Origin of the sequence: Neptunomonas japonica DSM 18939 (assembly GCF_000422765.1) — a bacterium.
In the GTDB taxonomy this organism is placed as follows: domain Bacteria; phylum Pseudomonadota; class Gammaproteobacteria; order Pseudomonadales; family Balneatricaceae; genus Neptunomonas; species Neptunomonas japonica.
The window spans coordinates 114,543-229,885 of sequence record NZ_AUGR01000001.1; the positions used below are offsets into that span (position 1 = coordinate 114,543).

The following is a 115,343-nucleotide window of genomic DNA, read 5'->3' on the forward strand; positions in this document are numbered from 1 at the left end:
TTCGAAGCCTATATTTGGCTGCGCGCCAATCTGTCCAGCAAGGCGATCGACAATTTTACGGTGAAAGTAACCTTCTTTAAACATGACCAGTTCTTCTGAAAAAAAGTCCTCATAAGTGACGGATTGTTGCGTAGCAAAAGCATGATCTTTACCAACAGTGACAAGCATCTGCTCTTGTAAAAATAGCTCGGTATGTAGTGTGTCAGGTACAAACTCTGAGACGATGACCCCCAAATCTAATTCCCCCTGCTCAACCATTTGTTGTAGCTGCCAGGTGCCTCCTTCAATCACTTCGAGATTGAGGTTCGGGTGGAGGTGCTTAAATGCCATCAGAATTGGAGGAAAGTAATAGGAACCAAGCATGCTGGGAATACCTACGCGTACCCAGCCTTGTGTCAGCCCTTTTAACTCGCGCATCTCTAACTCTGCATCAGAAAAATTTTTCAATATGGTTTTAGCATGAGTAAGTAAGCACTTACCTTCATCGGTAAGCCTTATTTTGCGATCGCTGCGGTGAAAAAGTTTAATGTCGAGTTCTTGTTCTAATTTTTGAATAGACATGCTGATAGCTGGCTGAGCTACATGTAAGCGTTCAGCCGCTCTGGAAAAACTTTGTTGGTTGGCGACTTCGTAAAAATACCGCAGCTGTTTATTATTCATATCAATATTATTTATTATTCATATAAAAATTATATATTTTACTGATTTTTAGGCGTTCCGTATTGTTATTAAGTAACTAGTTTATGTATCACGTTAGATGATGTCCGTAGAGGGTTGGAGTAAACAGTGATTGATGCAGGAACCGCTTCTTTTTGGCGTGCAACGATAGCGCTTTGTCTTGGCTCATTTATGATTTTTTCCAATGTTTATGTGACTCAACCGCTTTTGCCGTTACTGATGGATAGTTTTCAATTGTCTGAGCTTGAGGCAAGTTGGAGCTTAACCATCACTACGTTGACTCTAGGATTCTCTTTATTAGTTTATGGACCCTTATCAGACGCGTTGGGACGAAAAAATATCATGTTGGCCAGTATGGCGGGTGTGGTGTTGATGACTTTTCTTCTATCACAAACACAAAGCTATTTGATGCTATTGTTGTTTCGTGGCTTGCAAGGGCTATTTTTAGGAGGCTTGCCTGCTATCGCTATTGCTTATATGAGTGATGAATTTAAGCACAAAGCAATGACTTTAGCGGTGGGTTTCTATATTAGCGGTAATACGATTGGAGGTATCGGTGGGCGTTTGATTGGAGGATTTGTAGGTGAGTGGTTAGGGTGGTCTGCGGTGTTTTTGGTTATGACAATTATCAGTTTTATCCTGTTGGCTTTGTTTGCGGCGCTATTGCCGGCTTCAAACTACTTTATTGCTAAGAGTCTAAAACCGCGCAGTATGCTGGGGCAGTCGCTGGTTCACATGAAGAACCCGTTATTGTTATTAGCCTATTTGATTGGTGGATTTAATTTTTTTATTTTTATTAATCAATACAGCTTTATTACCTTCTTGTTGTCAGATGCACCGTACAACTTGCCATCCTCGTGGTTAGGACTGTTATTTCTTACCTATTTAAGCGGTACTGTTGGCTCAGCATTATCAGGGCGCATCGCACAGCGAGTGCCGCAGCCTGTTTGTATGATTATTGGAATAGTGGTTTTAATGTGCGGTTCTCTTGTGACCTTAGCACCTAGCATTTGGGCAATTGTTATGGGTTTTTTGATTAGTGCTTTTGGATTTTTCTTTGCACACTCGACTGCCAGTAGCTGGGTTAGTCATAATGCTCTTCAGGCTAAAGCCAGCGCCTCTTCTCTGTATTTGCTGTTTTACTATCTAGGCGCAAGTACTGGAGGTTTTTACCTACAGCCGTTTTGGCAGTGGACGGGCTGGTCGGGTGTTATATTAGGCTCTATGCTTGTTCTGACAGTAACGTTATTAGCGGCAGTAGTTTTGTATAAAATAAGTTGTCAGAAAACTTTAGAAATTGCTGTTTGAAGCTTCTAGGTCTAGGAGTTTACGCTTCATATCAAGGCCTCCAGCAAACCCGGTTAGATTTCCGTTTTTTCCAACAACACGATGGCATGGAATGATAATTATTAGAGGGTTTTTTCCTATCGCAGCAGCGACAGCCCTTGTCGATTTTGGCCGGTCTAAGCTGTTGGCCAATTGTTGGTAGTAGCGTGTTTGGCCGGCAGGGATTTGCAGTAAGGCTTGCCATACGCTTTGTTGAAATGCGGTTCCCTTGGGCTGTAAAGCTAAGTCGAATGGAGTATCGGGATTTACTGCAAAGCGTTCCAATTGCTGTTTAAGTTGCACAAAGATAGGCTCGTTAGAGGCTTCGCTCCATTGTGCGCTAATCTCAGGTTGGTATTTTTGTCCTATTTTATAACATCCCGTGAGTTGCTGTTTTTCTGCTGTTGCTAACATCTCACCGAAGGGGCTTGTCCATGTACAGTAGGTAATCATGCTTTTAACTCCTTAGTAACCGTTGTTTCTACCAGTACGCTACTGGGTTCTGGGTTGGTTTATTTTTCTTGTTTTAAAGAATCCCACAAATGCATGACGGCGTAAGCACGCCAAGGGCGCCATTTTTCAGCGAGTAGCAATGTCTGCTTGGAGCGTTTTTCTTTTAATGCTTTCATCACGCCTAAATCAGTATGAGGGAAGGCATCTGGCCAGTGCAGTGCACGCATGGCGATGTAATGCGCTGTCCAAGGGCCAATACCAGTAAGTTTTTCTAATGCTTCTATCGTTTGCTCTGGATGTGCTGTGGGTTGTAGTGAAATTTCATCTTTGGAGATGCTTTGCGCCAGAGAAATAATAGTCTTAGCGCGCTTGCTGATAATGCCAAGGGAGGCAATTTGATCAATACTTAATCCTGCAACCACCTGCGCACTTGGGAACAGGGTTGTGAGGTTCGCTAAGGGGGTATTAATCGGTTTTCCAAAAGCTCGAGCAAAACGCCCGGCTAATGTGTGAGCGGCTTTTACTGTGATTTGTTGACCGAGTATTGCTCTAACGGACATTTCAAAGCCATCAAAGCTACCGGGGAGTCGAATCCCAGGGTTGTTTATTGCGAGTGAGTTCAGTTGATTGGATATTAATGATGGCTCTGCATGCAGGTCGAACTGATGCTCTAACTTTCTTAATATAATAGGAATGATAGCCACAAGTGATTCAGATAATTTAACAGTGAGTGTGTTGTCTTTATTCTTGTGGGGTTGTATTTGTAACCAGCCATTGTATGGATCTCCTTTGACCAATAGGCCAACGGTGCGTATATAAGACTGACCTTCAACATGTTCTACGCCTTGAATGCTTCGGTGTTGCAAAAATGCAATTAATTGAGACCAATCGTAGGGTGGGCGGTACTGTAGCAGTAGTTGAATTGTTGTTTCAGCGCCGTTATCGGCAGCGTTCTTTTGCGTGCTTGGCGATTTTCGCAGGGCAGATGGCGTTAAGTGATAACGACTTTTAAAGTGGGCGTTAAATGAGCGTAAGCTGCCAAAACCACTGATAAGTGCAATATTAGCAATAGAAAGTGGAGTCTCAGTTAGGAGCTTCTTTGCTCGAAGCAGTCTTCTGGTAAGAATGAAATTACTCGGCGTTGTTCCCAGTTGCTCTAGAGTGACTCTGCGTAAATGGCGTTCAGTAATATTGAGGTGTCTTGCCAAAGCCGAAATACTAAAATCGATCTCTCCTTGGTCTTCTAATTGAATAATAGAGGAGATAATCGGGTTCTGTTGGAATGTATTGTCTAGTGTTTGTGGTGATAGTTCTGGACGACATTTTAGACAAGGTCGAAAGCCAGCCGTTTCTGCTTGAGCAGCCGTCGTATAAAAAGTGCAGTTTTCACGTTTGGGTGTGCGCACACGACAAATTGGCCGACAGTAGACACCGGTACTAGAAACACCGATATAAAAATGTCCATCGAAGCGATCATCATGAGATACCATCGCTTGGTAAAAGTGTTCATGCTGCATATTCATGAAGTTACTATAAGCCTAATTAAACAGTGTTGCTCGCAACATTCGGACATGTCCTTATTAAAAGCTTTATATCGATATATGTACGTTTAAATCATCACGTTAGGGGGATTTTCCTGCCTATTATTCATTGCTTGACTACACTAGTGGAGACGTAAAGGTTAAGAGAAAGGATTATTGTGTGGCGTTTCGAATATTAGTTTTGTTGTTACCAGCGACTCTGTTGTTGATTGGGGCGTTTATATCGTTAGCTCCCGTTTCAACGTTATCCGTTGCTGATCAAAGCACTTTTACGCTCGTTCCTTACCTGTTGGCGCTTGTCGCCGTATTTCTTGGCTATAGCTTTAAGCGTAGTCGGGTATTACTGGTGGCGATAAATTTGGGGGCTGCTTATTTTTTGATTCAAAACGGTCTCCAAACAAGTTTAGCTCGGCCAGATAACTATGTGCTTTATAGTGCGGTTTCGTTATTGCTCCCTATTAACATTGCATTTATTTCTGTTTACAAAGAGCGAGGCATATTCACACCTATAGGGCTTCTTAGAATTATGCTGGTGAGTATCGGCTACATAGTGTTATTTGCTCTAAAAGAGCTAGGTGAGTTGGCTTACTGGATTTCAGAACTGCCTGTTAGTTTGATAGAGATGGCTATCAATGACACTTACTTGAGCAATGCTGCCGCTGCTGTTTTCGTGGTTTGTTTAATTCCAGTAGTGATCTCTTTGGCTGTTCGAAAAACCCATACTGATGCAGGCTTGTTAGCCTCCCTTATTTCTGCATTAATTACCCTACTATGGTTTGACCGTCCTTTGATCTCATCATTATTCATATCTGCTGCCCTCATTGCGCTGGCCATTTCAGTGCTACAGAACAGTTATAACATGGCGTTTGTTGATGAGTTGACGGGCATTCTTGGGCGTCGTGCATTACGCGATAAGTTTTCGACACTGGGGCGTACCTATACCGTTGCTATGATGGATATAGATCATTTTAAAAAGTTTAACGATACCTACGGTCATGATATTGGAGATCAAGTATTACGAATGGTGGCGGCAAAAATTAATAATGTAAAAGGGGGCGGTAAAGCTTTTCGTTATGGTGGAGAAGAGTTCGCTGTTGTTTTTGCAGGAAAGTCCGAATCTGAAACGCTTCCATATCTTGAAGAAGTACGTGAAATCATAGCCAATTACCCTATGACTATTCGTAGTGATGAGCGTCCTTGTGACAGTGATACGGGAAAGAAATTACGTTCCAGTCAAAAAGAGTCTGAAAATGTGCAGGTTACAATCAGCGTAGGCGTCTCTGAAAAAGACTCCTCTCATGCAAACCCCGAGACTGTACTTAAAGCAGCTGATAAAGCTCTATATGCTGCGAAAAAAGCAGGTAGGAATTGCACAATAGCTTCACATCAACCACCTCCTGCGCCAAAGAAGAGCAAGCCTAGACGATCTAAGTTTGATTATGCGCAGCAGTAAGGAGCTGTTTTAACGTGAGGAGAGCTGTTGTTGCAACACCTCTCCTCATGATAATGCTTACGAGCGGCTAGTGATTTCTAGCAGGTGGTAACCAAATTGTGTTTTTACAGGGCCGTGTACCTTATTCAATTCACCGCTGAAAACCACTTCATCAAATTCACGTACCATCTGGCCTGGGCCAAATGAACCTAGGTCTCCGCCTTGACGGCCAGAAGGGCAAGAAGAGTGCTGTTTAGCCACTTCTGCAAAGTCTGTACCTGCTTCAATTTGCTGTTTTAGTGTTTCGCATTGAGCTTCAGTATCAACGAGAATATGACGTGCGCTTGCTTTGGCCATGGGTAAAACCTCATATAATTTCTAGGTAGCGTTATAGTTAGATTAATCTTGTCGGTATAGGATACCTGTTATTATCGACGAACCAAATCATACGGGATGAAATATGGCGTACCAACATCGTTTTTTAAATGGGCAAGCGTGTGAATTAACACTGGGTAAGATTGTTTGTGTTGGTAGAAACTATGCGGAGCATGCAAAAGAGTTGAATAACCCTATCCCGAGTGAGCCAATGCTGTTTATAAAACCTGCCACTGCGGCCTCTGAGTTAGAGAGTGCCTTTGAGATTCCTACCGGATTGGGCAGTGTGCATTTTGAAACTGAAATGTCGGTGCTTATTGGCGCAACACTGTGTAAAGCTGATGAAGCCCTGGTAAGTGAAGCGGTTATCGGTATTGGTGTAGGCTTGGATCTGACGCTACGTGACTTACAAGACGGGCTGAAAGCCAAAGGCCACCCTTGGGAAAAAGCCAAGTCTTTTGATGGTGCATGTCCTCTGTCTGTATTTGTAACACCGGACAAAATAGATGATTTACAAGATGTTCAAATGCGTTTGGTCGTCAATGGCGAAGTAAAGCAGGATGGCAATAGTGCTTATATGTTAAATAAAGTGCTGCCGTTAATTAGCTATATTAGTCAGTTTTTCACGTTAGAACCCGGTGATGTTGTCATGACCGGAACGCCTGCTGGAGTAGGGCCTATAGCGCAAGGAGATAGCCTCTTTGTGGAGTTGTCTGGTTTGTTATCCGTCCACACATCTGTGATGGCTAAATAATGAGCCGTTCTCTGGTTGTGTTTATATGCTTAGTATTGGCGGGTAATGTGGCTTTCGCACAGGAGCGCTGGCAAAAACCCGAATACATCCTGCATAGTTTTACTGAGGTCGCTCTGGGAAGTGAGTTTGGCCAAGGTAAACAAGTGGTGCGTAAATGGATCAAACCCGTCAAAGTGTATGTTACGCATCAGGTGGGAGATAAAGCATTGCATGAAAAACTGCTAGATGATCATATTGAACACCTCGCAGCAATTACGGGTCTAGATATCACGCGTGTTAAGAGTGCCAAGCAAGCTAATGTGCAGCTGTTTTTTACACGTGAAAGCAAGTTGCTTCCGTTGATACGCAAATATTCAGGTGCTAAATCGGTTAAGCATGAGCGCGGGGCGGTCTGTTTGGCGAGTATTCGAACGAATAAAGCGGATGAAATCGTTGCGGGTGTTATCTACATACCTGTAGACCGGGCTCGACGCCATGCTAAGTTGCTGGCCTGTATTGTTGAAGAGTTGACTCAAGTGCTGGGCTTGCCGCGTGATTCTGATGCGGTTTATCCTTCTATCTTTAACGATAAAACCGCTAGCTTTTTGCTGACAGGGCTAGATGATATCCTGTTGAGAATGCTATATGATCCGCGGATGAGTCCAGGCTCTAATCGCAAGAAAATAAAACGAATCGGCCCTTCTATTTTATCTGATTTAGATAAAAAGGGATTGATTCAAAACGCTGCATCACGAGTGCGTAAAGAAGGTGCTTTGTATCAGTTGTTTTAATCGAAATATAGAATACTTTAAGGGAAGAGCATGCTCTGGATAAAAATGTTTCACATCCTTGCTATGACGAGCTGGATGGCGGGTATCTTTTATTTACCACGAATCTTTGTGCATTTTGTAGAAGGGCGAGAGGCTGGGCAGGATGTGGAGCGCTTAAAAATAATGGGGCGTAAGCTCTATGGCTTTATGAGTATTATGGCCGTGTTTACCTTAGGTTTAGGCCTCTGGTTGTGGCTGGGCTACGGTTTTTCTGGTGGTTGGTTACACGCTAAATTGATGTTTGTAGGCCTATTGATAGGCTATCACGTTTGGTGCCGACAATATTTGAAGAAGATGCAGGCAGATTTGCTGGATCGAAGCGGTCGCTATTTTCGCTTATTTAACGAATTGCCTTTGCTGATCTTTATTCCGATTTTGATTTTTGTGGTAGTGAAACCATTTTAAGTAGCACTACTTATAGTTTCTTCTGTAAGGCGTTGATTCGGGCTGCGAGGCGTTCTGTGCGCTCTTGTAGTTGATCTACGTCTTCCATAAATGCAGAGGCTTCAGGGCGTGTTGGGAGTAGCTGTGCTTCTTCTTGAATGTATTCGTGAACGTTTTCACTAAAACTATGGCTGATACGCTGAAAATGACTTAGCTGGCTCTTGGTCAGCTCGCTGAGTTGATGAGCGGCTAGGTCGCCAATGCCGTTTGCTAGTAATGCTTCCCAATCGATACGTGTGTTAGCGAGTAATCCTTGAAACTGGTTAGCTAAAGACGTTTCTCCCGTCACGCTAATGCCGTTACCGAAAAAGTGTTCTGCTTTATTTTCACTGGTGAGTAGCTGTATAAGGCGACTAGATAAGCCACTTAATGTCACATCTGCAGTGCCCTCAATATGTGCTTGTAGCTGAACGCCTGCGCTAAAGGGGATGATGTAGATAGACTGGTTAAGATCAGTGGCTTCGATTTGGATAACTCTGCCTGTTAGGCGCTGTAGTGCTTGGCAAGTCACAGAATCGCTTTGCAGTATTGTATTGATGGCCGACTCAAGTGGGGCGAGTATTGCGGCGTATAGCATGTTAGCGGCCATCAGCGGTCTCTCCGTTACGGTTTAATGCCCGTATGTAGGGCGACGATACCGCCCGTCATATTTTGAAACTTACAATTTGCCAAACCTGCGTCTTGCATCATGCTTTTTAGTGTTTCTTGGTCAGGGTGCATGCGAATAGACTCGGCTAAGTATTTATAGCTTTCAGAGTCTCCCGCGATCAGCTGGCCTATTTTTGGCAAAATATTAAAAGAATAGAAATCGTACATTTTTGTCAGTGCTGGATTATCTGTTTTTGAGAATTCCAGAATCATCACTTTGCCGCCTGGTTTTAAAACGCGGGTCATTGAGCGAATGGCAGCATCTTTATCCGTGACGTTGCGCAGACCAAAAGCGATAGTAATGACGTCAAACGTATTATCCGGGAATGGTAGACACTCAGCATTGGCTTGGACAAATTCAACGTTGCCGGCAACACCTCGGTCCATTAATCGATCACGACCGACTTTCAGCATAGAGTCATTAATATCAGCAAGGACTACCTTGCCTTCGGTACCAACGATTCGGGAAAAACGCATGGTAAGGTCACCCGTACCTCCCGCAATATCCAAAATTTTATTACCGCGGCGAGCACCGCTTTGCTCGATCGTCAGCTTTTTCCAAAGACGATGAACCCCGCCAGACATGAGGTCGTTCATTAAGTCATATTTGCCGGCGACTGAGTGGAAAACGTCAGCTACTTTTTTGACTTTATCTTCAACAGGTACTTCACGAAAACCAAAATCAGTGGTGGATTTGTTGTTCTGTTCGCTCATATTCTTTTTGCTCGGCGGGTGCGTTTGACGCATTGTACCTAGGCAGAAAAGGTTTGTCCTGTTTAGAACTTGCCAATCAATCCCTGATCACGTGATTCACCTGCCTCAGTGAGGCTTTGTAAATACTTGTCCCAATACTTGTCGTGCTGTACTGCTAGGTCGTGTAAGTATTCCCAAGTGAATAATCCACTATCGTGTCCATCATCAAAGATTATTTTTAGTGCATAGTTTCCAGTGGCTTCAACCCCATTTATAGCAACGAATTTTTTACCTGTTTGAAGAGTGCCGTTACCTATACCATGACCGCGTACCTCTGCTGAGGGGGAGTGTACACGTAAAAATTCTGCACTGAGCTCATAACTGTCTTGGTCATAAATGAGTTCCAGTGTCTTAGATTTTTTATGTAACTTTATGTTTGAGGGAATTGGCGTAGAAGTCATGGAAGTCTCTTGGTCGGTATGCAGTGAGCCTACTGTCGCAGGCTCACTTAAGAAAAAGTAAGAATTAGAGTATGTAGTGACTCAAATCCTCATCCTGGCTAAGTTCGCTCAATTGCTTATTCACATACTCTTCATCAATAGTGATGACTTTGCCTGAATCATCTGAAGCATGGAATGATAGCTCTTCAAGTAAGCGTTCCATCATCGTGTGAAGTCGGCGTGCACCAATATTCTCGGTTTTTTCGTTAACTTGAAAAGCGAGCTCTGCTACGCGTGCAATGCCTTCCTTAGTAAAGGTGACATCAACCCCTTCGGTTTTCAGTAGCGCAATGTATTGTGCTGTTAGAGACGCAGTAGGCTCTGTCAAAATACGACGAAAATCATCAGGCGTTAGCGCGCTTAGCTCAACACGAATGGGCAATCGCCCTTGTAGTTCTGGAATAAGATCTGAAGGTTTTGCTAAGTGGAAGGCTCCTGAGGCAATAAATAAGATATGGTCAGTTTTTACCATGCCGTATTTTGTGTTGACGGTACAGCCTTCAATGAGTGGTAATAAATCACGTTGAACGCCTTCACGTGATACATCGCCGCCGCCCGACCCTGAGCTGGCGCGCTTACAAACTTTGTCAATTTCATCAAGAAAAACAATACCGTTTTGCTCAACCATATCGACAGCGCTTTGTTTAATGTCTTCCTCTTTCACCAAGTTAGCGGCTTCTTCTTCAATAAGCAGCTTCATGGCTTCTTTGACAGGCATTCGCTTGCTCTGCTTATTGGCTGCGCCCATATTAGAGAACATGCTCTGCAGCTGGTTTGTCATATCTTCCATACCAGGAGGAGCCATGATCTCTACATTGGCTTTTGACTGAGCAACATCAATGTCGATCTCTTTGTCATCCAGCTCGCCTTCACGTAGTTTTTTACGAAAAATCTGTCGTGTCGCGTTGTCGGTCTTGCTATCTGTTGAGGCATTGTCGCTATCTGTCGGTCTTGCTTGTGGAAGCAGGGCGTCTAGAATGCGATCTTCAGCTGCATCTTCAGCACGAAAGCGAACTTTTTCTGTTTCTTGTTCGCGAATCATTTTGACAGCCATGTCGATCAGATCACGTACAATCGTTTCAACATCGCGGCCCACGTAGCCTACTTCTGTAAATTTAGTGGCTTCAATCTTAATAAAAGGGGCGTTGGCGAGCTTGGCTAAACGTCGAGCGATTTCTGTTTTACCGACGCCTGTAGGGCCGATCATCAGAATGTTTTTTGGTGTAACTTCAACGCGTAATTCTTCAGGTAGCTGCATGCGACGCCAGCGATTACGTAGCGCAATAGCAACTGAGCGTTTAGCATCCTGTTGACCGATAATATGGCGGTCTAATTCGTGAACGATTTCACGGGGTGTCATGTTGGACATGTTAGGGCTCCTAAATGCTCTTAGTCTTTTGCTGGCAAAGTTTCGATAGTTAGATTGTGGTTGGTGAACACACAAATGTCGGCCGCTATGTTAAGGCTTTTTTCAACAACTTCTTTCGCACAAAAATCAGTATTAGCTACCAGTGCCTTAGCCGCCGCTAGGGCATAATTGCCACCGGAGCCTATGGCGATAACGCCATCTTCTGGTTCGATAACATCGCCAGTACCAGATAATAGGTAGGTTTTTTCATCGTTGGCGACGAGCATTAGCGCTTCAAGGCGACGTAAAACACGGTCACTACGCCACTCTCTAGCAAGATGGATAACGGCATTGACGATATTGCCGTGATGTTTATCAAGTTGCTGCTCAAATAGATCACGTAATGTAATGGCGTCAGCTGTACTGCCTGCAAACCCGGTAATAACGTTGTGTTTAGGTAAAAGGTTTACTTTCTTAGCGGTACCTTTCATGACAGTGTTGCCAAGAGATACTTGTCCATCGCCACCGACGACGACTTGATCACCGCGGCGTACTGAAACAATTGTTGTCATGGGAGCTTGACCTTATTGGGTTCGGGTTACTCCAGATATGGGATTTCCCAGGAAGGATTTCAAGGGGAAGGGTGTAAAATGATGCTTAATCAACTCGGATAGTCAGCGCATTAATATTTAGGCGGGCTAGTTTGTCATGGGCTTTATTCATGACTGAGCGATTATCAAAAGGACCTATTCTGACTCGATACCATAGGCCATTGGCGCCATTGGATGGGTTGGTGTGTACGTTTTTTAGACCTGAGAGTAGCAGTTGTGCTCTCATTTTTTCAGCATCAGCTGCATTTCGAAACGAGCCTGCTTGCAGTACATATGTTTTATCAAGTTTCGCGCTGCGCGGTGTTGATTTGTATTCCTTTACTGCTGCTGGTGTTATTTCATCTTTTGGCAGCAGCTCGTAAAATTCATATTTATTCTGCTTTGGTACTGTTTTAGCTTCTACAGATTTTTCAACAACCTTGGGTCCTGAAGCAGGTTTTTTAATTACTGTAGGTTTGGTTGCAACGACTTTTTTCTCCGTACGTTTTACCACAGGAACTGGTTTTTTAACGGGAGTAGAGGTTTGTTTTTTTACAGTTGTCGTTTGAGGTGTCTGTATTGAATCCACGTTTAGTAGTTGATTCAATAAAAATACGAGCCCTGCAAGAGCGACTAAACTAAAGAGGGCGAGTTTCCATGGCTTGCGCTTAGGCGCAGGTGTTGCCTTCGCACGTGGTTTTGCTGCTGCCGGCCGGTTAGGGCTGGCAGGAGACTGCTTTCGTGAGCGCTGAACAAAATCCTTACGCGAAGCCATGGGTGTCCTTTACTTACATCTGTTCAGGTGAACTAACACCTAAAAGGGTCAGACCATTGTTTAGGATTTGGCGGGTTGCTTCGCTAAGCGTGATACGAGCATTTCGTAGTTCTGCATCATCAATCAGCATTTTGTTAGCGTTATAGTACGAGTGGAAGTTATTCGCCAATTCTCGAAGGTAGTTGGCAAGTAAGTGTGGCTCGTAATTAACCGCTGCATGAGTAAGCACTTCTGGGTATTTAGACAACCGAGTAATCAAGTCTTTTTCATGTTCTGTGTCGAGCTTGCCTAAGTTTGCTAAGCCTGATTCTTGATCCCAAACCCACTCATTCTCAGCCAGTTTGCGATGTACTGAGCAAACGCGTGCGTGAGCATACTGAATATAGTAAATAGGGTTATCTTTTGACTGAGTCTTGGCTAGCTCTAGGTCAAAATCCATATGTTGATCCGCTTTACGGGTTACATAGAAGAAACGGCAAGCATCTTTACCTACTTCATCACGCAGTTCACGCAATGTTACGAATGAGCCGGAGCGCGTCGACATTTGTACACGTTCTTCACCGCGGTAAAGTATAGCAAACTGTACCAAGCGAACTAATAATCGCTCTGGGTCATAACCTAACGCTTGGCAAGCCGCTTTCATACGAGCAATGTAACCATGGTGGTCGGCCCCCCAGATATAAAGCACCTTATCAAAACCGCGCTCGAACTTATTTTTAAGATAAGCAATATCTGACGCAAAATAAGTCGTTAAACCATTAGCGCGACGAACAACACGGTCTTTGTCATCACCGAATGCAGTCGAACGGAACCATAAGTTTCCTTCTTCCTCAAACAGGTAACCATTTTCCTGAAGTGTATTCAGTGCACTCTCTACATCGCCGTTTGCTGTTAAGCTAAGCTCTGAAAACCATTTCTGATACTCGACACCAAAGTCTGACAGGTCATCGCGGATATCAGACAGAATTGAGTCCAATGCCGCATTAAAGAAAACAGCATAGCCCTCGGCTGTTAAGAGTTCTTGGGCTCTTTCTATGAGTGCATCAATGTGAGTTTCTTTATTACCGCCTTGAGGTTCGTCTGCAGGGATGTTGTGCATCACTTCATCAAGAGGGCGTTTGTAGATATCAGCATGCTCATCGATAACTGATGAGGCTATGTCATGAATATAGTCGCCCTTATAGCCATTACTTGGAAAAGTAACAGTCGCGCCAAGTTTTTCTAAGTAACGTAACCACAAGCTAGTGGCCAGGATGTTCATTTGTCGGCCAGCGTCATTGACGTAGTATTCACGTTCTACAGGAACGCCAGCAGCTTCAAGCAAGTCGGCAACTGATGCTCCATATGCTGCGCCACGGCCGTGGCCTACATGTAATGGGCCTGTTGGGTTGGCTGAAACAAACTCAACTTGTGTGCGTTCAGTGCTACTGGCAAGACCGCGACCAAATTCGGTTTTTTGGGCAATAATCTGACCAACAACAGCCGTTGTAGTTTCTTGAGTTACAAAGAAATTAATAAAGCCAGGTCCGGCAATTTCAGTTTTATCCAGATTTTCAGACGCTGGTAGTGCATCAATAATCAGTTGGGCTAACTCACGAGGGTTGCGTCGAGCTGGTTTGGCTAAGGCTAGGGCGATATTTGAAGCAAAATCCCCGTGTGATTTATCGCGCGTGTTTTCAACCATGATAGAAGGTTGGACATCAGCGGCGAAAATGCCGTTGTCGCTCAGTGTTTTTAGTGCTGCACTGATCAGATCTGCAATATGCTGTTTCATTTGCCTGTAGATACCAGTTCGATTTAAATATTTTAGGAAGTAAAAGCTCGAGAGTTAAACGGCCCAGAACGAACCGGCTATTATCCCCTGTTGGCGCTGGGATGTTAACCCCTCGCCAGCAGAAGATTGGATGTTTTATATTCAGATTGTGAAGCGGCGAATTAACTCACGTTGTATTTGAGCAATTTTTAGCAATGTGGTGCTGCTCTCTGATGCCGTATGGGCGCCTTGTGCTGTTTCGGTTGCCGCTGTATTAATGCTAACCAAAGTTCGGCTGACTTCTTGTACGGCACTGTTTTGTTGTGATGCAGCTTCTGCTATGTGGGTGTTCATATTGCGAATAGTTTCGATAGCCGTTTGCATGGCATGTAAGGCGTCGCTGGATGATTGTGCATGCTGCACACACTCTCCCGCTTTATCGTGGCTGTTTCGCATCCCGCTAGCAACACTGCGTATACGCATTTGCATGCTGTTGACCATGGCTTGAATTTCTTCAGTAGAGTTTTGTGTGCGGCTAGCCAGTTGTCGGACTTCATCCGCCACTACCGCAAAGCCTCTGCCGTTATCACCTGCACGGGCTGCTTCAATGGCGGCATTGAGCGCTAAAAGATTGGTTTGTTCTGCAATAGTGTTGATAGTGACTAATATTGAGTCAATTTTCTTGCTGTCCATTTCAAGTTCTGTTGACGCATGGACTGCTTCTTCAATAACGGATGCTTGGGAAGATATGCTAGTGCGAGTTAATTCCATTTTTTTATCTACATCTAGGCTTAACTCTTCGCAGTGCTGCACTGCGGATAGTGTTGAGTCGGCATGATGCGAGACTTCGGATACCGTATTTTCCATCTCAGTGGACGCCGTTGATGTTAATTCTAGTTGCTGGCTTTGAGCGGTCATGGCCGACGTTGCTTCTTTGCTGATTTGCGCGTTGTCCTCAGCTACTTGAGATAGTTGTTTTGAGTTACTTATCACTTGCTGCAAGATCTCTTGAAGGCCTGTAACAACGGTGTTTAAACTAGCCGCCAGTTCACCAAATTCATCGTCGCGTTTATCGTTAAAGCGTATGGTTAAATCACCTTTTCCTACGGCTATTAGCTGTTGGCGCATATTGTTGAGTGGGCGGCGTATGGTGTTCATAATGATCCAGCCGACGATACAGGCAATAATTAGACCTGAAGCACTGAGTCCGTAGATTAGCAGTTGGCTGGTTTTTATAGTGTATGTTGCTTGAGTTCTGGCGCCATCTGTTTGTTCTAATGCGATGTTCAGTACTTTTTGTAAGCTTGTTTCCGTCAGCGATAATTGCATTTCTGCATTTTTTAACTTGCTCTCCAGAAGCTGGGTGGTGTTATCTTGTTGGATATAGGCTCCTAAAAGTCCAACGTTTTCTTCCAAAGAGAATTTTAGTCCGTCGATAATGCCTGCTATTCGTGCACCATCTTCGTCGAGTTCGACGAAATTTTTAAAGCCCTCGGTTACTTTTATTCTCAGTTTAAGTAGCGATGCTTTTAGTTTGCTGATGTCGTAAGTTTTTTGGTAAATACGTACAGCCGTTTTGACTTGATTCACTGTTCTTAACAAGACTTGGATGCTGGAGCGTGCGTCTTCAGAAGGGTCTTTTGTTAAGTACCTTTGCCCCCAGTTAGACATGGAGTCGATCTGGGCTTGAAACATCTGTGTTTCCGTAATTACTTTGCGTGCTAGCAAGGTTCGCTCAACATGTATTTTTTGTACCTCTTTAGCGGCTTTTACATAGTGGTTAGCTGCTGTTTCGGATTCAATTAATGCGCTATAGAGTGTGCTGCCTTCTTTTTGTTGGCTTTTTAGTTGCGCTAGTCCTTGATTGAAACCTGCGAAGTGGCGGTCAAAAGCTTTTAGGTGTGTTTGGAATTTTTCTTCGCGACTATTCAAAAACTTGAGAAGTGACTGGTTGGCTTGATTTAACGCGAGGGTTTGCTGGTAGCTGCTGGTCAGTTGTGGAACGGATTCATCCGAGATCAAGTGTAGTTGTTTATTGATGTCGTTTATTCCAAAAAGGCCTCCTGTACCAATAACCAGAATGGTAATAGCCAGTACACCAAAACCCATGAGTATTTTTTTGGATATGTTCATCTGCTTGTATATCTTCTTTATTGTTAGACTTTTTATGTAAGTGTAGACACTTATAGTGGCATATCCAGCCTAAACATTAATAAAAGCTTAATACATATCGTAAGGGTCGATGTCTATGGACCAGCGTATTTTGCTGGCCATAGGGTGTGTCTCAATATTGGCGCAGAGATAACTGAGGGAGTGTTGGAGCAGGGGGCGCGATAGGCTTGAAATGAGCAGCTGTGAGCGAAAAACACCGGCGCGCTTTTCCATCGGAGAGGGAAATGGGCCTGACCATTGGACTTGAGGGAATGCTTGGCTTTGCTGATCTCTTATCGATTGTAAAAAGCCTTCTGCTCTACCGGTATCCGCGGCTTCTGCTCGAATAATCGCAATATGTTGGTAGGGTGGGAGTTGGAATTGATGTCGCTGTTTGAGTTCCTCTTTAGCAAATGTTTCATAGCCTTTAGTTGCTAATAACTCTAACAGTGGGTGCTCAGCATGATGTGTCTGCAGAACCACCTTTCCGGGGTGCTCTGCTCGTCCGGCTCGTCCGGCTACTTGTACTATCATCTGTGCCGTGCGCTCCATGCCTCGAAAATCGGTGCTGAATAGTCCTGCATCAGCATCTAATATCGCCACGAGTGTCACTTTAGGGAAGTGATGTCCTTTAGCCAGCATTTGGGTGCCCACTAAAATACAAGGCGCTCCTTCTTGGACCTGCTCCATGATCTTTGCCATGGAACCTTTGCGAGATGTGCTGTCACGGTCAACTCGAAAGATAGGTGTTTTAGGGAATAATTCATTGAGTGTTTGTTCGGTGCGCTCTGTGCCCGCTCCTACAGGTTTTAACGCACGACTGCCGCAATGGTCGCATTGTGATGGTATAGGGCGCTGGCTGTCGCAATGGTGGCAATGTAGGTGGGCTGGCTTTTGGTGGAGTGTCATTCTTGCGTCGCAGCGTCGACATTCGGCTAACCAGCCACAATCATGGCATATGAGACTGGGGGCAAAGCCTCTACGGTTAATGAAAACCAGTACTTGAGTGCCTTTTTCCAAGTGTTGCTGGATTTGTGTGATAAGCGTAGAAGAAAGTCCGTTATTAAGTGGGAGTCTCTTTATATCTAATAATTGAAATTCAGGTGTTTTCGCGTTCCCCGCTCTAACACGCAGTGTTAAATGTTGGTATCTATTGAGTGCGCAATTATGTAAAGACTCTAGAGAGGGCGTCGCACTGCCGAGGATGATAGGGACCTGTTCTGCGTGGGCTCTCACTACTGCAAGGTCGCGTGCAGAGTAGCGAAATCCTTCTTGTTGCTTGAATGAACTGTCGTGTTCTTCGTCAATTATGACGATGCCGGGAGATTTTAACGGTGTGAAAATAGCTGATCGTGTACCGATAACAATAGGCGCCTCTCCTTGAGATGCATGCATCCATGCATCGAAGCGTTGCTTGTCGGTTAAATTGGAGTGTAAAACGGCAACAGGAACACGAAAGCGGCTTTTGAAGCGTTGAACGGTTTGTGGCGTTAGGCCAATTTCAGGCACTAATATGAGTGCTTGTTGTCCTTTTTTCAGTATTTCGTGTATGGCTTGTAGGTATACCTCTGTTTTTCCTGATCCAGTGATGCCATCGAGTAGAAAAGCATTGAAACCCTTGTCTTTTGTTATTGATTGGAGGGCGTTCTGTTGCTCTGAATTTAGCGATAAAGGTACTTCTTTGAGTAGATGTGAAGCCTCCGGCAGCGAATGCTTTTGTGTGACCTTTTTAATGAGTTGTTTGCTTTCGAGTGTGGCAAGTAGTGTTGTTTGGCCGCCCTCTGCTTTTATTGCTTCCTTGCTAATGCCTTGTGGGTGTTCTGCAATGAGTTGGTATAACGCCTGCTGCTGATAAGCTCTAGCGGAAATTCCTCCGGCAGTGGAGTCTTGCGTGACTTGCCAAAGGTAAGTATGTGTTGCTACCCCTTCGCCACCTTTGCGTAGGTAAACCGGAAGTGATTGAAATAAGGCATCACCTATTGGGTGTTGATAATAATCAGCGGCCCATAGTGCTAAATCTCGAATATACTGTGGCTGCAAAGGTATGCTATCTAAGACCTCAATAACAGGCTTTAGTTTGTTCGTGGGGACATCCGTCTTTGTTACGACTTCTAGCAAGATCCCGATGAGTTCTCGTCTGCCAAAAGGTACTTTTACGCGTACACCTGCTTGGAAAGAATCTGCGTTCGTGTGTTCTGGGGGCAAGTAATCAAAATGTCGTCTGAGAGGTGAAGGTATGGCGACGCGAAGAAAAATCATTAATTTATACTTTGCTGAATGTTGGTTGCCTAAGTGTAAGGGCTTTTGTTAGAGGTTTAAATGGCCTATATGCTTGCAGCTAGTAGTATCTGTCCGTATAATTTGCCGCCTACCATTATAGGCTGGCTATATGTCAGTTTATTTTTATTTGTACGGTGCCTGACATAATGATCAGGTGGCGGTGCAGAAACAACTCTGAGGTTTACTATGAAAGCGGACATCCATCCTAAATATGAAGACGTGACTATCACGTGTTCTTGCGGTAACGAAATGAAAACAAGCTCTACAATGTGCCATGATATGCACGTGGATGTTTGCAGCCAGTGTCACCCTTTCTATACAGGTAAGCAGAAAGAAGCGACTTCTGGTGGCCGTATCGATCGCTTTAACAAGCGTTTTGGTTCTATCGGCACTAAAAAGACTGCTGAATAATCAAACAGTTATTCAAAAAGGCACTCTTAATGAGTGCCTTTTTTGTGTCTGCTATTTCAGTTGTACAGGCATCAGATAGCTGTGTATTGAGCATTAAGAAAGTTAAAGTCTCTGTACGCTATGTTTATGATGGTGATACGTTAGAGTTATCGGATCGTCGCCGAGTTAGGCTGGTTGGCATTAATACACCAGAACTAAAAAGTGGGTCTAGCTGGTCTAGAGTGGTCGCGCAACAAGCCACTTCTGTATTGAAATATTGGGTTTCACTTCATAAAGAAGACGTATATCTACAAATTGAGAAAGAAGCACATGACAGCTATGGTCGTGTTCTTGGTTATATAGTCGATTCTAAAGGTGTAGGTCCTGATATTGAGCTGCTCGAAAAAGGCCTCGCCTATGCTATTTCGGTAGCGCCGAATGTGCAAAAGAAAAAGTGCCATAGGTTAGCAGAGAAAAAAGCGCGTTCGGCTGAGTTAGGGGTGTGGGCGCATGAGCTTATGCATGCAAGCAATTTTAGTAGAAAGCATCTTGGCTTTTCTGTACTGCAAGGCAAGGTGACTAGGCAGTTCCGCTTTAAAACAGCGGACGCCTTGGTGCTTGATGAAAAAGTAGTCGTTATGCTGCGAGGTACGTCACGTTTGCCTTCATTATCTGGCCGCAATGTTCAGGTAAGAGGGTGGGTGCAGGCAAAAACCTTTAAGCGTGATGGGTTTGACGCTGCATTTACTGTGTATTTGAACCATGTATCTAATATCGAAGTGCCTTAATTGAGTTTGTTATTTCTTGCATGCTTAGTATTAGAAGGTTAGTTCCTTAGTTGGAGGGGAGTTGTCCCTTTAATCTCTTTTCTATATGATTCTTGACTCGTCTTTTGTTATAAAAAATTGGAACAGCAATCATGTCTGAAGATCTGAAACAAGCGGCACTGGATTACCATGAATTCCCTCGTCCAGGCAAAATCAGTGTTGAGCTGACTACATCAGCAGCAACGGCCCGTGATCTTGCTTTGGCTTACAGCCCGGGTGTAGCGGAGCCTGTCCGTGAAATCGCGCGCGACCCTGAAAATGTCTTCCGTTATACAGCTAAAGGTAATTTAGTCGCAGTTATTACAAACGGTAGTGCAATTCTTGGTTTGGGTGATCTAGGTCCATTGGCTTCTAAACCAGTCATGGAAGGTAAATCCCTACTATTTAAGAAATTTGCTGGTATAGATTCAATCGATATAGAAGTAGATGCAGAAAGCCCGCAGGCGTTTATTGACACTGTTGCGCGCATTGCTGAAACTTTTGGTGGTATCAACCTTGAAGATATCAAAGCGCCTGAGTGTTTTGAGATTGAACGAGTTCTTATTGACCGCTGTAATATCCCTGTTTTCCATGATGACCAACACGGTACAGCTATCGTAACGGCTGCAGGTATGATCAACGCTTTGGAAATTGCAGGTAAGAAGCTAGACGAAGCTAAAATTGTAACCTTGGGTGCTGGTGCTGCCGCTTCTGCTTGTATGAAGCTACTGATTAATATGGGCGCAAAAGTAGAAAACATCTACATGCTTGACCGTAAAGGTGTGATTCACTCTGGTCGTGAAGATCTAACACCTGAGAAAGCAATTTTTGCAACTGAGACTGATAAGCGCACCCTTGATGATGCTATCGATGGTGCCGATGTATTTGTAGGCTTGTCTGGTCCTAACTTGCTGTCTGCTGATCAGTTGAAGAAGATGGCTGCTACACCTGTTGTGTTTGCATGTGCTAACCCTGATCCTGAAATTCTACCTTCAGTTGCTCATGCGGCACGTAATGATGTCATTATGGCAACAGGTCGTTCGGATTTTCCGAATCAGGTTAATAACGTTCTTGGTTTTCCGTTCATTTTCCGTGGCGCGCTAGATGTTCGTGCTTCTGCGATCAATGAAGAGATGAAAGAAGCAGCAGTACGTGCTTTAGTTGACTTGGCTAAAGAGCCCGTTCCTCAGGATGTATTAGATGCCTATGGTTTAGAGTCTCTGGAGTTTGGTCCTGAGTACATTATTCCAAAACCAACAGATACGCGTTTGTTCGGTGCTTTATCAATGGCTGTAGCGCAAGCTGCGATCGATACTGGTGTGGCGCGCTTGCCTTTGCCAGCTCATTATCCGCTAACGACATTGGCTGATATTGTATAAAGTATAGTTAATGTACTTTTAGCAGAATGAAAAAAACCGGCGTTGCCGGTTTTTTTTCGTCTTGAATTTGGAATGACTTTTGTGCCCAACTGTATTTTATGAACCTTAGAAAAGGTCTTCAGTGGACTGTCCGTTGGAAGGTGAGTTTTCGGCCACGCCTTGGTGTGGCGTTTGTTCGGATTTAAAGTATTCATATAGGGTGTTGCTTTGTTTTGAGCTGGCACGTAAACCGGTGCTGGAGTGAATGCGTACTTGCACTATGCCATTAGGTCTAGGTACAGGTGCTTCAGGCGTGTCAGCTAAGGCCTCTCGCATAAAGTCGACCCAAATAGGCAGTGCGGCAGTGCCGCCAAACTCCGAGCGTCCTAGGGGTGCTGGTTGGTCATAGCCGACCCATGATGTGGTTACCAGTTTGCTATTAAACCCAGTAAACCATGCGTCTTTTTGCTCGTTAGTTGTGCCTGTTTTTCCGGCTAGGTCTGACCTGTTAAGGACTCTAGCGCGCGTGCCTGTTCCACGTCGAATAACATCTTGCATGATGCTATAAAGTAAAAAATTTGTACGTTTGTCCATAATGCGTGGCGCGACATTAGTTGCTGCTACAGTTGTTGTGTCAATGGCTTTGTTTTTATTGTTAGTTGTGGAGCAATCATGGCATACGATAGGTGTATTAGTGGTGAAAATGGTTTGGCCGTATTGATCATTAATGCGTTCAATGAAGTAAGGCTCAACTTTATAACCACCATTTGCTAAAGCTGCGTAGCCAGTCACTAATTCTAGAGGAGTGACATCGGCGCTCCCCAAAGCAAGTGATAGATTGGCGGGTAGTTTTTTAGGGTCAAAGCCAAAGCGAGATAAGTATTCTATTCCCTTGTTAAAACCAAGAGAGCGTAACAGTCGAATAGAAACTAGATTGCGTGACTTATATAAGCCGACCCTTAGGCGTGTTGGTCCTGAAAACTTTTTACTTGAGTTTTGAGGGCGCCAATTGCCATCGAGGCCTTTGTCTTGTAACACGACAGGCGCATCGTTAATTATAGAAGCGGGTGTGAAGCCATTCTCCATAGCTGCGGCATAAATAAAAGGTTTGAAGTTGGAGCCGGGCTGGCGGTGAGCTTGAGTCGCACGATTAAATTTGTTGTGAGTGAAGCTAAATCCACCAACGAGTGAGCGAATAGCACCTGATTGCGGTGTCATAGAGATTAATGCGCCTTGTGCCTTAGGTACTTGACTCAGCTCCCAGTACTCGCCTGTATTTAGTATGCGTACAAGGTCGCCTGTTTGGACGACCTTAGCAGCGGTTTTCGGCATTGGGCCGGAGTAATTCACCGTTTTAAACTTCTTTGCCCACTTTAATCCTTCCCATGGAAGGGTGATTATTTCGCCATTTTTTCGTTGTGCAGTAGCGCTTTTTTTATCTACATTAAGAATAATGGCAGGTTCAAGCTGAGCAAATGAGGTTTCTTTTTTTAGTAAAGTCGTGATCTCCTCAGATGAAATGTCTGTAATGTCGTGCTGCTTCTCAGGGCCTCGGTAACCATGGCGTTTGACATAATTAACAAGCCCGTTACGTACGGCTGTGTTAGCAGCTGACTGCATTGTGCTATTCAGTGTTGTGTACACAGTAAAGCCGTCAGTATAAAGCTCATCACCATACTGTCCGTATAGGTCACTTCTCACCATTTCTGCAATATAGGGGGCGTATAATTCTATTTCTGTAGTGTGGTATTTGGCTGTGACAGGGGCTGACTGTGCTTCTTTAGACTCTTCTTCAGTTATAAAAGATAGATTGTGCATGCGGCCTAAAATCCAATTCCTACGCTCTATAGCTCTATTAGGGTTGGTTATAGGGTTGAAGGTTGAGGGGGCCTTGGGAAGGCCTGCAATCATAGCCAGCTGTGGTAAAGATAGTTCGTCAATGTTTTTTCCATAATAGACATTTGCCGCAGCTTGGATTCCGTATGAGCGGTGTCCTAAGTATATTTTATTAACATATAATTCAAAAATTTCTTGCTTGGATAGTGATTGTTCTATTTTTAAGGCAAGAAATATTTCGCTAAATTTTCGCTCAAAAGTACGTTCTCTCGTTAAGAAAAAATTCTTGGCGACCTGCATGGTTATGGTTGAACCACCGCTTTGAATTTTTCCGGTCGAAACTAATTGATAAGCCGCGCGTGATAGTCCAATTAAGTCTATTCCGTAATGCTCAAAAAAACGACTATCTTCAGCGGATTGAAGTGCTTGGACAAATGTTTCAGGAATTTTTTCATAAGTGATTGGCGTGCGTTTTTTTTCGCCAAATTCAGCAATTAATTTACCATCAGTCGATAAAACTTTTAACGGGGTTTGAAATTTTATATCTCGCAAAGTTTCTACGTTTGGTAGCGTTGGTGCAAAGTGTTGATACAGACCAATAACGGCTACAGCTCCCAATATTAGGCCTATGAAAGCTAGAATTAAAGCGAAGCGGAAGAAGGATTTAAGCACGCGCATACTTACCTTGAAATAGTTTTTATTCAATAAAATACATTATATCGGCGCTAATATACTCTCTCTAGCTTAATTAAAGTTTAATTTTTCATTATTTCAGCTAAAGTCATTAGGTAGAAGGTAAATTTATATATTGAAAGGAACTTATAAGTGGTCAGCTTTTTCGGGAAGAAAACGGCCAGCTGGGTCGGTGTTGATATTGGTTCGTCGTCGGTTAAGTTGGTTGTCTTGTCCAGGCGCGGAAGTCTGGTCGGACTGGATGCCTATGCTATTGTGTCATTGCCTCCAACGGCGGTTGTTGATGGGAATATTCAAGAAGTACAGCCTGTCACTGAAGCAATAGAGCGAGCTATTAAAATTTGTGCTCTCAAGCAGGGCAACGCTATTGCTGCAGTCCCCTCTTCTGCCGTTATCATCAAGCGAATGGAACTTAGCAAAGCGTTCTCTGAAGTTGAACTTGAAGATCAAGTTAAAGTTGAAGCTGATCAGTTTATTCCTTATCCCTTAGATGAAGTGGCGCTTGATTTTGAAATTTTAGGCGAATCTAGGACTCATCCTGAACTGAATGATTTGTTGTTGGTTGCGTGTCGTCGCGATGACGTGGACCAACGCGAAGATGCTATTAATGCTGCTGGCCTAAAATGCGCGATTGTTGACGTCGATACGTATGCAATTGAGCGTGCTTTTCCGATGCTTATTAATGAAGATCTTAAAAGTGACGATATGGTTGCGATTGTGGATGTGGGAGCTGCCACGTTAACGCTCAATGTTATTCGAGATCATAAGATTATCTACAATCGCGAACAGTCTTTTGGTGGGAATGACCTAACTACAAACATTCATCACCAATACGGCATGGCTATTGATGAAGTCGAGCAGGCTTTAAGACTTGGAGAGATTAGCGAAGAGGTGCAAGAATCTGTTATTCAGCCTTTTCGTTTAACGGTTTCTCAGCAGGTTTCTCGCGCATTACAGTTTTTTTACTCCTCAGGGGTTCAGCACCAGCTTACAAAAATCTACTTATGTGGAGGCGTCGCTTCTATTGATGGTTTGACTGGTATTCTGAGTGATGAGCTAGGTATTCCGGTAAATACAGCTAACCCATTTGAACAAATGGATGTGAGCGTTAAGGTTAATAAAGAGCGCTTGGTAAAAGATACGCCTGCATTGGTAAAAGCTTGTGGCTTAGCGCTTAGATCGTTTGATCAATAGGGAATAGTAATGGCAAAAATTAATTTACGACCATGGCGAGAGGAGCGCACAGCGGCAAGGCAGAAAGACTTTGTTACCAGTCTCGTTGCTTCCGCTATATGTGCTGCCGCTCTTGTTCTTATGATGGGCTATTATTATGACGTACAGATGGATCGTCAGAATGCCCGTAACGGTTTTTTGAAAGTAAATATCTCTAAGCTTGATGAGAGAATCAAAGAGATAGAAGAGCTTAAGCGACAACGTGAAAGGCTATTGGAGAGGTTGAATGCAATTCAGGAGCTGCAAGGGAATCGGCCTATTATTGTAAGAAATTTTGATGAGCTGGTTAGAGTACTGCCTGATGGTTTGCATTACGACTTTCTGGAAAGAAAGGAAGCTGGTTTTGCTAGTGCGGATGCTATCAATATTAAAGGTTTAGCACTTCAAAACAAAGATGTTTCCGAGCTGATGAGGCGCCTCAACTCCTCCATTTGGTTTGGGGAGCCTAACCTGTCGCAAGTAGGAGCTTTAGGTGCAGGAGCAGGTGCCGCTAGAAAGTCTTTGGCCTTGGCTGATATCAGAGCCTTTAATCTCTCAGTTGTTTTGACTAAACCTAAAGCCGAGGATGCAAAATGAAAAGCCAGTCTTTAAAAAATGCATTCCAGGGCTTTGACCCTAATAATATGGACTTCAACACCGCCGGCAATTGGCCTGTTGGTGTTAAAGCTGTTGTTTATCTAATTATTATGGCGATAGTTGTTTATGCTGGTATTCACTTTTATGTGAGTGAGCAGCATGTGCAGCTAGAGCGAGAGATTCAGAAAGAGAGTCAGCTTAAACAAGAGTTCGAAAAAAAGTCATTCCAGGTCGCTAACTTAACCGCTTTAAGAAAGCAGATGGAAGATGTTGAAGGCAAGTTTTCTGAGCTTCTAGGGCAACTTCCTACTGATAAAGAAGTTCCGGGTTTACTTGAAGATATTAGTGATATTGGACGCGCTGCTGGTTTGCAGATTGAGCAAATAGCTTTAGCGGGTGAGAGAAAAGAAAAGTTTTATATTGAGCTGCCGATAAATATAGAAGTAGAAGGGACTTATCACCAGATGGGACAGTTTGTTAGTGGTGTGGCTGCGATTAAACGCATAGTTACGCTGCATGATTACACTCTACAGCCTACGGATGGTGGTTTGTTAAAAATGGGAATCAGTGCGAAGACTTATCGTTATGATGATACTGAATAAACGTTCTTGTAGGGGGCTTCGTGCCTTGTTCGCTGGAGTGGTGGTTAGTTTAGTAACTGGGTGTATCTGGGTTGAAGATACTGCTGACCTTTCTAAATTCATTACTGATGTGCAGGCTAAACCGAAAGGGAAAATTAAGCCACTACCGACCTTTGAGCCTTATCACAGCTTTGTTTATCAAGGAGCAAGCCTGAGGGATCCGTTTGTGCCGTTGGTGCGTGTGGTTTCAACACTGTCTAATTTTGAGCTAGAAGATGGTGATGGTCTGCAGCCAGATCAGGATCGTTCTAGAAGTTATCTTGAGCAGTTTGCTGTGGATCAACTCTCTATGGTTGGCACTATCGGTAAGGCTGAGAATGATTTCTTTTGGGCGCTTGTACTAGATGATAACAGCGAGATACATCGCGTGAAAATTGGAGACTATTTAGGTTTAGATTTTGGTCGAGTTTTTGCTGTTTCAGATCAGCAGCTTGATGTGATGGAAATTATATCGAATGGACGAGGTGGATGGATGCAGCGTCCAAGAACTATTGAGTTAGCCGAGCAGAAATGAGCGAAGGATAGAAACATGAATAACAACAATGCTTATCTACAACCCCATGGCGCGGGGCTTCTCAAAGGCGTTTTCATTACGGCGCTATTGCTGTTGGGTGCGGTTTCTCAACAAGTCTCTGCTCAACAAGAGGTCGCGTTAAATAAGTCCTCTTTTGTTGCGTTGCCGGGTAACAAAATCGAGGTTAAGCTCGATTTTGATGCCGCTCCTCCAGTACCTAAAGCCTATACAATTGATAGCCCTCCTCGGTTAGTTTTGGATTTTTGGGGTGTGAAAAATGATTTAGGTACGAAATCTGTAGATGTGAAGGCAGGTGTGGTTGAGTCTCTTAATTTTGCACAAGGTAACGGTCGCTTACGAATAGTAACAAACCTGCATGGTATGACTGATTATCGTACATTCACTGAAGGACAAAGTTTATTCGTTGTTTTTGGCGAAAAACCGAGCAAGTCCGCGTCGATAGCTAAAGTTGCATCCGCACCTACAACTAAACCGAAAAAGATGTCTGCTACACGCTCTGTATTAGATGCTTATAATGATAAGACTCGTGTTCAAGGTATAGATTTTGAGCGTGTTTCTGGTGGGGTGGGGCGTATCGTTATAACGCTGTCAGATGACCAGGCTGGTCTTGATATCCAAGAGGAAGGAAATAACGTAGCGGTTAATTTTTCAGGAGCAAGTTTGTCTCCTTCGCTGCAACAGCGCGTGAATGTGCAAGACTTTGCAACACCTGTTATGTTTGTTGATGCTATGGCAAGTGGCAAGAACACAACAGTGCTTATTAAACCCGGTGCTGAGCCATATGACTACATGGCATACCAAACAGGTAACAAGCTTATTCTAGATTTTAAACCGCTATCGCGTGCTGAAAAGGATGAGTTGAAGAAGAATGATTTTCCTTATAGCGGTGAAAAAATAGATCTTAACTTTCAAAATGTGAGTGTGCGGTCCGTGTTACAGATTTTGGCTGAAGTAGCACAGCTAAACCTTGTAGTTGATGATGCCGTAGAAGGTGAAATTACTCTACGGTTGAAACACGTTCCATGGGATCAAGCGCTCGATATTGTTATGAAAACACGCGGTTTAGATAAGCGCCAGGTTGGTAATGTCTTATTGGTCGCTCCAGCTGAAGATATAGCAGAGCGTGAGCGAGTGGAGCTTGAGAGCCAGAAACAAGTAGAAGAATTATCACCACTAAAAACAGACTTTATACAGGTTGATTACCGTAAAGCCTCTGAGATGCGCTCGCGTATCTATGAAGCGAAGCTGGTTTCAGAGCGTGGATTCATTGTTGCAGATGATCAAACCAATGTATTAATGGTGAGAGAAACCGTCAGTACGTTGGAAGAGATTCGTCGTACGCTACGTAAATTTGATACTGAAGTAGCTCAGATTATGGTTGAAGCACGACTAGTGACGGCCTCAACTGACTTTACACGTGATTTAGGTGTGAAGTGGGGCTTTGGCTTGCTGCAGGGGGGATTTGTCGCTGGTGGTGGTGGTGGCACTGCTCCGTACTTTAGAAATGATTTTCCTGCTGTTGGGCAAAACACTCAGCTGGGAGTTGATTTGGGTGTGAGTCCACAGTCTTCCATTCGTTTAGGTTATGCTACCAGTAATTTCCTTATTTCTACTGAGCTGTCTGCATTACAAAGTGAAGGAAAGGCTGAGATTATTTCTCAACCGAAGATTATTACTACTAATGGTAAAGCTGCACGTATTCAATCAGGTCAAGAAATTCCATATCAAACGGTTGAAGATGGTGAAGTGAAAATTGAGTTTAAGGATGTAGTGTTGAGTTTAGATGTTACTCCGCAGCTTAATCCTGGTGATAGAATCACGCTAGATTTGAAGATTAATCAAGATTCCTTGGGTGAGGTTTTACCTAATGGTGAAATAAGTATTATTAATAATGAACTTGAAACTTCTGTTGTTGTTAAAGATGGTGATACGATTGTCCTTGGTGGTGTTTATAGAAACGAAGTGGTTGATGCTGTCGCTAAGACTCCTTTCTTAGGTGACTTGCCAGGGATCGGAGCTCTATTTCGTAAATCAGAAGTGCAAGACAAGAAAGTCGAGCTGTTGATATTTATTACACCTAAGTTAATTCGAGAGTCTTTATCGGCAAAGTAGTCGGAGTTGTTCCAGCTTGAATATTTTCCTTATCGGTCCTATGGGTGCTGGAAAAAGCACCATAGGGCGCATGCTTTCTCAAGAGCTAAGCCTTCTGTTTGTGGATGTTGACCGAGAGATTGAAGAGCGCGCAGGCGCTAATATTCCTTGGATATTTGATGTAGAAGGCGAGGCCGGGTTTCGTGATCGTGAGGAATCCGTAGTAGATGAGCTAACACAAATGGATGAGCAGGTGCTGGCTACCGGCGGCGGGGCTGTGCTTCGGCCCATCAATCGTGCTAATTTACAGAGTAGAGGATTTGTTGTTTATCTGGATACATCTATAGAGCAGCAACTAGAAAGAACAGCTAAAGATAAAAACCGCCCTCTGTTAAATGCTGAAAACCCTCAGGCAATACTTGAAAAACTAATGCTGGAACGAGATCCTTTATATATACAGACCTGCGACCTGATTATTAAAACAGATCGTAGGCATCCTCGTGGCGTGGTTACTGATATTGTTAAACAACTGGTGCGCCAAGGTATTGTCTCTGGCGGCTAACAATAATTTGGAGATTGTGTGCAATCCTTAACGGTTGAATTGGGTGAACGTTCGTACCCCATCTATATTGGTCAAAATATTCTTTCTGAAGCATTAATCACTCCCTTTATCAAAGGTAATCAAATTATGGTGGTCACGAATGACACGATAGCGCCTTTGTATCTTGATACCTTACTAAAGTGCTTACCTGGATTCACAGTTGATGTCACCGTATTACCCGACGGGGAGTCTTTTAAAGATTTAACTCACCTGAATTTGATCTTCGATCAGTTGCTTAAAAGTCGGCATAACCGAACCACCACACTGATTGCTTTGGGTGGTGGTGTCGTGGGCGATATGACAGGTTTTGCAGCAGCGAGTTATCAGCGTGGCGTAGATTTTATTCAAATCCCTACGACTGTCTTGTCTCAGGTTGACTCTTCTGTGGGTGGTAAGACGGGTGTAAACCATCCTCTAGGTAAAAATATGATTGGAGCGTTTTATCAGCCACAATTAGTCCTTGCTGATATTTCTGTTTTTACTACCTTGCCTGATCGTGAACTTGCGGCAGGTTTAGCTGAAGTGATTAAGTACGGTTTGATTTATGATTACACGTTCTTTTGCTGGCTTGAAGAAAATATGAACGGATTAGTGGCACGTGATCCGGACATTCTTATGCAGGCAATTTTGCGTTCTTGTGAAATTAAGGCTGAAGTTGTTGCCCAAGATGAAAAAGAGGGCGGTATTCGCGCTTGGTTAAATTTAGGACATACTTTTGGGCACGCAATTGAAACGCATCAAGGGTATGGTAACTGGTTGCATGGTGAAGCTGTTGCTGCAGGCACAATGATGGCGATGGCTCTCTCGTTGAATATGGGGTGGTTGTCACCTGATGATGTAGACCGAGCACGTATTTTATTTGAGAAGGCTAATTTACCTATATTGCCACCTGATAATATGAGTGAAAAAGATTTTCTTGAGCTAATGTCTGTAGATAAGAAAGTACTAAATGGTGAGTTGCGTTTGGTTCTGTTGGAAGCTCTTGGAAAAGCTGTTGTGACAGCTGACTATTCTCAAGAAAAACTGATGAGTGTCTTAAGCGCCTAGACCGGGCGTTAAGTGGGTGGTATCAATGAGTCAAAATTTCTACTTCGAGCCTCCTAGTCGAATACAGCTAGTTGATAAAATGGCTCATTTGCTTCGCTATTCCGAATTTTTGATTGTTATTGCTGGCCCAAAAGGGAGCGGGAAAACCTCAGTGTCGAAGCGTTTAGCTTTGGTGACGCAAACGAGTGATATAAGTCAGATTCTTGTTACGCTTGAAGGCGAAACGGGAGCCATGTCACTTGCTCTGCAGTGTGCAAAATTAGTTTCTGATGATTATGCCGAAGGCATGGATCCATTGACTATCTTACATGAAAAAAGCAGGTCACTGCATGATGTTGGACAGCACCTGCTGATTCTTATTGATAATGCAGAATGGCTCAACGATGAGGCCATTGAGTTGCTGGCCGGGCTGTTGGTATCAGGGGTGGGTAAACCTAAAGTTGTGCTTTCTGGTGAAGAGTCCTTGGTGAGTCGTTTACATTCATTGAGTCTTTATGAGTTACTAGAAGGCCGTTTGCATCTTGAGACTTTACAGCCGTTTAGTGAAGATGAAGCAAAAGAGTTCCTTGCTTTACGGTTTTCTTCGCAACAAGCGCTGAGTAAGCGCGACCTGAAAGGTGTTTACGAAAGTTCTAAAGGCTATCCTGGAAGGATCACCTCTGCTGCCTCTGAGATATATCGTTCAGGCAAAATTACTAGCAGGTCTAGGAGGTTCCTTCCCTTGCCTATGCCGCATATGGTTGGTATAGGTATTGTGCTTTTAGGGGTGTTGATGATATCTGCTTGGCAGGCTTCGCAGGATAGTAATCTAGTTATTGAGCCGCAGATTGTCGCAGGGCGTGTATCTGTACCGCTAGATGTTTCTGTCAAGGATCCTTTGTTAGGTGATATTCGTGATGACTCTATTACTCAGATGCAAAGTGAGTTGTCTAAGTTATTAGCTGAACAAGAGAAGTTGTTAAAGCAAGAAACTGCTTTGCTAAAGGCCCCCCCAGCTATAAAAGAAAATACGCTAAATACTCCAGCAGTAGTTGAATCTAAGCCTATACCCGTAACGACGATCTTAGCGAAAGAGAAAGAAGGGGTAAGTGAGTCTAGCTTGGTTGAGAAAGAGCTCAGGCAGAGTGAAAAATTAATAGATAAGCGCCCTAAACCAGTTGCGGTTAAGGTATTAGAGCCAACTGTCATTGCCTCTAAGCCTGTTAACTTACCTGCTGTTGTATCTAAACCTACTGCTGTTGTATCTAAACCTACTGCTGTTGTATCTAAACCTACTGCTGTTGTATCTAAACCTACAACTGTTGCTACACCGAGTATTGTATCCAAACCTACAACTGTTGCTACACCGAGTATTGTATCCAAACCTGCAGTAGTTGTAGCGCCTAGTGTTGTTTCTAAGCCTGATGTGATTACTGTTAAAGTTGCGCCTAAGCCTAAAGTGGTTGTCTCTGAAAAAGGCACGGCTGTACCTAAAGATGTGATACCTAGAAGTGTTGTATCTGAGGTGGTTTCTTCAGGTAAAGAAAAGAAAAGTATAACTGCTACAAAAGCAAGTACGAGTAAATGGCTTAAAGAAGAGCAGTTGTTAACCTGGCCTTCTACAGGTTATACCTTACAAGTGTTAGGTGCGCGCTCTCAATCTAGCGTTGTGCAATTCATGGAGTCTTTGGATAGTCGAGATCGTTTATATTACTTTACAACGATGTTCAAAAAAGCACCTTGGCACGTGGTTGTATATGGACAATATGCTAACCGTACTGCTGCAAATCGGGCGGTCAGCTCATTGCCAGAAGAGCTTAAAAAGCTTAAACCTTGGGCTCGAAGCATTAAAGGGGTGCAACAAGACATCAAGAAAAAATAATTTTTTTCTTTGGTTTTTTCAGTAAATTGTTTTTAAAAAACGGCCTTTTGCCGTTTTTTTTATGCTTAATCGAATGAATATTTGCTTAAAATTTGTCCCCGAAGGGCTCAATGTGTAAAATATCCTCCCTTTTTGCCTGCCAAATAAAAGTCCAGTCGAAAAGGTATTTAGTTAAACCTTTGTTTTTTTTAAGAACTTTTTAAGTGAGTATGACTTATGAGCACAGGTCTATATCGCCCCGGTGAATTTAAGGATAACTGTGGTTTTGGTCTGATGGCGCACCTGGAAGGTACGGCCAGTCATGATCTTTTACTAAAAGCGATCGGAGCGCTTGCCTGTATGACCCATCGAGGCGGCATTGCTGCTGATGGCAAAACAGGTGATGGCTGCGGATTATTAATGCAGAAGCCCGATGGTTTTCTGCGTGAAGTAGTAAAAAGTGACCTCAGTGTTGAGCTAGCAGAGCAATATGCTGTAGGTATGATCTTTCTATCACAAGAGCCTGCGTTGGCTGATGTGTCGCGTAGCACGTTAAACCATGAACTAGAAGCTCAAGGGCTTGTTGTGAAAGGTTGGCGTGTCGTGCCAACAGATGAGAGCTGTCTTGGGCCTATTGCTAAAGATACTTTGCCAAAAATTGAGCAAGTATTCGTCGAAGCACCTGGTAAGTCTGAGCGTGATTTTGGTATCAGCTTGTTTGTTGCTCGCCGTAAGGCTGAAATAGCTTTAAGTACGGATAATGATTTTTATATCTGTAGCCTTTCCGATAAGGTTCTTTCATATAAAGGGCTGACATTACCGGTCGATTTGCCAGTGTTTTATAAAGATTTGGCAGATGAGCGTCTTGAAACAGCGGTGTGTACTTATCATCAGCGTTTCTCTACGAATACAGCACCGCGCTGGCCTTTAGCTCAGCCGTTCCGTTTTCTGGCCCATAACGGTGAGATCAATACGATCGAAGGTAACCGTAATTGGTCGCGAGCACGTTCACGAAAATTTGCTACGGATCTGCTGCCTAACCTTGAAGAACTACAGCCTATTGTAAATACCAGTGGTTCCGACTCTTCCAGCATGGATAACATGCTGGAATTTTTAATGGTTGGTGGAATCGATATTTACCGCGCTGTTCGTATGATCATTCCACCGGCGTGGCAGAACGTGGATACCATGGATACGGAGTTGCGTGCTTTCTATGAGTACAACTCTATGCACATGGAACCATGGGATGGTCCAGCAGGCATGGTAATGACCGATGGTCGATTTGCTGTGTGTATGCTTGACCGTAATGGTTTGCGTCCATCTCGTTGGGTGATGACGAAGCAAGGATATGTTTGTACGGCGTCTGAAATTGGTGTTTTTGATTACCAGCCAGAAGATATTGTGGCGCAGGGGCAAGTAGGCCCAGGTCAGATTTTTGCTATCGATACAGCCAGTGGTGAGGTGTTACACACGGCAGATGTTGATAACCGCTTGAAAAAAGCTCAGCCTTATAAAAAATGGCTCAGAGAAAACGCTCTGCGTCTTGAGCAGACGATGAACTTGAGTGAAGAATCGCGCTCTTTCCGCGAGATGCCTCCAGAAGAAGTTAAAAGGTACATGAAAATGTTCCAAGTGACTTTCGAAGAGCGAGACCACGTTATTCGCCCTCTTGGGGAGTCTGGTATGGAAGCCGTCGGCTCTATGGGTGACGATAAGCCAATGGCAGTGTTATCTAGCCGTGTTCGTTCTCCATATGACTATTTTCGTCAGCAGTTTGCTCAAGTAACCAACCCACCTATTGATCCTTTGCGTGAATCGATCGTTATGTCGTTGGAAACCTGTATCGGTGCTGAGCAGAATATTTTTGAAGAAAGCGCAGCGCATGCTCGACGCGTTATTTTAACAACTCCAGTATTGTCGGCGTCTAAGTTCCGTCGCCTACGTGATAACGAAGTCTCTGGCTTTGACGTTATAACGATTGATTTGAATTACGACCCTTCAATAACCAATCTGAAAGACGCAATAGCAGCCGTGACTGATCGGGCTGAAAAGTCTGTTCGTGATGGTAAGGTCATCATCATTCTATCGGATGCTAAGATAGAAGAAGGAAAATTACCTATCCATGCGGCGATGGCCACAGGTGCCGTGCATCACCGCTTAGTGGATACGGGGCTGCGTTGTGATGCCAATATCGTTGTTGAAACTGGAACAGTCAGAGATCCTCATCACTTCTCGGTTCTGTTTGGTTTTGGTGCTACGGCCGTTTATCCATTCCTTGTCTATCGTGTGCTAAATGATTTGTGCACATCTGGCGAAATGCTGTTAGATCCATTGGATAGCCATGAAAACTACCGTAAAGGTATTAATAAAGGCTTGATGAAGATCCTTTCGAAGATGGGTATTTCTACCATCGCTTCGTATCGAGGAGCTCAGTTGTTTGAAGCCATCGGTTTAAGTTCTGAAGTGGTCAGTCAGTGCTTTAAAGGTGTGAGCAGCCGTATTGAAGGCGCGCGTTTTGAAGATTTTGAATACGAGCAGTCATTACTAGCTAAACAGGCTTGGACAGCGCGTAAGCCTATTCAGCAAGGTGGCTTACTAAAATATATGCATGATGGTGAATATCATGCGTATAACCCAGATGTTGTTCGCACTATTCATGAAGCAGTTGAAAGTGGTGATCCGGCTAAATATCAAATATATGCTGATTTAGTTAACAATCGTGGTGTTGCCACACTGCGTGACATGCTTGCTTTGAAAAAAGATGTGAAGTCAATTTCGCTAGACCAAGTTGAGCCCGTTGAAGAAATTCTCAAGCGCTTCGACTCAGCAGCAATGTCTCTGGGAGCATTGTCACCAGAGGCGCATGAAGCATTAGCGGTTGCTATGAACGAGTTGGGCGGCCGTTCTAACTCAGGTGAGGGCGGTGAAGACCCTGCTCGCCATGGCACCATGAAGCGCTCAAAAATTAAACAGATAGCATCAGGTCGCTTTGGGGTTACTCCTGAGTACTTGATGAGTGCAGATGTTTTACAGATCAAGGTTGCTCAGGGAGCTAAGCCTGGTGAGGGTGGTCAGCTTCCTGGCGGGAAGGTCAATGAGCTGATTGCCCGTTTACGTTTTTCTGTCCCGGGTGTGACGTTGATTTCGCCACCGCCGCATCATGATATTTACTCGATCGAAGATTTGGCTCAGCTGATTTTCGATTTGAAGCAAATTAATCCTGAAGCACTGGTCTCGGTAAAACTGGTTTCACGTCCAGGTGTCGGTACTATCGCCTGCGGTGTGGCTAAAGCGTACGCTGATCTGATTACTATCTCAGGTTATGATGGCGGAACCGCGGCATCGCCGATTACCTCGATTCACCATGCGGGTTCACCATGGGAGCTAGGTCTTTCTGATGCGCATCAGTCTCTACGTGGTAATCATCTTCGTGGCAAAATTCGTTTGCAAACAGATGGTGGTTTAAAAACTGGCTTGGATGTAATTAAGGCGGCGATGTTAGGTGCTGAGAGCTTTGGTTTTGGCACGATGCCAATGGTAGCTCTAGGCTGTAAATACTTGCGGATCTGTCATTTGAACAACTGTGCAACTGGTGTTGCTACTCAAAATGAAAGACTGCGTGACGACTTCTTCCGTGGAACGGTTGAAATGGTAAAGAACTTCTTCAGGTTTGTCGCAGAAGAGACACGTCAATGGATGGCTCAAATGGGTATTCGTACCATGGATGAGTTGGTCGGGCGTGTTGATTTACTGGAGTTGATCGACGGTTATACACCGAAACAACAGAATCTGGATTTAAGCCCGATTATTAGTGACGGTGGCGTGCCTGCTGAATACCCACAGATTTGTCAGCAAACACGCAATGAACCGTACGATAGTGGTGCGCTCAATACCCAGATGCTTGAACTGTCATTACAGAGTATTGAGCAGAAAACCGGCGGAGAATGGCAGTTGGCAATTACTAACTGCGACCGTTCTGTTGGTGCGCGCACTTCAGGTGCCATTGCTAAGCAGCATGGGAATCTGGGCATGTGTGGTCAGCAGCTCACGTTTAGCTTTAAAGGCCACGCAGGTCAGTCATTTGGTGTGTGGAACGCCGGTGGACAGGATCTGATTTTGGAAGGTGATGCCAACGACTATGTCGGTAAAGGTATGGCGGGCGGTAAAATTGTGATTAAACCGTTTGCAGCTACTACTTTCAAATCAAATGAAACCGCTATTATGGGTAATACCTGTCTGTATGGTGCAACTGGCGGGAAGTTATTCTCTGCAGGTCGTGCAGGTGAGCGTTTTGCAGTGCGTAACTCAGGTTGTCATGCGGTTGTTGAAGGTGCTGGTGATCATTGCTGTGAGTATATGACTGGCGGTTTGGTTACCGTACTTGGCTCGACTGGTTATAACTTCGGTGCAGGCATGACCGGTGGTTTTGCCTATGTATTGGATATGAGTAATACCTTTGTGGATAAGTACAACCATGAATTGGTTGAAATTCACCGAGTTCATACTGAGCATATGGAAATCCATAAAAACCATCTGCGTTCAGTGATTATTGAATTTGCTAGAGAGACAGGCAGCGCTTGGGGCCAAGAAATTATTGAGAATTTTGATGATTATATTGGTCGCTTCTGGTTAGTTAAGCCCAAAGCCGCTGGTATTACTGATTTACTGAATAGTGTTCGTAGACGCCCTGAATAACAGGTTTCGTAGCGATAACGTTTAACCTGCGCCTGTTAACAGGCGCCATAATGAGGTGGGACTATGACTGAACGTCTTAACAACGATTTCCAGTTCATCGACGTATCCCGTGAAGGGCCAAAGAAAATAAAGGCCTCTGTTCGTAAAAAACAGTACGCTGAAATTTACGAGCCATTTGTTGAAACAGAAGCGGCCGAGCAGTCGCATCGGTGCTTGGACTGTGGTAATCCGTATTGTTCATGGAAATGCCCTGTGCATAACCATATACCGGATTGGTTACAGTTGGTGTCGGAAGGTAACATCATTAAAGCGGCTGAATTAAGTCACCAGACAAACACGTTGCCAGAAGTTTGTGGTCGTGTATGCCCGCAAGACCGTCTTTGTGAAGGTGCTTGTACGTTAAATGATGGTTTTGGCGCCGTAACTATCGGTTCGGTAGAGAAATATATTACTGATACTGCGTTTGCGATGGGCTGGAAGCCAGACATGAGCAACGTACCAGAAACAGGTAAACGAGTCGCTATTATCGGGGCTGGCCCTGCGGGTTTAGGCGCGGCAGATATCTTGGTACGAAATGGTGTGACGCCGGTGGTTTTTGATCGCTACCCAGAAATTGGTGGTTTGTTAACTTTTGGTATTCCAGAATTCAAACTGGAAAAAGAGGTTATGGCAAATCGTCGCCGTGTCTTTGAAGAGATGGGCGTTGAATTCCGCCTTAATACTGATATTGGCAAAGATGTTGCCATGCAGTCTTTGATTGATGAATATGATGCCGTTTTCCTTGGTATGGGTACGTATACCTATATGAAAGGTGGTTTTCCGGGTGAAGACCTAGATGGTGTGTATGATGCGCTGCCATTCCTCATTTCTAATGTAAATCATTGCTTGGGTTTTGAGAAAGACCCTGCTGACTATATTAGTATGAAAGGCAAAAAAGTTGTGATTCTGGGTGGTGGTGACACGGCCATGGATTGTAATCGTACCTCTATTCGCCAGGAGGCTACGCGTGTTATTTGTGCGTATCGTCGTGATGAAGCCAATATGCCAGGCTCTAAGCGTGAAGTAGAGAACGCAAAAGAAGAGGGGGTTGAGTTCTTCTTTAATCGCCAGCCTGTAGAAGTCGTAGGCGAAAATGGCAAAGTAATTGGTATTAAGGTTGTCACTACTCAGATGGGTGAGCCTGATGAAAATGGTCGTCAGCGTGCTGAAGTTGTTCCGGGTTCAGAAGAAGTATTAGATGCTGATGCTGTGCTCGTTGCTTTCGGGTTCCGTCCAAGTCCTGCCCCATGGTTTGCTGATTTTGGTATTGATTTGCATGACGATGGCCGTGTAAAAGCGGATGAGAAACCATCTCAGGGACGCCATGCGTTCCAAACGAGCAATGCGAAAGTCTTTGCTGGTGGTGACATGGTGCGCGGTTCTGACCTTGTTGTGACTGCTATCTATGAAGGCCGACAGGCTGCAGAAGGTATTCTCGATTACCTTGAAGTCTAATGCTGGATTTTAAATTGTTGCTTAGTCGTTTCTTATGACTGCAACGTTGTTCAAAATAGGTCGCTAATTTAGCGGCCTTTTTTATGTCTGGTTCTGCTCTAGGTCCTACATTAGATTGTCAGTTTTCTTATTTCTCTAACCCTATATTATCGGCGAATCTCGCTAGTTTCGCACGGCGCATAGCATCGATTGAGAAGACGGTAAAGCCTATCCATACCAGTGCAAAGGTTACCAAGCGTCCTGTATTGATTGCTTCAGCGAATACGAATACTGCTAGAAGAAAATAAAGGGTGGGTTCTATGTACTGCAAGACTGCAATCGTAGAGATGTTTTTTGTGCGGGCTACACCAAAGGCAAATAAACCCAGAGGAAGGATCGTCATGGGTGCGGTTAGCATTAAAAAAAGGCGATCACTGTCTTCACCGGTTTCCCAGTGAGTAAGCCCCGACATACCAATCAGGTAAAACAGAGCAAAAGGAACCATGAGTAGTGTTTCAGCTGCGAGTCCGTTGAGAGTGTCGATACGTACTTGCTTCTTAATGACGCCATAACAACCAAATGCAAGAGCAATACCGATGGTCAGCCATGGGAAACTATCCAGACTTATACAAGCGTAAAGAAATCCTGTTGCGCAAAGTATTAACGCTATCAATTGTAATGGTGTAAGTCGCTCACGTAGGTAGAACACTCCAATCAGGATGCTGATCAGCGGCGTGAGAAAATATGCCAGACTTACCATGAGAACCTGACCATTGGTGACTCCCCAGGTATTGAGGTACCAGCTAGTAGAGATACAAGCTGTAGACAGAAACAGCGAAGTGAATGTTTTGGGTTCCATTAGCAGATTGAAAACGCGTATGGGAGTGACTGTAACCCAGAGCAAGATAGCCATTAGAGGCACAGAACATAGGACGCGCAGGGCAAAAATTTCCATGGCTTCTACCTCGCGAAGATGCTGATAGAAGAGCGGCGTTAGTCCCCAAATAATATAAGCACAAGTGGTCCAAAGTAGACCACCTTGTAGAAAGTTAGATAGTTGCATATGTCGATTTTAGCTATAAATTATCATGATGGTGGGAGAGGGGATGTATACAAAAACAAGATGTACTAAATGGAATGATCAAAGGTTTTTGACAGCGTTGAAAACTTTACTGAAACTTCATAGTTTGTGAAGTTATTTGCAAAACTTATAAACGACGCATGAAATGACGGCTGTGGAACAGATCCAAAACCGTCGTTTGTCGCGCTCTCTATATATGCAGTTAGCACTGTGTGAAACTTAAATTAAGCTATTTGACGATCCACTGCCGCTGCCACCATGCGAGTCAGACTGCTCAAATCAAAGATGGGTAGGCCAAATTCTTTCTGTAATTTCGGTGCAAAGTGCGAAAGGTCGGTGCACTCAAGAACGATTGCCCCTACTTCTGGGTTTTCGTTCAACATGTTCTGAACCACGGAATTTAATTCCTCCTCAAAAAGATCCATATCTAGGTCATCTGTATCGCCACGAAGGATGACTTCTGCAAACTGTTTCTGGTGCTGCATACCTGCAACTACAATAGGCTCTGCAACAATACCGACACCTTTTAGGTGATCTTCGCTCAGTGCATCACTGTTGGCAACGACGACCCCTACTTTTTGATCCTGCTTTAATAAGCGAGACACCAATGGCACTTGAATGAGGCTAGACATAAATACGGGTACATTAACCGCATCGGCGATCTCTTTCTGATGTAGGGCTAGAAAACCGCAGCTGCCGGTGATTGCTTTTACGCCTTCACGTTCTAGTTCCTGAGCGGCTTCTATAAATGGTTTTAACAGTTCAGGGTCTCGTTCGCGGATAAGACGGTCAATAGTGGCACCTTTGACTGTCTTGTAAAGGATGGGAAAGTCAAAGCTGGCGGGGTGTTTAATGTGCCCAGCCGGTTTAGGGAAGTAAGACTCTAGGGAAATAACACCTATGGTGAGTCCGCATACATTGATACCACCTTTGATTATCATTTAAATATCCTGTCAGTTAAAACGTGCGGCGGAGAATGGTTTTAGGTCCACTGCTGGTTCATGGCCCTGTATACTTTGTGTAATCAGTTTGCCGGTGATCGCAGCAAATGTTAGTCCTAAGTGGCCATGACCAAACCCTACTTTTATCCGCGGGTGCTGCTCTAGTGCCCCGATAACTGGCAGAGAGTCTGGTGTTGATGGACGACTACCAACCCAGGTCGACTTAATTGAAGGGTCACTGCCTAGCATTACTTTGGCATGCTTCAACATTTCATCAGCACGTTGTGGGTTTAGTGGTGCATCAGCGAATGCAAATTCTGCCGTTCCTGCCAAGCGTATACCGTCTTCCATTGGCGTAAGGAAGACGGCTTTATCTAGCCAGCCTACTGGGCGACTAAGAGATTTTTTGCCGATATCTAGCGTTAGGTGATAGCCACGTTCGCTGACGAGTGGGATTTTCACTCCAAATTTTGTAAGAATCGCTTTGGAGGAGAAACCTGTACAGATCACAACTTGATCATATTTTACGATGCTATCACTTAGCTTCACTGTAACTTCATTATCGTTAGGTAATACCGCTTGTACTTCATCTTGTAAGATTGTTCCACCGTTGTTAATGAAGTAAAGGGCATAACGTCGGCTTAATTCAACGGGGCTTATGGTGAAACGAGTATCGGGATAAAAAACTCCACCGGCATGAAAATTTGCTAAATCTGGTTCTAAGTCGTGTACCTGGTTTGCATTCAGAAATTCGAGATTTACACCTTGCTCTCTACGTTCTCGTAGATCGCCATTCTGAGCGTTTAAAACCCCTTCCTCTGTTGCAAATAAACCTAAGCAGCCTGCGGATTTAATCAAGTCCTGAGCATCTGTGAGGTCCAATAATTCTTGATTAGCGAGTTGCGTATGTGCTTGCAACGATGTCAGTGCTTCTTTTCCTTGCACGTACTTTGTAGGGAAGCAGGCTTTGAAAAATCCCCAGCCGTAAGGCATCAATGAAGGTAAATAGCTCCCTTGCATAGACAGCGGGCTGGTTTTGTCTAGCAGCATTCCAGGCATTTTTTTCATCATGGCAAACTTGGCAAACGGCAATCGGGCATAATCTGCAAATAAGCCAGCATTACCGAAAGATGCACCCATGCCAGGTGCTTCCTTATCGATCAATGTCACCTTATAACCCGCTTTTTGCAAGCACAGTGCGGTGGACAGACCGACGATGCCAGCCCCCAAGATTCCAATATGTATATTTTGCATGTTTACTTCGTGATGAAACCATCACGCCTCACAATTTTAAGCTTTGGCTGCGATTACCTGAATTTCTACTAGCAGCTCCGGTCGTGCTAAACGGGATTCCACACAGGCCCTGACGGGTGTGTTTTTACTGTCTACCCATGCATCCCACACCGCGTTCATTTGGGCGAATTGGCTCATGTCAGAAACCCAGATATTTGCGCTGATTAGACGGCTCTTATCGCTCCCCGCATCTTTAAGTAGTTCATCTATTTGTGCCAGAACTTGCTGGGTCTGCCCTGTTATATTCTCGGATGGCTTTTTTGCGACTTGGCCTGCAGTCCACACTAGGCCTGCAAAGCTTACTAGTTGGCTCATACGTTGATTTGAATGTTGGCGTTGGATCATGTCCTACTCACTTATTATTGGTTTTTTGTTGGCTAGCGGTACTAGTAAGTTGTTCGTAGCGCTCGCCTTTTTTGATGATGAGATTAGTTGCTAAAATCATTAAGTAAACGGCTCACAGGCGCTCGATTATGAGAACAAATAACTCAAATATGGTCGTCGAAATAAATAAGAGAAGGATTGTAAGTGCGAGGTACTAGATACTGATTCTTATAATCGCCACCGATTACAAAGGGTATGTACATCGAGATCTTCTTTTATTGTTATATTCGGCCTACTCGCTAAATCAACCCAGGGAGTAGTCTTTAAGAAGTTATTATTTACACTAAAAAACATAATAACAAATCGTAAATATTTAACATTTCATCAGATTTTTTTATATTAATGAATATTTATGTAGGGCAGTGTGCGTTCACATCCACTATTGAAATTCAGTATTTACCAAGGGAGTAAGTTGATTGAGTTTGTTAGATCGACGTCAAATCTAACGGAGGTAACCGCGTTTCGTTTTCACAAAAGCATGTTTCCTTCACTTTCTATCGAAGTGGTCTTTTCTATTTTATTAATAAAAATATCCCCCTAGTATTTTTTAGGAACCCCGCAGTTACATAAACACTCAACTACATAGCTCTCTTATTAAAATACTGTCGTCGAGAACAGCTATGGTGTGATAAATAACATAAGAAAAACTTATATAATCAAATATTTTTTAGAATTGTATCTATATTAAGTTTGTTTACACTGAATGAATCAGTGTCCTGTGATATTGGCAATTGAGTTGTTACAGCAACTTTACGTTCTTCGTCACAGTCATTGCTGAAACCTATAAAAACAAGAAACATTCGGGTAGCAAAATGGATAGAAGAAAGATAGACGTCGTATTATCGACATTTTTGATTATTGTTTCTTTGATTATCTTGACCAACAACAACCTAGTTGAAGGTGGTGCTGAAAGTGATCTAGGATCCATGTTTTTACCTCGTGTCGTAGCGGGGTTGATGATCATTTTTTCTGCGACTATCGCTATCCAGTCTCTAATGAAGCTTTCAAAAGGTACCAAGATTGAAGGTTTGGAGCTGATCAGCACTGACGGCTTCTCCGGTATCCTTATCTATATAGGGATCTTTATTGTGTACTGGCTTGCTGTGCCTTACGTAGGCTTTCTGGTTGCCACCCCCTTTATTATGATCGCTGTTGCTATGCTCCTTGGAGGTCGCGACTGGGTTCCTATTATCGCGATGTCTGTTATCACCCCTGTACTGATCGATTATGGCTCTAAAGAGTTTCTGCGAGTCTACTTGCCAACGTGGTCTTTTTAAGGGGAGGAAATCAGATGTTTGATAATATTATTAGTGGTTTCTCTTCTATTCTGGCGATAGGTCCTATTTTGGGCATTATTGCTGGCGTAATCATCGGTATTATTTTTGGCGCTATTCCTGGCATATCTGCCATCATGGCGATCGCTATTATTTTGCCTATGACCTTTTATGTCGATCCAATCATAGGTATCACTATGTTATTGGCTGTATATAAAGCCGGTATTTATGGAGGATCGATTTCAGCCATCTTGATTAATACACCTGGGGCCGCAGCCTCATTTCTTACTGCTCAAGATGGTAATGCACTGACGAAAGCCGGTAAGGCGGGCAAGGCACTCGATATGTCTTTATTTGCCTCGGTCACAGGTGAGATGCTGGCAACATTAGTACTGATTTTAGTTGCTGCTCCGATCTCTTTGATCTCATTGCAGGCAGGCCCTATAGAAAAAGTATTCCTGCTGCTGTTTGCTTTTACCGTTATAGGCTCTATGGCAGGAGAGTCGCTCCCGCGTGGCTTACTATCGTGCTGTCTGGGTATGCTGTTTGCTATGGTCGGTATGTCTACTATTACAGGGGCCGCACGCTTTACTTTTGGTTATACCGAATTGATGGGTGGTTTTACCTTTACGCCTATGCTGATCGGCATATTGGTTATGCCTGAGGTGTTTAATGTTATTAAACGGCGTCTGGTTCCACATCATGAGATGACGATTACTCACTCTCCGAATCCTGCTGATAATCGCATTAGTTTTAAAGAATTTCGAAATGTGTTTAGCACTATTTTAAAATCCAGTGGTATTGGTACCTTTGTTGGCGCCCTGCCAGGTTTGGGTTCTAGTACAGCAGCCTTTATTGCCTATGGTGAAGCAAAACGTACCGCTAAAAAACCTGAAGAGTACGGCAAGGGGTCAGTCGAAGGTATTGCTGCTGCAGAGTCTGCTAATAACGCAGTGTGTGGCTCTAGCATGATTCCAATGCTGACATTGAGTATACCTGGTGATGATGTAGCGGCATTGCTTATGGGGGCTTTTTTGATTCATGGCCTGACACCTGGCCCTATGATCTTTTTCGAGCACACTGAAATTATCTACGCGATTTTCGCCGGTTTCTTGATTACCGATCTATTCCTTTTGGTGATCGCTCGATCTGGATTCAAATTTTTCGTGAAAATGGCGTCGTTGCGTCGCTATTATATTTTCCCTTGTGTGACTGTGTTTGCTTTCACTGGTGCCTTTACTGCTGGACAAAACATGGATGACATTCTTGTTCTCATTGCCTTTACTGTGATGGGCTACGGCATGAGGTTAGTGGGCTTAAATCCGGCTGTATTTATCATCGGCTTTATTCTGACACCGTTCCTAGAACAAAACTTAGATCAGGCAATGTCGATCGTTGGCACTGACTATTATCTGTTCTTAGCATCACCGTTCTCATGGGTGTTTATAGCACTGTCTGTTTTCTTTGTTTTCTCCAGTATGCGAGTAAAGCGAAAAACTGCGAAAGCTACTGCTTCGGCAGAAAATAAAACCACCTGAATATGAAAACCAAACCTCCTTAGCTGGGTAGTAACTTTTATGTTACTAGTCTTTGCTTGAGGCCGAAAATCCATATGAAAACCGTTAAATATAAATATAAATAAATCGAAGGAAGTACGTATGAAAAGCTCTAAAAAAATACTAGCAACTCTTACCGCAGCGCTGGCTGTAACATTGGCTTCTGGTGCAGCATTGGCTGAATATCCTGAGAAACCAATCAATGTTATCGTTCCTTGGGGAGCGGGTGGTGACTCTGATTTAACGACGCGTATTTGGGCTGACGCCGTAGAAAAAGAGCTAGGTGTTCCTGTGGTTGTTATTAATAAGACAGGCGGTGGCGGTATTGTTGGAACATCGTTTGTTGCTCGTGCAAAAAAAGATGGCTATACCTTGATTAATGCGGGTCTTAGTAACATGTTAATAACCCCTAACTTCAGCAAAACGCCTTATAACTTTGATAGCTTTACACCCGTGGTTAAAATGACTTCTGTACCGCTAGCGGTAGTCGTTGCAAAAGACAGCCCTTACAAAACATTTGAAGATTTTGTTGCTGGCGCTAAGAGTAAGAGAGTAACTCAGGGATCTTGGGGTGCGACCTCTTCAGGTACGATTCAAGCCAACATCATTGCAGAACAGATGGGCTATAAAGTTAAGTATGTCCATGCAAAAGGCGCTGCAGACTCTATGGTTTCAGTTGTCGGTGGTCACATTGACTCTGCTGTTTCATTCCCTCCTGCATTTGGCCCTCATGTAAAGGCTGATCGTGCACGTGCACTGGTTATGAACCAGAAAATGGATGCATTTCCAGGTGTGCCGACATTTGCAGATTATGGCGTAAAAGGCAGCTTCGAAGGCTGGTCGGGTGTGTTTGCACCAAAAGGTGTTCCTCAGGATGTGGTTGATAAACTGAATGCTGCAACTGCCAAAGCAATGGAAGATCCAAAAGTGCTGGCTGCGTACCAGAACATTGGTGCAATAGTTGATTATCGTCATGGATCTGAGTGGGTAAGTGACATGAAAGAAACTTACGGCATCATGAAAGAGGCGGCTGCGAAAGTTAAGAAATAATAGCCGTAACTGATATTCAACGGCACTCGGTATTTTCTGGTTATCGAGCTGTCGTTGAGTTTTTCACTGCCAATTCTCCCTACAGTTTCTATTCAATACCCAAATCAATATTTATCTCTTGCCTACGCTTTGCCTCTCTTTGTTATTTCATGACGGTTTTCTGGTTTCTTGTGCGCAACTTACCAGCTTAAAACTGGATTACATGAACAAGCATCGAATGCTGATGTACGTTATATTTCTACTTTAACTATAATTAAACACCTATTTTTAGGGTTGTTCATCAGTATATCTAATATTTAAAGGTGAAATAATGAACCTCAAGCAGATGGAAGCCTTTCGGGCGGTGATGTTAAGTGGTTCGGTTTCACAGGCCGCTAAACAATTATTTCGAACTCAACCAGCAGTGAGCATGATGATTACCTCGCTGGAAAACGATATTGGTTTTCAATTGTTTGAACGGCATAAAAAACGCCTGTATCCCACTCCTGAGGCTCACTATTTATATAAAGAAGTAGAAGCTATCTTCTCTCGTATACAGGATGTAAGCCAGACTGTTCAGGATATACAGAACAAGCAGTATGGTTTTCTACGCATCGGTTGTATGCCTGGGCCATCTAATTTCTTCGTGCCAGATATTTTGGCAGATTTTTTGGAAGACCATCCCAAGGTTCAGGCCTCATTACAGACTCGAACGTCTGATGCTGTCGTTGAGTGGGTCGCTTCCAATCAATACGACTTGGGTCTGGCTGAAATATCCACGCATCAGTCCAAGCTAGGTAGAAATAGGCTGTTCGAGTTGCCTTGTGTTTGTGCGCTACCGGCTGATCACCCGTTGGCAGAGCAGGAGGTGATTACGCCCGAGATGCTTGACGATGAGCCAATGATAACCCTGCATCCAGATCATATGATATTCCATGATTTGATGCAGCTGTTTGAAGCGGGTGGGCATCGTATGAATGTGCGTTTGCAAACCCGCTTCTTTATTCCGGCGCTTAAGTTTGTTGAGCGGGGGCTTGGTGTATCTATTGTTGACCCTATATCAGCAAGTAGTTACACCACGTACGCACAAGCTGACAAAGTTGTCTTTCGTCGCTTTCAGCCTGACGTGCATTTACGTATAGGTTTGATGTTCCCCTCGGGTAACCCGTCATCGATGATTGCCATGGAGTTTGCTGACCTACTGTGCAAGCAGATTGAAAATGTTCTTGATAACCCTGAGCAGTTCCTTGGTTGGGGTGAGTAATGGTTCTAGTTAGGTGTTGCTGGATTGTGTGGTGTACTAAAATATCTTGCAGTGAAAACAAAAAAGCCTCGTATTTACGAGGCTTTATATTAAGGCGTATAGCTACGTTTTATAACTTGCCAAGGTAGCTATCAAATCGCTGCTTAATTGATTCTGACGGTGCTGCGGTTACTAAGCTTACAATGATAATTGATAGTGCCGCAAAGATAATTCCCGGAACTATTTCATAAACATCAAAGATGCCTCCACTGATCTGTTTCCAGATAACAACCGTTAAGCCACCCACAATAACACCTGCCAATGCGCCAAAGCGATTCATACGCTTCCAGTACAAGCTTAGGATCAGCGTTGGACCAAAAGCAGCACCAAAACCTGCCCATGCATAAGAAACCAACCCTAATACAGAGCTATCAGGATTCATTGCTAGCATCAGTGCTACAAGGGATAAGCCTATCACAGCAACTCTACCTACCATGACAACTTGTTTTTGCGATGCGTCTTTACGGAACACCTGTTTGTAAAAGTCTTCAGCTAGTGCAGAAGAAGATACCAACAGTTGAGAATCTGCTGTACTCATAATGGCTGCAAGAATCGCGGCTAAAAGAATACCAGCAACAACAGGGTGGAATATGGCATTGACTAGTAACATGAAGATTTTTTCGCCGTCGCCTAGGTTTCCGCCCAGCTGATTATCTACATAGATAATACCGGCAAGGCCCACTAGTATAGCGCCGACCATTGATAACCCAGACCACACAACAGCAATACGGCGAGCAGTAGAGATCTCTGCATTACTACGTACTGCAGCAAAACGTGCCAAAATATGAGGCTGGCCGAAGTAACCTAAGCCCCATGCAGCTAAAGAAATAATAGCGATGGCTGTGAGTGGTTCACCTTTGCTATCGTTCCAGATAGTGAGCAATTCTGGGTTTTTAATTTCTAGAGCAGTAAAGAGGTTAGCAAAACCCCCTTCAGATTGAATAGCAATAATTGGTACAAGAATAAGCGCTGCAGCCATCAATAAGCCCTGCACTAAATCTGTCCAAGACACTGCTAAGAAACCACCAAATAAGGTATAAGACACAACACAAACGGTGCCTATGATGACTGCTAGGGTGTAATCCAGTCCAAAGACCGTTTCAAATAGCTTACCGCCAGCAACTAAGCCTGAACTTGTATAGAACAAGAAGAATAATAAAATAAAGAAGGCAGAAATAACCTGTAATAGGTTTGATTTGTCCTCGAAACGGTTAGCAAAGAACTCAGGTAGTGTGAGAGCATCGTCTGCTTCAATACTATAAGTACGTAGACGCTTGGCTACTAATAACCAGTTTAACCAAGTCCCTATGAGTAAGCCTGCCCCTAGCCAAATTGATTCTAAACCAGACGAAAATGCATAACCTGGAAGGCCTAAAAGTAACCAGCCACTCATATCTGAGGCGCCTGCCGATAATGCGGCTGGCCAAGGGCCTAGAGAGCGACCACCCAAAAAGTAATCTGAAGAGTTTGCTGTGCGTCGGTAAGCATACACACCAATGGCGAGCATGAGTCCTAGATAAATCGTAAAAGTACCAATAATGGCACCGCTATTTGCGATCATTTACCATACCTCGTGTTGAGTCTGAGAGTTATTATTAGAATCGGCCTATTTTGGAGAGGGCGAAAATAAGCCGTGGATCATACGCTTACCGTTATACTTTTGGATATGACGATAAGCATTTTTTGAGGTTACGAATCGCTCTTGCCACCAAGCTCCAATAACGTCGCATTACCTCCAACCGCAGTGGTGTTCACTGAGAGAGTGCTTTCTGTAACAAAACGCCAAGGATAATCAAGGCTTGTTAGTGTCGCATAAGTGTTAAAATCTGTTTCCGCAATGAGTTGCGCTAGCATGCCGTCGCGTTGTGCTAGTTGTGTATTGAGTGCTATTACATCAGCATCGGGTCCACAAAAGGCATAGGCATGAAAGGCTTCATGGCTGGCTAGCTCTTCTATTGATGCGCTGCTGATTTGAACGACATCAGCTGGTACTCCAACGTTCAATAGTGCTGAATGTAAGCGGTGCATATATTTATTGGATGACTGTAGAACCACTGCATTTCCGGTTGCTAGTGCGGTGAATAACTGTGCCGCTATTGCTGTTTCATACGCTAGAACAGTCTCACTATCTTGTGAGTTGGGGGCGCCTGAGCAAATACCGATAAGCCCGCGGCCACTCCAATGCAGGCTGTTCGCTTCGCCTGTAGGCCCTGGTAAATGGAGAGTGTCTGGCATGGTGTTAGTGACCCGTGCCAAGAGCCAGTTAACTAAGGGTTGGTTGAGTTCTTTAGCCGCGACACTAAGCAATTCAACTCGGGCTATAGCACCTAACGTATTCCAAGCTTCCCAGGCAGATTCTGCAGTTTTTACAGTGCTCGCTAATGTTGGGGTAGTCATATTAATCTCCTGCTCATGCTTGGCTATTTAGGGGGCTTTGAGTGTTTGGAACGTGAGTACTTTGAGGCTGAGTCTTTCGAACTTCACGCGTGAAACGTTTTAAATAGTGAGGCCCACCCGCTTTAGGGCCTGTTCCTGACAGCCCTTGTCCACCAAAGGGTTGCACACCTACCACTGCGCCGACCTGATCACGGTTGATATAAATGTTGCCTGCACGTACGCGATGCGTAATGTGGTTGGCGGTGGTTTCGTTACGTGTATGCACACCCAGGGTTAGACCAAAACCGCTAGCATTGATACTGTCAATGATGCTGTCAAGCTCAGAGGCTTTATAGCGAACCACGTGAAGAATCGGTCCGAACTGCTCTTCCGTTAACTGCTCGATTCCTGAGATCTCAAATGCACTTGGCGCAACAAAAGTACCTTTCTCAGAATCAAATGGCAGCGGCGTTTGAGCAATCAGAGAGGCGTTTTTATTCATGTCTTCAATATGTTGTAAAAGCCCGGCTTGTGCCCTTTTATCGATGACAGGTCCAATATCTGTTTGATGATATTCAGGGTTTCCAACGATGCTTTCTTGCATGGCTCCACGTAGCATTGGAATAATGCGATCAGCAACATCTTGCTGGACAAATAGCACGCGTAACGCTGAACAACGTTGCCCGGCAGATGCAAAAGCTGAGCGCACAACATCACGTACAACCTGTTCAGGTAAGCATGTTGAGTCGATTAGCATGGCATTCTGGCCGCCAGTTTCGGCGATAAATGGAACGGGGTCTGCTTGGCGTTTGGCTAGTGAGCGGTTAATACGCTGGGCGGTCCCTGTTGAGCCAGTAAAGGCAACTCCAGCAACACGTTTATCAGAAGTTAACGGCTCACCGAGTGTCGCACCTTCACCGGTAAGTAGCTGAATAGCGCCTGCAGGGATACCAGCCTCAAGCATTAGTTGAACAGCGCGAAAGGCAATAAGGCTAGTTTGTTCTGCAGGCTTGGCGACAACCGTGTTACCGGCAGCCAAAGCTGCTGCTATTGGTCCTAGGAATATTGCTAGGGGGAAATTCCATGGTGATATACAGACGAAAACACCACGCCCTTGACGGCTTATTTCAAGAGTTGAGTGGTCAAAGTTCTGTAATGTTTCTGTTTCACTCATTGCCAAGCGAGCTTGGACGGCGTAATAACGGCAAAAATCAACGGCTTCACGCACTTCGTCGATTCCATCTTGTAACGTTTTGCCCGCTTCACGATGACATAGTGCCATTAACTCACCGTAATTGGCTTCTAGTAAGTCGGCTAAGCGTTCTATAGCCTGGGCACGTTCCGTTACTGGCGTATCGCGCCATGCAGGGTAGGCTTTTTCAGCATGTTCTAGAGCAAGGTCTACATGCGAAGCGCTGGCGAAATTAACCTGTCCAACGGTATGATGACGATCGTATGGAGCAACAACGCTAAAGGGCGTGGTATTTGTAGATATCACTTCACCATTTATGATCGGACCTGCTTGCCAGGTAGTTGCCATAAATGGCTCAATCATCGCTTTAAAGTGGTTCCACTCTACATCGATCTCAATGTTGTAACCGTAAGAGTTCTTACGCTCATCACTAAACAGTTCTGCAGGAAGTGGAATATGAGGGTTGGCTAGTGATTTTCGTGCTGCTAATACATCCGCAGGATGATCCACTAGTTCACTAATAGGACAACGAGCATCCACCAAACGGTGAACAAAAGAGCTGTTAGCCCCATTTTCTAACAAGCGGCGTACTAAATAGGGCAGCAAGTCTTTGTGGTTGCCTACCGGTGCATAAATACGAACAGCGACATTGTTCGTTCTGATAACCGTATTATAAAGAGCATCCCCCATGCCGTGTAGGCGCTGGAATTCGTACTCATCGTGCATAGCCATAGCTATTACTGAAGCAACGGTATGCGCATTGTGGCTAGCAAACTGAGGATAAATATGTCCTCGGACATTTTCGCTTAGCAAGAATCGCGCGCATGCTAAGTAAGCGGTATCCGTAGCTTCTTTACGTGTATAAACGGGATATCCGCTTAAGCCACGCTGTTGGCAATTTTTTATCTCGCTATCCCAGTAAGCACCTTTTACCAAGCGCAATGGAATACGATCTCCCTGGCTTTTGGCTAATGCTGCTAGCCAGGCCAAAACAGGTAATGCGCGTTTTGAATAGGCCTGTACTACTAGACCTAGCTCACCCCAACCACGGGTTTTTGGGTGCTGGTATAGCTGCTGGAATAGTTCTAAAGATAATTCTAAACGATCCGCTTCTTCAGCATCGATGGTAATGCCGACATTGAGAGATCTCGCGTGGCTGATGAGCTCAAGTACCTTATCGCTCATCTCTCCTAATACGCGTGCTTTTTGGCTCACTTCATATCGCGGGTGAAGAGCTGACAGCTTGATAGATATCGTCGGTTTAGGCGCGCTTCCTTCGTACTTATCTTTTCCGACAGCGCTAATGGCCTGTTTATAATCCTTGAAGTACTTATCAGCATCTTGTGAAGTTAGGGCTGCTTCACCTAGCATGTCGAAAGAGTAAGTATAGCCTTTGTCGCGGTCGTTACGGCCACGCTTTAGTGCTTCTTTAATGGAGCGTCCCAGCACAAACTGATGGCCCATTATTTTCATCGCCTGATTCATCACTTTACGGATGACAGGTTCAGACATTTTATTGACGAGGCGGTTAATGACGTTTGAAGGTTCGCCGTCTTCATCTTTATCAAGGGATACTACTTTCCCAGTCAGCAGTAATCCCCATGTAGAGGCGTTTACAAATAAAGAGTCTGAGTTCTTTAAGTGTGCTTTCCAATCAGCTACCGACAGCTTGTCACGTATTAACGCATCGGCTGTTTCTGCATCAGGAATACGCATGAGCGCTTCAGCAAGGCACATGAGAAGGATTCCTTCACGTGTGTCTAAGCTGTATTCCAGCAACAATGCATCAATCATATGAATGGCACCATCATCTGCGCGCACTTGCTCGATTAGCGTAGTCGCACCTTGAGTGATCTGTTGGCGTTCATTTGTGTTAGGTGTGGCTAATGGCAACAGCTCTTTTAACCAACTCGTTTCATCTACTGAGTAGAGTGGCGAAATGAGTTCCCAAATGTGTGGGAGTGGCTGATCTAAAAAATCAGGATTAAAGATGTCGGTGGCTTTGAACATAGTTATGCTCCCTAAACATGTTGGACGGTCGATAGCTGCGCCATGGGTCACGAATATCATGATGGTTCAACTGTATGGCCAACTGGTCGCTTTCGTCTTGCGAAAAACTTGGCTTGTTTTGCAAAAAGCTCTGTTTTACCTCCCTTTAAGGTCTTTTTTGGATGTTTTCTTTATAAACATGAAGGGTGATGAGGGGAAATTCCAGTTTTTAAGCGATCAATTGTCTGGAATTTGCTATGATCCGCTTTTGCGGCGTTATTTTGGATAGCGCTTCTTTTTAGTACAATTAATTAGATCGGATCGAGTTATATGCAACCGAAAGTCGCCATTATCATGGGTTCTAAAAGTGATTGGGATACCATGAAATTAGCCACCGAGATCCTGGACGAGCTTCAGGTACCTCACCATGTAGAAGTCGTTTCAGCACACCGTACACCTGATAAGCTATTTTCTTTTTCCTCTGGTGCCGTTGATGCGGGCTATCAGGTAATTATTGCAGGGGCTGGCGGTGCCGCACATTTACCTGGCATGGTTGCTTCAAAAACGCGCCTTCCTGTTTTAGGTGTTCCAGTGCAGAGCAAAGCGCTGAATGGTATGGATAGCTTGCTATCAATTGTTCAGATGCCTAAAGGGATTGCTGTTGGCACATTGGCCATTGGTTCTGCCGGTGCTTTTAATGCTGGCTTGATGGCAGCACAAATTCTTGCCAACACCGATGCTGAGTTAGCGCATCGTTTGGAAGCATTTCGCAAAGCGCAGACGGATACTATTTTAGAAAACCCTGATCCACGAGAAGTCTAATGAGTAAAGTATGGGTATTGGGTGCAGGTCAGCTAGGAGCAATGATGCGCCATGCGGCGACGCCGCTAAATGTTGAGGTTGTGCCGGTTGATTTTAATCAGTCCCAGAGCGTTGAGTTGGCAGATGATGATGTTGTTACTGCTGAAATAGAGCTGTGGCCTGAAACGAATGCAACCAAGGTGCTTTCAAAGCATCCTCACTTTATTAATCGAGAAGTGTTCCCGCGTTTGGCAGACCGCTTCACGCAGAAGCAGCTACTTGATGAATTACAGATTGCCACAGCACCGTGGCAGCTGGTGGATTCTGATACTCAAGCACAATCACTCTATCAGTCATTAGGTGAAACCGTACTCCTGAAGCGTCGTACGGGTGGTTATGATGGACGCGGTCAATATTGGCTGAAGCAACCGGAAGGAACAGAATTCCCTGAAGGTTGGCATCAAGAAGCCATTGCAGAACAGAAAATACCGTTTGATGAAGAAGTGTCTCTTGTCGGAGCTAGAGATAAGGAGGGTAATTTGTATTTTTACCCACTGGCGCTGAACCTGCATGTTAATGGCATACTCATGGCATCCATTGCGCCTTTGGAGCGTTTGTCGGGTGTTCAGGCAGAAGCGGAAGAGATGCTGGGTAAACTGCTGACTTCTCTTGAGTATGTTGGTGTGATGGCGATGGAGTGCTTTCGTGTCGGAGAGCACTTGATGGTGAATGAACTCGCTCCTCGTGTACATAATAGTGGGCATTGGACTCAATCAGGAACAAGTATCAGCCAGTTTGAATCACATATTCGTGCTGTAGCAGGTTTGCCAATGAGCAAGGCCGTAGTGAAAGGCCAGTCTGTGATGATTAACTTGATCGGTGTTGAGCGCAATAATGATTGGCTTGGCGTTGAAGGTGCTGAATTATATTGGTACGGAAAAGAAGTGAGAGTTGGGCGAAAAGTAGGACATATCAACCTTACATTGAATGACTCACAGCAGTTGAACTCATCTTTGAGTCAACTGGCTTCAAGCTTTCCTGAACCTTACCCCGAAGTATTTAGCTGGGTCGCTGATAACTTGAAATAAGCTAGTAGCTTTATGCTTAGATAATATGTGATTAGCAAAAAACATTAACGCCGTTGAACTTCAACGGCGTTTTTTGTTTAAACCTTCTATAAAGCTTAAGGCGGTGTGGCTCATCTGTTGTTTAATTAATACTCAATGATGGTTTTCTGGCAACGTGCTGGCGTGATATTGAAATGGTCACGAAATGCATGTGTAAATGCGCTCTGGCTGCTAAAGCCACAATGTTCAGCGGTTTGCAGTATTGTCCATCCGGCAGCTAACTTTTCTTTTCCTCGCTCTAAACGTTTTAGCAATACATATTGATGAGGTGTAATGCCTGCTTTTTCCTTAAAGCAGCTATGGAAATGGCTTGGGCTTAAAAAAACGCTTCCAGCGAGTTCTGCAATAGATATTTTACGATGCATATTTAATTGGATGTAAAGATCTAGCGCTGCTAAATCAATCTGAGTGTTCATTCGCCGTGGTGAAGGCTCGCTCATGAGATTTTGCATAGAAAGCAATAAGGTATTACCACATGCCTGTAGTAGAGGAGAGTCGGCAGGTGTTTGCTTTATTTCTTGGCAAATAGCTTGCAGTAAGACTTGTCTTTGGCTGTCTAGTGAAAAGTATGAGGCTTTATCAAACAGGCGAGATACTTGTGTTTGTAGTGTGGCAGAGTTTAGTTTTGCCGTTTCGATATTAATGACAACAATACGGTTGTCTCCCATCCCACAAAAAGCATGCTCTGTTGCTGAAGGAACTAGGCAACCTTTGCCAAGACCCACATTGGCCCCGCGACCTTGAATATCAAACTCGGTATTGCCTTCTAATCCAAAAACCAGCTGGTGGTACTTGTGGTCATGGTTGTTGGCGGTGTCAGGTAATGTCAGCAACTCTGTAGTCGTCACGATAGTGCTTGCCGTAGTTTGAACTGGGTTTGTTATATTTATAATTAAGTCGGCATATTTTCTGAAAAACCGTACTGATTGATAATTGTACAGCAAAAATTCAATGGTTCCATGGGAATCAAATAGAGTTAGCGATGGCTTCTTTGATGTTGATCGTCTAATTAGAGCGCATTTCCTCTTAAAAATCGGTAGAATACGCCCCCATTGAAAGAAACTTTAGATGGCTGAAATCGACATGGCTGAATTACAAAACGACCGCTTTTTACGTGCGCTAATGCGCGAACCCGTTGATGTTACACCTGTTTGGATGATGCGACAGGCAGGGCGTTATTTACCAGAATATAAAGCAACACGTGCGCTAGCAGGAGACTTTCTGAGTCTTTGTAAGAACCGTGAGCTAGCGTGTGAAGTAACGCTTCAGCCATTGGAACGCTTTGATCTTGATGCTGCAATTCTATTCTCTGATATTCTGACAATCCCTGATGCAATGGATCTGGGATTGTATTTCGAAGAGGGAGAAGGTCCGCGTTTTAAAAAAGTTGTTCGTACCGAGCAAGATGTTGAAGCGTTAAAAGTACCAGATGCAGCTACCGATCTTGACTATGTAATGAATGCTGTTAAAGAAATTCGCTCAGAGTTGAAAGGTCGAGTACCATTGATTGGTTTCTCTGGAAGCCCTTGGACGCTAGCAACCTATATGGTTGAGGGTGGTTCTTCAAAAGATTTCCGTCATCTTAAAAAGATGATGTACGCTGAGCCACAGGTGCTGCATGAGCTGCTAAATAAGCTGGCGCAGTCAGTAACTAACTATCTTAATGAGCAAATTTTGAGCGGTGCTCAGGCCGTACAAATTTTTGATACTTGGGGTGGCGTGCTTAGCGGTGACATGTATAAGGCATTCTCTTTAGATTACATGCGTAAAATCATCTCCGGTTTAATTCGTGAACATGATGGCCGTAAAGTGCCGGTTATTATGTTCACCAAGAATGGTGGGCAGTGGTTAGAAGTGATGGCTGACGCTGGTGCTGATGCACTAGGTCTTGACTGGACTACGGATATTGATGACGCACGCCGCCGTGTTGGGGATAAAGTAGCGTTACAAGGTAATATGGATCCATCAGTATTGTATGCACACCCTGAGCGTATTCGTCAGGAGGTTGCAGATATCTTACAACGCTTTGGTACAGGTAATGGCCATGTATTTAACCTTGGCCATGGCATACATCAGTTTGCTGACCCTGAACATGCAAAAGTATTTGTTGATGCAGTGCATGAACTCAGCGCTAAATACCATGTCTGATTTGCATCATTAATATGCTTTAATAAAAGGGACTTCACTGTCCCTTTTTATTAATTATCTTTTGTCGACGGGATTTTATATCTGAATCTTTATACCTAACTTTTACGGATTAATATGAAAAAATTACAGCACCTTTTTGATAGTAATCGTTCTTGGGCGGACAAAATAACGGAAGAAAATCCAGATTTTTTTGCTACGCTAGCGAAGCAGCAAGCACCTGATTATTTATGGATTGGTTGCTCGGATAGCCGTGTACCTGCCAATGAAATCGTCGGAATGCTTCCGGGCGATATCTTTGTTCATCGAAATGTATCAAACCTTGTTATCCACACCGATATGAATTGTTTATCAGTTATTCAGTATGCTGTGACCGTATTAAAAGTGAAGCATATTATGGTGGTAGGACATTACGGTTGTGGTGGTGTGCGAGCTGCCATTGAATCGAAACCGCATGGCTTGATTGATAATTGGTTACGTCATATCCGCGACATTGATACTAAACATCGTGATTTATTGTCGGTTTGGTCTGATCAGACTGAGTATTTAGAACGACTATGCGAACTTAATGTAATTGAGCAAGCATACAATGTATGTAATACCACCATTGCCCAAGAAGCATGGGGAATAGGACAAGATCTTTCTGTACATGCGTGGGTATATGGTTTAGATAACGGCTTAGTAAGAGATCTGAATTTTTGTATATCTGAGCCGAGTCTTATTGAGTCTGGTTATCACGAAGCTGTGGAATCGATTAATCAGCTTGCTGGCGCCAAATGATTCATCTTCTTTAAAGTATCCCCTGCAGGTTTTTACTGCAGGGGATAGGTAATACAAGTATTAAGCTTTTACTTAGTGCTAGCTAGTGCTTGTTCAAGATCAGTCAGTAGATCGTCTATGTGTTCAATACCAATAGATAGGCGAATCATTTCTGGTGCAACACCCGCAGATTTTAACTCTTCATCATTTAATTGACGATGCGTTGTTTCGGCTGGAATTGAAGCGAGTGATTTACAGTCTCCAATATTAACCAAGCGCACAAATACAGCTAAAGCGTCATAGAATTTGCGGGTAGCTTCGCGGCCACCAGTGACGCCAAAGCTTAAAATACCTGATGCTTGTCCATTCATGTATTTCTTCGCTAATGCGTGATCTTTATGGCTTTCTAAGCCTGCATAGTTCACCCATGCAACTTGATCATGGCTTTCTAAATATTCAGCAATCGTTTGAGTGTTAGCATTAACACGCTCCATCCGAAGTGCTAGCGTTTCGATGCCTTGCAGAATTAGGAAAGCATTCATAGGGGAGAGAGCTGCGCCCATGTTACGTAATGGAACCACGCGACAGCGACCGATAAATGCAGCAGGACCAAAGGCTTCTGTGTAAATAACGCCGTGGTATGAAGCATCTGGTTCGTTCAGTAAAGGGAAACGTGCTTTGTTCTCAGCCCACGGGAAGTTACCCGAATCAATGATAACGCCAGCTAAAGAGTTGCCGTGCCCACCCATGTATTTTGTGGCAGCATGCACAACAATATCAGCACCTTGCTCAATAGGGCGCCACATCAGCGGGCTTGCGACTGTGTTATCCACAATTAAAGGTACGCCATGTCGATGTGCAATCTCTGCTAATTTCTCAATATCAGCAATGCCACCTGAAGGGTTGCCGATAGATTCGCAAAAAATGCCTTTAGTTTGCTCGTCGATGTGCGCTTCAATTGCAGCGAAATCATCTTTGTTTGCAAAACGAACCTTGATCCCTTGGCGTGGTAGAGTATGAGCAAACAAATTGTATGTGCCACCATAGAGCTCGCTAGTAGAAACGATGTTATCGCCTACTTCCGCTAGTGTCTGGATGGTATAAGTAATAGCGGACATACCAGAAGCAACTGCTAATGCTGCGATGCCTCCTTCTAGTTCTGCCGCACGTTTCTCAAGGACATCGGTGGTTGGGTTCATGATACGTGTATAAATATTACCAGGGACCTTTAAGTCAAACAGGTCTGCACCATGTTGGGCATCATCAAACGCATAAGAAGCTGTTTGGTAAATAGGGACAGCAACCGCTTTAGTCGTTGGATCTGGCGTGTAACCGCCATGAACGGCAATGGTTTCCAGTTTCATGTAGCGCTCCTTGGATGTTTTTTATTAAGGGCTTGTTATCGTTTGTTCGATAATACGATAAAAATAGTAGGTCGATTGTAAAGGTTATCCCCGACAAATTAAAAGCGAAACAGACTAATGCTTTATGAGAAGTGTGCAGGTTGGGTAGAATGCATTTCATATAGCAAAGGGAGAACAACATGGCGAAAGCCAAAACGGCTTATGTTTGCAACGAATGCGGCGCTGATTTTACTAAGTGGCAAGGGCAATGCTCTGCTTGCCAGGCGTGGAATACCTTAAGTGAAGTGCGTTTAGGCGCAGTCCAAAATTCGGCCGCCAAACCGCGGTTTGATGGCTATGCAGGGCAAGCGAGTCAACGGGTTATGCGTTTAGCCGACGTCGATCTAGCAGATATGCCACGTTTTAGTACGGGGGCCGAGGAGCTTGATCGTGTATTGGGTGGAGGGTTAGTACCTGGTTCATCTATTCTGATGGGGGGGCACCCGGGAGCGGGTAAAAGTACGCTGCTGTTACAGATCATGTGTTATTTGGCTGAAAACATGCCTGCATTGTATGTGACGGGTGAAGAATCACTGCAGCAAGTCGCGATGCGTGCACACCGCTTAGGTTTAAAAGCCGAACAGCTAAAAATGCTCTCTGAAACCAGTGTTGAGTCTGTGTGCCAGGTGGCCACTGAGCTTAAACCTAGAGTGGTTGTTATCGACTCAATTCAGGTGATGCATATGGCTGAGGTGCAGTCAGCCCCTGGCTCAGTTTCGCAGGTTCGAGAGTCTGCTGCTGATTTAACACGCTTTGCTAAGCAAACGGGATGCGTGTTGTTTTTAGTCGGGCATGTGACAAAAGATGGTTCGTTAGCAGGCCCTAAGGTGCTAGAGCATATGATCGATTGCTCTTTGCAGTTAGAAGGTTCCTCAGATAGCCGCTTTAGAACGCTACGCTCACATAAAAATCGCTTTGGTGCTGTAAATGAGTTGGGCGTATTTGCTATGTTGGAAACAGGGCTTAGGGAAGTGAAAAACCCTAGTTCCATCTTCCTTAGTCGTGGTGAGGTAGCGAGCCCTGGCAGTGTTGTTATGGTTGTCTGGGAGGGTACTAGACCTTTGTTGGTCGAGATTCAAGCGTTAGTCGATCAGTCGCATATGAATAATCCAAGACGTGTGGCTGTTGGGTTGGACGGTAATCGTTTATCAATGCTGCTGGCAGTTCTCCATCGTCATGGCGGTTTGCAAACAGGGGACCAGGATGTGTTTGTAAATGTCGTGGGTGGTGTAAAAGTACTTGAGACAAGTGCTGACCTTGCATTACTACTGGCGGTAGTTTCTAGTTACAGAGACAGGGCTTTACCACAAGATCTAATGGTCTTTGGTGAAGTAGGTTTGTCAGGTGAAATCCGCCCGGTACCAAACGGGCAGGAGCGTATTCGAGAAGCCGCCAAACATGGCTTTAAACGAGCTATTGTTCCCAAGGGCAATGTACCTAAAGACGCCATAAAAGGAATGGAGGTTGTTGGCGTCAGCCGCTTAGCTGACGCTTTGGATGCTTTGTAATCACCCAACACTCAAGATAAAGGTTGCTTATTAAACCTTATAAAGGTGAATTAGTTCTCGTTCTAGTAGAGCTGGGTCACCTAAGTTCAACTCTACAAGCCGACGCAAGTAGCTGATGCTTGAAAGCTCCATGTCCATTGCTTGAAAGCCAAGGTGATTATCTTCTCGATGGTTTATGCGAGCGGGCATTGTAATAACGACATCATTACCATCGAGTATTATTTTCAATTCGACTAGATCACCAATACTCAGAGAAATGTCAGTATGGCTCTCAACTAACGCGCCCTTTAAACAAATATCGATTAATTTGACTGGCCACTCCCCATCTGATGACTGCAGTGTACACTGCGCATCAAAATGAATCCTTGTGAACCTGCGCCGGTTTTGTGGGTGTTGAATAGACTCTTCCACTTTGTGCTCCAGATATTCGTCAATTTCTTATTATTTAGTATAGAGCGAAAATCGCTATTAGCGTAGATCATCAACTACACTATTAATATGGAAATGAATTCGGTGTGTAGACTTAGATGACTAGCTTTGCAGGGTTATTGAATAATGCTGTTTTGTTGTTGGCACTTGGCGTTATTTATGATTCGTTAGGTTTGCATAACCTCGCGAATAAAGTATTACGTAACGTATTGACGGGTATTTTAGTCGGCATCATAGGTATCTCTGTGATGTTAACGCCTTGGGAGCTAAGCCCTGGTGTCTTTTTCGACACCCGTTGGGTGTTGATAAGCCTATGTGGGCTGTATTTTGGATTTGTTCCAACGTTAATCGCTGTAGCTATGACAGTTTGTTTGCGCCTTTTTCAAGGAGGCGCTGGAATTTATGTTGGTTCAATAGTGATTATCTCCAGTGGCATCATTGGTTTGGCGTGGCGTTATTGGAGTCTGCGATATAAGAAGGAGATGAGTTGGGGGTTGCTCTACTTACTGGGCTTGAGTGTCCAGCTTGATGTTCTGCTGTGTATGTTTTTGATGCCTGTTGATATGCGTTATACCATCATTTCGGCCATTGCTCCCTCGTTGTTTACTATTTACCCCATCGGAACAATGCTGCTGGGTATGTTGCTCAAGCATCAAAAAGATAGGCGCAAAGCCGAGCTTGACCTTCTTGAGCATAAAATTTTATTGGATCGAGAAAGAGGCTTGCTTAAGCGTCTGATTGATAGCATCCCCGACTTTATTTTTTATAAAACTGTAGATGGTCGTTATTTGGGTTGCAATAAAGCGACAGCTGAGCTTTTTGGTGCGAGCGAAGCAGAGATTATAGGTAAGACAGATTACGATTTTTTTGATCATGAACAGGCCGTTTTTTTTCGACAAAAAGACCAAGAGATGTTGTTGTCTGGCCAGCATCGTACAAATGATGAAGTGGTTATGCATCCCGATGGGCGAGAAATTCTTCTTGATACATTGAAAACACCTTTTTATGGTGAGGCCGGTAAGCTTTATGGCCTCATAGGGATTGGCAGAGATGTAACTGAAAAGAAGAGAGCAGAAGAACTACTACGTAGGAATGAAAATACCTATCGCAATGTATTAAGTACTGCATTGGATGGTTTCTTGATTATATCGCCTGATGGTCTTGTTCAGGATGCAAATGAAGCTTATTCGGTGATGTCGGGTTACAGTATTGCTGAGCTTTCTGGTATGCATATCAATGAGTTAGTGGCTATTGAGACTGCCCAAATGACTGAGAAGCATATTCAGCAAATTATTAACCAAAAAGAGCAGCGTTTTAGTAGTCAGCACTGTCGTAAAAACAGCTCCGTGTTTGATGTTGAAGTGAATGCGACATATTGGGCTGAGAATGGCGGTAAGTTTTTTGTATTTATAAAGGATATAACTGAGCGGAAAATGGCAGAGCAGCGCTTATGGCAAAGCGAAGTGAGATTTAGGCATGTATTTGAGAACATGCCCGCTATTGCTGTCCAAGGTTATGACAAAAACCGTGATGTTATTTTTTGGAATGATGCGAGTGAAGCCGTATATGGTTACTCGACAGCAAATGCCTTAGGTAAAAAGCTAGAAGATTTAATTATACCAGATGCGATAAGAGAGCCCGTTATAGAAGAGGTCAATCGTTGGGTAGCGGGAGGTCCTGTGACTCCCGCCTCAGAAATGGTATTGCAAAAATCTGACGGCTCACCGATTTCAGTATTCACCAGCCATGTCATGATTACTGGTGTGAATAATGAGCCCGAGATGTATTGTATCGATTTAGACTTGACGGCCTTGAAGCGAGCTGAAGAGCGTATTATTACGCTTTCTCAGGCGATAGAGCAAAGCCCTGTTTCTGTGGTACTCACTGATGTTCATGGCAAAATAGAATATGTTAATAGCATGTTTGAGCGAGTGACTGGCTACAGTAGTGATGAAGTAGTTGGTGAGCCTAGTAGTCTGCTTAAGTCTGGCTCTACTCCCGACGCTAAATATCAGCAACTATGGGCAGCTTTGGCTGCTGGGGAGTCATGGCAGGGAGAGTTTCAGAATAGAAAGAAAGATGGGCAGTTATTTTGGGAGCAGGCGCATATAGCACCCGTAATTAACGAAGTAGGGAATGTAAAACACTACTTAGCGGTAAAACAGGATATAACTCAGCAAAAAAACCAAGAAGAAAGAATACTCTATCAAGCTCACTATGATAGTTTGACAGGCCTACCTAACCGCTTTTTATCGCTTGATAGGCTGTCGCAAATGCTAAAAGATACTCAGCGTTCACAGGCGCAAGTGGCGGTGTTCTTTCTCGATTTAGATGATTTCAAAAAAGTGAATGATACCTTGGGGCATCAGATCGGTGATGAGTTACTGGTAGAGGCTGCCTTACGTTTAAAAACTGCTGTTAGGGATGTAGATGTCATTGGTCGTTTGGGTGGTGATGAGTTTATTATTCTTATCGATCAGCTAGAAAGTAATGCCATTATTGCTCAACTTGCGGAGAAGTTATTAGAGCAGTTTAGAGCTCCGTTTCAGTTGAAGGGTAGAGAGCTTGTATCTACTGTGAGTATCGGTGTGTCTGTTTACCCTACGGATGGTTTAACGCCTGCTGAGCTATTAAGGCAGGCTGATGCAGCTATGTACCACTCAAAAGAGCAGGGCCGTAATACCTATAATTTTTATACTCAACAAATGAATGAAGATGTTGCACGTCGCTTGCTTATTGAAGAGCAGTTGCGTGCGGCGCTAGGAAAAAATGAGTTTCAAGTATATTTTCAGCCTGTTGTTGATTTAAAAAAACGTAAAGTGATTGGTGCAGAAGCATTGCTGCGTTGGAATAACGAAGTATTAGGGCAGGTGGCGCCGGATGAGTTTATCCCTATCGCAGAGCAGACTGGGTTAATTGTTGCTATTGGCAGGTATGTCTTGGAGCAGGCTGTTACTGTTGCATCTGGTTGGCGTAATGAATTTTCACCTAACTTTCGTGTGGCTGTTAATATTTCGCCACGTCAATTTCGAGATGCAACGTTGGTAACATTCATTCACGATTTGTTAGCGCGTTTTAATCTTCCTGCTTCTGGCATTGAGCTTGAAATTACAGAAGGTGTTTTGATGACAGGGCATGCCATGATAGATGTTGCTTTGTCGGATCTGAATAGCATGGGAATAGGTATTTCGATGGATGATTTTGGTACTGGGTACTCATCATTGAGTTACCTGCGAAGCTATCCATTTGATACGTTAAAAGTCGATAAAAGCTTTATTAATGATATAACGCTGGATCAGGCTGACCTGCAGCTTGTAAGCGCTGCTATCGCGATGGGACAAGGGTTAGGTCTTAAAGTAATAGCGGAGGGTGTTGAAACAGAAGAGCAGTATCAGCTGTTATTGGAGCAGCAATGCGATTATGCGCAAGGGTATCTATTTAGTCGGCCGGTACCAGCAGATGAGTTTGAGAAGATACTTATGGTAGATAGCAAACCGCTACATTGAAGAATAGGACGTTATGAGAACAAACAACCAGCAGCGCTGGTTGTTTGTGGTTACAGGCTCTACTACTAGTTGATGCGTTTGTACTTAATACGCTCTGGCTGGTGGTCTTTACCATGGCGACGCTTGTAATCTTCAGCGTATTCTGTGTAGTTCCCATCAAAGAAAGATACTTGAGAATCGCCTTCGTAGGCCAGCATGTGTGTACATACACGGTCTAAGAACCAGCGGTCATGCGAGATAACCACGGCACAGCCAGGGAAAGCCAATAGTGCTTCTTCTAAAGCACGTAGTGTTTCTACATCTAGATCGTTGGTTGGCTCATCTAATAGCAGTACGTTGCCGCCTTCTCTTAGCAGTTTCGCTAGATGTAAGCGGTTGCGCTCACCTCCTGACAGGTCACCCACACGTTTTTGTTGATCTGAACCTTTAAAGTTGAAGCGACCACAATAGGCGCGTGATGGTGTTTGGTAGTTACCAATGGTGATTATGTCTTGCCCATCAGAGAGCTCTTCCCAAACGGTGTTGTCACCATTGAGTTCGCGCATCTGATCTACATAAGCCAATTTAACAGTACTACCAACGATAACTTCACCAGAATCAGGTTGCTCTTCGCCAGCAATCATCTTAAATAGCGTTGATTTACCTGCACCGTTGCCTCCGATAACGCCCACGATAGCACCTTGTGGAATGGTCGCTTCTAGGTTTTCAAAGAGCAGTTTGTCGCCATAGGCTTTGGATACATTATGCAGCTCTATCACTTGGGCGCCTAAACGAGGTCCTGGTGGGATATAGATCTCTTGGGTCTCGTTACGTGTTTGGAACTCGCGAGAGTTCATCTCTTCGAACTGGCTTAGGCGAGCTTTAGATTTGGATTGTCGGCCTTTTTGACCTTGGCGAACCCATTCTAATTCAGATTTCACGGCTTTTTGGTGAGCAGCTTCTTGCTTAGATTCTTGAGCTAGGCGCTGTTCTTTCTGCTCAAGCCAAGATGAGTAATTGCCTTCATATGGAATGCCGTGGCCACGGTCTAGTTCAAGAATCCAGCCTGCAGCGTTATCTAGGAAGTAGCGGTCATGGGTGATGGCAACAACAGTACCAGGGTACTCTTGTAAGAAGCGCTCAATCCAAGCGATAGACTCCGCATCTAGGTGGTTGGTGGGCTCATCTAGAAGCAACATATCTGGTTTATCTAGAAGCAGGCGGCATAGAGCAACACGGCGACGCTCACCACCGGATAGATGTTCAACTTGGGCATCCCATGGCGGTAGTCGCATAGCATCAGCGGCACGTTCTAGTGCGACTTCAAGACTGTGACCTTCTTTTGCTTCAATGAGGTTTTCGAGTTCGCCCTGTTTTTTAGCTAGCGCGTCAAAATCTGCATCGGGTTCTGCATAGGCTGCATAAACTTGATCGAGCTCTGTCAGCGCATTCTTTACGTCGGCTACTGATTCTTCAACAATTTCACGTACAGTTTTGCTGTTATCTAACTGGGGCTCTTGTGGTAAATAACCGACTTTAAGGTCCGGCATGGGGCGAGCTTCACCGATAAAGTCAGTATCAACGCCAGCCATGATTTTAAGAAGAGTGGATTTACCTGAACCATTGAGGCCGAGTACGCCGATTTTGGCACCGGGAAAGAAAGAGAGTGAAATATCTTTAAGAATCTGACGTTTGGGAGGAACAATTTTTCCCAAGCGATTCATTGTATAAACGTACTGTGCCATAAGTCCTCAGCGTATCGTATCGGTTAGCATGCCGCTCAATTTTATCTGAAAATACTAGAATGAAACGTATATTTTCAAATACGTATTTGGGGCGGCTCTATAAAAGCTGAGCCGCCGATAAGTGTTCTTAAGTCTTACTATATTGAGAGCATTTTGAATAAAAGGTAAACAATAAAGGAGTAACGGGGTTCGGGCAACTGAACTCGCGCAATCAGGCGCTTGAACATGGTATTCGTAACTGTCATTAAAGAGGCAATTTTGCATACAAAGTATGCAAAGTAATTAAGGCCCTCGTTATGTTCCCGCCCTGTAAGGGCCGTAATTCTCAGAAAGTTCGTATACTTGGTTCTAAGCTTTCGTGTTTACAAATCTTTGTTCAAGGTAGCGGATGATATCGTTCGACTCATACATCCAGCTCACGCCGCCATCATTATTAGTAATGCGTAAACAAGGTACTTTGATGCGTCCCCCTTGTTCTAGTAGCTCTTGGCGGAATGTTTCATTGTTTTTGGCATCGCGCAGTTCAATATCAAGAGAGTAGCGCTTCATCGCACGGCGCACTTTGACGCAAAAAGGGCAGGCATGAAATTGGTAAAGTGCCAATTGATGTGTCTGTTTATCGGTTTGAGCCTGTTCGTCTGCAGTGCGTTTGAGTCCACGAGGAGTTGTCAGAAAATTAATGGTCAGAATTAGTTTGCCTAGGAACCAGCGAATAAAAGCCATCTCTAAAAGTCTCAGCTATCAAGGTAGAAAGGCGCGTAGCTTATCATGTTCAGCGATTAATGATCATCTATTGGCTGTTATGAATGCTCTTCTTGTCTAAGTGATAGACTTTCAAGTGTGTTTTGGCCTCAGTTCAGAGTATAATGCGCTCCTTTTTTAAAGGCCGGATGCCATCCGGGTGAGACCAGTAACTTAGGGGATAGCTATGTTTAGCAAAGATATGTCAATTGCCGATTTTGATACTGATCTGTGGTCAGCAATGCAGTCTGAAGCCACACGTCAGGAAGAGCACATCGAGCTGATTGCTTCTGAAAATTATACCAGCCCACGAGTGATGGAAGCTCAGGGATCTGTACTGACTAATAAATATGCTGAAGGTTATCCTAATAAGCGTTACTACGGTGGTTGTGAGTACGTTGATGTTGTAGAGCAACTGGCCATTGATCGTGCTTGTGAACTTTTTGATGCAACTTATGCCAACGTGCAGCCTCATTCAGGTTCGCAAGCTAATGCTGCTGTTTTTATGGCGTTGTGCAAGCCCGGTGATACTATTTTGGGTATGAGTCTTGCTCATGGTGGTCATTTAACCCATGGCTCAGCTGTGTCTTTTTCAGGCCGTATTTATAATGCGGTTCAATACGGTTTAAATGCAGAAACAGGTGAAATTGATTACGCCGAAGTTGAGCGTTTAGCGCTTGAGCATAAACCTAAGATGATTGTTGCTGGTTTCTCTGCGTATTCTGGCATTGTTGATTGGCAGCGTTTCCGCGATATCGCGGATAAAGTAGGTGCATATCTGTTTGTTGATATGGCACATGTTGCTGGTTTAGTTGCCGCCGGTGTATATCCATCACCAATGCAGTACGCGGATGTTGTGACGACCACAACGCACAAAACCTTAGGCGGCCCGCGCGGTGGTTTGATTTTGTCTGCTCGTGCAGATGAAGACTTGCAGAAGAAGCTGAATTTTGCTGTTTTCCCTGAGTCTCAGGGTGGTCCTTTGATGCATGTTATTGCAGGTAAAGCGGTTTGCTTTAAAGAAGCAATGCAGCCTGAGTGGAAAGCATACCAGGCGCAGGTTGTGAAGAATGCACAGGCAATGGCTGAAACGTTTAAGTCTCGCGGCATTAATATTGTTTCTGACGGAACAGAGAATCATCTGTTCTTAATGGACCTGATTGACAAAGATTACAGTGGTAAAGATGCTGATGCTGCCTTAGGTCGTGCAAACATTACAGTGAACAAAAACTCTGTTCCTAATGATCCACGTTCACCGTTTGTGACATCGGGTCTTCGTATCGGAACACCTGCGGTAACACGTCGTGGTTTTAAAGAGGCAGAAGTTACTCAGTTAACTAACTGGATCTGTGATGTTCTTGATGACATTACTAATGAAGAAACGAGTGCACGTGTAAAAGCTCAAGTGCTCGATATCTGTAGCCGTTTCCCTGTTTATAAATAGCATTTCAGTTTATAAATAAGCGCTAAATCAGGTAGAATAGACGGGCGACTGAAAGGTCGCCCTTTTTTGCGTTACAGGTTATGAATTAGTTATATACACCGCTCTTTATCTTGAGTAAGACACGCACTGTTTTACTTACGCTCTTTAATGACAGGATTTCACTATGCATTGTCCCTTTTGTGGCGCCAATGAAACCAAAGTAGTCGACTCGCGCCTCGTGGCTGAAGGCCAACAGGTTCGTAGAAGACGTGAATGTATTGCCTGTCATGAGCGCTATACCACTTTTGAAATTGCTGAACTCCTCATGCCTCGTCTAATTAAAGCAGACGGGTCACGTCAACCTTTTGATGAAGACAAACTCCGCGCTGGAATTCAACGCGCGTTAGAAAAACGCCCTGTCAGCGTTGAAGCTGTCGAAGCTTGCATTAACCATATAAAGCACCGTTTACGTGCCACTGGCGAAAGAGAGTTACCATCACGCCAATTAGGCGAAGAGGTGATGGCTGCACTGCGTAAGCTGGATCAAGTCGCTTATGTCAGGTTTGCATCTGTTTATCGCAGTTTCCAGGATATCAATGAGTTCCGTGAAGAGATCGAGCGCCTGTCTGAAGATGAGACGCTTGAAGGCCAAGCGCCTAAAGTTCTTGTCTCTAAAGATAAAGTACTAGAGGGCTAGGCGGTGCCTGATTGGAGTGTAGAAGATACTAGCTATATGGCTGAGGCTATCCAGCTTGCCAAGCAAGGACTGTACACCACGGAACCTAATCCGAGAGTCGGTTGTGTTGTGGTGAAAGGCGGTGAAGTGGTCGGTCGTGGCTTTCATTACCGTGCAGGTGAAGGGCACGCCGAAGTTAATGCGCTTAAGCAAGCGGGAGAAGCGGCCCGTGGTGCAACGGCGTATGTCACATTAGAGCCTTGCAGCCATTACGGAAGAACCCCTCCATGCGCTGAAGGCTTAATCAATGCGGGCATTGCTCGGGTTGTGAGTGCCATGCAGGACCCTAACCCTGAAGTAGCAGGGCGAGGTATACAAATGCTTCAGTCGGCAGGTATTGAGTGCAGTACTGGCTTATTAGGTAAACAAGCGGCGGAGTTGAACCCGGGCTTTATTAAACGCATGGAGACCGGACTGCCATGGGTAAGGGTCAAGCTAGCGATGAGCCTTGATGGGCGCACAGCGATGAGCAGCGGTGAATCCCAATGGATCACCGGGAGCGCAGCTCGTGGTGATGTACAGCGATTAAGAGCCAGGAGTTCTGCCATTGTTACGGGCATTGGATCGATACAAATAGATGATTCTTCTTTGACGATCCGTGAGACAGAATTAGGCTTAGAAAATGCTACGGATATTGTTAAGCAACAGCCACTTCGTGTGGTGCTTGATAATTCTGGAAAGATGGATTCTGGTGCTAAAATTTTACAGCAACCTGGCCGTACTTTATGGGTAACTCAGGGTGAGCGTGATATGCCACACGCTGAAGTGCTTGCGGCTCAACAGTGTGATGGCCAGATTGATTTAGAATGGCTATTACGTCATCTGGCATCGTCGGAACAGTGCAATGAGGTGCTGGTTGAAGCCGGTGCTACATTGGCAGGAGCATTTGTTGAAGCGGGGTTAGTCGACGAGCTAGTTGTATATATGGCATCCACAATCTTGGGTTCCAATGCCCGCCCTTTATTACATTTGCCCCTAGATCAAATGAACCAACAATTACGGTTATCAATGACTGATTGTCGGCAATTGGGTGATGACCTTCGTATGACTTACTGTTTTCTTGATAGTGTGAGTAGTTCCTGTAACACCTCCCGAAATAACGTAGCTAATGAGGTGTCAGTTTAATGTTTACCGGTATTATTGAAGCCTTGGGGGAAGTCGCAGCACTTGAGCAAACTCAAGGTGACCTTCGTCTTTATATTAGAACGGGCACGTTAGATCTATCAGATGTGCAGTTGGGCGATAGCATTGCGACCAACGGTGTGTGCTTAACGGCCGTTGAGCTACCTGGTGATGGATTTTGGGCGGATGTATCGCGGGAGTCCTTGGCGCATACCCGGTTGGAGTCTTTGAAAGTGGGGGAACGCGTTAACTTAGAAAAAGCCTTAATACCGACAAGCCGTTTAGGTGGGCATATTGTGACAGGGCATGTTGATGGTATTGGTGAAGTAGTTGAGCGACGTGAAGATGCGCGTTCAATCCACCTGGTGGTTGAAGCCCCTGTGTCTTTATCAAAGTATATTGCTGGCAAAGGTTCGATCACTGTTGATGGTGTTAGCTTGACGGTTAATAGCGTGCAAGGAGCCTTGTTGTCGCTGAATATTGTGCCACACACGGCGAAGCAGACACTACTTGATCAATATGTAACAGGCAGTAAGGTTCACTTAGAAGTAGATATCATCGCTCGTTATATGGAGCGCCTTCTAATGACCGGCCAAACAGAACATACGCAAGAAGAACAAAGTGGATTAACGCTGGCGACGCTAGCGGAAAATGGTTATATGAAGCGTTAAAAGCTTACAAGACAGGAAGATAATGATGGAGCTAAATAGCCCACAAGAACTGATTGAAGATATTCGCCAGGGTAAAATGGTCATCCTGATGGATGATGAAGATCGCGAAAATGAGGGCGATATTGTTATCGCGGCTGATCAGGTTCGTGCTGAAGATATTAACTTTATGGCGATGCACGCGCGCGGTTTAATTTGCCTAACATTAACGCGTGAACGCTGTGAGCAGTTGAACCTACCATTGATGGTTCAAAGTAATGGCGCTCAGTTCTCGACGAACTTCACCATGTCTATTGAAGCAGCGACGGGCGTTACGACGGGTATCTCTGCAGCTGATCGTGCTCACACGGTTCGTGTAGCGGTAAAAGGCGATGCTAAAGCTGAAGATATTGTACAACCCGGTCATATTTTCCCATTGATGGCGCAACCCGGTGGTGTGCTTAGCCGCGCGGGACATACAGAGGCAGGTTGTGATCTTGCGCGTATGGCTGGCTTAACCCCAGCAGCTGCAATCGTTGAAATTATGAACGATGATGGCACGATGGCGCGCCGTCCTGATCTAGAGAAGTTTGCAGAAAAGCATAATTTGAAGATCGGTACTATTGCTGACCTCATTCATTATCGTACAACTAACGAGCGCACAGTAGAAAAAGCTGATGAAGGCGTTTTGACGACAGAATACGGTGATTTTAACTACACGACTTATCATGACACTATTCAGAATGTCACTCATATGGCGTTAGTTAAGGGCCATATTAAGCCTGATGAGGCCACGATTGTTCGTGTGCATGTGCGTGGTGACGTACTTCGTGACTTAGTGGGTGTGAACCGCGATGGTGATTCTAAATGGACAATGCACCGTGCATTAGAATATGTCGCTAAGGAAGAGCAGGGTGTTGTTCTGCTGCTGGATAACGGTCAGCGTGAAGATCTGGGTACAGCGTTAGATCGTGTACTGGGTAAACAGCCCAAAACACGCGCAGCTAACTTTAGTTCGTCTGGTGCTTATTTGACGGTGGGCACAGGGTCCCAAATTTTGCGTGATTTAGGTGTAGGTAAGATGCGTTTACTTAGCTCTCCTATCAAATTTAATGCAATTTCTGGTTTTGATCTGGAAATTGTTGAATACATCCCCTGCGATGAGTAATTAACAGGAATATATTATGTCAGTACAGATTATTGAAGGTGACTTCGTTTCCGCTGATGGTAACTATGCCATCGTAGTAGGCCGTTTCAACGCATTTGTGGTTGAAAGCTTGTTAGAAGGTGCACTGGATACACTTAAACGCCATGGTGTTAAAGAAGAGAATATTCGTGTTGTGCGTGTACCAGGGGCATTCGAAGTTCCTTTGGTTGTACAAAAAATTGCTCAACAGAAGAAAGATGATGCCATTATCGCTTTAGGTGCGGTTATTCGTGGTGGCACACCTCACTTTGAGTATGTATCAGCTGAGAGTTCTAAAGGTATTGCTCAAGTAGCAATGGATTCTGGAATTCCAGTCGCTAACGGTATTTTGACAGTTAATAGTATTGAACAAGCGATTGAACGTTCAGGTACTAAAGCGGGAAATAAAGGCGCTGAAGCAGCGTTATCTGCACTAGAAATGGTTAGCTTACTGCGTAACCTTGAGGCGTAATTGGAATGACAGAAGAAAGCTCACCAGCTCCACGTAAAGCTAAAAAAACATCATTAACGGCACAGCGTCGTTCCGCTCGTGGTTTTGCTTTACAAGCCTTGTATCAGTGGCATATGGCTGGACAACCAGTTAACGAAATTGAGGCTCAGTTTCGTGTTGATAATGATATGGCTGGTACAGATGTTAAGTTGTTTCGTGAAATTTTACAGGGCGTTTCGCATTCCAAGAGCGAATTGGATGAGGCTTTTCAGCCTTTTCTTGATCGCGGATTGCATGAGTTAGACCCAGTTGAACTGGCAGTGTTACGCATTGGTAGTTATGAACTGATTAACCGTTTAGAAGTACCTTACCGTGTTGCGATCAATGAAAGCGTTGATTTAGCCAAAACCTTTGGTGCTACAGATAGCCATCGTTATGTGAATGGTATTTTGGATAAGCTAGCTCAACGAGTACGCATGGTTGAGATCAGAGGCTCTCGAGGCAAATAAATAGTCATGGATGAGTTTGCACTGATACGCCGTTACTTTCAGCCTTTACAGCAGCCCCGGCAGGGGACAGCTGAAGAAAGTGTATCGGTAGGTATCGGTGATGATTGTGCGGTGCTTAATGTTCCTGAGGGGCGGCAACTCGTTGTGTCTATCGATACGCTGGTTGAAGGGACACATTTTTTAGCGGATACCCCGCCTGAGCAACTCGCCTGGCGGTTACTTGGAGCCTGTGTCAGTGATTTAGCTGCCATGGGGGCAACACCTAGTTGGCTGACACTTGCACTGACATTGCCTCATGCAGATGAGGCGTGGGTGAGCGCTTTTTCGGCTGCGCTGTCTGAAGCTACTCAGCTCTACCGCATTCGGTTGGTGGGTGGTGACACGACACGTGGGCCGCTGACATTAACGGCACAGGTTCATGGCTTTGTTAAAACAGATACTGCGTTGCTACGAAGCAATGCTCAGATCGGTGACTTGATTTGTGTAACGGGGACTCTTGGAGATAGCCGGGCAGGGTTGGAAACGCTGTTAACAAAATCCTCATCAAACACGGTTGTAGAGTACTTACGTCAGCGTTTTTATCGTCCTCAGCCTAGAATCTCTACAGGGCAGTTAATATCTGCTTATGCTTCGGCGTGTATTGATATTTCTGACGGTTTGTTAGGCGATATACAGCACATTATGGATCAGTCAGAGGTAGGGGCTCAAATCAATCCAGAAGCACTACCTTTATCAGCAGAGATTCAGCACTTTACTGACGATAAAACCGCACGAGAGTGGGCTTTATCTGGGGGTGAAGATTTTGAACTGTGCTTTACAGTACCTCCCGAACAGTGGTTAAGTCTACAGGCACACTTGCAAAATCATGACGTCCAGGTAACACCTGTCGGTGCTATCTGTGAGGCTAAGGGCTTGCAGTTATTCAGCCAAGGTGAGTGGTGTGCTGTAGCAGCGAATGGGTATAAACACTTTTAATGAATAAAGAAGACAGTATATGAAGCTCAGTGCAAAACGAATCTTAAGTAACCCAGTCCACTGTTTAGCATTTGGTTTTGGCAGTGGGCTTGCGCCTAAAGCACCTGGAACCTTTGGTACTTTGGCTGCGGTGCCTTTGTTTTTGTTGTTATCTTACTTGTCATTATCTGAGTACATATTTGTAGTCATTTTCGCGTCCATTGTGGGTATTTATTTTTGTGGCCAAACGGCTAAGGATTTACGGGTGCATGATCATCCGGGTATCGTTTGGGATGAATTTGCGGGTTTTTGGATCACAATGATAGCTGTTCCTGTTTCTTGGTGGAGTGTGCTGCTGGGTTTTGCATTATTTAGGCTTTTCGATATCTGGAAGCCTTGGCCGATTAAATGGGTCGATCAGCATGTTCATGGTGGTTTAGGTATTATGCTAGATGATGTGTTGGCTGGCTTGTTGGCATTAGGTGTATTGCATCTACTTATTGGCTTAATATCTTAGCCGAGAACTTTTTGTTCTTAAAAAGCATTTTGTTTTCAGTTTCGTTTCAGTTTCAGGGACTACTCTGCAATTGAAATAAAAAACGGAGAACGGTCATGAAAATGTTTACACAAACAATTGCTCTTACCTCGATCCTCTTTGCTGCTAGCGCGATCGCTTCAACTCAAGGGTTGGCTCCACCCATGCACTCAACTGAATTTAACATGCACTCCCCAAGTATGGTTATGGCTGATGAGCATTACGCATTTACTGGTATTTATGAAAATGCACTTTCAAGTAGTTCGACAGAGCGCCAGCTAGGACAAGGCATAATTGGAGGCACACTTCATGCGTCCGAATTTTGTCTAACAACAAGCTTGTCTGTTGCGCTTAATGAGAACTCAGTTGAAAACCATCTTGGTGGTAAGCAATGCTGAATATGCTTTTTTCTGTAGTACTTCATAGTATAGAGAGGCACACTTAACGTACCTCTCTTATACTGTGAGGGTAATCATGGACTTTGTTACTTTATGAATAAAATAAAAATAGTACTTACATTTGTCTTACTCTTTTCTCCTTTACTACATGCTGGTGAAGGTACTCCTATAGCTCCTGCCGTCTATGAAAATGGTGATCGACTAGATTATCAAGCGTGCAGAGTGTTAGTGAAGCGTGGCGAAATATTGCCAATGTCAGACTTAATGGAATTAGCCAATAAGCGCTCCAGTGACCATATTCTTGATGCATACCTAGTGAAGGAGAACGATCAGTACTATTATCAAATCGAGTCAGTCGGTAATAATGGGGTTGTGAGTGTCTTTTATATGGACGCTACAAATGGCGAAATTGTAAAAAACTTCAAGGTAACTCAGTGAGAATACTGCTAGTAGAAGATGATCGAACGTTAGGGCCAGATTTAAAGAAAGAGCTTGCGGCACTTGGGTATGCAGTGGATCTTGCTGATAATGGCGTGGATGCTGAGGCTCTAGGGTATGAAGATATCTATGATCTTGCTGTGCTTGATTTAGGGTTGCCTCAGCGGCCAGGTATCGAAGTATTAAAAAATTGGCGGAAGCGCAGTAATAATATTCCCACGTTAATTTTAACAGCGCGCTCTTCTTGGCAAGAGAAAATTGACGGCTTTGATGCGGGTGCTGATGATTATCTTGCTAAACCTTTCCATACGGAAGAGCTCGTTGCGCGCATGACCGCTTTATTACGTCGTGCAAAGCAGCAGCCAACGAAGCAACTAGAAACATCTGGATTAGTTTTAAACGAGAAGACTCAAGCCGTCAGTGTTGAAGGCAGTAATGAATTAGAGTTAACAGGGATGGAATATAAGTTATTAAGGTATTTCATGCATAACCCTGGACGATTGCTTTCAAAGCTCCAAATTGTGGAGCATATTTATGATGATGGTGCTGAAAATGACAGTAATGTTGTTGAAGCCTATATAAAGATGTTACGTAAGAAAATTGGGAAAGAGCGCATACAAACAAAACGTGGCCAAGGCTATATCTTCGTAAATCAGCTATGAAGAACTCTATACAAGGAAGACTAAATCTTGCATTTATTGGGCTGACACTCACTGTATTTGCAATACTCTGGGTTTTACAGGGTATGGCGGTGCGAGAAGTCGCCTATGAATTTGTAAGCGCTAGAATGCAGGGTGATGCTCGTACAGTGCTACAAGCCGTAATGAGTAAAGATGATAAGTGGCAAATCGACCCTGAATACATCTCTCCTGTTTATACGCAGCCCATGTCTGGGCATTATTACCAGTTTCTTGTCGATGATGGAGAGTGGAGTTTTTCAAGGTCATTGTGGGACGAAGAAATACCTACCTATGACGGGAAGCCCGTTGGCCAGCTCAATATTGATTTACAGTATAAGCGCGATAAACCTTGGTTGGTTTATGATAATCGTTTTGAAAAAGCGGGCCATACTATCCGTATTGTCTTAGCAGAAGATATCAGCCAAATAGAAGCAAAGCTGAAATCCTTAAGTTGGTGGGTGGCAGGCATTGGGTTGCTATTTATTCTGATTCTTTTAATCGTTCAAATATTAGTTATCCGCAACGGTTTGAAAAGCCTAACATGCGTGCAGCAGGATATTATTAGGCTTAAAGAAGGTGATATAAGCACACTGTCTGAAGTTCAGGTAAAAGAAATAGCGCCTTTAGTGAATGAAATTAATTACATGATAGAGAGCATGACCCTTCGTTTGGATCGTTCTCGTCATGCAGTGGGTAATTTGGCTCATGCCGCTAAAACCCCCTTGACGGTGATTGATCGCCAGATTGAAACACTTAGACAGTCTAGCCCTGATTGTGCGAATGCACTAGAGCAGCAGTCTCAAGCTTTAAGAAACTTAGTGGAGCGAGAGCTAACTCGTGCGCGCATTGCGGGAGCAGCAATGCCAGGGCAAAAAGTGATTATTGAAGAAGAAGTCGAAAAATTAACGAAAGCGATGAAGATGATTTATCGTGATAAAGCACTCGAATATGAAATTTCCATAAAAAGTACGACATTCTTCCCCGGCGAGCGCGATGATTTAATTGAGCTTATGGGTAATTTGATTGATAACGCTAGTAAATGGGCAACAACAAAGGTTCGTATCAGAGGTATGATGAATGAACACTGTTTAGAGTTGTGCATTGAAGATGATGGGCCGGGTATTCCTGAAGATAAAATGACACTGTTAATGTCACGGGGTGAGCGCCTCGATGAATCTACGGTTGGGCACGGTCTAGGGCTTAGTATTGTTATGGAAATTGTTCGCCAGTATAAAGGCGTGTTCCAACTCCTTCCTTCCAATATGGGAGGTTTACATACGCATCTATTGCTACCCCGCCAGCAGAATGCCGAATTGAAATCTGTCATGCTAACTAGTCAGTGATAATGATTACCCAAAAGGGCCATCCACTGATAAACTATGCTGCCTGTTTTTTGAGGATAGATGAGTGACTATCGAGTATGTAGCTGATTCCAAACTGCCAATGCCATGGGGCACCTTTACTATGGTGGGCTTTGAGGATACAGAAACCAATAAAGAGCATATCGCTATGGTTTTTGGTGACGTCTCCGGTGATGAACCGGTATTGGCGCGAGTGCACTCAGAGTGCCTAACGGGTGACGCGTTATTTAGTTTGCGTTGTGATTGTGGCTTTCAGTTGCAAGAGGCATTAAAACGGATTGCTGAAAATGGCCGTGGTGTTCTTTTATACTTGCGCCAAGAAGGTCGTGGTATTGGTTTGCTTAATAAAATTAAGGCATATAACCTTCAAGATCAGGGTGCTGATACTGTTGAAGCAAACGAACGTCTCGGTTTTGCAGCCGACCTGCGTAGTTACAGCATGTGTGAACCAATGCTCGAGCACTTAGGGATTAAGTCTGTAAGGTTAATGACAAATAACCCTCGTAAAGTAACATCACTAGAAACATATGGCGTCACAGTGACTGAACGAGTGCCGTTACAGGTTGGTAAAAACCGCCATAACGAAGAGTACCTCGCTACTAAAATGGGCAAAATGGGTCATATGATGACTGAGCACCACTTTATAGATGATGAGAGCTAAGCGCTTTTTTCTGTCTTAGTGTGTTGTAACTTATAAGGGATACTTTCTCACTATAAAAGTGTTACCAGTGGTCAAGGCCACTGGTAATTTGTGTTTAAAATGTCAGTATGCTTTCTGTGTATTGGAACTCTCTAGTGGCGTGCTCAATCCAGCGATCTGGAATACCTAGAATTCTTAGTGATCCCTGCCAAGCTGACTGAGCAATAAATTCTGCAACAGCAGAGCCTGCTCCGCCTTGTATCGCATGATCTTCAATACTAATGAAGCTTTGATGTGTTTTCATCAAAATGCTAAGTAGCTCTGTATCTAGAGGTTTTACAAAGCGCATATCTACCAGCGTATGTTGGCCTTTTTGGGCGATTTCTTTTGCCTCAGGGAGTAGTGGGCCAAAATTAAGCACAGCAGTACCGGATGTTCCTGATACTAACAACCTTGCCTTACCTACTGGGATGGTTTCATCGTTACAGATGGGTTCTGGGCAGGATCCACTTCCGCGAGGGTATCTCACGGCGGCTGGCCCCTTGTATGCATAGCCAGTGTTAAGCATTAGCCACTGTTCTTGCTCATCTGCAGGGGTCATTATTACGAGTCCGGGAATACAGCGCATTGCGGCAATATCAAAACTACCGGAGTGAGTTGCACCGTCTTCTCCTACTAACCCTGCACGATCCACGGCTAATAAAACGTCTAAGGATTGAATGGCAATATCATGTACCAACTGGTCATAAGCACGTTGTAGAAAAGTAGAATAGATGGCGACGACTGGTTTTATTCCAGCACAGGCAAGGCCTGCGGCAAACGTCAGAGCATGTTGTTCTGCAATGGCAACGTCAAAATAACGTTCTGGAAACGCCTGCGAAAAAGCAATCAGATCTGAGCCTTCGCGCATGGCAGGCGTAATACCTACCAGTTTTTTATCTTGTTGTGCTTTATGTAGCAGCCAGCGGCCAAAGTGGTTGGCAAAAGTGGCTTGCTTAGACTTTTGGGGTGCTGTTATAGGCTCAAGTTTAGTGATGGCATGGTAACCAACAGGGTCTGCTTCTGCAGGTAAAAAACCTTTACCCTTAAGTGTGGTGATATGTAAAAACTGCGGCCCCTGTTTGTGTAGAGCGTCCTTTAGTGCCGGCAGCAAGGCGTTAAAGTCATGGCCATCAATAGGTCCTTGATATTCAAAAGCAAGTGCCTCAAACAGTGCCGCTGTTGTTTTGCTGCGGCTACCTTTTGTGAGCTTAAGGTTTTTAGCTAAATACGTGGCTAACCCTCCCTCATTACGAGATATCGACATGTCATTGTCGTTGAGAATAACCAATATATTGGCATTTGTATGAGCTGCATGGTTCAGAGCTTCAAAAGCCATGCCGGCTGTTAGCGCTCCATCACCAATAACCGCGACTGTTTTGCTGGGTACGCCGTTTAATTGATCAGCGACCGCCATGCCTAGAGCAGCACTAATAGAGGTGCTTGAATGCCCTGTGCCAAAGTCATCGTACTGGCTCTCCTCACGCCGTGGGAAAGGCGCTAAGCCGTCCTTATGGCGAATAGTCAGCATTTGCTCACGGCGACCAGTAAGGATCTTATGTGGATAGCATTGATGCCCAACATCCCAAACCATGTGGTCGTTGGGTGTATCTAGTAGGTAATGTAGAGCAATAGTTAGCTCTACCACACCTAAGCCTGCACCAAAATGCCCACCTGTCTGACCTACGCTATAAAGCAAGAATGCGCGTAATTGTTCAGCTACTTCTGATAGCTGAGAGTCAGGTAAACGACGAAGGTCCGCAGGTAAGTTGATGCTGTCCAATAATGGAGTAACAGGACGTGCGGTTGGGATATTAGTAAACATCAGTGAGACCGGTTAACAATGTAATCAGCCAATTCCCTTAGCAGTTTCCCTTGTTCGCCAAAAGGTTGCATGGCTTCTAGCGCTGCTTTGTGCAGGCTATCTAACTTTGCTTTAGCGCCTTCCATACCAAGCAGTGCTGGGTAGGTAGGTTTATTTTGTTCAAGGTCCGATCCTTGCGGCTTGCCGAGTGTGTCTGTGTCACCTTCGATATCAAGGATGTCATCTTTTACCTGAAAAGCTAGTCCAATCGCTTCTCCGTAAGCGCGCAAAGCAGCTTTTGCTGTTGTGTCTATGCACTCAGCAGATAGATACCCTAGCTCAATAGCGGCATTAATCAGAGCGCCCGTTTTATGAGCATGCATCTGTTTTAACTGCTCAAGCGCTAGTGGTTTATCCACATGGCTCAGGTCGAACGCTTGTCCTGCTACCATACCTTTGTCTCCACTGGCTTTTGCCAGTACTGAGACCATCTGCAATTTAGTATTCGCTTTGGCTGGATTGCTTGCAGAGCTAAGCAGCTCAAACGCAAAGCATTGCAGTGCATCGCCGGCAAGAATAGCCGTGGCTTCATCAAACGCGATATGACAAGTAGGCTTGCCGCGTCGTAACTCATCATCGTCCATGGCAGGAAGGTCGTCATGCACTAAGGAATAACTATGAACACATTCAATAGCACATGCAGCTGAATCAGCATGATTTATATGGCCGTTCAGTAGCTGGTTAACTAAATAGACGAGCAACGGGCGCACTCTTTTTCCGCCATTAAATAATGCGTATCGCATGGCATCTTGTAAGAGAGGTTCTATACTGTTGTGCACGAGCGAGTTTTTGAGCTGCTCATCTACACGGTGGTGATATGTCTTAATGGCGGTTTGCAATGCCACGGGATTAGTCCTGTTCTGTGTTGAAGGGCTCAGTTTTATGCTCACCGTTTTGCGATGTGAGTATGTGAACCTTTTGTTCGGCTTGGTCGAGCAGTGTTTGGCATTCGCGAGTGAGTTTAATACCTTCTTCGAAGGCATTAAGAGAGGCTTCTAGTGTTAAGTCGCCGTTCTCCATTTGAGTAACTAAGGACTCTAAGTCTGCTAGCGACTGTTCGAAATCAGGTGTTTTCTTTTTGCGAGGCATCATGAATTTCCATACTGGACGAGCCGTAAAATAACCGAATTGAAACCGAATTTAAAACTAGAGGTTAATCAATTCATAAAACTGCCGACATACACTTATACTTAAAACTATGTCTGTAGAGTATACCAGTCATCTATTCTGGTATTATCCTCTAAAATATAACAGACAAACAGTCATTAGCTTGATGTAAAAGGAGATTTGTGTGGATATAGCGACACTCGTCGGGTTGGTAGGCAGCCTCGGTATTGTTATCGCTGCCATGATGTCGGGTGGTGATATCGGCACTTTTGTGAACGGGCCTTCTATGCTTATCGTTATCGGGGGAACGATTTTAGTCGCCTTGATGAAGTTTACGCTAAGCCAGTTTCTCGCAACCGGTAAGGTTGCAGCCAAAGCTTTTATGTTCAAATCAGTGAGCCCTGACGATATTATCAATGAGACTGTTGAGTTAGCTGATGCTGCCCGTAAAGGTGGTTTACTTTCTCTGGAAGATAAAACGGTTAGCACAGATTTTATGCAACGAGGTATTCAGTTGCTGGTAGATGGTCATGACCCTGAAATAGTTCGCACACTGCTTAATAAAGAGATGAAGCTGACATATGATCGGCATGAGTTTGGCAGCGAAATATTCAAAGCGATGGGCGATGTTGCCCCCGGCATGGGAATGATTGGTACGCTCGTAGGTCTTGTGCAGATGCTTTCAAATATGAGTGATCCTAAGTCGATCGGGCCTGCGATGGCGGTGGCACTTCTGACAACGTTATATGGTGCTATGATAGCAACGATGATCGTTTTGCCGATGGCTGATAAGTTGGGTGTGCGTAAAAATGAAGAAGCGCTTAATCAAGCACTAACGATTGATGGTTTACTGGCGATTCAAGCGGGCCAGAATCCACGTGTTATCGAACAAATGCTCAGAAACTACCTACCTGAGAAAAAACGGGTTGTGGCCAGTTAGAGGATTTGAGTTATGAGTGATGAAGAACAAGATTGCCCCCCATGCGTTGCCGGTTTACCGGGGTGGGTGGCAACGTTTGCAGATTTGATGTCATTGCTAATGTGCTTCTTTGTACTACTCCTCTCTTTTTCAGAGATGGATGTTTTGAAGTTCAAACAGCTAGCAGGCTCAATGCGTGAAGCGTTTGGTGTGCAAAACGAAATCAAGGTAGAAGATATCCCTAAAGGGACCTCTATTATCGCTCAAGAGTTTAGTCCAGGGCGCCCTGAACCGACTCCACTGAACGAGATTCGGCAGATGACGGTCAATAATGATATGAATACCTTAGATATTCGATCAGAAGTGGGCGAGGCTGAGAATCTAGATAAAAAAGAGAGTGAGGCTGAACTGTTGGAAAAAATACAGCAGCAGCTAAACGATGAAGCCAAAGAGCAGGCGGTCAAATTTGCAACAGCGCTAGCACAAGAGATTGGTGATGGCAGTGTTGAAGTTGAAACAGACGAGCGAAAAATCATTATTCGCGTTAAAGAGAAAGGCTCTTTTTCTTCAGGCTCTGCTGCTTTGAAGTTTGAGTACATCCCGGTTATGGCAAAAATCCGTGATGTGTTACTCGATGTAGAAGGCGCTGTTTCTATCGAAGGACACTCTGATAATGTTCCCTATTCTGGAAGATCTTTTCAGTCTAACTGGGACCTCTCGGCTGCGCGTGCTTTGGCCGTCGCCAATGAACTATTTGATGACTCGCGCATTGATCAGTCTCAATATCAGATTATTGGACATGCGGATAGTAAGCCGTTGGTACCGAATAACTCGGCTGTAAATCGTGCAACCAACCGACGTGTAGAAATTGTTCTGCAAAAGGGTAAAGACAAAGAGCTGCTTGAGAAAATTCAGGCTAGAGGTTTGGGAGATTCAGAAGGTGAACGTTTAGCACCTAATGAGATATTCTAACAACGAAGACTGATACTACGGTTTAGGGAATAACTTAGACATAAAAAACCGCCAGAAGGCGGTTTTTTTGAGCGATAAAAGTTACTTAGCACCGCCTATCATATGTTCAATAGCCGCTGTTAGTTCTGTAGCAGTACAGTCCATACAAGTACCTTTTGGTGGCATGGCAGCAATACCTGATGTAGCCGTTGCTAACAGAGCATCAGCTCCTTTTGCTACACGTGGAGCCCATGCTGCAGTGTCTCCCTTTTTTGGTGCTCCAGCGATACCAAAATCGTGGCAGACGAAACATTTAGATTTGTAAACTTCTTCGCCAGAACGTTCAGCGTTTGCAGTAACAGGAAGCATCAATGCAGCAGTAGCTGCTAGAATCAAAGCCTTTTTCATAGTAATACCCTTATTGGTTCACTTGTCATTAGAAGTAAGATTATTAGAATAATGGACGGCAGTTTAGGTCGTTCATCTTACTTAAGTAAATAGATGAAGTGGTATTAATATGCCATGAATAGGTAGTCTGATGTAAGAAAGCTGTGAATAACATGACAAATATCAAGCTTTGGGTGGAAACCATAATCGATGCAGCATAAGGCGATATATGGACGCCTTATGCTTGTGCCAATAGCCTTAGAGGCGCATTGCGTAACTAGCTTGGTTACGTTGGCTTAATAAGGCTTTTTGTTCAGAGCTATTGTCAGCCATCACTTCACGTATAGTTTTTTCGCTAATATCAAGCGGGGCTTTTAATAGTTTTTTTGCATCAGTTATTGAATAGCCGCGTTTCAGTAATTGCTTCAGCTGAACGCCTATATGATGGTGTTCCATCGTTCTTTTCCTCATTTAATTAACCATCACATAGTGCATGATAAATGTGACGTTTTTATGTCAGTGCTTGATAACAACTCCTGTGTTAGTGAAGCGTGCAATACAGAGGGTGTATAACCTAGCCAAGATCGTAAAATTAAGCTGTTATAAACTTGGCTTATGTTGTTATTCCATTATTGGTAATATGTTGGTTGATATCAACAAAAGGCAGAGGGTAGTTACATAATGGAAACGGGTATTCTGATCGGTGGCTGTGAGAGCGGTAAGGTATTTTTGAACCCTCGTTATGCTAATCGCCATGGCTTGATTGCGGGTGCAACGGGTACAGGTAAAACAGTGACGTTGCAGTGCCTTGCTGAAGGGTTTTCTGATTTAGGCGTACCTGTGTTTCTTGCCGATGTTAAGGGTGATCTTTCTGGGCTTAGCCAAAAAGGAAACCCTCATCCGAAGGTGGATGAGCGCGTTGAAAAAATCCAGATAGAGAGCTTTGTTCAGCGCGGTTACCCGGTGGCGTTCTGGGACGTTTTTGGTGATCAAGGTACACCTGTTCGCGCAACTGTATCGGAGATGGGGCCGCAATTACTCTCACGCTTGTTAGACCTTAATGAAACGCAAGAAAGTATCCTGACGCTTATCTTTGAGTTTGCTGATGATGAAGGTTTACTGCTGGTTGATCTTAATGACCTACGAACCACGCTAGAGTTTATTGCTGCGCATGGCAAAGAGATCAGCACACGTTTGTCTGTCTCTAAAGCCTCGGTTAATGCAATATTGCGTCGCTTGTTGATGTTAGAGCGAGAAGGCGGAGACCAGTTCTTTGGAGAGCCTGCTTTAGTTCTCGAAGATTTGATGCAAGTGAGCCGTGATGGCCGCGGTATGATTAATGTATTGGCATCGGATAAGCTGATTCTAAGCCCTCGTGTGTATTCTACGTTTTTACTGTGGTTGTTATCTGAGCTATTTGAAAACCTTCCTGAAGTGGGCGATGCGGATAAACCTAAGATGGTGTTCTTTTTTGATGAGGCGCATTTGCTGTTTAACAACTCTTCTAAAGTGTTGGTCGAAAAAGTTGAACAAGTCGTACGTTTGATACGTTCAAAAGGGGTGGGTGTTTATTTTATTACTCAGAGCCCGAGTGACCTTCCTGAAGGTGTTTTGGGCCAACTAGGTAACCGTGTGCAGCATGCGTTACGTGCTTTTACACCTAAAGATCAGAAATCTGTTCGTGTAGCAGCGCAAACTTTTCGCCCTAATCCTAAGTTGGATACGGCTGAAGTTATTACCAACATGGGCGTGGGTGAAGCCTTGGTATCTGTGTTGTTAAAAGACGGTGTGCCGAGCATGGTTGAGCGTACCTTGGTTCGCCCTCCCTGTTCGCGTATGGGGCCTGCAACTGACGAGGAGCGCCAAGCAGTTATTGATACCAGCAGTATGCACCGCCGATATGCTGTTGCTTATGATCCACGTTCTGCGCATGAAGTTCTGCTTGAGCGTACAGATGCGCGCCTTAAAGCCGTTGAAGATGAAGAGGCACGTGAAGCTCAAGAAAAGGAGGACGCAAAAAATAATCGTAAAAGCCGCTCTTCGGGAAGAAATCGACAATCAGTGACCGAAGCTTTGTTAAAAAGTGTGGTGCGCAGTATTGGTAGTAGTGTTGGCCGTAGTGTCGGTAAAAGTTTATTACGAGGTATCTTGGGTTCTTTTATGAAGTAAACCACACTGTTGCTGATCGTCTGCGCTAGTGCGCGCAGACGATTATCTGTTTTATCTTCGAACTTCCTTTTATTTAAATTTCAGTTTATTCAAATTCCATTGCTTCAAAAACGCGGCCTGCGTTTTTAGCGGCGAGCTCTTTAAATGTCTCTAGGTGCTGATAAGGTGCTTGGTCTATTTGGTAAGCATCTTCTAGGCTGCCACCTTCCTCAATCAACACAGCTACTTTTCCACGAATATATTCCAGGTAGCCGCGTGTCCACAAGTCAACCGTTGCAAAGTCGGTAGGGCCGCCGTGCCCCGGTATTATGATTTTGTCTTTGGCGAATGCTGTAAACGTTGTGTTCCATGTTTCTAACCAAGCCGCAGTGTCTGTATCAGGAAAGATTGGCAGTAAACGTATATGAAAGGCAATATCACCAGCGATTAATACATTTCGCTGAGGAATATAAACAGAGATGTCGCCAGCTGAGTGGGCTGGACCAAAGTGAATGAGCTCGGCACTGATACCGCCTAAGTCCAGTGTCATTTTATCATCAAAGGTTTGATCGATTTCTACAAGGCGTGAGCCTTCTGCGCGCTCTTTGAGGATTTTTTCTAGGCTTGATAAACCATCTGGCCCATGCGATTCAATCTCTTCTACGGCGTCGCTATGAGCTATTAAAGTGGCCCCTTGCTCTTTCCAGTAGTTGTTACCTAGCATGGCATGCGATTGCCCGTTTTCATCAACGACAAACTTAACGGGTGTATCGGTATGTTGTTTAATTTCATCGTGTAGGGCTTTAGCGAGCAAGTAAGACGCGCCGCCATTAACAACAAGAACGGCATCGTTGCCGATGACAAAAGATAGATTATTATTGTGGCCTGCATTTTCATAACTGTAGTACTGAGTCTGGCCTATGGCAGACCAGACGTTATCAGCCACCTTGATGGGTTTGTCATAGAGTAATGATTCAGGGTAGCGATCTGCTTGAATTTCTGCCGCCGCAATACTGCTAGCGCTGATGAGTAGGCCTAAGCCCAATGTTAAGCTCAAGGATTTGACTGTTTGCAACATAACGAAAGCCTTTTGGTTTTATTATTTAACAGGTTGTACATTAGTTCTTGCTAATGATTAAGTTAAATAAGATAAAAGGCAAGCGTTTTGACTAGGGTTAGGTCTAATGTAGAAAGCTTTTTAGTTTATAAGTTTTCTTGAGAAGCGTTTAATAGTTAAGTCCATAAGTTCTTGGTACTTGGGTTTTAGATGCTTCCAGTTGAATGCATCAATAGCGGGTGCTGTGGGGAGTGTGTTGTTTTCTTTATGTGTAGCAAGCTTTGTTAACATATAGATTAAGGAGGAGGTTTCTTCGTTTGCACCTGTTTGTTGGTCTTGTGAGAAATAGCGATACTGCTCACTAAATAGCTCTTGGTAAGCTAATCGATTGGGTACTACAGGGAGTGCGCCCGCAGCTACGCCTTCAAGTACAGCAATACCTTGGAAGTCGTGTAGAGCGGTTGATAATACGACATCAGCGTTTTGTAGTAGCTGGCGGTATTCTGTGGCTGACTCTATGAAGCCGCAGTGTTTTAGTAATGACGGGAATTGTATTTTTATATTATTGAAGGCCTCAGGGGATCGCCGAAACTGTTGGCCTACAATTGAGAAGGTGACGTTTACGCCATCCTTATCAATAGTTTTCAATGCGTTATAAAGAAACTCAGGGCCTTTATCAAATTCCCAACGGTGATTCCAAACAATATGTAATGGGCCTGCTTTAGGTTGTGTTGTTAGGTAGCACTCATCGTTAAGGGGGACTGCTAACACACTGGATTTTTTTTGTAGTTGTGCTGCTAATCCTGCGGGTACTTGGTCGGGCAATTTTTTAAGTAGGGCGCTAGCACCCTCAATAAAAGTGTTGCGGTTGTAGTGAGTATTAAAAGCAATGTGGTCGGCGGAAAGTGCTGAGTATAAGTTTAAAATTTTAGGCTCAACACTTTTAAACTCTTGGCCTGACTCTGGGTAAGCAAATTGGTTCTCATGAAAATATAACAGCGTTGGAATTTGCCCGAGTGCAGGAACAAACCCTCTGAGACTGGATAAGTCGGTCATCGAGGTCGCGATCACCAAATCATAAGGCTGCTGCAATTGCTCAGCTGACTCACCAAATGCCCAACTGAGGCTATTGCCACGCAAGCGCCATGAAAAATATCTGGCTGGTAAGCTCAGCACTGTCCATTGGTGCTCAGGAAAGTGGGTTACTAACCCTTTGCGCCAGTATTGGTGGCTGTCAGCATCATAGGCTGATAAAAGAAGAATACGCACTACAGTTTAACCAACGACACACCTTTTACTTGAGCGTAGAGCTGGTCACCGACGGACAGTGCTAGCTGGTCTTTAGAACGACGAGTAATACGCGCCAAAATTTGGCTATCTTGGCCCAGTTGTAAGCGAACATTACATTGCGCGCTACTGGCTTGATCAATCTCTAAAATAGTCACAGGCAGTATATTAACAATAGTGGAGTCGTTAGCGGGCGTGCGAGCCAGACTAATGTGGTTAGCGCTCAAATGAATTCGTTTACGAGTCCCTATAGCACCAATATTCCCAGGCACTGTGACGGTTCCGCCATCAACGCTAAATTCTGTCAGGTCATAGTGCTTATCATAATGACTAACGATCGCATCGATGAGTGAACCTGCATTGCTGAAACGAGCCAGGGGTGCAGTCAGGTCGAGTAACATCTCTTTTAATGGACCTTGAGCGCTGACCTTTCCCTTTTCTAGTAATACGATATAGTCTGCCATGCTTTTTACTTCAGAAAGCGCATGTGTCACATACACAATCGGAATTGATAGGCGCTCATGTAACTGTTCGAGATAGGGAATGATTTCGGCTTTGGTGCTGTAATCTAAGGCAGAGAGTGGCTCATCCATTAAGAGTATTTCAGGGTTGGATAGTAGTGCGCGGCCAATGGCGACACGCTGTTTTTCTCCACCTGATAATTTGTTAGGCATGCGTTGTAACAGGTGAGATATTCCTAGTAGCTGGCTGACCTCATTTAACGATAACTGTCCTTGTTGCTGTGCGCGCTTATGCCCGAACAATAAATTTTTTGTGACATTTAGGTGAGGGAATAAGCTGGGTTCCTGAAAAACATAACCCACCTTGCGCATATAGGCCGGTAGGTAGGATGCAGGTTCTTGCCAAATATCATCGTTAATTCTCAACTGGGCATTCTCTGCTTTATGCAGTCCTGCAATGCATCTTAAAAGTGTTGTCTTTCCACACCCCGAAGGGCCGAATAGAACAGTAACTCCTGTCGCTGGGATTTTTATATCGACGTCTAGAGTGAAGTGCTCAAGAGGCGTCTTAAAGCAGATGTGCAATTGCTTACTCATACATCACCTACCTTCCGGCTATTGCGCTCTAGTAGCGTCATGCTGAGAATGACAATGAAAGAGAAACCCAGCATGCCACCGGCAATCAGGTGAGCTTGGGCCCACTCCAACGATTCAACGAAGTCGTAAATAGCGATAGACAGTACTTTGGTTTCTCCGGGTATGTTACCGCCAATCATCAGTACGACACCAAACTCACCCAATGTATGTACAAAAGACATGATTGAACCAGTGAGTAATCCATTCCTTGAAAGAGGCAACACAACAGAGAAAAAGGTATCTAGAGGGGAGGCTCGTAATGTTGCAGCAACCTCTAAAGGACGATTGCCGATTGACTCAAAAGTATTGCGTAATGGTTGAACCATAAAAGGCAGTGAAAATATGACTGAGCCTATAACTAACCCACTGAAGGTGAAGGTAAGCGGCCCGCCAAAAAGTGAAGAAAGCAAGTTACCTAAGGGACTATCTGGTCCTAACGTGATGAGTAGATAGAAGCCTAACACGGTAGGTGGTAATACCAGCGGCATACTGACTAACGTTGCTATCGTATCTTTGAATAGACCGCGTGAGCGCGCCAGCCACCATGCCAAAGGTATCCCTATGATGAGTAATATGATGGTGGTTAGGGTGGCGAGCTTTAATGTCAGTAAAATTGCATCTAACATCTGTTATTTAATTACCTTGTAATATAGCCATAACGTTGAATAACTGATTTTGCTTCATCACTGCTTAAAAATCGATAAAAAGCATTTGCAGCAGGATTATTGATGCCATGTTTGAGTAATATGGCACCTTGTTGAATAGGTGAATAGAGTGACTGGGGAACCAACCATGTGAAACCTTGCTTATTTAATACGGTTTGTGCACGTGCAACAAAAGCAGCGTCGACATTACCACTTGCAGCAAATTGATATGTCTGTGCAATATTGTCTCCTCGAATGAGTTTCCAAGAGCTGTGAGTGGCCGTTAGTTTATTTAAGACCTCTTGAGCTGCTTTGCCGTAAGGAGCGGTTTTGGCATTAGCGATGGCTAGTCGTTTGACAGTGCCGTTGCTCAGCATTTCTATTCCATCAATGACATCTGAAGGGGTGCGGCTCCATAGTACAAGCTGTCCTGTGGCATAGAGCAATGGTTCGGTATTTGTATAGCCTTCAGTGTAGAGCTTATGCGGGCGATCCATATCAGCCGCTAACAAGAGGTCAAACGGAGCTCCATGGCGTATCTGGATATAGAGTTTCCCTGTTGAACCAGAACTGATTTGTACACTGTGTTTGGTCTTTTGTGTAAAAGCAGTCGAAAGCGCTTGAGCTGCTGTTGTAAAGTTAGAGGCTACAGCGATACGCACATTTGTGGCAAATACAGAACCAGATATGGCACTCAGCAGTAGTGTGATAACAAGTGCTTTCATAGTCTGACCTTAAGTATAGAGACCTTTAATATAATCGCTTGAACAATAAAATACACTTATGCGCTGAGTTCAGTGTATTTTATTGAGAGCTCCAATCTATTTATAGTCACTTTTTTGTCATAAAGGTGTGAGACATTGGGCTACGAATTGCTTTGTTGCACTGCAACAAAGTTGTTGACAGGGAGCTAAAACTGTATAGAATGATCATCATTGTGCAGTGCACCATTACTTATTAATTAATTCGGGGATATACCATGACTAACAACATCGATATGCAGAAGCCACTTGAAGCTGTTAAAACTCTTATGACTCTTCAGGCTGCTACAATCAACCAGTCTGTTGAATTACAGAAAAAAGCAGGCGAAGACCTAGCTTCTTTCTTTAAAACTGAAGTAGAAAAAGCTAAAGAACTTAAAACTCCAGAAGATGTTGTTAAATTCAACGTTGCTGCTAACACTGCTTTGTTCGAAATGCTAAAAACTCAGGGCGAAGCTTTTACTGCCTTAGCAACTTCTGCTAGTAAGAATGCAATGGAAGAAATGCAGAAAATGGCTAAGTAATTAGCGATTTTTTTAAAAACCGGCTTAGGCCGGTTTTTTTGTACCTAGATATAAATTTATGTCACCTCTCATTTTCGTTAGAGGTCTCGCTGTAACGTACGGTATTTCTTCCTGATTGCTTCGCTATATAGAGTGAGTCATCCAAGCGTTTGAGCATAGACTGATAGTTTTCGTCTTTACCAAACTCAGCAACCCCTGCGCTCAATGTTATTTTTTTTCCCGTTAAAAAACGCTGTTGTGCTAAATGCACACGGATTTTATTGGCGAGTTTAAGTGCGCCTGATAGGCTAGTTTTAGGGCATACCAGTAAAAACTCTTCTCCCCCCCAGCGGCCTAACAGGTCTGCATCGCGGGTGGCTCGCCCCATTTCGCTGCTTACATGCATCAGTACTTCATCGCCTACCTGGTGTCCATATTTGTCGTTGATATCTTTAAAGTAGTCAAGATCAAACAGCACCATGGAAAAAGGTTCTTGATAACGTTTTGATGATGCAATAACTCTTTGTATTTCTTGATCGAGCAAGTAGCGATTGGGAAGTTGTGTGAGTTGGTCAGTCATGGCTTGCTTAGCGAGCTTTTGGTTAAGCTCTTCTAGTTTTGTGTTGTATCCAGCAATGACTCGATAGCGGTAAATAACTAAAAAAATCAGTACTGAAATAACCACTAAAGTACCCCATATCAGACTGTAGTCGAATCCTTTTTCATACTTGATACCGATCCAATGGTTTTGGATTTTTCTTTTATCTTCTTCAGAGATACTTTGTATAGCCTTGTTAAGAATAGGCACCCATTCAGGCCAGTCCTTACGTACACCTATGGCAAGGTCAAACTCTATGGGCAGTGTGCTAGAAATTTTTATATTAACGTAATGCTCTTTACTGACATTGTGTGCGATGACTTCGAGGGAGTCGATGTAAGCAAATACCTTCTCTTCACTGAGATTCATTAAACCTTCTTTAATAGAGGCTACATCAACAATGTTCAACTGAGGATAGTACTGCTTTACTAAGCTGGCGGCTGCGCTGTTTTTAATAATAGCTATGGGTTTATCTGTAATGCTGTTGAGATCAGTGATAAAAAACTGGTCTTGGCGGGTCGCGAGTACTATAGGCGATGTGAGTACCGGTTGTGTGAAGTTCAGAAATTTAGTGCGTGCTTGTGTTGGTGTTATTGCCGTAATAATGTCGCAGGACTTCTCTTTCATAAGAGTGATTGATTCACTCCATTGAGAGGTGGGTACAAGGGTAAAGTTCGTAGAAAGTCGCTCACTAATGATAGCCATAAAATCGGCCGTAACACCCTCATATGTTTGGTCTGTATTGATAGATGTGAAAGGTAACCAGTTTGGTCCTACACACATATGTATATGAGGTGCTTTATCAACTAAGTTTTTTTCATAAGAGGTGAGAGTAAGTCCATTTTTTTTGCTCTTTATTTGTGACAAGGATTGGGCACTAAACCATGTAGTTTGTATGCGGACTTTTTCATGGGGGCTAAGTGTAGCTAGTGCTTTATTTAAAATTGAAATAGCCGCGGGCCAGTCCTTTCTTACGCCGAAAACCAAATCTAATTGCTGGGGTAGATGAAAAGCAACATTTAGGTACGGCATGCCTAATTTGTTAGCTAGATAAAGTGTTGCTCCGTTACCAAAGGTTGCATCGGCGGCACCAGTGGATATAGCAGAAAAAAGCTCTTCAACTGTATCGACATAAAGGATATGGGTGTTTTTGTACTGCTCAGCTAGTTTAATATCAGAAAGGTTTCCTTTTTGGATAACCAGTGTTTTGTTCTGTAAGTCTTCTGGAGTTTTTATGGCTAGCGGGTTACCTGTAGAGACAAATACAGATTTTTGTAATGTTAAGTAGGGGGTGCTGAAGTTGAGATAAGAAGCCCGCTCAGCAGCAGCGGTTCCTGTGCTAAGGCCATCAATTTCATGAGCTTTAACTTTTAATTGCATCTCGCTCCATTTTCCAGCTGATAGTGTGAAGTTAGCACCGGTTAGCTGGTTAATTCTTGATAGTATTTCGGCATCATAACCCGATGTGCCTCCATCAGGCGTTACGATTACATAGGGCTCCCATGATTTGTCTGTACCAAGCACGATAGTGGGATGTTGACTTATGAAAGACTTTTCTTCAGCAGATAGGATGATCTGCTCTGTATTAGCAAGGCTACTGTTAGAGAGTAAAAAAAATAAGCAGGCTGACCACAAGTAAACAAGTAATATGCCGCGCTTTTTTATCACAAAGTGTATGTGGTTCATGTATGACCAATTTTATTATAATTCTTATATATAATTGTAGTTTAGAATTTTTGATTAGATGTAATTGATTGCTGTAAAAAGGGAATTAAAAACGCATTCGTGTATATCGAGTTACGAATGCGTTTCTAAGGTAGTAGGTAGTAAATTAGGCACTAAGCACTGCGAGGGTTGCTTGTTTCGACAGCTGGATACGCACTTTTCTCAGAAAGAAATTTCGATAAATGTGGATACACAGAAAGATCGCATAACTCTCGAAAATTAACCCAGTCTAGGAGACAGAATAGACAAATGGAAGGGTAATCCCATTCAGGAAATTGCCCATCGATTATGGATTGCTCTAATAAGGGCATTGTTCTTTCAATACGTTCTTTCTGCAGGTTTAGAATAAGAGCGTCCGCTTCGGTGTCTATGTTTGAGCGAGCTGCCATTAGCAAAATTACAAAAGAGTCATTCGCCGCATCAATCAGCGATAATAAGTTTTCCTGATCCCAGCTAAGAGGCTTGGCTGTGTGCTTCTGAGTTAAGTAGCGATGAATAGCGCGTGAGTCATAAATCTTCTGCTGTGCATCAACCAGCACCGGAACTTTCATCGCCGGAGTATATGTAGCTAATGCTTCACGGCCTTCAGGAGAATAGATATTCAGGTTAATAAACTCGTAATCTTGGCCTTCTAAAAAAAGACGGATACGGCGTGCATAAGGTGACATTCCTGAACCAATAAGTTTCATATTCTCTCCTGAATGAAGCTTTGAAAATGTTAGTGAGCTGTACTGTTAATAACTTTCATTTTCACTTATAACCTAAAAATGACATTTCTGGAACGATCATTCTAAAACGCTACTAATAAAAGGACGTGTATGTTGCTTGTGCATTGTTACTTTAACCAGCCTCCTGTGGCTTGTAATGGCTGTGAGTTATCCGCTGAAGTAAGCCATACAACAAGTGCTTGGCGTTGTGATGTATCGAGTTTAGATAAAGGTATGTCCACGTTTTGTGCTGGAAGCTGCACGTGCTCTTTTTGAACGGCCACAAAGTTATGAAGCATGTTTTTCCCTTTGTTCTCGCCTGAAGTCACGTTGGATCGTTGATCAAATGTCATCAATACAAGATGTGCAGTCAAGTCGGTAGGTGCACTTTGGTCACCTTGGTAATTGATAGATACCTGCTGGTTATCATCTACATTAACGGTTAAATGCCCACCTTTTCTCGTGGGTGTATCGGGCAGTTTCTGGCCTAAGAAAAACCCACGCCATTCCTTACCATCTACAACCCAGCCTGGCGTATATATGCTATTAATTGCCCCTGATTTCTTTAACCGGTATTGGCGCTCTGTAAATAGGGGCTGTGCATAAGTATCTTTCCAGCCAATGTAATCCCAGTAATCAACATGGAACGCTACGGGGAGCCGCTTGCTCCATAGCTCGGGGTCATTCAGTAAAGTATTTAAATTACGATCAGCCGGAGGGCAGCTAGAACAGCCTTCTGATGTGTATAACTCAATAAGTTGCGGTACAGCGCCTGATTGCTCGAAAAGCTGTGAAGCAGAAGCAGTGATAGGAAGTGCTGCACTGGCCATGAAAATCAGGCCTGCAAAAAGAGAAGGGTGAGTCATAATGTGTTCTCGCGGTTGGCTCAACGGGTTGAAGCGTATTTTATATAGCTTTATGACAGGTGATAAACAAGAGAGTTCAGCTAGGTACTGATATCTCTTGTGCTTATTTGAATTGTTCATTCATTCTTTCAATTTCATCAGCCAGAATACTAGTAAAGCGACTGGCTAAAACAGAGGCTGGTCGGTGAGCGGGGGTAAGCACAGATACTGATAGTATTATATCTGGAGTGAAGCGTCGGAAGGTGAGTTTAGCGTTATCGTCAAAACGATCTAGGTAACCACTGGCTGTCATTGGATCACAAATACAGTAGCACAACCCTTCTTCCACCAACTTTAATGCGGGTTGAAAGTTTCTTAATTCAAACCGGGGAGTGAACTTTGCTCCTGATGTTTTAAAAGCAGACAGCGTTGATTGATAGTTGGGATGATCCTCTTCTAATGTGGCAAGCGGGCTGTCTGATAGATCTTGTGGTGTGAGAAACTCTTTTTTTGCTAGCTCGTCATCTTTACGAAGTGCGCAGACGCATTGTAACTCGAATGTTTTTGCGGTTAGGGCCCTATTAGGCGGTGGTGTTTCTGCTAAACCAACATCATATTGTTGCGATGTGACCCAGCCTTCGATGACAGACGAGGCGCGCATCATCATTGATACATTGACCTTGGGTTTATCTCTTACAAAGTCAGCGACTAATCTTGGCATAAGGTAATTGGCAGCAGCTGGCATACAGGCAATGCGCAGGCGCCCTTGTTCAAGACCAGCAATTTCTTTCATAGTGCGAGAGGTTTTATTAAGGCGGTTTAGAATGTGCTCGGCTTCTTCAAGAAAGTAGTGCGCTTCTGGTTTTCTGATGAGTCTCCCGCGCTGCCTTTCAAATAACTCAACACCTAACTCTTCTTCTAATGTAGCAATCATGTTGCTTACAGCAGGTTGTGTTCTTTGTAATGTACGGGCCGCTTCTGAGATAGAGCCTGTGCGCATTACTTCCCGAAAACACTGAAGCTGGCGAATGGTGATGTTCATCGTTGGCTGCCTTTTTCTACAAGTTTCATTCTGAATACTTTCTTAAAACATTGCTCAGTGAATGGCTAAAGATTCGAAAATTACACTGCTTATAAAGAAAGTAAAGCTACGGGTAAGTTCCAGAAATTCTTAACTCCATGTTATTACTAAAAATAACCAATATCCATAATTTAATATTATGGATATATCAATATTTTGAAATTGATTTTATACCTAGGGGTTGTAATTATGACCCTACAAATAATGATAAGAAATGTGGTGAGGAGCTTCCTGATGAACAAATTTGCTAGCTATCTACTAACCGGGCTGATTTGCCTGGTAGCAGGTGGTCAGTTTATCCAAGTAATCACACGTTACGTGCTTGAAATCCCAGTTATGGGGTTGGAGGAATCGCTGCTGTACCCAACGTTGTGGTTGTACATGTTAGGTGCAGTGAATGCTTCGCGTGAAAACACGCATATTCGAGCTAACGTGTTGGAAATTTTCCTGAAGACCAAGCAGCAAGTCACGGTATTGGCTATTGTCGGCGAGGTGCTGAGTTTGGTTATCGGTTGCTGGCTCACGTATTGGGCATGGGACTTCACCAAATACTCTCTGCGTGTATGGAAAGAGAGCCCAACGCTCTACATTCCTACTTTCTATGTTGATGTGGCCTTGTTGATTGGCATGGTCTTGATGATGCTTTACACCGCGTGGCACTTGTGGAACCACATCTGCGACCTGACTACTGATAAGGAGCAATAAAATGATAGAAGTTGCACTGATAGCAGTGGCTGTTCTGGTTGTTGTGTTGACCTTGGGCTTGCCACTTCCTTACTGTTTTGGCGCAGGCCTGATGGTGATGTATTACTTAGGTGATGTCATCATGAAAGGTAATATGCTGTGGGGGTTCCAGCAGCTAGGTAACCCAGTTCTGTTAGCGATACCGCTGTTTGTTTTTGCTGGTACCATCATGAGTGTCAGTGGCATAGCCGCCAGTTTGCTCAACTTTGTTAATATTTTTGTGGGGCACTTACGTGGTGGTCTTGGCGTAGTCGCGACCGTTAGTTGTGCATTGATTGGTGCTATTTCAGGTTCGGGTTTGACGGGTGTTGCGGCCATTGGTCCGCTCCTCATTCCTGAAATGGAAAAGCAAGGCTATCCGCGTGAATATGCAACAGCGCTTATCGCGAATGCCTCGCTATTAGGGCTGTTGATTCCACCAAGCGTTACTATGATTGTCTATGGCTGGGTGACCGATACTTCTATTTTGGCATGCTTTCTGGCGACTCTAGGGCCTGGTCTATTGATCATGTTTAACTTCTCCGTGGTTAACATTTGGTTAGCTCGAAAGTTTCCTTTGGTTTTGAATGAGCGCCTTAAAGGTAAAGCGTTTGTCGCTGAAGCAACGACTCGTGGTTTTAATGCGACGCCTGCACTACTGATGCCCGTCATTATCTTAGGTGGTATTTACGGTGGCATTATGACACCGACTGAAGCGGCAGCTGTTGCGGTTATTTATGCTATTCCAGTAGGTTTCTGGATTTATAAAGGACTTGATCTAAAGACATTTTTAGCGGCAGCAAAAGAAGCATCAACCTCTGTGGGTACCATTATGTTGATGATCTTGTTCAGTATGATTTTGTCACAGATCTTTGTGGTAGAAAGCGTACCGCAGGCAATCGTCGAATCAATTTTCGAAATTACTGAAAACAAAGCTGTTTTATTAGTTTTGATTAATATTTTGCTCTTCTTGGTCGGCATGGTTGTTAACGATGTCACCGCTATTATTCTGATTGCTCCGCTGCTTCTGCCTTTGATGGGTGCGCTTGGCATCAGTCCTATTCAGTTTGCTGCGATTATGGGTGTGAATACTGCGATGGGTGGTGTTACACCTCCTTACGCTTCAATCCTGTATCTCGGTGCCCGCATTGGTAAGGTGCCGGTAACTAAAGTTATCCGTCCTGCCATGCTACTGATTCTTACTGGCTACCTGCCAGTAGTATTCCTGACATCGTTCTGGGACGACCTATCGATGTTTTTGCCTAACTTCTTTGGCTACTAAAAATCTAAAAACGAAAGAGGATTCTGTAATGAAAAAGTCACTTTTAACCACAGCAGTACTAGCGAGTACTTTAGCATTCACTACTATCAGTGAGGCTGCTGAGCTAAAGATTAGCCATATTCGTCCTCAGGGCGCGACGATTGACTTAGAGCTTAAAGAGCTTTCAGCTGATATCGAAAAAGCGACAGGTGGAGATTTGAAATTAAAGATCTTTGCTGCCAGCGCGTTGGGCGATTACACCACAGTACAAGAACGTATTTCCATTGGCGCTATTGATATGGCAGTACAGCCTGCTGCAACAGCGACATCACGTAGAATGCAGATCAGTGCATTTCCGTATGTGGCAGCTAACTGGAAAGATGCACAGAAAATTTATGGTCCAGGTGGTGCAATCAACAAGGCCATGAAAGACCTGTATGCCAAGCAAGATATAGAGATGCTGGCTGCTTACCCTGTCTACTTTGGCGGCGTAGCTTTGAACCGTGATGCGGTTTCACCGGGTAATCCTGATGTAGCGAAAGGTATTAAAGTACGTGTGCCTGGGATTAAAAGTTTTCAGCTAACAGCAGATGCTCTGGGTTATATCAGCTCTCCTATCCCGTTCTCTGAAGCATTTACTGCCGTGCAGACAGGTGTTGTTGATGGAGTAATTGGTTCGGGTGCAGAAGGTTATTACGCATCTTTTCGTGATGTTACCAAAACCTATATCCCAGTGAACACCCACTTTGAAGTGTGGTACATGATTGTAAACGCTGAAACCCTAGCTGATTTGGATGATGAGGATAAGACAGCATTACGTAAAGCCGCCTCTGATTTTGAAGTGCGTCGCTGGGCTAAAGCTGAATCTGATCAGACAGCTAACGAAAAGAAGCTTGAGGCATACGGAGCTACCATCGTTAAGTTAACCGATAGTCAGTTAGCCGCTGCTGCTGCAAAAGCGCGTGCCGAAGTATGGCCACAAATTCTGGAAGATGTTGGTGCTGAATGGGGACAGGAGATCCTAGATCAGATCGCTAACTAAGGGTTGTAGTTAACACTGCTGTTAGCACTACTTTTTCCATGAGTGTTTGCCCGGTGCCATGCCTTTGTCGGTCACTATTAATTAGATATATGAGTTTTCGACATTTATTTAGATTGTGTCGCCGGGATTTTTTTACCCAAAATCTGCCATTGAAGATAGGTATGAGGATATGTTTCGTTCACTAAATGACAAGCAGAGTCAGCGTTCATTAGTCAATCTGACAATTAATGGTATGTTGGTGACAGCACCCCAAGGTCAGACGGTTTGGGCTGCTATGGCGTTGGCGGGTGAAACCACTACTCGGCTATCTCCAGTGACTTTCAAAGCGCGCTCGGCATATTGCGCCATGGGAGTCTGTTTTGAATGTATGGTCGAAATTAACGGAATGCCAAATCAACAAGCATGCCTTTTTGAAGTGAAAGAGGGTATGGCTGTTCGCTCTCAAAAAATCACAGAACAAACTTCATTGCTTACTTCTTCTGAGATAACCCCTTCTGATGCTATATCAATGCTAGCTGAGAATGTGGGAGGACATCATGGCTGATAATCTTACGGCTCCTTCTTTCAATAACAGTTATGACATTGCCATTATTGGTGCTGGCCCTGCGGGTATGTCTGCTGCGATTACCGCAACAAAAGCGGGTGCACGCGTTGTGGTGCTTGATGATAAACCACGCAGTGGTGGTCAAATTTACCGTAATGTCGATGCCAGTCCTTTGGCTAATTCTGCTGTTTTAGGTGAGGATTACCTTAAAGGAAAGCAGATTACCGCTGCCTTTAAGCGCAGTGCTGCTGAGCATATTTGTGGTGTTAATGTTTGGCATGTGGGTAATAACGGTGAGGTATTGTTCTCATTAGAAGGAGAAACTCAACGGCTAACCGCACGACAGATTATTGTTGCAACCGGCGCTATGGAGCGTCCATTTCCTATTCCTGGTTGGCATCTTCCAGGTGTGATGTCTGCGGGCAGTGCGCAGGTGATGCTTAAGTCCGATGGCCTAGTAAGTGATGGTGCTGTGTTTGCCGGAACAGGGCCGTTGTTATATCTGATAGTAGCTCAGTATCTGCGCCTTGGCGTTAAAGTTAAAGCGCTGGTGGACACCACCCCTAAGACAAATTATGTACGTTCTATGTCTGAAATAGCAGGTGCGTTGAGTGCGTCTGCTATGTTGATTAAAGGGCTAGGCTTGATGAATGAAATTCGCAAGTCAGGTACTCAAGTGTATCGTTTTGCAGATAACCTCCAAGTCATGGGTAGTGATACCGCTGCTGGAGTATCTTTTTGTGTGTCAGGTAATTCGCATGAAATTGTGAGCGATCATGTTTTTTTACATCAGGGTGTGATCCCTAATTTAAATATGACTCGGGCCCTAGGAGTACAGCACCATTGGTGTGAGCAGCAGTTGTGCTGGAAACCTACCACCAATAGCTGGGGCCAGAGTTCACAGAGTTTTGTTTCAGTGGCAGGTGATTCTAGTGGTATCGTCGGTGCCGATTCAGCGGCTGCGATGGGACGAATTTGTGCGCTGGGGCAGCTAGTGAGCCTTGGGCTGATGAGCGAGCAACAGGCCGTAACGGAAGCGGCTGAAGATCAACGCTTTATGGCTCGCCAGCAACGATTTCGCCGCTTTATAGACTGTTTATACCGACCTATAGACCAGCATCGCAAGCCGACAGATGAGAATACCGTTGTGTGTCGATGTGAAGAGCGCACGGTTAAAGATTTAAAGCAGGGCTTTGCTCAAGGTGGCAGAGATCCTAATCAGCTGAAGAGCCAGACACGCTGTGGTATGGGGCCTTGCCAAGGGCGCATGTGTGGCCATACGGTCAGTGAGTTGTTAGCCGACTGGCGGAACGAGCCTGTGGCCGACGTTGGTTATTATCGGTTACGGACGCCTATGCGATTAGTAACCTTACAAGAGTTAAGTCGTTTTACCGATGTGGCGCCTGCGGTTACTCCTTCTATTATTCATTCTACAAAGTCATCTTCTAGTGGAAAGGGCAGTAGCCTTGAGGAGAAACCACAATGACGGCTATTCGAAAAAGTGATGTGCTAGTGATTGGTGGTGGTATCCAGGGTTCTTCCACAGCTTATCATCTAGCTCAACGAGGCATATCAGTTGTTGTGCTTGAAAAAGACACAGTGTCGCGCCATGCATCAGGCGTGAATGCCGGTGGTATTCGTTTATTAGGGCGTAATATTGCAGAAGTTGAACTGAGTAAAGCGGCGATGCATATGTGGCATCAGCTGGATGATGAGCTTGATGCTGATACGGGTTTTAGAGCGCGCTCGTTGATCAATGTTGCGGCGGATGAAGCAGATTTGAACACCTTGCGCAGTCGTGAACAGCAGATGCATGGCTTGGGATATTTTCATGAAGTCATGCTCGACCAGCAAGAACTGCGTGAGCGACTTCCGCACGTTGCTGATCATTGTGTTGGTGGTGTGGTATCCGAACAAGATGGTTACGCGATTCCATTTCACTCGACTCAGGCTTTTCGTATTGCCGCCGAGCGCAAGGGCGCACTGTTTTGTGAAGGTGAACAAGTACAGCAAATTCGAAAAGTCGGTGATAGCTGGTTAGTGTCTACCGCTACACAGCAGTATCAAGCAGAGCATCTGGTGAATTGTGCTGGTGCATGGGCTGATCTGATATCAGTAATGATCGGTGATAATGTACCGATGTCATATAGCGCACCAATGTTGATGATTACGGCTCGAATGCCGCATTTTGCTACACCGGTAGTCGGTGCTGTGAGTCGTCCCTTATCTTTTAAACAGTTTGAAAATGGCACGGTACTCATTGGTGGCGGCGCTAAAGGATTTGCGGATCGAGCTAATAACACTACGCGCCTAGATTACAGCTTGTTGGCCAGTGGTGCGCACAACGCAATCGAGTTTTTCCCTATTATGAAAACCGCCTGCATCAACCGTATGTGGTCGGGCTTAGAAGCCTATATGCCAGACAATTTACCTGTTATCGGTAAAAGTGTCCGCAGTGAGAATGCTTACCATGCTTTTGCCTTTTCGGCGCATGGTTTCCAGTTAGGGCCGGTTATCGGCCAGGTGATGACTGATCTAATCAGTGAAGGTAGCAGCCGTTTTGATTTAGACCCCTTTAAGATTAATCGCTACGAACGAAAAGTGCTGTAAGCCTCCTGCTTGAGAGTGAGTTATAACGGATTTATCGTAAAACCTGATATTTAAAGAGACTTGAAAATGACAATAGAACGCATTGGCTCAAATGCACGTATGAGCAAAATCGTGAAGCATAACAATACTGTTTACTTGTGTGGTCAAACGGCGAGTGATGACGCGTGGGATACAGCAGAACAAACTCGGCGTTGCTTACAGCAAGTAGAAGAGTTGTTGAATGAAGCAGGCTCTTCTGTTGAAAAGATCTTGTCGGTTACTATTTATGTGCGTGACATGAAAGACTTTGCTCAAATGAACGAAGTGTGGGATGCGTGGGTTGCTGATAAGCCAAAACCAGCTCGTGCTTGTGTAGAAGCACATATGGCTAGACCGAATGTCTTGGTCGAACTAACCGTTGTTGCCGCTCAGTAAGTTAAGGCAATACAAGTTAACTGGGAAGCACAAAAGCGCACCCTTGAAGTAGTGCGCTTTTGTTACTTAAGCCTATTTTATTGTGTCACTTCGCTTAGAAACTCAATAAAACGTTGCCACGACTTTTTATCAGCGCCTTCTCTATAGCGGTCAGAATTAAATACGGTAAATGCATGTGGCGCACCACTGTAGGTAATCATCTCGTGCTCAACTCCGCTGCTTTCAAGGTCAGTCGCCAAGGCTGCAAAACTGTTCATTGTTATGGCGGTATCTGCGCTACCATGCATGATCAGCAGTTTGCCCTTTGTTTGGCTATAGTTTTGGTCTTTGGGAGTGGATAGCCCGCCGTGAAACGTTGCAAATCCTTTTACTTTTACACCTGATCTGGCCATTTCTAAAGCCGCCGCACCACCAAAGCAGTAGCCCATAACAACTGTGTTACTTGTATTGGCACCTTGTGTTTTTGCTGTATCCAATGCAGTGCTTAACAAATTTCTCATTTTTGTTCGGTCTTTGTAGAGTTCACCTGTATGTTGGCGTTTGTCTTGCATTTTTGTGGGGCGTACTCCGGCTCCAAACAAATCAGCAGCAAAAACAGAATATCCCATTTTAGCGAGCATATTAGCGCGCGTTATTTCGTAGTCTGTTAAGCCGTCCCAATCGTGGATAAGTAGAACCAGAGGCGCATCTGTAGAAGGGCTGATGTAATACCCCTGATAAGACTGACCATTCACTTCATAATTTAGGTGTTGTCCTGCTGCGTTAGCAGAGCATGAGATAATTAAGCCCAGTAAGGCAAGAAGATATGTTTTCATGATAGACCTCCATTACTTGATCTTTTTAGATAAGAAGGGTCTCGTTACTGCAGAGGTTTATGTGTTAAGAATTGAGTGTAATACGACTGAGACCGGAATAACTAGCTATTTTAAGTCTCTATTTGAAGAGCTCTAAGGATGAATTAGTCTGTACCAGGTATCAAATATAGAGGGATAGTATTCATATGAAGCAGCTAAAGCTTTTGTTGTTGGCCAGTGCGGTGATGCTGCTTGCCAGCCCTGTTAATGCATTACTTCTTCAGCCGCAAACGATAAATGTGAACGGCAACTATTATAAAGTTAATGTCCCACAAGGTTATATTCTTGAAGTGTTAACAACCGATGTTGACCGTCCCAGAATGTTAACTTTCCACCCAGATGGTAGTTTGTTTGCAGGGTCTAGATCAGGCAATGTATACCAGTTAACACAACCATATGGCACAGTTGAAACACTCAAATCTCGTTTTAGATACCCACATAGCGTGGCTTTTAGGGGCGAGCAAATATATATAGCAAGTGAGGAGGGCCTTTACCAAGGTAGGTACACATCAGCAGACTATTTACGGATTCATGGATTGCAAAAGGTAATGGAATTGCCGGTTGGTGGACATAGTAGCCGGACGGTGAAAATAGGCCCTGATCAGCGTATTTACATGAGTTTGGGTATCTCCGGAAACTGCAGTAATGAATATTTGGGCCCCGGTTACTCTATGCAGAACAAGCGGGGAGGTGTGGTGGTGCTCAATGAGTCTGGCATACCTATGTGGGAGACTTATTCGAGTGGTTTACGCAACCCTGTGGGGTTTGATTGGTCGCCTTATGATAGAGAGCTTTATGCCAGTAATAATGGCCCGGACCATTGGGGTTTTGAACAACCGCCTGAGCAGTTTGTGCATTTAACTAAGGGTTCTTTTCATGGCATGCCATGGTACCAATATGATGGTGACCAGATAAAACGGGATAACTGCATTAGTAGAACGCCACCTCGCGCTTTAAATGAGGTCAAAATCCCCGTGGCTATGTTTCCTGCCCGCAATGCACCCATGGCGGTAGCGTTTGTTCCTATGAGTGATGGGGTAAGCGAGCTGCAGAATGAGTTTTCAGGTAATGCGCTGGTGGCGTTACACGGATCATGGGCAACCCAGTATGCGGGTGACAAAGCGAGCCGACGCCCTCCTAAGCTAGTGATGGTGCGTTTTAACAAGGGTAAACCTAGCGGTGTGGAAGATGTACTGACAGGGTTTCAACTCAGTGATGGCTCACGTTGGGCTCGACCCGCGGGTGTGGCGGCTGGGCCGGATGGTGCTATTTATATGAGCAGTGACGGAGTGCCTTCTGCAATATTTCGGCTACGTAGAATGTAGATTGCAGAAGACTTAGGCTATGGGAAATTTTGCTTATAAGAAAAGCTGAGCGACTGAGCTTCCTCAGTCGCTGTTTACACTAGACTTCTCCACTGCGTATGCGCTCACTGCGCGCACGTAAGTACTCAATTGTTAGTAGTAATAACCCGGAAATAACTACGAGCAACACGGCGACTGCCAGAATCGTAGGGTTGATCTGTTCTCTTAGTCCGGAGAACATCTGACGAGGGATCGTCCGTTGTTCTGGCCCTGCTAAGAATAAGATAACGACGACTTCATCAAATGATGTAACAAAGGCAAACAATGCTCCAGAAATAACGCCGGGGCGAATCAAGGGCATTATGATTTTGAAAAAAGTATAAACAGGTGGTGCCCCTAAGCCTAATGATGCCCGCATTAATGAGTAATCAAAGCCAGATAACGAAGCATTTACCGTAATGATGACAAACGGTGTACCGAGCGCGGCATGCGCGATAATGACGCCCAAGTAGCTTCCCGAAAGACCAAGTTGCGTATAGAAAAAGTACATCCCTGCTGCGGTGATGATTAATGGAACAATCATCGGAGAGAGCAGCATCGCCATGATCACTCTTTGAAAAGGCATCACTGGGTTAGATAACCCAATCGCTGCAAATGTACCTAAAAAAGTTGCCAGTATGGTTGCGCATAAGCCAATAAAGAAACTGTTCTTGATGGCTAATAGCCACTTATCATCATTGAATATTTCGGCATACCATTTTAGCGAATATGCGTCAGGGTCAAAAGTAAGCATCCCTTCAGTGAAAGTGAAATAGGGCTCTGCATTGAACGATAGCGGGATAATAACCAGTATCGGTATCATCAAAAATGCTAGCACTAACCAAGCAGTGAGACGTAGCCCGTGCATGCCTGCTTTTTGCCAGAAAGAGAAATATTTTGGAAATTTCATGGCATTACCCCAGCTTAATATTGCTGACACCAACCAAACGGTCGTAGAGCCAGTAAAGGGCGAGAATTAAGGCGAGTAACAAGGAGCCAAGCGCAGCGGCTAATTCCCAGTTGTTAGACGACTGCATGTGGAAAGCAATAATGTTACTGATCATTTGCCCATCGGTTCCGCCGACCAAGGCGGGTGTAATGTAGTAACCGATGGATATGATGAAGACGAGTAAAGCACCGGCGCTGAGCCCAGGAACTGTCATGGGTAAATAGATACGAATGAAAGCAGGAATAGGTTTAGCCCCCAGAGACATTGCTGCTCTGAAGTAGCTTGGATCAATTCCTTTCATCACGCTATAAAGCGGTAAAATCATGAAAGGAAGCAGAATGTGTGTCATGGAAATGACCGTTGCAGATTGGGTATACAGCATCTCAAAGGGTTCGCTTATCGCATGTATCGACTGCAAAAAGGTGTTGACCACGCCATTGGTTTGCAGCAAAGCAATCCATGACGTTGTACGTACTAATAGTGAAGTCCAAAAAGGCAGCAAGACAAATACCATCAGTGTATTGGCTGTTTTAGGTGATGCAGTAGCTAGGTAGTAGGATAGCGGGAAGCCAATAATCGCCGTTAAAAAGGTGATCATAAGCGCTATTTTTAAGCTTTTTAAATAGAGCCTGATATAAACCTGAGTATCACGGGCAACTATTTCCCCTAAGCTGTTACGGTCTAAATCGAGGGCCGTAAGATAAGAGTTTGCAGTAAAGACCGCTCCAGAGGATTTCATCACCCTCCAAATTTCGACCTCCTTCCAATGTGGCTTGCTTGCGAATAGGCGTGCAGCCCCTTCGGTTTTGAGTAGTTCGGTGTCGAGCTTTTTGAATTTGCGTGCTGTGGATTTAATGACACTCGAGGTGCCGGGCATCGCACGGTTGATCTCTTCGCCTAATTTACCGGATTTACGTTTAAGTGCGAGTTGCTGCAGTTCGACTGCAAAGCGGTTGAGAACGGCATCATCAGGGCGATTATCACCCTTCTCATCCCAACTTGAGAGGGCTTCTAGTGTGTCAGGTATTAATTGAGCAACCGTAGGATGGTAAACACTACGGTAAAGCATGGTGCCTATCGGAGCGATAAAGGCAATCATGACAAATATGAGCAACGGAGTAACAAAGGCAAACGCAATAAGCTTGCGTCGGCGTTGCATTTTTCTACTTTGCGCCATCTCCTCGTCGGTCAGTGTAGACCGTACTCGAGGTGCGTCATTGCTAAGTTCAGCTTGAGACATAGAAGCAGCCCTTTTTTAGAAGACGACGGGACATACGAGACCCGAAAATAGTCAGGTTGCCTCAACTAGCAGAAAGTACTTCTACTAGTTGAGTGATCCATAAATAATAAAGTTAACGGACGGTTTAGTTGAGTAGCCACTCGTTGAACTTCTCGCCTAAAGACTCACCATAATCAGCCCAGAATTCACCTGAAGCTTGTAAGCCTTCATCCAGATGCGCCGAAGGTAGTTTAGGGATGATCGCAGGATCAACATAAGTATATGAAGACTGACGCGTCGGGCCGTAAGCTACATCTTGCATACCACTTTCAGGTTTTGAGCTAGTAGCAAAACGGATAAAGTCTTCTGCTAAGGCTTTGTTTTTTGTGCCTTTTACAATAGCCCATACATCTAAGTCGTAGATATGTGCATCCCAGACCATTTCGAAGGGTTTATTGTCACTCTGAATAGCATCAAAAATACGGCCGTTAGCAGACTGAACCATAACCGCACCACCATCATTTAATAGTTGTGGTGCTTGTGACCAGCTATCAAACCAAACGAGGTCATCTTTGATGGTGTCTAATTTAGCAAAAGCGCGTTTCTGTCCTTCTGCAGTAGCAAGTACATCGTAAACTTTCTCTTTAGCTACACCGTCAGCAATGAGTGCCCATTCCATATTCACTTGCGGGCGTTTACGTAGAGCACGCTTGCCTGGGAATTGTGATGTATTGAAAAAGTCACCAATGGTGCTTGGTTGGCCACCTTTGATGGTTTCATTGTTATATGAATACAAAACAGTCCAAACAATATTACCTACACCACATTCGTTGGATAATGCTTGGGGAGAGAAGTCTTCACTGGCAGCAACGCCATCATCTCCAGGCGGTAATGTATCGTGAGGGAATACTTCTAAGAGTCCTTCAGAACAGGCTCTTTCAAGATCGATTACTTCAATATCAACAACATCCCAAAGAATGTTTCCACTTTCTACTTGAGCCTTGATCTCAGCGATACCACCTGAGTAATTCTCAAACAGAATCTTGTGTCCTGTCTTAGCCATATAAGGGTCGAGCATATGCTTTTGTTGTGCCGCGCCGTATGCTCCGCCGAATGATACAGCGGTGAACTGATCGGCCATTACAGGGGCTGCTGCTGTGCATAGCGCGAGCGCCGCGCCGAATCGTTTGAGTGCTTTCATTTTTATTTTTCCTCTTACGTTTTCTTGCAGTTTATTGCTCTTTATTATGTGTATTGCTCATTAAACAGAACGATCTAATGCTAATCCTCCAGATGTGGACCAAGTGAGCGTTGTTATAGCACCACGTTGCAGAACGGGAGCATCTTGATCGTTCAGTGTTTTGACCATTAGCTCGGTGCCTGAGTTAAGTTTAAAGAAGTAACGAATAGAGTCCCCAACATAAAGGCGGGTAGTGAAATTAGCCTGAATGCTATTCTCCATTGAATGCTCGCTAGCAATAAATAGGTTTTCAGGGCGAATGGTCAGCATGCATGGAGCACCTTCCGCAGGGCAGTTATCATTGCCCGTTGTTGCGAGTGTTCCATCGATCAGTTCTACTTGCGCTAAGCCGTTTTCAATTCGTTTGACGGTGCCAGGGATACGATTGTTTTCGCCTATAAAGTTGGCAACAAATGAATTAGCGGGTTGCTCGTAAAGTACTTCAGGTGCCGCGCACTGCTCTACGATTCCGTCGTTAAAAACAGCGACCCTGTCAGACATGGTCAGTGCTTCTGTCTGGTCATGCGTCACATAAATTGCCGTGAATCCAAGATCTTCATGTAGACGTTTTATTTCGAACTGCATCTGCTCACGCAGGTTTTTATCGAGAGCACCTAAAGGCTCATCCATTAAAACAATGCTTGGTTCAAAAATCAGTGAACGGGCAAGGGCCACACGTTGTTTTTGCCCGCCGGATAGCTGTCCTGGGTAACGTTTAGTAAAAGTAACCAGCTCGACTAAGGCAAGAGACTCTTTGACTCTGCGCTCGATCTCAGCATTGGGGATTTTACGAACTTTTAACGGGTAGGCCAGATTTTCGTAAATAGTCATGTGTGGAAACAAAGCGTAATGCTGAAATACCATCCCAATATTACGATGATAGGGCGCAATATTCGTAACGGGTTCACCGTTCACTAAAATGCTACCGCTGGTAACATCTTCAAACCCGGCTAACATCATCAAGCAGGTTGTTTTTCCTGAACCAGAAGGGCCCAGTAAAGTCACAAACTCGCCTTTCTTTATATCAAGATTGAAATCCTTAACGACCAGGTTTCTTTGATCATAGCTTTTTTTTACGTTAACAAAGCGTACGTATTGGTCGTCGGCAGTGGATGAGCTGCCAGAAATGGAAGAGTCTGTCATCTGGGCGTATTCTCCATTCTTGTTATTATTTTTGAGTTAATACAACAACACAAAAATCTATCTGAGAGAGTGTTTCCATGAAAAATCATGTTGAACTGATTTAGTTTGGAGTTCAAGTGTTGCTTGCGCTCAGTCTAAAGCCTCCCCTTTATCATCTATTACTTTGTACGGTTTTTTAATGATTTCGTTGAATGAAATAGGCATGGTGAGACCTTTTTTATTTTTATTATCAGACGGTTAAGTGATAATTATTTTGCATAACTATGTTTTATCAGTTGTTTGAATATAGATCAATTTTTTTTGTTTTCCGTAGACCCAGATGTTCCATGGGATGGATCCAGAAGGGACAAAGAGATAACGCTAGTTTAAATAGCACAATGAATACGTTAGTTAGTATAGAAGATAACTGGAATACAAAAGGCATCATAAGTAGATATCGTTGATCTAGGGTAACAGCTGCACAGTCATACACTTAAAGATGGTTTACGTCTGCAATTTTTCTGTTGTATAGAAAGTAAAGAACCCACCTAGGTTTGAAACCAAAAACACTCAACAACGAACTGAAATATATCAGAGCTGTATATAATGAATTGATAGCGCTAGAGCAATTGAACTATGTAAATCCGCTAGAGAAAGTCAGACGGTTATGTGCCGTAGTGGTAGCGTAGTTGAGCGATCAAAATCGTATCATCCTGATGTTTGTACACAATTCGATGTTCATCATTGATACGTCGCGACCAGTACCCTGATAAACCATGCTTTAAAGGCTCAGGTTTTCCAATGCCTTCATTTGGGCTTCTTTGAATATCTTTAATTAACAAGTTGATACGTATTAGTACTTTCTTATCGGTAGTTTGCCAGTAGAGATATTGTTCCCAGGCTTGAGTCGAGAACGTTAACTTCATTCAAGAAGTTCTCTTTCTGTTCCGTTACCCGTTTCCAGTTCAGCAATAGACTCTAATAGGTTTCTAGCGTTGGCTGGAGACCTGAGTAGATATGTAGTCTCTTCCATTGCGTTATAGTCTTCTAAAGACATCATTATGACGGGGGCTTCATTTTTGCGAGTGATAATTATAGGCGCATGATCATTGCAGACATTTGCCATAGTGCTCGCTAAATTTGCTCTAGCTGCTGTGTAGCTTATTGCATTCATGTTGGATTCCTTCTTATGTACGTTAATCTGTACATGCTAGCTTGCTGGCACATAAGAATCAATTTAATAGGGTTTCAAGTATCGGGATGGTTTCGTTTTGCTAGGTATTTTGTTTCTAATGGAGAGGCGTGGTTGCGCTGTAATAAAGCTAAATCTGATAAGTGCTTTCGACACATGCAGTAATTCTTAAACGCTAGACATGAAAAAGGCCTGTAAAAACAGGCCCTTATCATTATTTTTTGGTGGGGTGGCGGGTTTCGAACCCATGTACCATGCCTTTTGTTGTACCAGTACATACCATAACGCTAGGGTTTTAAGGCTTTATGGGTTTTTATAAGAGCCGTTAAACCACTATAAATAGCTATGTTTTCGACACTTTATCGACACATGAGTAGTATCAAAATATTAAGTGTCGATGTAAGAAGTTACGCTAGCTCTAGATCGAATTGATTTAGCTCTAAGTTTTCTGGATCGGCTTTTTTTGTATTCTTATAATCCGGGTTGTCAGTAAAATCTGGTTCTTCGCGATTTATTATTGCTTTGACAATCTTAGCAATTTTAAAAGCTAGTAGAGGAGGTACTGCATTACCTACTTGCTTAAATTGCTCTGTCCTTGGCCCTTGGAAAAAATAATTATCAGGGAACGTCTGTAATCGTGCAGCTTCTCGGACAGTAAGACTACGACATTGGCCTGGATCTGGGTGAATAAAGTAGTGTCCGTCTTTTGATATGTGACTAGTTATTGTCGTAGATGGGGTTTTAAATAATTGCACACGAAAACGGTCAGAAAACTTCCCAGTTTCCCAATTCTTATGCTCAGGTCTTAAACCAGGCAGAGCAAATTCTTTATGCCCCTTAGGCGATTTATCTTTTGTTAGAGCAAAGCAAGATGCATAAACATATCTTCTAAGGTCCTCTGACATGTGACCACGAGATTGGTGGTTCAGCCATACTTTTAATTTGTTGCTATCTTTTTGATACCACGCATTAAAAACTGGGTTGTCCATAGACGATAGGTCATGAAGTTCTTTGCAATATCTAAGGCTTCCAAAATCACTTCTTTTTTTGATTTCTCTTTTAGCTTTTTTCAGGTGAGGAATCATGCCTTTTAGTTGAAGCTCTGAATGACTAGTAATTTCTGACACTAGATCATCTATATGATCAGAAACAGTGATCTTCCAATCATTAGGCGTGTCTTTGCTCCTGCTTAAAGTACTTCTTATAGGAGGAATGCCTTGAATAGCTTCTTGAACACTTGCAGGTGCTTCTCGTTTCAGAATCCCGCTAGATACTGATATGTCTTCACGGATTCCAAGAAGGATGACTCTGTGCCTTGCTTGTGGAATTCCATAATTTTCAGATTTTATAATAAATTTTCTAGCATCAAATGCTTTTGGGTTATCGCCGTAATGAAATGTTTCACCGGTAACAAGCGAACAAATTCGGTATCGAGTGTTGGCATCACCTTCCTCGAATCCTAGTGCTTTATTCGGATTAGACAGGTCATTAAGAATATCGTGAAAAATTGGTCTTCCATGAACTTTGGAAGAAAGAATGCCTTTCACATTTTCCATGATAAACACGGAAGGTGAGTGCTTTTGAATAATCTTCAAATACTCTTTGTATAGAAAATGCCGGTGATCATCTTCAGCCTTGTAATCTACATTGCCTTTGTTTCGAGCTCGGCCCACTAATGAGTATGCCTGACAAGGTGGTCCTCCAATGAGAACCCAATCTTTGTTTTTGTTATGAAGAGCTGCTTGAGTAATTTTTTCTTCTAGCTCTAAGTTGCCTTCCTCTGAGCCAAGTTTTATTTGTCTTGCCTCTTCTTCAGACCTTATCCAAAGGTCTTCAGTTTGTTCACTATATGCTTGATCTGTTTCACCATTACAAAACTGATAGTAATCACTTAAAAGCTCAGGTCTTTCCTTTTGGAGTAAACGAAAAAAAGCTCTTAGTTGTAAGGTTGAACGGGCGTGGGTATCCATCTCGGCTGAGACAACAATCTCAAAAGAGTTTTCAAGTGAAGAAAAGCCTTCACCTAGCCCTCCAGGGCCAGCAAATAGGTCGATAATTTTAGTTTCAGACATGAAGCGATTGTACCATGACAGGAAGCGCTGCCAGGATAGCAGCACCTCTGTTTTGAGGCAATCAGCCTATTAAAGTAATTTTGCTCGCAATGAGCACTACCATTAGTACATTGTTAATGTTTGATAGAAAATGTTTGGTTAGTATATATTAAATATATACTAACAAATGTACGGTGATTAATGTGTCTAGGGATAAGTTCGTAGATCTTGCGGAAAAAAGAGTGTCTAAAGCACTTAAAGACATACGTCTAATAGGTAACTTGTCTAATCGATCTAACTATACATATACTGATGAAGATGTAAGAAAAATTCATCAAGTAATGAAGAAAGCTGTTGAAGAAATGAAGGGGCGTTTCGATAGAAAAGGCTCTGAAGATGAAGACGTATTTAAGTTGTAATAGCGGACTTTAAGTTTCTAGACGTAGATATATTTCAGGGATAGGAGTTTTACAGTGGATTGGTTTTTTCCGTTATCGAATGGTGGTGAAGAGCAGGGGCTTAATGAATCTGGTGTTCAGCAGTTCAAGAGGCCTGAATCTTTAGGGCGAGAGACGTGCCAAAATATTGGTGATGTCCGTGATCAGTCAGGACAACCCGTTATAGCTGAGTTTGAGCTAGTTCATCTTCCTAGTGATGAGTTTCCAGGTAAGGATAAGTTCATTGAGTATTTTTCCGAATGTCGGGACTACGTACTTAAAGGGCTACCAAACGGCACTGGGAATGAAAAAACGTTCTTCGATAACGGATTAAGTATACTTTGTTCCAAGACGATACCGGTTCTACGAATTGGTGATTATCATACTACCGGCCTAGTGGGTCAGGATTCGGAAAGAACTCAACCCTTTTTTAGATTGTTGAAACAGCAAGGTGCTAGCTCTTCACAAGGTGTAGGGGGAGGAACCTTTGGTATTGGTCAAAGAGCTCCTTTTGCTCACTCTGCACTTCGTACAATTTTATACTCAACTAAAACTGAAAAAGGTGATAGAGCATTTATTGCTAAATCTATATTAGCGAGCTTTCCCCATCCTGATCATAATGGAGAAATTACACAGGCTAAGGGTTGGTGGTGTAATCCATCAGAGGATGGAAAGGAATGGAGTGCTATTCGTGATACACAAAGTATTCCTAGAAGGTTCCAAAGAGATACAGTAGGGACTGATTTATGGATAACTGGGTTTGATTCTCAGAATTGGGAGCAAGTAATTAGGCACTCAGTTTTAGAGCATTTCTTTGCTGCCATACAAAGGAAGCAGTTTATAATTCGCTTTGTTGAAAATGGTAAAACTATTAGAGAAATCTCTTCTGTGAACCTTGAGCAGGAGTTATTAATTGCCGTAAATGAATCACGTAAGCTGAATAGTAAACAGCAGCATCTCAAAGGGCTAGGCTCAACACTGTATTTTTATAAAGCACTAGAGTTCCCGTATCAAGGTAAGCCCTTTGAAAAAGAAATTTCCAAAATTGGTAAGGTTAAATTCTATCTATATCGTGATGTGAACAATCAAGAACTTCCTGAAAGATGGGCAACAATGCGACTTCCTTTGATTATGGTCGAGAGTAAAGGGAGTACTTTATTGAGCAATTTTGCAGGTTTATTCATTTGTGATAACGATGAAGGAAATACATATCTTGCCCAGTTAGAGGGGGCGACGCATGAGTCGTGGTCTGAAAAGGAAACTCGTAATTGGTCTCATCTGGCAATGAAGGAAGCGAAAGGTGTACTTAGGCAAATTACTTCATTTGTAAGAGATGTGCTGAAAGAGGTCCGTGGGGCAAACATGAAAGAGCAGGAAGATATTCCAAATCTCGGGCGTTACTTGCCTGCAGAGGATAGCTCTGAGAGTGAAGGCCTAGGCGGAAGTGAGCTAGCTGGTGAAGGTACGACCGTTGAGACAGGGGAAAAGAGGAGCCGGGAAATACACCAAATACTGATACCTAATAAAGTATCAAACCGCTCAAGCTTGCCTAAGAAAAAGAAAGGAGGTGGAAGTGGTTTGAACCGAAGAGAGGTAGGAGAAAATAAAGGGGGAGGAACCAAGCGCGATAGCACTAGGATAAAAGTTAGTTCCCCAGGGATTGGAGATGAGCCCAAAGAAAATCCAATTTTATCTAATCAGAATGTTCGTTTTAGAAGCTTTAAAGTTGAGGGTGGCTATAAAGTTGTGTTGGAGGCTAAGGCTGATTTATTTGGTGATCTTCAATTGAAAGCGATTGGTGAGGGAAGTGATTTTCCTGTTGAGCTTAATTCAGCGGATGATTTAGGTGAAGGTCGTAGTTTGCAGATAGTAGCGAATTTAGTTAAAGGTCTTGAGTTAAAGGCCGGTATCAAAACTTCACTATTGATAAATGTTGATGGTCATACCGATCTTTGCTTAGCGATGGGGGGAGCATAATGATTCAAAGTGGAATGTCTTACCCTCATCCGGTTTTAGGGAATGGAGATGATATCTCTTCTGGGGAAGAGTTAATTCTTCCTACGATTACATGCAATATTTTTGATGAGGCTATTAGCTTACAAATTACAGAGCTAGAGGCAAAGCATGAGCAAATTGATGCCTTAATAAAGTCGGGGGATGCAGCCTGGCTCATTCGTGTAAATTGCCCAAGAACATATTACAGAGAAGCGTTTATATCAACAGATGTTCATTGGGAACATAAATTTGATGGGCCAGATTTTATTGGGAAAGTTGTAATTGAAATTAGTGTTGTAGCTTTGAAGCCAGTTGAAGGCTACGCTCCCGAAGGAATGCATTCTGATTACGAAGGGGCAACTTTCAATATTAACTCTGGCGAGCTTATAGCTATTGCTCCCTCATACTCTTTTCTAGCCGAAAAAGACTTTGATGCTTTAAAGGCTCCAGTGGCATCTTTGGTGAAAATTGTAGAAGGCGAAAATGACATAGGGCCATTTGAATGCAGTTACGATGATGACCTTATAATAGTTACTCTTTCTAAAATAGATTGGTCTGAATATGCAGCAATAAGGGACCGGGTTTCAACTACTTTACATACCTCGATTGTGTTGCCTGTCT

The 115,343-nt window shown here is 44.0% G+C and carries 106 protein-coding genes (2 of these 106 cut by a window edge); 58 read left to right on the forward strand and 48 right to left on the reverse strand.

Annotated elements, in window-relative coordinates; translation table 11 throughout:
• Nucleotides 1–660, reverse strand: the 5' portion of a protein-coding gene (locus G511_RS0100575; RefSeq protein WP_028467874.1) for a LysR family transcriptional regulator. 237 nt of this gene lie to the left of the window's left edge; the window shows 660 of its 897 coding nt (coding positions 1–660); it begins with the start codon at nucleotides 658–660; its stop codon lies off the left edge, out of view.
• Between the two features lie 126 nt (nucleotides 661–786).
• On the opposite strand from G511_RS0100575, the gene G511_RS0100580 reads away from it, so the two are divergent.
• A complete protein-coding gene (locus G511_RS0100580) occupies nucleotides 787–1,986 on the forward strand; it encodes an MFS transporter (protein WP_028467875.1) in 1,200 nt (399 codons plus the stop codon).
• Here the strand turns inward: G511_RS0100580 and G511_RS0100585 are convergent.
• Both G511_RS0100585 and G511_RS0100590 read right to left on the reverse strand, forming a co-directional pair.
• On the reverse strand, nucleotides 1,969–2,457 hold the full coding sequence (locus G511_RS0100585; RefSeq protein WP_028467876.1) for a methylated-DNA--[protein]-cysteine S-methyltransferase: 489 nt from the start codon (nucleotides 2,455–2,457) through the stop codon (nucleotides 1,969–1,971). The genes G511_RS0100580 and G511_RS0100585 overlap by 18 nt on opposite strands.
• Before the next feature lie 59 nt (nucleotides 2,458–2,516).
• Nucleotides 2,517–3,980 carry a DNA-3-methyladenine glycosylase 2 family protein gene (locus G511_RS0100590; protein WP_028467877.1) on the reverse strand — a complete coding sequence of 488 codons (1,464 nt, stop codon included), beginning with the start codon at nucleotides 3,978–3,980 and terminating at the stop codon, nucleotides 2,517–2,519.
• Between the two features lie 178 nt (nucleotides 3,981–4,158).
• Here G511_RS0100590 and G511_RS21455 point away from each other — a divergent pair, with 178 nt between their 5' ends.
• Nucleotides 4,159–5,451, forward strand: coding sequence for a GGDEF domain-containing protein (locus G511_RS21455; RefSeq protein WP_051221358.1), 1,293 nt, complete (start codon nucleotides 4,159–4,161; stop codon nucleotides 5,449–5,451).
• Nucleotides 5,452–5,508: 57 nt separating this feature from the next.
• Here G511_RS21455 and G511_RS0100600 read toward each other — a convergent pair whose 3' ends face one another.
• Nucleotides 5,509–5,787, reverse strand: coding sequence for a peptidylprolyl isomerase (locus G511_RS0100600; protein WP_028467878.1), 279 nt, complete (start codon nucleotides 5,785–5,787; stop codon nucleotides 5,509–5,511).
• Nucleotides 5,788–5,890: 103 nt separating this feature from the next.
• On the opposite strand from G511_RS0100600, the gene G511_RS0100605 reads away from it, so the two are divergent.
• Genes G511_RS0100605 through G511_RS0100615 form a run of 3 tightly spaced genes read left to right on the forward strand, consistent with a single transcriptional unit; the run spans nucleotide 5,891 to nucleotide 7,773 of the window.
• Nucleotides 5,891–6,559 (forward strand): fumarylacetoacetate hydrolase family protein, encoded by a 669-nt coding sequence (locus G511_RS0100605; RefSeq protein WP_028467879.1) that lies wholly within the window; start codon nucleotides 5,891–5,893, stop codon nucleotides 6,557–6,559.
• Nucleotides 6,559–7,329, forward strand: coding sequence for a DUF2927 domain-containing protein (locus tag G511_RS0100610; protein ID WP_036550797.1), 771 nt, complete (start codon nucleotides 6,559–6,561; stop codon nucleotides 7,327–7,329). Before G511_RS0100605 ends, G511_RS0100610 begins: the two co-directional genes overlap by 1 nt.
• A gap of 30 nt (nucleotides 7,330–7,359) precedes the next feature.
• Complete coding sequence (locus tag G511_RS0100615) at nucleotides 7,360–7,773, forward strand: CopD family protein (RefSeq protein WP_028467881.1); 414 nt, start codon at nucleotides 7,360–7,362, stop codon at nucleotides 7,771–7,773.
• A 10-nt stretch (nucleotides 7,774–7,783) separates the two neighbouring features.
• Here G511_RS0100615 and G511_RS0100620 read toward each other — a convergent pair whose 3' ends face one another.
• From G511_RS0100620 to G511_RS0100660, 9 genes are all read right to left on the reverse strand, one after another.
• Nucleotides 7,784–8,401, reverse strand: a complete 618-nt coding sequence (locus G511_RS0100620; RefSeq protein ID WP_051221360.1) for a ubiquinone biosynthesis accessory factor UbiJ — start codon at nucleotides 8,399–8,401, stop codon at nucleotides 7,784–7,786.
• 14 nt (nucleotides 8,402–8,415) lie between these two features.
• On the reverse strand, nucleotides 8,416–9,174 hold the full coding sequence (ubiE, locus tag G511_RS0100625) for a bifunctional demethylmenaquinone methyltransferase/2-methoxy-6-polyprenyl-1,4-benzoquinol methylase UbiE (RefSeq protein WP_028467883.1): 759 nt from the start codon (nucleotides 9,172–9,174) through the stop codon (nucleotides 8,416–8,418).
• A gap of 62 nt (nucleotides 9,175–9,236) precedes the next feature.
• A complete protein-coding gene (locus tag G511_RS0100630) occupies nucleotides 9,237–9,614 on the reverse strand; it encodes a gamma-butyrobetaine hydroxylase family protein (RefSeq protein WP_028467884.1) in 378 nt (125 codons plus the stop codon).
• A gap of 64 nt (nucleotides 9,615–9,678) precedes the next feature.
• The gene (gene hslU, locus G511_RS0100635) at nucleotides 9,679–11,022 is read right to left on the reverse strand and encodes an ATP-dependent protease ATPase subunit HslU (RefSeq protein WP_028467885.1); all 1,344 of its coding nucleotides are present in this window, start codon (nucleotides 11,020–11,022) and stop codon (nucleotides 9,679–9,681) included.
• Nucleotides 11,023–11,042: 20 nt separating this feature from the next.
• Nucleotides 11,043–11,573: an ATP-dependent protease subunit HslV gene (gene hslV, locus G511_RS0100640; protein WP_028467886.1), complete on the reverse strand. Its 531-nt coding sequence runs from the start codon at nucleotides 11,571–11,573 to the stop codon at nucleotides 11,043–11,045.
• A gap of 85 nt (nucleotides 11,574–11,658) precedes the next feature.
• A complete protein-coding gene (locus G511_RS23690) occupies nucleotides 11,659–12,366 on the reverse strand; it encodes an SPOR domain-containing protein (RefSeq protein ID WP_051221362.1) in 708 nt (235 codons plus the stop codon).
• A gap of 13 nt (nucleotides 12,367–12,379) precedes the next feature.
• The gene (argS, locus tag G511_RS0100650; RefSeq protein WP_028467887.1) at nucleotides 12,380–14,140 is read right to left on the reverse strand and encodes an arginine--tRNA ligase; all 1,761 of its coding nucleotides are present in this window, start codon (nucleotides 14,138–14,140) and stop codon (nucleotides 12,380–12,382) included.
• A gap of 141 nt (nucleotides 14,141–14,281) precedes the next feature.
• Complete coding sequence (locus G511_RS23695) at nucleotides 14,282–16,252, reverse strand: HAMP domain-containing methyl-accepting chemotaxis protein (RefSeq protein ID WP_051221364.1); 1,971 nt, start codon at nucleotides 16,250–16,252, stop codon at nucleotides 14,282–14,284.
• Between the two features lie 87 nt (nucleotides 16,253–16,339).
• A complete protein-coding gene (locus G511_RS0100660) occupies nucleotides 16,340–18,529 on the reverse strand; it encodes a primosomal protein N' (protein ID WP_028467888.1) in 2,190 nt (729 codons plus the stop codon).
• A 207-nt stretch (nucleotides 18,530–18,736) separates the two neighbouring features.
• On the opposite strand from G511_RS0100660, the gene rpmE reads away from it, so the two are divergent.
• From rpmE to G511_RS0100675, 3 genes are all read left to right on the forward strand, one after another.
• Entirely contained in the window at nucleotides 18,737–18,961 is a 225-nt protein-coding gene (rpmE, locus tag G511_RS0100665) for a 50S ribosomal protein L31 (protein ID WP_028467889.1), read from the forward strand.
• A 29-nt stretch (nucleotides 18,962–18,990) separates the two neighbouring features.
• Nucleotides 18,991–19,728: a thermonuclease family protein gene (locus G511_RS0100670; RefSeq protein ID WP_028467890.1), complete on the forward strand. Its 738-nt coding sequence runs from the start codon at nucleotides 18,991–18,993 to the stop codon at nucleotides 19,726–19,728.
• A 131-nt stretch (nucleotides 19,729–19,859) separates the two neighbouring features.
• Complete coding sequence (locus G511_RS0100675; protein WP_028467891.1) at nucleotides 19,860–21,125, forward strand: malic enzyme-like NAD(P)-binding protein; 1,266 nt, start codon at nucleotides 19,860–19,862, stop codon at nucleotides 21,123–21,125.
• 105 nt (nucleotides 21,126–21,230) lie between these two features.
• On the opposite strand, the gene G511_RS0100680 is transcribed toward G511_RS0100675, so the two are convergent.
• Entirely contained in the window at nucleotides 21,231–23,618 is a 2,388-nt protein-coding gene (locus tag G511_RS0100680; protein ID WP_028467892.1) for a penicillin-binding protein 1A, read from the reverse strand.
• Between the two features lie 147 nt (nucleotides 23,619–23,765).
• On the opposite strand from G511_RS0100680, the gene pilM reads away from it, so the two are divergent.
• The 10 genes from pilM (at nucleotide 23,766) to G511_RS0100730 (ending at nucleotide 38,386) form a co-directional block, all read left to right on the forward strand.
• Nucleotides 23,766–24,827 carry a type IV pilus assembly protein PilM gene (gene pilM / locus G511_RS0100685; protein ID WP_028467893.1) on the forward strand — a complete coding sequence of 354 codons (1,062 nt, stop codon included), beginning with the start codon at nucleotides 23,766–23,768 and terminating at the stop codon, nucleotides 24,825–24,827.
• A 9-nt stretch (nucleotides 24,828–24,836) separates the two neighbouring features.
• Nucleotides 24,837–25,442 carry a PilN domain-containing protein gene (locus G511_RS0100690; protein ID WP_028467894.1) on the forward strand — a complete coding sequence of 202 codons (606 nt, stop codon included), beginning with the start codon at nucleotides 24,837–24,839 and terminating at the stop codon, nucleotides 25,440–25,442.
• Nucleotides 25,439–26,044, forward strand: a complete 606-nt coding sequence (locus G511_RS0100695; RefSeq protein WP_028467895.1) for a type IV pilus inner membrane component PilO — start codon at nucleotides 25,439–25,441, stop codon at nucleotides 26,042–26,044. Before G511_RS0100690 ends, G511_RS0100695 begins: the two co-directional genes overlap by 4 nt.
• A complete protein-coding gene (locus tag G511_RS0100700; protein WP_028467896.1) occupies nucleotides 26,028–26,597 on the forward strand; it encodes a pilus assembly protein PilP in 570 nt (189 codons plus the stop codon). Before G511_RS0100695 ends, G511_RS0100700 begins: the two co-directional genes overlap by 17 nt.
• Before the next feature lie 15 nt (nucleotides 26,598–26,612).
• Nucleotides 26,613–28,730 (forward strand): type IV pilus secretin PilQ, encoded by a 2,118-nt coding sequence (locus G511_RS21470; RefSeq protein WP_051221366.1) that lies wholly within the window; start codon nucleotides 26,613–26,615, stop codon nucleotides 28,728–28,730.
• A gap of 16 nt (nucleotides 28,731–28,746) precedes the next feature.
• On the forward strand, nucleotides 28,747–29,271 hold the full coding sequence (aroK, locus tag G511_RS0100710; RefSeq protein WP_028467897.1) for a shikimate kinase AroK: 525 nt from the start codon (nucleotides 28,747–28,749) through the stop codon (nucleotides 29,269–29,271).
• Between the two features lie 18 nt (nucleotides 29,272–29,289).
• A complete protein-coding gene (gene aroB / locus G511_RS0100715) occupies nucleotides 29,290–30,357 on the forward strand; it encodes a 3-dehydroquinate synthase (RefSeq protein WP_028467898.1) in 1,068 nt (355 codons plus the stop codon).
• A 25-nt stretch (nucleotides 30,358–30,382) separates the two neighbouring features.
• Nucleotides 30,383–32,218 (forward strand): AAA family ATPase, encoded by a 1,836-nt coding sequence (locus tag G511_RS0100720; protein WP_028467899.1) that lies wholly within the window; start codon nucleotides 30,383–30,385, stop codon nucleotides 32,216–32,218.
• A gap of 216 nt (nucleotides 32,219–32,434) precedes the next feature.
• Complete coding sequence (gltB, locus tag G511_RS0100725; protein ID WP_028467900.1) at nucleotides 32,435–36,892, forward strand: glutamate synthase large subunit; 4,458 nt, start codon at nucleotides 32,435–32,437, stop codon at nucleotides 36,890–36,892.
• A 63-nt stretch (nucleotides 36,893–36,955) separates the two neighbouring features.
• Nucleotides 36,956–38,386: an FAD-dependent oxidoreductase gene (locus G511_RS0100730; protein ID WP_028467901.1), complete on the forward strand. Its 1,431-nt coding sequence runs from the start codon at nucleotides 36,956–36,958 to the stop codon at nucleotides 38,384–38,386.
• 127 nt (nucleotides 38,387–38,513) lie between these two features.
• Here the strand turns inward: G511_RS0100730 and rarD are convergent, their stop codons facing one another.
• The 4 genes from rarD to G511_RS0100750 form a co-directional block, all read right to left on the reverse strand.
• Nucleotides 38,514–39,428: an EamA family transporter RarD gene (gene rarD, locus G511_RS21475; RefSeq protein ID WP_084628968.1), complete on the reverse strand. Its 915-nt coding sequence runs from the start codon at nucleotides 39,426–39,428 to the stop codon at nucleotides 38,514–38,516.
• Nucleotides 39,429–39,670: 242 nt separating this feature from the next.
• Nucleotides 39,671–40,387, reverse strand: a complete 717-nt coding sequence (locus G511_RS0100740; protein ID WP_028467902.1) for an aspartate/glutamate racemase family protein — start codon at nucleotides 40,385–40,387, stop codon at nucleotides 39,671–39,673.
• Between the two features lie 12 nt (nucleotides 40,388–40,399).
• The gene (locus G511_RS0100745; RefSeq protein ID WP_028467903.1) at nucleotides 40,400–41,641 is read right to left on the reverse strand and encodes an NAD(P)/FAD-dependent oxidoreductase; all 1,242 of its coding nucleotides are present in this window, start codon (nucleotides 41,639–41,641) and stop codon (nucleotides 40,400–40,402) included.
• Nucleotides 41,642–41,677: 36 nt separating this feature from the next.
• On the reverse strand, nucleotides 41,678–42,025 hold the full coding sequence (locus G511_RS0100750; RefSeq protein WP_028467904.1) for a RidA family protein: 348 nt from the start codon (nucleotides 42,023–42,025) through the stop codon (nucleotides 41,678–41,680).
• Between the two features lie 851 nt (nucleotides 42,026–42,876).
• Here G511_RS0100750 and G511_RS0100760 point away from each other — a divergent pair.
• From G511_RS0100760 to G511_RS0100775, 4 genes are all read left to right on the forward strand, one after another.
• Entirely contained in the window at nucleotides 42,877–43,341 is a 465-nt protein-coding gene (locus G511_RS0100760; RefSeq protein ID WP_028467905.1) for a tripartite tricarboxylate transporter TctB family protein, read from the forward strand.
• A 14-nt stretch (nucleotides 43,342–43,355) separates the two neighbouring features.
• Nucleotides 43,356–44,876, forward strand: a complete 1,521-nt coding sequence (locus G511_RS0100765; protein WP_028467906.1) for a tripartite tricarboxylate transporter permease — start codon at nucleotides 43,356–43,358, stop codon at nucleotides 44,874–44,876.
• Nucleotides 44,877–44,996: 120 nt separating this feature from the next.
• Nucleotides 44,997–45,944 (forward strand): Bug family tripartite tricarboxylate transporter substrate binding protein, encoded by a 948-nt coding sequence (locus G511_RS0100770; RefSeq protein ID WP_028467907.1) that lies wholly within the window; start codon nucleotides 44,997–44,999, stop codon nucleotides 45,942–45,944.
• Between the two features lie 310 nt (nucleotides 45,945–46,254).
• Nucleotides 46,255–47,187 (forward strand): LysR family transcriptional regulator, encoded by a 933-nt coding sequence (locus G511_RS0100775; RefSeq protein ID WP_028467908.1) that lies wholly within the window; start codon nucleotides 46,255–46,257, stop codon nucleotides 47,185–47,187.
• A gap of 109 nt (nucleotides 47,188–47,296) precedes the next feature.
• Here G511_RS0100775 and putP read toward each other — a convergent pair whose 3' ends face one another.
• The 3 genes from putP to putA all read right to left on the reverse strand — a co-directional run bounded on the left by putP (nucleotide 47,297) and on the right by putA (nucleotide 52,804).
• On the reverse strand, nucleotides 47,297–48,787 hold the full coding sequence (gene putP / locus G511_RS0100780) for a sodium/proline symporter PutP (protein WP_028467909.1): 1,491 nt from the start codon (nucleotides 48,785–48,787) through the stop codon (nucleotides 47,297–47,299).
• 128 nt (nucleotides 48,788–48,915) lie between these two features.
• The gene (locus G511_RS21480) at nucleotides 48,916–49,623 is read right to left on the reverse strand and encodes a hypothetical protein (protein WP_051221368.1); all 708 of its coding nucleotides are present in this window, start codon (nucleotides 49,621–49,623) and stop codon (nucleotides 48,916–48,918) included.
• Between the two features lie 13 nt (nucleotides 49,624–49,636).
• Nucleotides 49,637–52,804 (reverse strand): bifunctional proline dehydrogenase/L-glutamate gamma-semialdehyde dehydrogenase PutA, encoded by a 3,168-nt coding sequence (gene putA, locus G511_RS21485; RefSeq protein WP_051221373.1) that lies wholly within the window; start codon nucleotides 52,802–52,804, stop codon nucleotides 49,637–49,639.
• 309 nt (nucleotides 52,805–53,113) lie between these two features.
• Between putA and purE the strand changes: the two genes are divergently transcribed.
• A complete protein-coding gene (purE, locus tag G511_RS0100800) occupies nucleotides 53,114–53,605 on the forward strand; it encodes a 5-(carboxyamino)imidazole ribonucleotide mutase (RefSeq protein WP_028467911.1) in 492 nt (163 codons plus the stop codon).
• The gene (gene purK / locus G511_RS0100805; RefSeq protein ID WP_028467912.1) at nucleotides 53,605–54,672 is read left to right on the forward strand and encodes a 5-(carboxyamino)imidazole ribonucleotide synthase; all 1,068 of its coding nucleotides are present in this window, start codon (nucleotides 53,605–53,607) and stop codon (nucleotides 54,670–54,672) included. The genes purE and purK overlap by 1 nt, the downstream gene beginning before the upstream one ends.
• Before the next feature lie 125 nt (nucleotides 54,673–54,797).
• On the opposite strand, the gene G511_RS0100810 is transcribed toward purK, so the two are convergent.
• On the reverse strand, nucleotides 54,798–55,559 hold the full coding sequence (locus G511_RS0100810; protein WP_028467913.1) for an AraC family transcriptional regulator: 762 nt from the start codon (nucleotides 55,557–55,559) through the stop codon (nucleotides 54,798–54,800).
• Between the two features lie 235 nt (nucleotides 55,560–55,794).
• Here G511_RS0100810 and hemE point away from each other — a divergent pair, with 235 nt between their 5' ends.
• Together hemE and can are read left to right on the forward strand one after the other, a co-directional pair.
• The gene (gene hemE, locus G511_RS0100815; protein WP_028467914.1) at nucleotides 55,795–56,859 is read left to right on the forward strand and encodes a uroporphyrinogen decarboxylase; all 1,065 of its coding nucleotides are present in this window, start codon (nucleotides 55,795–55,797) and stop codon (nucleotides 56,857–56,859) included.
• Nucleotides 56,860–56,973: 114 nt separating this feature from the next.
• Nucleotides 56,974–57,636, forward strand: coding sequence for a carbonate dehydratase (gene can / locus G511_RS21490; protein ID WP_036550807.1), 663 nt, complete (start codon nucleotides 56,974–56,976; stop codon nucleotides 57,634–57,636).
• A gap of 68 nt (nucleotides 57,637–57,704) precedes the next feature.
• Here can and G511_RS0100825 read toward each other — a convergent pair whose 3' ends face one another.
• Nucleotides 57,705–58,979: an O-acetylhomoserine aminocarboxypropyltransferase/cysteine synthase family protein gene (locus tag G511_RS0100825; RefSeq protein WP_028467915.1), complete on the reverse strand. Its 1,275-nt coding sequence runs from the start codon at nucleotides 58,977–58,979 to the stop codon at nucleotides 57,705–57,707.
• 179 nt (nucleotides 58,980–59,158) lie between these two features.
• Here G511_RS0100825 and radA point away from each other — a divergent pair, with 179 nt between their 5' ends.
• Complete coding sequence (gene radA / locus G511_RS0100830) at nucleotides 59,159–60,526, forward strand: DNA repair protein RadA (RefSeq protein ID WP_028467916.1); 1,368 nt, start codon at nucleotides 59,159–59,161, stop codon at nucleotides 60,524–60,526.
• 30 nt (nucleotides 60,527–60,556) lie between these two features.
• Here radA and G511_RS0100835 read toward each other — a convergent pair whose 3' ends face one another.
• Nucleotides 60,557–60,937: a PilZ domain-containing protein gene (locus G511_RS0100835; protein ID WP_028467917.1), complete on the reverse strand. Its 381-nt coding sequence runs from the start codon at nucleotides 60,935–60,937 to the stop codon at nucleotides 60,557–60,559.
• A gap of 116 nt (nucleotides 60,938–61,053) precedes the next feature.
• Here G511_RS0100835 and G511_RS23700 point away from each other — a divergent pair, with 116 nt between their 5' ends.
• The gene (locus G511_RS23700; RefSeq protein ID WP_051221374.1) at nucleotides 61,054–64,461 is read left to right on the forward strand and encodes a PAS domain S-box protein; all 3,408 of its coding nucleotides are present in this window, start codon (nucleotides 61,054–61,056) and stop codon (nucleotides 64,459–64,461) included.
• A gap of 65 nt (nucleotides 64,462–64,526) precedes the next feature.
• Here the strand turns inward: G511_RS23700 and ettA are convergent, their stop codons facing one another.
• Both ettA and G511_RS0100850 read right to left on the reverse strand, forming a co-directional pair.
• Nucleotides 64,527–66,185, reverse strand: coding sequence for an energy-dependent translational throttle protein EttA (ettA, locus tag G511_RS0100845; protein WP_028467918.1), 1,659 nt, complete (start codon nucleotides 66,183–66,185; stop codon nucleotides 64,527–64,529).
• 348 nt (nucleotides 66,186–66,533) lie between these two features.
• Nucleotides 66,534–66,908, reverse strand: a complete 375-nt coding sequence (locus G511_RS0100850) for a glutathione S-transferase N-terminal domain-containing protein (RefSeq protein ID WP_028467919.1) — start codon at nucleotides 66,906–66,908, stop codon at nucleotides 66,534–66,536.
• Between the two features lie 205 nt (nucleotides 66,909–67,113).
• Here G511_RS0100850 and glyA point away from each other — a divergent pair, with 205 nt between their 5' ends.
• From glyA to ribA, 14 genes are all read left to right on the forward strand, one after another.
• Nucleotides 67,114–68,370, forward strand: coding sequence for a serine hydroxymethyltransferase (gene glyA, locus G511_RS0100855; protein WP_028467920.1), 1,257 nt, complete (start codon nucleotides 67,114–67,116; stop codon nucleotides 68,368–68,370).
• Nucleotides 68,371–68,533: 163 nt separating this feature from the next.
• On the forward strand, nucleotides 68,534–69,046 hold the full coding sequence (gene nrdR, locus G511_RS21500) for a transcriptional regulator NrdR (RefSeq protein WP_051221376.1): 513 nt from the start codon (nucleotides 68,534–68,536) through the stop codon (nucleotides 69,044–69,046).
• A gap of 3 nt (nucleotides 69,047–69,049) precedes the next feature.
• On the forward strand, nucleotides 69,050–70,210 hold the full coding sequence (gene ribD, locus G511_RS21505; protein WP_245573792.1) for a bifunctional diaminohydroxyphosphoribosylaminopyrimidine deaminase/5-amino-6-(5-phosphoribosylamino)uracil reductase RibD: 1,161 nt from the start codon (nucleotides 69,050–69,052) through the stop codon (nucleotides 70,208–70,210).
• Nucleotides 70,210–70,878, forward strand: coding sequence for a riboflavin synthase (locus G511_RS0100870; RefSeq protein WP_028467921.1), 669 nt, complete (start codon nucleotides 70,210–70,212; stop codon nucleotides 70,876–70,878). Before ribD ends, G511_RS0100870 begins: the two co-directional genes overlap by 1 nt.
• Nucleotides 70,879–70,903: 25 nt before the next feature.
• Entirely contained in the window at nucleotides 70,904–72,022 is a 1,119-nt protein-coding gene (gene ribBA / locus G511_RS0100875) for a bifunctional 3,4-dihydroxy-2-butanone-4-phosphate synthase/GTP cyclohydrolase II (RefSeq protein ID WP_028467922.1), read from the forward strand.
• A gap of 16 nt (nucleotides 72,023–72,038) precedes the next feature.
• A complete protein-coding gene (ribH, locus tag G511_RS0100880; protein ID WP_028467923.1) occupies nucleotides 72,039–72,512 on the forward strand; it encodes a 6,7-dimethyl-8-ribityllumazine synthase in 474 nt (157 codons plus the stop codon).
• 5 nt (nucleotides 72,513–72,517) lie between these two features.
• Nucleotides 72,518–73,000: a transcription antitermination factor NusB gene (nusB, locus tag G511_RS0100885; protein WP_028467924.1), complete on the forward strand. Its 483-nt coding sequence runs from the start codon at nucleotides 72,518–72,520 to the stop codon at nucleotides 72,998–73,000.
• Between the two features lie 6 nt (nucleotides 73,001–73,006).
• Nucleotides 73,007–73,975, forward strand: a complete 969-nt coding sequence (gene thiL / locus G511_RS0100890; RefSeq protein ID WP_036550812.1) for a thiamine-phosphate kinase — start codon at nucleotides 73,007–73,009, stop codon at nucleotides 73,973–73,975.
• Between the two features lie 19 nt (nucleotides 73,976–73,994).
• Complete coding sequence (locus G511_RS0100895; protein WP_028467926.1) at nucleotides 73,995–74,471, forward strand: phosphatidylglycerophosphatase A family protein; 477 nt, start codon at nucleotides 73,995–73,997, stop codon at nucleotides 74,469–74,471.
• 95 nt (nucleotides 74,472–74,566) lie between these two features.
• Nucleotides 74,567–74,887 carry a hypothetical protein gene (locus G511_RS0100900; protein WP_028467927.1) on the forward strand — a complete coding sequence of 107 codons (321 nt, stop codon included), beginning with the start codon at nucleotides 74,567–74,569 and terminating at the stop codon, nucleotides 74,885–74,887.
• A gap of 93 nt (nucleotides 74,888–74,980) precedes the next feature.
• Nucleotides 74,981–75,325, forward strand: coding sequence for a PepSY domain-containing protein (locus G511_RS23705; protein WP_051221377.1), 345 nt, complete (start codon nucleotides 74,981–74,983; stop codon nucleotides 75,323–75,325).
• Nucleotides 75,322–75,987 carry a response regulator transcription factor gene (locus tag G511_RS0100910; RefSeq protein ID WP_028467928.1) on the forward strand — a complete coding sequence of 222 codons (666 nt, stop codon included), beginning with the start codon at nucleotides 75,322–75,324 and terminating at the stop codon, nucleotides 75,985–75,987. The genes G511_RS23705 and G511_RS0100910 overlap by 4 nt, the downstream gene beginning before the upstream one ends.
• Nucleotides 75,984–77,348: a sensor histidine kinase gene (locus G511_RS0100915; protein WP_028467929.1), complete on the forward strand. Its 1,365-nt coding sequence runs from the start codon at nucleotides 75,984–75,986 to the stop codon at nucleotides 77,346–77,348. Before G511_RS0100910 ends, G511_RS0100915 begins: the two co-directional genes overlap by 4 nt.
• A 64-nt stretch (nucleotides 77,349–77,412) precedes the next feature.
• The gene (gene ribA / locus G511_RS0100920; protein WP_028467930.1) at nucleotides 77,413–78,027 is read left to right on the forward strand and encodes a GTP cyclohydrolase II; all 615 of its coding nucleotides are present in this window, start codon (nucleotides 77,413–77,415) and stop codon (nucleotides 78,025–78,027) included.
• Nucleotides 78,028–78,121: 94 nt separating this feature from the next.
• On the opposite strand, the gene G511_RS21515 is transcribed toward ribA, so the two are convergent.
• From G511_RS21515 to G511_RS0100935, 3 genes are read right to left on the reverse strand one after another with little or no spacing between them, the layout of a single operon-like run.
• Nucleotides 78,122–79,870 carry a 1-deoxy-D-xylulose-5-phosphate synthase gene (locus G511_RS21515; protein WP_036550815.1) on the reverse strand — a complete coding sequence of 583 codons (1,749 nt, stop codon included), beginning with the start codon at nucleotides 79,868–79,870 and terminating at the stop codon, nucleotides 78,122–78,124.
• Nucleotides 79,870–80,754, reverse strand: a complete 885-nt coding sequence (locus tag G511_RS0100930; protein ID WP_028467931.1) for a polyprenyl synthetase family protein — start codon at nucleotides 80,752–80,754, stop codon at nucleotides 79,870–79,872. The genes G511_RS21515 and G511_RS0100930 overlap by 1 nt, the downstream gene beginning before the upstream one ends.
• 4 nt (nucleotides 80,755–80,758) lie before the next feature.
• Nucleotides 80,759–81,001: an exodeoxyribonuclease VII small subunit gene (locus G511_RS0100935; RefSeq protein WP_425411379.1), complete on the reverse strand. Its 243-nt coding sequence runs from the start codon at nucleotides 80,999–81,001 to the stop codon at nucleotides 80,759–80,761.
• Between the two features lie 199 nt (nucleotides 81,002–81,200).
• Here G511_RS0100935 and pomA point away from each other — a divergent pair, with 199 nt between their 5' ends.
• Both pomA and G511_RS0100945 read left to right on the forward strand, forming a co-directional pair.
• Complete coding sequence (pomA, locus tag G511_RS0100940; protein WP_028467933.1) at nucleotides 81,201–81,956, forward strand: flagellar motor protein PomA; 756 nt, start codon at nucleotides 81,201–81,203, stop codon at nucleotides 81,954–81,956.
• Between the two features lie 12 nt (nucleotides 81,957–81,968).
• On the forward strand, nucleotides 81,969–82,907 hold the full coding sequence (locus G511_RS0100945) for a flagellar motor protein MotB (RefSeq protein ID WP_028467934.1): 939 nt from the start codon (nucleotides 81,969–81,971) through the stop codon (nucleotides 82,905–82,907).
• A gap of 81 nt (nucleotides 82,908–82,988) precedes the next feature.
• Here the strand turns inward: G511_RS0100945 and G511_RS0100950 are convergent, their stop codons facing one another.
• Together G511_RS0100950 and G511_RS0100955 are read right to left on the reverse strand one after the other, a co-directional pair.
• Entirely contained in the window at nucleotides 82,989–83,294 is a 306-nt protein-coding gene (locus G511_RS0100950; protein WP_028467935.1) for a c-type cytochrome, read from the reverse strand.
• Nucleotides 83,295–83,531: 237 nt separating this feature from the next.
• Nucleotides 83,532–83,729 carry a hypothetical protein gene (locus G511_RS0100955; protein ID WP_028467936.1) on the reverse strand — a complete coding sequence of 66 codons (198 nt, stop codon included), beginning with the start codon at nucleotides 83,727–83,729 and terminating at the stop codon, nucleotides 83,532–83,534.
• Between the two features lie 225 nt (nucleotides 83,730–83,954).
• Here G511_RS0100955 and G511_RS0100960 point away from each other — a divergent pair, with 225 nt between their 5' ends.
• Nucleotides 83,955–85,442 (forward strand): helicase HerA-like domain-containing protein, encoded by a 1,488-nt coding sequence (locus G511_RS0100960; RefSeq protein ID WP_028467937.1) that lies wholly within the window; start codon nucleotides 83,955–83,957, stop codon nucleotides 85,440–85,442.
• Nucleotides 85,443–85,527: 85 nt separating this feature from the next.
• On the opposite strand, the gene G511_RS0100965 is transcribed toward G511_RS0100960, so the two are convergent.
• The 5 genes from G511_RS0100965 to modA all read right to left on the reverse strand — a co-directional run bounded on the left by G511_RS0100965 (nucleotide 85,528) and on the right by modA (nucleotide 90,231).
• Nucleotides 85,528–86,499, reverse strand: a complete 972-nt coding sequence (locus tag G511_RS0100965) for an MBL fold metallo-hydrolase (protein WP_051221379.1) — start codon at nucleotides 86,497–86,499, stop codon at nucleotides 85,528–85,530.
• Between the two features lie 120 nt (nucleotides 86,500–86,619).
• On the reverse strand, nucleotides 86,620–87,747 hold the full coding sequence (locus G511_RS0100970; protein WP_028467939.1) for a tRNA-queuosine alpha-mannosyltransferase domain-containing protein: 1,128 nt from the start codon (nucleotides 87,745–87,747) through the stop codon (nucleotides 86,620–86,622).
• Complete coding sequence (modC, locus tag G511_RS0100975) at nucleotides 87,747–88,823, reverse strand: molybdenum ABC transporter ATP-binding protein (protein ID WP_028467940.1); 1,077 nt, start codon at nucleotides 88,821–88,823, stop codon at nucleotides 87,747–87,749. Before modC ends, G511_RS0100970 begins: the two co-directional genes overlap by 1 nt.
• Complete coding sequence (modB, locus tag G511_RS0100980) at nucleotides 88,820–89,488, reverse strand: molybdate ABC transporter permease subunit (protein WP_028467941.1); 669 nt, start codon at nucleotides 89,486–89,488, stop codon at nucleotides 88,820–88,822. The genes modC and modB overlap by 4 nt, the downstream gene beginning before the upstream one ends.
• Nucleotides 89,489–89,499: 11 nt before the next feature.
• A complete protein-coding gene (gene modA, locus G511_RS0100985) occupies nucleotides 89,500–90,231 on the reverse strand; it encodes a molybdate ABC transporter substrate-binding protein (RefSeq protein WP_028467942.1) in 732 nt (243 codons plus the stop codon).
• Nucleotides 90,232–90,485: 254 nt separating this feature from the next.
• On the opposite strand from modA, the gene G511_RS0100990 reads away from it, so the two are divergent.
• A complete protein-coding gene (locus G511_RS0100990) occupies nucleotides 90,486–90,791 on the forward strand; it encodes a hypothetical protein (protein ID WP_028467943.1) in 306 nt (101 codons plus the stop codon).
• Between the two features lie 61 nt (nucleotides 90,792–90,852).
• Here the strand turns inward: G511_RS0100990 and G511_RS0100995 are convergent, their stop codons facing one another.
• The 4 genes from G511_RS0100995 to G511_RS0101010 form a co-directional block, all read right to left on the reverse strand.
• Entirely contained in the window at nucleotides 90,853–93,054 is a 2,202-nt protein-coding gene (locus G511_RS0100995) for a transporter substrate-binding domain-containing diguanylate cyclase (protein WP_028467944.1), read from the reverse strand.
• A gap of 152 nt (nucleotides 93,055–93,206) precedes the next feature.
• Nucleotides 93,207–93,782, reverse strand: coding sequence for a glutathione S-transferase family protein (locus tag G511_RS0101000; protein WP_028467945.1), 576 nt, complete (start codon nucleotides 93,780–93,782; stop codon nucleotides 93,207–93,209).
• Nucleotides 93,783–93,928: 146 nt separating this feature from the next.
• On the reverse strand, nucleotides 93,929–94,666 hold the full coding sequence (locus G511_RS0101005) for a DUF1223 domain-containing protein (protein WP_169565699.1): 738 nt from the start codon (nucleotides 94,664–94,666) through the stop codon (nucleotides 93,929–93,931).
• Between the two features lie 103 nt (nucleotides 94,667–94,769).
• Nucleotides 94,770–95,687: a LysR substrate-binding domain-containing protein gene (locus tag G511_RS0101010; RefSeq protein WP_028467947.1), complete on the reverse strand. Its 918-nt coding sequence runs from the start codon at nucleotides 95,685–95,687 to the stop codon at nucleotides 94,770–94,772.
• A 273-nt stretch (nucleotides 95,688–95,960) separates the two neighbouring features.
• Here G511_RS0101010 and G511_RS0101015 point away from each other — a divergent pair, with 273 nt between their 5' ends.
• The 7 genes from G511_RS0101015 to G511_RS0101045 all read left to right on the forward strand — a co-directional run bounded on the left by G511_RS0101015 (nucleotide 95,961) and on the right by G511_RS0101045 (nucleotide 102,320).
• Nucleotides 95,961–96,431 carry a TRAP transporter small permease gene (locus G511_RS0101015; RefSeq protein ID WP_028467948.1) on the forward strand — a complete coding sequence of 157 codons (471 nt, stop codon included), beginning with the start codon at nucleotides 95,961–95,963 and terminating at the stop codon, nucleotides 96,429–96,431.
• A gap of 1 nt (nucleotide 96,432) precedes the next feature.
• Complete coding sequence (locus G511_RS0101020; protein WP_028467949.1) at nucleotides 96,433–97,731, forward strand: TRAP transporter large permease; 1,299 nt, start codon at nucleotides 96,433–96,435, stop codon at nucleotides 97,729–97,731.
• 28 nt (nucleotides 97,732–97,759) lie between these two features.
• Nucleotides 97,760–98,752: a TRAP transporter substrate-binding protein DctP gene (gene dctP, locus G511_RS0101025; RefSeq protein ID WP_028467950.1), complete on the forward strand. Its 993-nt coding sequence runs from the start codon at nucleotides 97,760–97,762 to the stop codon at nucleotides 98,750–98,752.
• A gap of 169 nt (nucleotides 98,753–98,921) precedes the next feature.
• On the forward strand, nucleotides 98,922–99,296 hold the full coding sequence (locus tag G511_RS0101030) for a (2Fe-2S)-binding protein (RefSeq protein WP_028467951.1): 375 nt from the start codon (nucleotides 98,922–98,924) through the stop codon (nucleotides 99,294–99,296).
• Complete coding sequence (locus tag G511_RS24780; RefSeq protein ID WP_051221383.1) at nucleotides 99,289–100,782, forward strand: FAD-dependent oxidoreductase; 1,494 nt, start codon at nucleotides 99,289–99,291, stop codon at nucleotides 100,780–100,782. Before G511_RS0101030 ends, G511_RS24780 begins: the two co-directional genes overlap by 8 nt.
• Complete coding sequence (locus G511_RS0101040; protein WP_028467952.1) at nucleotides 100,779–101,906, forward strand: NAD(P)/FAD-dependent oxidoreductase; 1,128 nt, start codon at nucleotides 100,779–100,781, stop codon at nucleotides 101,904–101,906. Before G511_RS24780 ends, G511_RS0101040 begins: the two co-directional genes overlap by 4 nt.
• Before the next feature lie 66 nt (nucleotides 101,907–101,972).
• Entirely contained in the window at nucleotides 101,973–102,320 is a 348-nt protein-coding gene (locus G511_RS0101045; protein ID WP_028467953.1) for a RidA family protein, read from the forward strand.
• A gap of 77 nt (nucleotides 102,321–102,397) precedes the next feature.
• Here G511_RS0101045 and G511_RS0101050 read toward each other — a convergent pair whose 3' ends face one another.
• Entirely contained in the window at nucleotides 102,398–103,135 is a 738-nt protein-coding gene (locus G511_RS0101050; RefSeq protein ID WP_028467954.1) for a dienelactone hydrolase family protein, read from the reverse strand.
• A 185-nt stretch (nucleotides 103,136–103,320) separates the two neighbouring features.
• Here G511_RS0101050 and G511_RS0101060 point away from each other — a divergent pair, with 185 nt between their 5' ends.
• Nucleotides 103,321–104,499 carry a PQQ-dependent sugar dehydrogenase gene (locus tag G511_RS0101060; RefSeq protein WP_051221385.1) on the forward strand — a complete coding sequence of 393 codons (1,179 nt, stop codon included), beginning with the start codon at nucleotides 103,321–103,323 and terminating at the stop codon, nucleotides 104,497–104,499.
• A 79-nt stretch (nucleotides 104,500–104,578) separates the two neighbouring features.
• Here the strand turns inward: G511_RS0101060 and G511_RS0101065 are convergent, their stop codons facing one another.
• The 4 genes from G511_RS0101065 to G511_RS0101080 all read right to left on the reverse strand — a co-directional run bounded on the left by G511_RS0101065 (nucleotide 104,579) and on the right by G511_RS0101080 (nucleotide 109,068).
• A complete protein-coding gene (locus G511_RS0101065; protein ID WP_028467956.1) occupies nucleotides 104,579–105,427 on the reverse strand; it encodes an ABC transporter permease in 849 nt (282 codons plus the stop codon).
• A 4-nt stretch (nucleotides 105,428–105,431) separates the two neighbouring features.
• Nucleotides 105,432–106,706, reverse strand: a complete 1,275-nt coding sequence (locus G511_RS0101070) for an ABC transporter permease (RefSeq protein WP_051221387.1) — start codon at nucleotides 106,704–106,706, stop codon at nucleotides 105,432–105,434.
• A gap of 124 nt (nucleotides 106,707–106,830) precedes the next feature.
• The gene (locus tag G511_RS0101075) at nucleotides 106,831–107,886 is read right to left on the reverse strand and encodes an ABC transporter substrate-binding protein (RefSeq protein WP_028467958.1); all 1,056 of its coding nucleotides are present in this window, start codon (nucleotides 107,884–107,886) and stop codon (nucleotides 106,831–106,833) included.
• Nucleotides 107,887–107,946: 60 nt separating this feature from the next.
• A complete protein-coding gene (locus G511_RS0101080; RefSeq protein ID WP_051221389.1) occupies nucleotides 107,947–109,068 on the reverse strand; it encodes an ABC transporter ATP-binding protein in 1,122 nt (373 codons plus the stop codon).
• Nucleotides 109,069–109,601: 533 nt separating this feature from the next.
• Between G511_RS0101080 and G511_RS24905 the strand changes: the two genes are divergently transcribed.
• Entirely contained in the window at nucleotides 109,602–109,736 is a 135-nt protein-coding gene (locus G511_RS24905) for a phage integrase (protein ID WP_425411380.1), read from the forward strand.
• Here G511_RS24905 and G511_RS0101085 read toward each other — a convergent pair.
• The 3 genes from G511_RS0101085 to G511_RS21525 all read right to left on the reverse strand — a co-directional run bounded on the left by G511_RS0101085 (nucleotide 109,713) and on the right by G511_RS21525 (nucleotide 112,311).
• A complete protein-coding gene (locus tag G511_RS0101085) occupies nucleotides 109,713–109,973 on the reverse strand; it encodes a Txe/YoeB family addiction module toxin (RefSeq protein WP_028467960.1) in 261 nt (86 codons plus the stop codon). The genes G511_RS24905 and G511_RS0101085 overlap by 24 nt on opposite strands.
• Entirely contained in the window at nucleotides 109,970–110,221 is a 252-nt protein-coding gene (locus G511_RS0101090) for a type II toxin-antitoxin system Phd/YefM family antitoxin (protein ID WP_028467961.1), read from the reverse strand. Before G511_RS0101090 ends, G511_RS0101085 begins: the two co-directional genes overlap by 4 nt.
• Nucleotides 110,222–110,646: 425 nt before the next feature.
• Nucleotides 110,647–112,311, reverse strand: a complete 1,665-nt coding sequence (locus G511_RS21525) for a DNA cytosine methyltransferase (RefSeq protein ID WP_084628969.1) — start codon at nucleotides 112,309–112,311, stop codon at nucleotides 110,647–110,649.
• A gap of 221 nt (nucleotides 112,312–112,532) precedes the next feature.
• Between G511_RS21525 and G511_RS0101100 the strand changes: the two genes are divergently transcribed.
• The 3 genes in view from G511_RS0101100 to G511_RS0101110 are tightly spaced (at most 54 nt apart) and all read left to right on the forward strand, a layout consistent with a single transcriptional unit that may run on beyond the window.
• Entirely contained in the window at nucleotides 112,533–112,709 is a 177-nt protein-coding gene (locus tag G511_RS0101100) for a hypothetical protein (protein WP_245573793.1), read from the forward strand.
• 54 nt (nucleotides 112,710–112,763) lie between these two features.
• Nucleotides 112,764–114,704 (forward strand): hypothetical protein, encoded by a 1,941-nt coding sequence (locus G511_RS0101105; protein WP_028467963.1) that lies wholly within the window; start codon nucleotides 112,764–112,766, stop codon nucleotides 114,702–114,704.
• Nucleotides 114,704–115,343, forward strand: the 5' portion of a protein-coding gene (locus tag G511_RS0101110; RefSeq protein WP_028467964.1) for a hypothetical protein. The gene runs 191 nt beyond the window's last position; 640 of the gene's 831 nt are visible here — the first part of the coding sequence; it begins with the start codon at nucleotides 114,704–114,706; the stop codon falls past the right edge of the window. The genes G511_RS0101105 and G511_RS0101110 overlap by 1 nt, the downstream gene beginning before the upstream one ends.

Bases quoted from the DNA above. Each gene is read 5' to 3' on its own strand.
- G511_RS0100585 (WP_028467876.1), bottom strand. From the start codon at position 2,457: ATGATTACCTACTGTACATGGACAAGCCCCTTCGGTGAGATGTTAGCA.
- G511_RS0100590 (WP_028467877.1), bottom strand. From the start codon at position 3,980: ATGAATATGCAGCATGAACACTTTTACCAAGCGATGGTATCTCATGAT.
- G511_RS0100600 (WP_028467878.1), bottom strand. From the start codon at position 5,787: ATGGCCAAAGCAAGCGCACGTCATATTCTCGTTGATACTGAAGCTCAA.
- G511_RS0100605 (WP_028467879.1), top strand. From the start codon at position 5,891: ATGGCGTACCAACATCGTTTTTTAAATGGGCAAGCGTGTGAATTAACA.
- G511_RS0100610 (WP_036550797.1), top strand. From the start codon at position 6,559: ATGAGCCGTTCTCTGGTTGTGTTTATATGCTTAGTATTGGCGGGTAAT.
- G511_RS0100615 (WP_028467881.1), top strand. From the start codon at position 7,360: ATGCTCTGGATAAAAATGTTTCACATCCTTGCTATGACGAGCTGGATG.
- G511_RS0100620 (WP_051221360.1), bottom strand. From the start codon at position 8,401: ATGGCCGCTAACATGCTATACGCCGCAATACTCGCCCCACTTGAGTCG.
- ubiE (WP_028467883.1), bottom strand. From the start codon at position 9,174: ATGAGCGAACAGAACAACAAATCCACCACTGATTTTGGTTTTCGTGAA.
- G511_RS0100630 (WP_028467884.1), bottom strand. From the start codon at position 9,614: ATGACTTCTACGCCAATTCCCTCAAACATAAAGTTACATAAAAAATCT.
- hslU (WP_028467885.1), bottom strand. From the start codon at position 11,022: ATGTCCAACATGACACCCCGTGAAATCGTTCACGAATTAGACCGCCAT.
- hslV (WP_028467886.1), bottom strand. From the start codon at position 11,573: ATGACAACAATTGTTTCAGTACGCCGCGGTGATCAAGTCGTCGTCGGT.
- G511_RS23690 (WP_051221362.1), bottom strand. From the start codon at position 12,366: ATGGCTTCGCGTAAGGATTTTGTTCAGCGCTCACGAAAGCAGTCTCCT.
- argS (WP_028467887.1), bottom strand. From the start codon at position 14,140: ATGAAACAGCATATTGCAGATCTGATCAGTGCAGCACTAAAAACACTG.
- G511_RS23695 (WP_051221364.1), bottom strand. From the start codon at position 16,252: ATGAACATATCCAAAAAAATACTCATGGGTTTTGGTGTACTGGCTATT.
- G511_RS0100660 (WP_028467888.1), bottom strand. From the start codon at position 18,529: ATGATTTTTCTTCGCGTCGCCATACCTTCACCTCTCAGACGACATTTT.
- rpmE (WP_028467889.1), top strand. From the start codon at position 18,737: ATGAAAGCGGACATCCATCCTAAATATGAAGACGTGACTATCACGTGT.
- G511_RS0100670 (WP_028467890.1), top strand. From the start codon at position 18,991: ATGAGTGCCTTTTTTGTGTCTGCTATTTCAGTTGTACAGGCATCAGAT.
- G511_RS0100675 (WP_028467891.1), top strand. From the start codon at position 19,860: ATGTCTGAAGATCTGAAACAAGCGGCACTGGATTACCATGAATTCCCT.
- G511_RS0100680 (WP_028467892.1), bottom strand. From the start codon at position 23,618: ATGCGCGTGCTTAAATCCTTCTTCCGCTTCGCTTTAATTCTAGCTTTC.
- G511_RS0100690 (WP_028467894.1), top strand. From the start codon at position 24,837: ATGGCAAAAATTAATTTACGACCATGGCGAGAGGAGCGCACAGCGGCA.
- G511_RS0100695 (WP_028467895.1), top strand. From the start codon at position 25,439: ATGAAAAGCCAGTCTTTAAAAAATGCATTCCAGGGCTTTGACCCTAAT.
- G511_RS0100700 (WP_028467896.1), top strand. From the start codon at position 26,028: ATGATGATACTGAATAAACGTTCTTGTAGGGGGCTTCGTGCCTTGTTC.
- G511_RS21470 (WP_051221366.1), top strand. From the start codon at position 26,613: ATGAATAACAACAATGCTTATCTACAACCCCATGGCGCGGGGCTTCTC.
- G511_RS0100720 (WP_028467899.1), top strand. From the start codon at position 30,383: ATGAGTCAAAATTTCTACTTCGAGCCTCCTAGTCGAATACAGCTAGTT.
- gltB (WP_028467900.1), top strand. From the start codon at position 32,435: ATGAGCACAGGTCTATATCGCCCCGGTGAATTTAAGGATAACTGTGGT.
- G511_RS0100730 (WP_028467901.1), top strand. From the start codon at position 36,956: ATGACTGAACGTCTTAACAACGATTTCCAGTTCATCGACGTATCCCGT.
- rarD (WP_084628968.1), bottom strand. From the start codon at position 39,428: ATGCAACTATCTAACTTTCTACAAGGTGGTCTACTTTGGACCACTTGT.
- G511_RS0100740 (WP_028467902.1), bottom strand. From the start codon at position 40,387: ATGATAATCAAAGGTGGTATCAATGTATGCGGACTCACCATAGGTGTT.
- G511_RS0100745 (WP_028467903.1), bottom strand. From the start codon at position 41,641: ATGCAAAATATACATATTGGAATCTTGGGGGCTGGCATCGTCGGTCTG.
- G511_RS0100750 (WP_028467904.1), bottom strand. From the start codon at position 42,025: ATGATCCAACGCCAACATTCAAATCAACGTATGAGCCAACTAGTAAGC.
- G511_RS0100760 (WP_028467905.1), top strand. From the start codon at position 42,877: ATGGATAGAAGAAAGATAGACGTCGTATTATCGACATTTTTGATTATT.
- G511_RS0100765 (WP_028467906.1), top strand. From the start codon at position 43,356: ATGTTTGATAATATTATTAGTGGTTTCTCTTCTATTCTGGCGATAGGT.
- G511_RS0100770 (WP_028467907.1), top strand. From the start codon at position 44,997: ATGAAAAGCTCTAAAAAAATACTAGCAACTCTTACCGCAGCGCTGGCT.
- G511_RS0100775 (WP_028467908.1), top strand. From the start codon at position 46,255: ATGAACCTCAAGCAGATGGAAGCCTTTCGGGCGGTGATGTTAAGTGGT.
- putP (WP_028467909.1), bottom strand. From the start codon at position 48,787: ATGATCGCAAATAGCGGTGCCATTATTGGTACTTTTACGATTTATCTA.
- G511_RS21480 (WP_051221368.1), bottom strand. From the start codon at position 49,623: ATGACTACCCCAACATTAGCGAGCACTGTAAAAACTGCAGAATCTGCC.
- putA (WP_051221373.1), bottom strand. From the start codon at position 52,804: ATGTTCAAAGCCACCGACATCTTTAATCCTGATTTTTTAGATCAGCCA.
- purE (WP_028467911.1), top strand. From the start codon at position 53,114: ATGCAACCGAAAGTCGCCATTATCATGGGTTCTAAAAGTGATTGGGAT.
- purK (WP_028467912.1), top strand. From the start codon at position 53,605: ATGAGTAAAGTATGGGTATTGGGTGCAGGTCAGCTAGGAGCAATGATG.
- hemE (WP_028467914.1), top strand. From the start codon at position 55,795: ATGGCTGAATTACAAAACGACCGCTTTTTACGTGCGCTAATGCGCGAA.
- can (WP_036550807.1), top strand. From the start codon at position 56,974: ATGAAAAAATTACAGCACCTTTTTGATAGTAATCGTTCTTGGGCGGAC.
- G511_RS0100825 (WP_028467915.1), bottom strand. From the start codon at position 58,979: ATGAAACTGGAAACCATTGCCGTTCATGGCGGTTACACGCCAGATCCA.
- radA (WP_028467916.1), top strand. From the start codon at position 59,159: ATGGCGAAAGCCAAAACGGCTTATGTTTGCAACGAATGCGGCGCTGAT.
- G511_RS23700 (WP_051221374.1), top strand. From the start codon at position 61,054: ATGACTAGCTTTGCAGGGTTATTGAATAATGCTGTTTTGTTGTTGGCA.
- ettA (WP_028467918.1), bottom strand. From the start codon at position 66,185: ATGGCACAGTACGTTTATACAATGAATCGCTTGGGAAAAATTGTTCCT.
- G511_RS0100850 (WP_028467919.1), bottom strand. From the start codon at position 66,908: ATGGCTTTTATTCGCTGGTTCCTAGGCAAACTAATTCTGACCATTAAT.
- glyA (WP_028467920.1), top strand. From the start codon at position 67,114: ATGTTTAGCAAAGATATGTCAATTGCCGATTTTGATACTGATCTGTGG.
- nrdR (WP_051221376.1), top strand. From the start codon at position 68,534: ATGCATTGTCCCTTTTGTGGCGCCAATGAAACCAAAGTAGTCGACTCG.
- G511_RS0100870 (WP_028467921.1), top strand. From the start codon at position 70,210: ATGTTTACCGGTATTATTGAAGCCTTGGGGGAAGTCGCAGCACTTGAG.
- ribBA (WP_028467922.1), top strand. From the start codon at position 70,904: ATGGAGCTAAATAGCCCACAAGAACTGATTGAAGATATTCGCCAGGGT.
- ribH (WP_028467923.1), top strand. From the start codon at position 72,039: ATGTCAGTACAGATTATTGAAGGTGACTTCGTTTCCGCTGATGGTAAC.
- nusB (WP_028467924.1), top strand. From the start codon at position 72,518: ATGACAGAAGAAAGCTCACCAGCTCCACGTAAAGCTAAAAAAACATCA.
- thiL (WP_036550812.1), top strand. From the start codon at position 73,007: ATGGATGAGTTTGCACTGATACGCCGTTACTTTCAGCCTTTACAGCAG.
- G511_RS0100895 (WP_028467926.1), top strand. From the start codon at position 73,995: ATGAAGCTCAGTGCAAAACGAATCTTAAGTAACCCAGTCCACTGTTTA.
- G511_RS0100900 (WP_028467927.1), top strand. From the start codon at position 74,567: ATGAAAATGTTTACACAAACAATTGCTCTTACCTCGATCCTCTTTGCT.
- G511_RS23705 (WP_051221377.1), top strand. From the start codon at position 74,981: ATGAATAAAATAAAAATAGTACTTACATTTGTCTTACTCTTTTCTCCT.
- G511_RS0100915 (WP_028467929.1), top strand. From the start codon at position 75,984: ATGAAGAACTCTATACAAGGAAGACTAAATCTTGCATTTATTGGGCTG.
- G511_RS21515 (WP_036550815.1), bottom strand. From the start codon at position 79,870: ATGTTTACTAATATCCCAACCGCACGTCCTGTTACTCCATTATTGGAC.
- G511_RS0100935 (WP_425411379.1), bottom strand. From the start codon at position 81,001: ATGATGCCTCGCAAAAAGAAAACACCTGATTTCGAACAGTCGCTAGCA.
- G511_RS0100945 (WP_028467934.1), top strand. From the start codon at position 81,969: ATGAGTGATGAAGAACAAGATTGCCCCCCATGCGTTGCCGGTTTACCG.
- G511_RS0100950 (WP_028467935.1), bottom strand. From the start codon at position 83,294: ATGAAAAAGGCTTTGATTCTAGCAGCTACTGCTGCATTGATGCTTCCT.
- G511_RS0100955 (WP_028467936.1), bottom strand. From the start codon at position 83,729: ATGGAACACCATCATATAGGCGTTCAGCTGAAGCAATTACTGAAACGC.
- G511_RS0100960 (WP_028467937.1), top strand. From the start codon at position 83,955: ATGGAAACGGGTATTCTGATCGGTGGCTGTGAGAGCGGTAAGGTATTT.
- G511_RS0100965 (WP_051221379.1), bottom strand. From the start codon at position 86,499: ATGTTGCAAACAGTCAAATCCTTGAGCTTAACATTGGGCTTAGGCCTA.
- modC (WP_028467940.1), bottom strand. From the start codon at position 88,823: ATGAGTAAGCAATTGCACATCTGCTTTAAGACGCCTCTTGAGCACTTC.
- modB (WP_028467941.1), bottom strand. From the start codon at position 89,488: ATGTTAGATGCAATTTTACTGACATTAAAGCTCGCCACCCTAACCACC.
- modA (WP_028467942.1), bottom strand. From the start codon at position 90,231: ATGAAAGCACTTGTTATCACACTACTGCTGAGTGCCATATCTGGTTCT.
- G511_RS0100990 (WP_028467943.1), top strand. From the start codon at position 90,486: ATGACTAACAACATCGATATGCAGAAGCCACTTGAAGCTGTTAAAACT.
- G511_RS0100995 (WP_028467944.1), bottom strand. From the start codon at position 93,054: ATGAACCACATACACTTTGTGATAAAAAAGCGCGGCATATTACTTGTT.
- G511_RS0101000 (WP_028467945.1), bottom strand. From the start codon at position 93,782: ATGAAACTTATTGGTTCAGGAATGTCACCTTATGCACGCCGTATCCGT.
- G511_RS0101005 (WP_169565699.1), bottom strand. From the start codon at position 94,666: ATGACTCACCCTTCTCTTTTTGCAGGCCTGATTTTCATGGCCAGTGCA.
- G511_RS0101010 (WP_028467947.1), bottom strand. From the start codon at position 95,687: ATGAACATCACCATTCGCCAGCTTCAGTGTTTTCGGGAAGTAATGCGC.
- G511_RS0101015 (WP_028467948.1), top strand. From the start codon at position 95,961: ATGAACAAATTTGCTAGCTATCTACTAACCGGGCTGATTTGCCTGGTA.
- G511_RS0101020 (WP_028467949.1), top strand. From the start codon at position 96,433: ATGATAGAAGTTGCACTGATAGCAGTGGCTGTTCTGGTTGTTGTGTTG.
- dctP (WP_028467950.1), top strand. From the start codon at position 97,760: ATGAAAAAGTCACTTTTAACCACAGCAGTACTAGCGAGTACTTTAGCA.
- G511_RS0101030 (WP_028467951.1), top strand. From the start codon at position 98,922: ATGTTTCGTTCACTAAATGACAAGCAGAGTCAGCGTTCATTAGTCAAT.
- G511_RS24780 (WP_051221383.1), top strand. From the start codon at position 99,289: ATGGCTGATAATCTTACGGCTCCTTCTTTCAATAACAGTTATGACATT.
- G511_RS0101040 (WP_028467952.1), top strand. From the start codon at position 100,779: ATGACGGCTATTCGAAAAAGTGATGTGCTAGTGATTGGTGGTGGTATC.
- G511_RS0101045 (WP_028467953.1), top strand. From the start codon at position 101,973: ATGACAATAGAACGCATTGGCTCAAATGCACGTATGAGCAAAATCGTG.
- G511_RS0101050 (WP_028467954.1), bottom strand. From the start codon at position 103,135: ATGAAAACATATCTTCTTGCCTTACTGGGCTTAATTATCTCATGCTCT.
- G511_RS0101060 (WP_051221385.1), top strand. From the start codon at position 103,321: ATGAAGCAGCTAAAGCTTTTGTTGTTGGCCAGTGCGGTGATGCTGCTT.
- G511_RS0101065 (WP_028467956.1), bottom strand. From the start codon at position 105,427: ATGAAATTTCCAAAATATTTCTCTTTCTGGCAAAAAGCAGGCATGCAC.
- G511_RS0101070 (WP_051221387.1), bottom strand. From the start codon at position 106,706: ATGTCTCAAGCTGAACTTAGCAATGACGCACCTCGAGTACGGTCTACA.
- G511_RS0101075 (WP_028467958.1), bottom strand. From the start codon at position 107,886: ATGAAAGCACTCAAACGATTCGGCGCGGCGCTCGCGCTATGCACAGCA.
- G511_RS0101080 (WP_051221389.1), bottom strand. From the start codon at position 109,068: ATGACAGACTCTTCCATTTCTGGCAGCTCATCCACTGCCGACGACCAA.
- G511_RS0101085 (WP_028467960.1), bottom strand. From the start codon at position 109,973: ATGAAGTTAACGTTCTCGACTCAAGCCTGGGAACAATATCTCTACTGG.
- G511_RS0101090 (WP_028467961.1), bottom strand. From the start codon at position 110,221: ATGAATGCAATAAGCTACACAGCAGCTAGAGCAAATTTAGCGAGCACT.
- G511_RS21525 (WP_084628969.1), bottom strand. From the start codon at position 112,311: ATGTCTGAAACTAAAATTATCGACCTATTTGCTGGCCCTGGAGGGCTA.